Below are 115,343 nucleotides of genomic sequence, written 5' to 3'. Positions count from 1 at the left end.
TATTAACGTAATATTAAAGGTATAATTGCTAAAAACCGGGAAGTCAATAGTCAGAAGTCAAAAAAGCTGATAAGCTTTTAAGCTAATAAGCTAATAGGCTTAAGGATCCTTTAACCTCTAGCCTCCAAACTTCAGCCTCTCAACCATGCAGCCAATCAGCCTTTCAGTCTTCTTTTCCTCTTCTCCTCTTTTCCTCTTGTCCTCTTGTCCTCTTCGCCATTCCCCTACTCAATCCTGCAAAAATACCCGTTTTACACGGGTAGAAATGCCACATAAGATCTCATAGGGAATGGTATCGGAAATTCTCGCAAGCTCTTCAATGGGATTGGTTTTACCAAAAATTTCAATTTCCATCCCATCATAGGTCTGGTTTACAGCACTTAAATCAACCATACACATATCCATACAAACAACACCAATTAAAGGAACTGCAATCCTTCCACAGTAAAGTCGATAAGCCCGGCTCCCTGCAATTCTCGGCAAACCATCGGCATAACCAATGGAAAGGACCCCAATTTTACTGGGATTTATAATTTTCCCTGAGCGGTTGTAACTGACCGTTTCTCCCTGCGTGTACGATTTTATTTGGCTTACCCGGGTTTTGAGGGTATGAACCTTTTCAAGCTTTTTAGCCAATTCTGGATCATTATCGATTCCGTAAAGTCCAATACCCAATCGGACCATGTCAAATTGCAAATCGGGATGTCTTGCGATACCGCCACTGTTCAATAAATGCAACAAAGGTTTGTATCCAAGCGTATCAATTATACAATTTGCCATTTCTTGAAATAGGTGACTTTGTTCTCTTGTAAAATCATCAAAAGAAAACTGGTCGCTGGCTGACAAATGCGAAAAAATACTGACAACCTGAATTTGTTTATTTTGATTTATTATACTACACAAATCCTCTATATCCGGTTTTAAAAAACCTAAACGGTGCATTCCAGTATCAAGTTTGAGGTGAATTTTTATAGGGGTAGCTCTACCAACTTCCTGGATTAGTCTTTGCAATTGATTTATTGAAAAAATTTCCGGCTCCAATCTAAAATCAAATAAACTATTAAAATCACTGGTACCTGTATTCATTACCAAAATGGGTAATTGAATGCCTTTTTGGCGTAAAAGCATGCCTTCATCAGGATATGCAACAGCCAGGTAATCTATCTTTTTATGCTCCAATAAGCGTGCAATTTCATAATGACCGCTTCCGTATGCAGCAGCTTTTACAACGGCCATTATTTTTGTTTCCGGTTTAAGTTTAGATTTATATACATGCAAATTATGGGTTACTGATTTTAAATCAATTTCCAAAATGGTGTCATGTTTCGATAAACTGAGTTGTTGAAAAAATTCTTCTAATTTAAAAATTCGTGCTCCTTTTATTAAGATGAGTTCTTGGTGCAGTTTAAATAAATTTGAATTTTCTAACAGCGCTTCCGTTGTATTGACAAAATAGGATTTAATATCTTTAGAAAGGTATTTTTGAATACTTCGAATGGCATGACCTACTCCAATTAATTTTTGTATTTTGTATTTTTCTAAAAGGTAGGCAACAGAACTCCAAAGCTCCGCTGGATTTTTTTGCTCAGCAAAATCTGTAAGAACCAAGGTCCTGGCCAATTGTTGATTTTGTTGATCTACAAATTGCAATGCTAATTGAAGTGACTTTAAATCCAAACTGTAACTGTCATTTATTAATATGCATCCATTAATTCCTTCTTTTTGTTCCAATCGCATACTCAAATTATGCAAATGATCAAGTCCGGATTGAATTTCAATTTCAGTTAAACCTAAATCAATACACAGGATCAAAACATGCATGCTATTTTCAAGGGAGGCTTCATCTCTAAAGGCTAAAGAAAACGAATAGGTTTTTTGATTATACGATAAATCAATTTGAACTCCGGTATTTGTTTTTTTTATTCTTTGAATTTGAACCGTAGCCTGAAGCTTTTGAGACCAACATAAATTATTTAAATGGTTTTTACGATGATGGTCTATGCTTTCATAATCTTTGCAATAAATTAATTTTTGAACACCTTCAAATAGTTTTAATTTTTCTCTCGTTTTTTCATCGATCCCTGAAAATCCGGCTTGATGTGCATCACCAATATTGGTAAGTATGCCCAAAGTGGGTTGAATCATTTCACGCAAAGTATCCATTTCTCCAACAGTGGATATCCCAGCTTCAAAAATTGCTAATTCATGTTCTTCGTTTAATTCTAAAACAGATAATGCAACACCTAGTTGCGAATTATAAGACTTAGGATTTTTACAAATTTGAAATTTAGGTTGCAATAAACTGGCTAACCATTCTTTTACAATTGTTTTCCCATTGCTGCCAGTTACCCCAATGACGGGTATTAAAAATTTTGAACGGTGATAACTGGCAAGTTTTTGAAGCGCATGCAATACATTCGCTACTTTTAAAAAACAAAGTCTATCATCGAATACAGGATCATAATTACTTACAATAAATACCCGAATTCCTTTTTCAATACTTTCGTTTATAAATGCATGACCGTCTTTCTGAATTCCTTGCAGTGCAAAGAAAGCAGATGATTCAGGATGCATGATATAACGGCTATCTGTTTCAGCATGTAAAATTTTAACATCGGATAAAGCACGATTGTAATCTTTTACATTTAAAATTTCAGCAAGTTGACTGACCCGATAATTCATCAATTGAATTTAAGACAAAAAAGTTTCAAGATCTTTTCCGATGTCTCTTCTGTAATATTTGCCTTCAAATTGTATATGTTCAGCAATTTCATTGCATTTTTGAACTGCTTCTGTAATCGTTTTACCCAACGAACTAACAGCTAATACCCGACCGCCATCTGTTTTCAAGCTATAGTCTTGTTCTTTAGTTCCTGCATGAAAAATCATTTGGTCCGGGTCAGATAAAACAGGTAATTGAATTTCTTTACCTTTTATATACGTTCCAGGATACCCAGCACTAACTAACATAATGGTTGCCGCATAATCTGGAGTGGTTTCGACAGTGATTTCGTTTAAAGTATGTTCGTCCATAGCCTGGATCAGGTGGATTAAATCATTTTTTAGACGGGGCATAATAACTTCCGTTTCAGGATCACCCAACCGGCAATTGTATTCGATAACAAACGGATCGCCATTTACATTGATTAAACCAAAAAGATAAATCCTTTATATGGAATGGCTTCTTCCATGAGTCCATTTAAAGTGGGTTGAATAATTTGATCCCGAACTTTTGTCAACAAGGCATCATCCACAAAAGCTACTGGTGAAATGGCTCCCATCCCACCTGTATTTAAACCGGTATCAGCTTCTCCGATTCGTTTGTAGTCTTTGGCTTCCGGGAGTAATATATATTGACTTCCATTGGTGAGTATGAATACAGAAAATTCAATCCCTTTTAGAAATTCTTCAATTACCACAGTTTGGGATGCCTCTCCAAATCGACCTTTCAACAATTCAACCAATTCTTGTTCCGCAGTTATGTGATCATCGCAAATTACCACTCCTTTACCTGCTGCCAATCCGGATGCTTTCAAAACGATGGGGGGTGTTAATTCATGAATGTAGTCCAAAGCTGCATCCAGGTTTTCTAGCTCAAACGTTTTGTATGCAGCAGTTGGAATATGATGTCGTTTCATAAATTCTTTCGAAAACGCCTTACTGCTTTCAAGTTGTGCTCCGATTTTAGTGGGTCCTACTAAAATGGGTTTTACCTCCCAGTCAGTTTCTAAAATGACATCCATCAAGCCATTCGCTAATGGGACTTCAGGTCCACAAAGCACGATATCTATATTAAAATCAAGAATATGCTGCTTAATGAGATCAAAATCGGAGGCATTTCCCGGTAAATTCATTCCCAATGAGGCGGTTCCTGGGTTTCCAGGCAGGGTAAATAAATTTGCCAACAGCGGGCTTTGTTTGATTTTAGCTGCCAGGGCATGTTCTCTGCCACCGGAGCCTAATATCATTACGTTTTTTTTCATAATTTTGAACATGCGAAGGTAGGCAAATTAAAAGCCCAAATTCACGAAACGATGCATTCAAAAATCTTGAAAAAGATTAAAAACATGTCAAAAAACAGCCAATTAAAGCTAATTTTAACCAAACTGGGCAATACTTAAAATTCTGTAATACTTTAGACGTCTCAAACTTAATTTTAATTAATCCAGCTAACAAAAACTGATAACCATTAGGATAGCCAGGGTACTAGTTAATAAATCAATAAATATGTCTTTTAGATTTTGTAAATCCTTTTTTATAATCGCCATTCTTGGCTTATGTTTATTGAATTCAGTAAAATCCCAAGGGCAAAAGGCGACTAAAAAGGCATTGTTGATTGGAATCGGAAAATATCCGGAGCAAGGTGGATGGGCAACCATCAATTCATCAAATGATCTGGGTTTGTTGCGTGAATCGCTTCAGGCTCAAGGGTTTAATAAGGAAAACATCCTTGAATTGTCAGAAGATCAGGCGACCAAAGCCAATATTTTAAAAATGATTAAGGTCGATTTTACTGGTAAATTGTCTAAAGGGGATATCGCTTATTTTCACTTTTCAGGCCATGGACAACAAATGCAAGATAAAAATGGCGACGAAGTGGATGGTTTGGATGAATGCATTGTGCCTTTTGATTCACCGAAAAAATACGTTGAGGGTCAATACGAAGGAGAGCGATTAATATCTGACGACGAACTAAACGGTGCCTTGACGGATGTCCGTAAAAAATTAGGACCGAATGGTCATTTAATTGTGCTTCTGGATGCTTGTCATTCTGGAACCGGAACCCGTGGGTCGGCTTTAGCCAGAGGAACAACCGAAGTGATGGCTTCAAAAAACTATACAGAAAATTTAAACAAGAAAAGTCTAACTAAAGAATTTAAGCAAACGGAACAGGCGAGTACTACTGGCTTGGCTCCATTCGTTGCTTTTTTTGGTGCAGCACAAAACCAGCTTAACTACGAAATGACCGATGACAAAAAAGTGAGTTATGGCTCCTTGTCTTATGCCTTTTCAAAAAATCTGGTGCAAATCGGGCAGGAAACTTCTTATAGGGGTTTGTTTGATAAAATTAGAAATGAAATGGCAAGCATCGCTCCTTTGCAAAATCCACAAGCAGAAGGGGATTTGGACATGGAAGTATTAAACGGAAAAGCCTTAGCAAATGCAGAATATTATAAAGTCTTAAGTGTAATTGGACCAGATCAGGTTTTAATCAATGCAGGTCAATTGCATAATTTATTTGAAAATTCAAAAGTGGGATTTTATCCAATAGATACCCGCGATATTGAAAAAGCGCAGCCCTTAGTTACTGGAACAGTCATTTTAAGCAAAGCCGCCCAATCAAAAGTCAAATTAGATAGTAGTATAAATCCGGAAGTATTAAAAACTTCCTGGGTATTTGTTTTGGAAAAAAGTATGGGCGAAACCAAAATAAGTATGCGAATTTTAGTAAAAGACCCGACATTAAACAAATCTATTCAAGATAAATTGGGAGTTTTACCATTTATCGAGTTTAAACAAGAAGGTTCGGATTTAAGTATTGAACAAGATGAGTTGAATCCTAAAATTATCTACTTAAAAACATTTGACAATTATTATCTGGATACAACAGAAATTGGTTCTGCTGGAGAAATTAAATTCAAGAATTATATAAACACGATTAAGAGATATGTAAAGGGACGTTTTATTAGAAAACTTGAATTACAGGGACAGGATTTAAAATTGAGTTTTAAAATCATCCCAACAAAAACAAACAGGAATATTACAAATGTCGATGAATTAAAAGAATTGATGCCCGATTCATTTGGTGTAAAAAAATTAAAAGTGGGTGATTCCTTTCATATAATAGTTATTAACAACGGAATTAAGCCAGCGTATTTTACAATTTTTGACATTCAACCTGATAACATTTCTAAAATAATAGTGCCCAACGAATCTCAGACTCCCGAAGAATTTAGAATAACACCCGATCAGAAATTATTTATAAAAGAAACTTGGGAAATTGGACCACCATTAGGAAATGAAGTTTTCAAATTAATTGCATCTGACAAACCAATGGATTTGAGAGCCGTTTTTGGTACACGCGGAGGAATTGAACAAAGTCCATTTGAAAAATTATATAAAGAAACAATGTCTGATGAAGTCATCGGAACCAGAGGCAGTCGGGTCCTTAATCTCGGAAGTTCAGAAATTGATATTAACAAAGAAAGTTTTTTAATCTACGAATAAATCAAATTTATATGAAGTTCAATATACTTTTTATTTTAGTGATTTTTGTAAACCGGATGTATAGTCAGGATTTACACATCTATTATGATGTACATAAAGACAGCATCTGGTATATGAAAAATGGTAAAGGCATCGATGATCCTGTTGTAAAAAAAGGAAAACAAGTGTATTTCCATTTACAGGAATACAATAATTATATTTACAAAGCCAATTTTGAAGTAGCGCAATATAAAATTGAGAGCAGTGTTTTTGGCCAGGATTCTTCGAATTTTAAAAGTTTGTTACCTGGAATATTAGGCAATTTAATGCCGGGTGCAGGAGGTGGAGCCGGTCTTCCTTTTTTAACATTCCTGTATTTGGATCAGTATTGTCAAGTCTAACTGGTTTGCAAGGAACAACAGCCGCTCGTGGTGAATTGGAAGATCTTGAAAATTTTAAAAAGCAATTGGAATCGATGGAGCAGGAAAAAGCAGCAATCAATATGGCTATTCTTGAAATTAACAAGCGAAAAAAAGCTGCAGCCGTGCTTCAGACCAGTCCGGATTTTATTAATACACTTTGTAAATTAAATAGCCTGGCTCCAACAGAAATTAAGAAATTGGTACTGGCTTATTTTGATGAAATCTTTCTTCTTGATGGGAAGAACTCTTTTGGATTGACTGATATTCCTGCTTTAAATGAGAAATTATTGGAAATTCCGTTCCTACAAAAATCTTTACAAGGAAGCATTCAAGCTTATGAACAAAAATTCAAGCAACTAAATTCAATTTTAGTAAATTTAAAGAACACTGATCATGGAATTGATGAGTTGTATCCTTTGCTTAAAAAAGTGGAGTTGAGTCAATCGCAAAATGAAGGGGCTCTTAAAAATTTAAATCAACTCGTAGAAAATGCAGTTGGAGATACTATCAGCAAATTAGATTTTACTCCCAGTATTCAAAAATATTATTTAAAGTATATTGAAATAAATAATAATCATTTTGTTTTTACACATTATGAAACGGTTCGTGAACGCTATATTATCTATACGCTGCAATTGTATCAGTTGGTTTCTGATACAACAAGTGCTACAGGTTATTCAGAAGTTTTATATAAAACAAAAGAAGTGCGAATTAGAACTTATGGAAGTACAGCATTTACTTCAACCATGGGTTTAAGCGGCACCCGCTTTAACCAATTGCCAAAGCGATATTTTTTGAAAGGAGATAAATTGGCTGCCCAGGATGCAGATCCTTATTCATTGGTATTGTCGTCTTTATTTAATTTGAGCTTTGATTTTAATTGGAGTGTTTCTCCAGTACTTTCTTTAGGCATTGGAGTTCCTGTTACCAATAGCGAATATGTTGATAATATTACATTTTTAGTAGGCCCCGGTGTTTATGTTGGCCGTAGTCAGTCTATATTGCTTTCAGGTGGCATGATGTTTTCGAAAGTTCAACGATTGACAAACGGGCTTCAGGTAGGAGAATCCGTTGTCCTCGGTGATGGTGTAATTCCAACAGAAAAGAAATATGGTTTGGGATATTTTTTCGGAGTATCCTACAGAATAAGTGGTAAATAATTACAATATACATTTCGATTTATAAGAAACAATGAATCAGGTAGAAGAACATTATCAAGTATTTAAAGCGCAAGACTTAACCCAGGAATTGGATGAGCGCATAAAAAATTTATACAAACATTATTTTGATGATGTTAAAAATCATATTTTGAAAAACAGTGGGAGCTTGGAGGATGCCCGTGATTTGTTTCAGGAATTGGCATTGGTGTATTACAAACAACTTCAGAAACCCGATTTTAAAATTGAAACCAGTGAAAAAAACTATATATATGGTATTTGTAAAAATTTATGGTTAAAAAAATTGCGCGACCGGAAGCTAGTAAGCATGCCGGATGATAATTTTATTGACACCATTAAAGATGGTTCTCAACAAGAAATTCAGCAAAATGAAGAAAAGGACAGTTTGATTGATTTAATCTGTAAAACCATGGATCAAATTACCGAAGAATGCAGGCAGATTATTTATCTGGCATTCTATTTAAAAAAATCTGCCTTGGAAATAGCTGGCGCAACGGGTTATTCTGAGCAGTTTATTAAAGTTAAGAAGCACCGGTGCCTGCAAGGAATGCGAAAAATGATTGTTGATTCACCGGGCTATCGTATCATGAACCAATAAAATGGAAATGCAATGAATGAAGACCTAAAATATCAAGTTGAAATTATACGATACATCGATCAGGAGATGACTGCAGATGAACGAATTGCATTTGAATCCAGTTTAATAACCAATAAAGAATTGGCAAATGAACTCAAGGAATACCAAATGCTATTAGAGGGAATTGAAAGTTGGGGAGATCAATTAACAAAGAATAAAATAAAGTCGTATGATAAACAGCTCGAGCATGAAGGATATTTTAATAGAAGCCACGTAATTAAAAGTTTTATTGGAAATACGAATAATTTGAAATGGATTGGTTTGGCGGCTTCAATTGCGATTTTAGTAACAGCGTATATTTTTTTAAAGCCGGATGCCAAGTTAAATCCTGTTATAACATATGCTACGTATTATAAAGTGGATGAGAAATTACTATCTAAATTTCTAACTTTTTACCAACCTACCGGTTTGGTTAATTCAGATACCTTGCATAAAGACAGCCTTTATCTTGGATTGCAAGCTTTTCAACAAAAAAATTATGGTCAGACGATATCGTTTTTAAAGCCTTTACAATCTCAAGCTGTGCTTGCTGATCCTGGATCCTTTTATCTTGCATTGGCATTTATTCAGGTAAACGAAATCCCAAGTGCAATTGACCTGTTGATTCCACTGACAAATAGCAGGAGTTTTGAATTAAGAGAAGAGTCTAAATGGTATTTAGCATTGTCTAATATGCAATCGGGCGGTAATATTGAAGGCACGAAGGCTTTGTTGAGAGAATTGTCTCAGAGCTCGTATTCAGATATGGCTACTAAAGCAGGAAGTTTGTTGGCAGAGCTAAAATGATGTCCAAATACCCAGGATCGATTCACAAACTGAGTTCCATTTTTTATTTGGTTTTTATTTTCTGTTTTGGTGGGGCGGGTCAGCCTCAGACGTATAAGCAACAAGTTGCAAATAAAATTCTTGATAAACTTTATGAAGTTTCTGCATATCCTGAAATTCAGAAACCTAAATTAATAATTCTACCAAGTAAATCCTTGGCTGCACAATACGTTCCATCTTCAAATACCATATTTATTGAGGATGCTTTGTATTTAATTTGCCGTTCCTTTGGAAAGGATTCCTTAAATGCACTGGCATTTATTATTAGCCACGAACTAACACATGCAATTTATAAAGATTTAAATCTTGGATTGGTTCCCAGTAGTTATTTAAACTATGCGGGTTCATTTATTCCAAACGAACGGGAAGAGCAAGTTGCTGATTTACAAGGATCCTTTCTTGCAACCCTTTCAGGTTATCCAACGCAACAGGTTCTTTCTGGGTTAATTGAAAAAATTTACGACACCTATCATATTGAGGATAAGCCAATGGATGCTTATCCACCTAAATATAAACGGGTTGAATCTGCTCAAAAGGTATTGACCCAACTACAACATCTCTTAGTGGTATTTGAAAATGCAAATTGGCTGGTAGTAAAATCTGAATATGAATTGGCGCAAAGTCTTTACGATTATATTTTGCAATATTACCAGGGATTGGAAATTTATAACAACAAAGGGCTTGCATTGGCATTGCAAGCAATGCGCTATTACAATGAAGAAACAGATGCTTATGTACATCCTTTAGAACTGGATCAAAATTCCAGATTAAAAAAATTTAATAAGTCAAGGGGAGACCTGACTTCTGAAGATTTGCAAAAACGGATGCAATTGCTTAAACAAGCAAAGACCTGTTTTGAATCGGCACTTAGCCTAAACCAGGCATACCTTCCGGCTAAAATTCACATGATCAGCTGCTACAATTTGATGAATCAACCGGAGGAAGCCGTTCGATTTTATGAAACTGACAAGGTTTTTAATAAAAAAAGCACTAAAATAGCTTCAAATAATTTTCAAATTAATCAGGCGATTGGAATAAGTTATGCCTTGCTAAAGAATAAACGTGCCAGGCGATATTTTAATTCAAGTATTCCAAGGCAGCAGGTAGATTTAGCATCAAATGCAAATTATAATTTGGAATTATACAGAAACCATTTGAAAAAAGATAAAATCAAGCAACAGCTTTTACAACCATTCGCATGTATACCATCTGCTGAAGCAAACTTAAATAAGACGCAGTTATTTAATGAAAATTTTTCAGAAGCCAATTTGATTAATTTTAATTCAGGTCCAAATGTGCTCGAGCTAAAATATAAAATAGAAGCAGACAAACAAATTTATTTGTTTAAAAATAAAGAGGTGCCCTTGCTTTCAATCATAAGGAAAAAAGTAGATGCAAAAGGCATTCAAGATTTTCAAAAAATGCAAAGAGAACTGGATCCAGCCTGTCAATCACAACAAACGAGTTCTCTAGGCAGGTTTTATTCATTTGAGTCATTCAACATGGTGTTCCTGACAAATAATCAAGGGATGATTACAGAACAATTCCAGTTTATCTATAATTAGTTTATTTTTGGCCTTTTATTAGTTTTAGTTTGTATCTTCAAGGACTAAAAATCAACTCAGGCTGAATGGAAGACTTTTTTTCAGGGGGTAATATTAAACGATCTTGTCTATTTCATAAGGCATCCAGTTTTCATCGTCGCACGGTGTTGCTTTCACTATTGATTTTTTCAAGTCTTAGCATGTGGGCACAACCTCAAATTAAAGGAGTAAAACCTTTAGCAAATATTACAAAAAAAGATACAGGGACCTTTAGGGCAGTTATTGTGGGGATTTCAGATTATCAAAATTCTAAAATTCCGGATTTAAGTTTTGCTCATAAGGATGCTGAAGCGTTTTATAATTATTTATTGCACCGATCCGGTTTAAAAATAGATTCGGCAAATGTGGTATTGCTTTTAAATGAAAAAGCAACAGCCGGAAATGTTATTAGCAATTTGTTTTGGTTGATGGATGAAAGTAAAGAAGGAGATGTTGCCATCATTTATTTTTCCGGACACGGGGATGTTGAAACCACCACAATGAACCAGCCGGGTTTTTTACTTTGTTATGACGCTCCAGCAAGAGTGTATATGGCTGGAGGTACGTTTGCCTTACAAAATTTGCAGGATATCATTGCAACGCTTTCAACAACCAATAAAACTAAAGTGCTGGTAATTACGGATGCATGTCGTGCCGGTAAACTTGCAGGAAGTACAGAGGGCGGCCCTCGAGCTACCGCAGCCAATCTGGCAAAGCAGTATGCCAATGAAAATAAAATACTTTCATGTCAGGAAAATGAATTTTCATTGGAAGGAAAATCCTGGGGTGGAGGTCGAGGCGTTTTTTCATATTATTTCCTACACGGAATTGAAGGTTTAGCAGATCGCAATAAAGATGGATATGTCAGTGTGCAGGAAATTGAACGCTACCTGGATGACGAAGTACCTGCAGCCGTTGCCCCACACAGCCAATTTCCAATTACAGTTGGGAACAAAACCAACTTAATTGCCAAAGTGGATCCTAAAATTCTCGCAGAACTTAAATCTGAAATTCAAAAAAATGGATTGGAACAAAGCAGCGACAGAGGGATATTGGATTTTTTAGAATACAGTTCGGATACATTGATTCAACATTGGTATCAAGGTTTTAATATGGCATTAAGAGAGCATCGTTTATTGTATCCTGAAAACAACAGCGCCTGGTATTATTTCCTGCAATTGAAAGATAAACCTGAGATGATGGCATTTAAAGGTCTTATGCAGCGAAATCTTGCAGCGGCCCTTCAAGATGATGCCCAACAAGCAATTAATGATTATTTAAAGGCAGACCCGGTAGAACTTCGCAAGAGATGGTCTTACGATATACGTTATGAGCGCTATCCTGAATATTTAACAAAATCGGCTGAATTATTAGGGGAGAAACATTTTTATTTTACAACGATAAGCGCCAGACAACATTATTTTGAAGGGCTCAACTTGCGTTTGCAATCTGAACGTACAGGCAACAAGGCATTGATTCAGCAAGCCTTGTTGCAACAGGAAGCTTGCCTGACTCTGGAATCCAATGCTCCCTTTGCTTTCAATGAAATCGGAATTTTGTATCGCCGCTTATCAAAATACAAGGAAGCTGTCGAACAGTTTGAAAAAGTCGTTAAAATGACTCCAACCTGGCCGCTGCCTTGGGCTAATTTATGTGGAACCTATGTCGAATTGGATGAATTAGATAAAGCAGAAGCTTGTGGAATAAAAGCCATCCAATTAGACAGTGGATTCGCGTTATCCTATTATAATTTGGGCTATGTGTATCAGGTAAAAAAGGAAAATCAGAAAGCTAAATCTTTTTTTATTAATTGTTTGGAAGCAGATTCTGAATATAAAGATGCTTATTTCAAATTGGCTTTCATGTATGCAACCGAAGGAAATTATGCGGAGGCTGAAAAAATGGCTTTGCAATATCACAAAAGGGATTCTACTTATATTTATAATTTAATCAATTTAGGGGAAATTAAATTTAATCTTAAAAAAATTGAAGAAGCTGAACTGTTTTATAACAAAGCACTTGAGCACAACCCAAATTCTGAATTTGCACTTGAAGAACTTGCTAAGTTTTATTTGAGTATTCAATTATTTACTAAAGCGGATATGCATCTTTATAAACTCGATTCCCTCCAAAATAAAAATGCAAATACCTATTATTTGTTATCAAAATCAAAAGCCATGCAAAATAACAAGAAGGAATGCCTTCATTATTTAAACATGGCTTTAGAAAATGGGTACAAGGATCTGGATTCAATTCTTAACGACCAGGCCTTTACTAAAATTTCAAAAAAACGTTCCTTTAAGGAATTAATGAAACGTTTTTTTGAAATGAATTGAAATTAAAGGAGCTTTATTTTTTACCCATAACGGTCATTGCTTTAGCTTCATTTCCAACTCGAACAAGCAATGCAGATTTGTTTATTTGCAACATTTTATCTTTTGGATTTTCATCCAACAAGCGATTGTACGTGTTTTCAGCTTCGGTAAATAATTGAGCTTGTTCGAAGGCTGCTGCTTCCATCATGCCTTTAACAGATGGATTTCCGCTTGCATATACTTTCGAAGTTCTTACGCGTTTCAAAATGTTCATATAATCTTCATTTGCCAATACAATAAAATTTACGGATTGGGTCAATGCATTGTCTCCAGTGCCAAGTTTTTGCCTCCAGGCATAACGGAAATTTTTCTTTAATTTTAATTTTTTCAAGTCAACAGTACATTGACCGTTTTGGCAACACTCAGTAGTTTGCACAACTTGATCCCCATCTAAAATTTCAACCGTACAGGTTTTTCCTTCAGGAATAGCTGCACAAGCGCACGGAATGGTCGTTTCTCTAAGTTTACCAAATGGCAATGTGTTTTCTAATAGAGGTTTTTTATCTCCCCAACCATCTTTGCTGCGCAGTGGGTCCACAGCGAGCGTAAAGGGTCAACAGCCAACCAGCCATCTCCATTGATGGATTTACCCAATACCCAACCATCCGCTCCTTGTTTACTTGCAATTAAAGCAGCTGAAGATTGAATGTAATCTGCAAAGTCCGGATCAAAGCTTAAAGCACTTTCAGCTTTTGGTTTTTGAAAAGCGGTTGAAAGGGTTGTGGTACCTTCACTTTTTACAGTTTTAAAAATACCTTTTGACAATAACACCACATTAGATCCGTCTTTTACTTTTAAGCTGCCACTGGATTTTACAATGGTGCCAGCTTGCACTTTAATAGGTTTAGATCCATCGGAAGGAATGTATTTTACAGAACCTTCTGAAGCAACAACAATTACAGGGCTATCATCTTGTGCTGAAATGAAGCAATTAAGTGCAAACATTCCAAGAAAAATAAGAAGAATTTTTTTCATTTTGTAATGATTTAAAAGTATAATAATTTATTTTAGATACGTTGCGTAATTAATCCAGGATACTACATTTTGATCCCGGTCAGTAATAAATAAAATGGATGGATATATAAGTAGTAAACCAGAACTGGTTCCAATTTCATTCAAGGGCTTACCATATTTTAATAGTACATCCTCAATTTTACTTCCAATTTTAATTCCTAATCCACTGGATCCAGTATAAGATTCATTGCATTTGTTAAATAGTATGTACTGATAGGTACCATTAATATCTTTAGTACATTTATTAAAAAAGTAGTGAGAATGCATCGAAGAATCCGTTTCCGTAAATTGGTGACAATAGCGATTGCCTCCATCCAAATAAACCATAGATGATCGGTCAAATTCAAAATTTTCTGCAATAGCATCCAGACTCATTCCTTGAATTGTTTCGGGTATTTGACTTTCAATGGGTTTATTGATTGATTTAGCTTTGCCATTTTTTAGTAAAAATAAATTGTTAGTTGCACAAACACCCCCTAAAGCAATTGATTCATTCCAAAGAAGTTCGGCTTTAACAGGATCGCCTTCTTTCAATTTTAAAATTCCTAATAAATTTTTTAGGTCTCCAATGCTTTTAGCATCTCCTTTCTTAATTGCCAAAACCAGGGCTTCTTGTTCAGCATAAAATTTAGCCCGAACTGAATCCCCAAGAATCGCATAGACATTGGCTTTATTTAAATAGGCTGGAATATATTCCGGATCCATACTTATTGCAGCATCGAAATATTGAATTCCTTGCTTTAATAATTTTGTGCGAATGCTCAAAATATCATCATCTCCTCTTGAAGCTGTAGATTCCAAATCAAGTTGGAGTGCATATTGAAATACCAATTCTTCTTTTTTGAAATACGATAATGCTTCTAAAAAACAAGACATGCCGAGATTATTGTACAATTCACGACTTTGATACTGCATTAAAACGTATTTATAATATTCTCTTGATTCAGCATACATGCCGATCGCAGAAAGGTAATTGGCCATATCAAATAGTTCTACCAATTGTTTTAATTTCAGATTTGTTTTTTTACTGAGTTCCATCCGATCGTGTAAGGCTGGATATCCAGGTATTGGATCCTTTACTTGATAAGCTAAGTATAAGTTTTTGATTACTTCACCCCCTTTATTAAACAAACCAAAGCCTGCTGAATAAGCTAAAAATCCACCGAGGTAATCTGCTTCAGTTTCATAAGCGATTTGATCTTGCAATTTACTGAGGTCTTTGGCAATTTGTAAGTCGCTGAATTCAGATATAAAGCCCCTTCTCCAAGCATGTTTTTCATAGTAATGAGTAAGTTCATGCCCAAGTAAAAATGCGATAGCTGCATCTCCATAGGGTTCACAAGCTTGATATGCTTTTTCTTCAATAATAATTTCCAATCGATCGTAATCAATGCTTGCAACTTTACTTACTTCTCTGCGAAGCACTAGGCTGGGCACAGGAAACCTAAAATCCCCTCTTGCTGCAACCAGTTGATTGTATATTTTAAGACATCTGTCATAAGCGGGTGTATTATTTAAATTTTCGACCTGGCTGCTTGTAAAATTATCTGCTTGTAACAAAGGCATGGTTGATAAGCTCCTGTTTTGTGCATTACCAAATGGGAGCCCAACGACTACTAACAATCCAATTAGTATGGAAACGATCTGCAGTTTTAAATTGGAGATCATATAGTTTATATTAATTTGCTTGTTATTCATTGCTTGATTTGAGAGACATTTTAATTTACTTTCCAATATTATTTTTTAATTGGCTGTAATAAAACGCATCCGTCAATTGCTTTAATTGTTTATTATTTGGATTGTTTATTTGTTGGGCTTTTCCATATAATACAGCATAATTTACTAAATCCAGTTGCAGAAGCTCTTCTTGGATAAATAAAGTCTTCGGAACTAATTGTAAACTAAGTTGCTGTGATTTTAATTTATTGTCAATTGATTTTATTTGATTGTAATAGTCACTTTTATCGGAAATTTCAAAACGTTTGGCTTCATATTCTAAATTGGAGCCAGGTATTTCTACCTTCCAATAATATTTTTTACCGGGTTTAACATAATTTAAAAATTGCTGCACTTTAAATTGCTTTTTAAGAGTCAACATACTAAATACTTTCACCTTAGTATCAAATTCGTAAATAGTAAGATTATACCAACAGCTATCACAGGAATGACTCCATGAAAATTCCATTGAATTAAAATCAGACGGCAATTTCCCTGTCATTGGAAAATCTAAAACAGGTGCTGCCAATTCACCTCTGGAAATAGCATAAATTGAATTTTTATAACTTTCTTTGGATTCAGACGATTCATTCGATTCGAAAAAGGATATAAAGTAATTAGCCAACTGACCTAAAAATGAATTTTCAGAAGGTTTGCTAAATGTCAGACTGCTGATATAGTGCGTTCCCGGTGCTAATACTTCGCATACTTCACCTGAATTTTTTACCAGTTTAACGCGTGCATTTTTACCGGATATAATGATTTTTTGATCATCGTAAACCGGGCCATATTGGAGATTTTTAGCTTTATTGGATGGTTCTTTTGATTTGCAAATTTTGACCGACCCTTCTATTTGTATAGCAGCAATTCCTTGGCTAAAACCAATGGAAAGACTGATCAAACTAAAGCAAATTAGAACGAAATACTTGTTTATAGCCATATTCGGGGCAATTTAATCGTTTATTAGAGGTACGGCTTTTGAGGTTTAGGTTATCAGTTGCCGAAGATAAAAGTTTTCAAACGGTTTAAGCCTTTTTGGTAAAAGAATTTCGTTCGAACCAATCTCGGATGATTTGAAGATAGGCTTCCGGGTATTGTTTTAATTTGTGTTCATATAATTCATAAAGTTCATATGATATGATAATGGTGGTCGTTAAAAATATAAAACCAAGTTTAATGTTAGCAAACAAAAGTAAACTTAGACAAATCCCCAATAAGGTAAAAAATTCTATAATTTGAATAAACCGGATATAAGGAATGGATCGAAAATAATCTTTCGGCGACATCTTTTTGAATACGAAATAATTAATAAAAAAATTAAAACAGAGAGTATAAAAATAATACTCCCAGGAATATCCATGATAAAATCCTGATCAAGAATCATGGATATGATATTAGCATGGATCACAACGCCGTGCATATCAGGAAGAGATCGTCCGGTATATTGTTCGTTTAATGGAGTAAAATATCGGTCATTCATTGAAAGCGAATTATCATTCTCTCCACAAAAACCAATCAATACGATTTTGTCTTTAAAATAATTGTTATCAAATTGAGAGGTGTCTTCTAAGAAACGATCCATTTGATGCATTACATAATGCACCGCTTGTTTTGAATTAAAGGGAGCTCGCATGTTTTGAACTCCGGGCTGCAATCGTTTAAAATTAATCCATTCCTTTGTATGTGCTTTAAGGTGAGTTAGTTTGTTTATATCAGGATTGTACATCGAAGCAACCTGCATGGCAAATGACTTCGTTTCAATTCCATTTATTATATGATAGGGTTCAAAAGCTCTTACAGAATACCCATCGTTGGTTCCTAAATTTACATAAGCCTGGAGTTTGTCTTTTGAAAAGAAACTATCAGATTGAAACTCCGACACACTTTCAAAATGATTTTGGGTTTCAGAAAACGTATTCCCTAAAACCAACTTTTCGGCAGACGTCAATGCTTCTCGCAACAAGGTATCTTGTGCTGTGTGATAAACAGTATCAAAGAGAAGATCGACCCCAATGACTGCGACTTCATTTCTGTTTAAATAATCTATGGTGTTAGCAATTTGTTCCCGATTGGTAACTTTGGAATTAATGATTACAATCCGTGGATCAAATAAGGCAGGATCATTGTGGTTTCTGAATTTGGAAAACGCAATGTCCATAATATCATGATTCTTTATGGCCTCACTAAAAGGGTCAATAAAAATCTGATTTACAGGCAAATGATGGAGTAAAAACAAAAACAGGGAACCTCCAAAAGCGTATAGTAAGGCGTGTATAGAATGATCTTTCACCGGATTAAAGATAGAGACTCCAGTCTAATTCAAAAGGAAATTATAGGGGTTCTTAGAGGATTCCGCCAGAATGGAACGATTCGTTAAAGCTCGGAGCCGATTTCACCGCGGATAATCATGCGGAATCCATTTCCATGGATGTTCATGATTTCAATATTTTCATCTTTTGCCAGGTATTTTCTGAGTTTGGTTACAAATACATCCATACTCCGGGCTGTAAAATAATTATCCTCTCCCCAAATTTTACTGAGGGCCTCCGAACGGGGTAAAATTTGATTTCTGTACTGACAAAACATTTTTAACAAAAGGGCTTCTTTTGGAGAAAGCTTGATTTTTTCAGTAATTTCATTGTTCTCCTTTAAATAAAGGATTCGTAAGGGAAAATTAAAATAATAAATACCAATGGTGAATTCTTTAGCATCATCTTCAGGATCGGACTTTTTCATTGAGCGCTTGAGTATGGCTTGAACCCTATACAGCAACTCTTCAGAATTGAATGGTTTGGTTACATAATCATCTCCCCCTATCCGAAATCCTTCCAAAACATCTTCTTTTAAAGTCTTGGCAGTCAAAAAGATAATGGGTACTTCGGAACTTTTAGATCGAATGTCTTTGGCTAAAGAAAAACCATCCTTTCGGGGCATCATGACATCCAAAATACACAAATCATAATTTCCTCTTCGGTATTGCTCAAAGCCATCAATTCCATCAACAGCCAAATCCACATCGTACCCATGCATTTCAAGGTAAGATCGCAGCACGTCTCCAAAATTGCGATCGTCCTCGACAAGCAGGATTTTTGTAGACAAAGATGTATCTGTAGTTGCACCAACCATTTTAGACAATTTATATAATAACGATTAAATACGAAGAATGTCGTTGCAAATGTTAATATTTTTTAAGCCTTGATCGGAAAAATGAGCTTAAAGCTGCTTCCTTTGCCTGGTTCACTCTCCACTTCAACCCGTCCATTGTGCTCCAGCGTCATGGCTTTAACATAACTCAATCCTAATCCGAACCCTTTGACATTGTGTATGTTACCAGTTGGGACGCGGTAAAATTTTTCAAAAATCATCTTTTGAACATCCCGGCTCATGCCGATTCCTTTATCATTTATGAGGATTTCTATGGTACTGCCATTATTTCTGGTTTTAACCGAAATTTCAGGTTGGTCCGGTGAGTATTTATTGGCATTGTCCAGTAAATTATAAATTATATTGCTCATGTGGAGGGGATCCCCCAGAATGGTAGCGTTTAAAGCAGTCAGATCTTTGGTTATGATTCCATCCCGTTGCTGTACCTGAAGACTAATATTTGAAACGGCCTGGTCAATGATCTCGTGGAGATTTATTTCTTTAAGGTTAAGCCTGAAATCATGCTTGTCCAATAATGCCATCTGAAGCACCTTCTCCACCTGACTGAGCATTCGCTGATTTTCTTGCCGGATGATCCCGGCAAACCGGCGAATTTTATCCGGTGTATTGATTACCATTGGGCTGACAATCGAGTCAGATGCTAACGAGATCGTTGCTATGGGTGTTTTAAATTCATGGGTCATGTTATTGACAAAATCCGTCTTGATATCCGATAACTGTTTTTGACGGAAAACGATATAGATAACATATGAAAAACAAGCAAGTATGATTAAACTTAATAAAAGGCTTAAAACCAGTAAAGGCCACACAGAGCGCCAAAGCCAGCGGGTCTTGGTTGGAAAAATTACTTTTAATGTCCCTGGATTTCCAGTCATCCCTGGGAAAAGCCCAATTTCATATTCAGAATTTTGCAACAGGGATTCAAGTTTTAATCCCGGGCTGGATGCCATATTATTTGGACCTACGTCTGCCTGAAAATTCCCATTGAGAATAATCATTTTTTTGCGGACATTATCAATGACCCCAAATGAATAATCTAAATCCAGATTTAATTCCTGAAATTCCTGCATCAGGATTTTTTTAAGAAATATGGGATCAATCCGGCGTTCTAAAGGAAATTTTTGAATCCGCATTTCACGGTCTATTAATTCAATTTGCTTTTGTTTTTCATTCCACTGTTCAATAAACAAACTGGAGGACAAACTCATGCTTGGATCATGTTTTTCAAGTCGAACACCAATCCGGTGTAATGCACCAATAATCGATTCGTTAAATTGCTCTTCTTTAAGTCGTACGGACCAGTTTATCCAATACAACTGAACCAGAGTTGTTCCAACCAAGGCCAGCGACATAATGCCGATTACTATCCAAATTGCCCGCTTACTCATTGCTTTAAAACTCAAAAGTCATTAAAAAGATCGTATTCAGACTCCAAATTAACGGCAACTTAACCATTCGACTAGTTTGTCTGTAGGATAACTTTAGCAATAATGCCAATTAAAAGCTTGTAGAACAACCACTTAATAATTAAATATTTTTGTTATTTCAAATTGTTTAAAATTTTTTTAAAAAATATTTGGATTGAATGATATAAATGTACTTAATTTGCAATAGCTATTTGAGAAAGGACGCTAATTCAGCAGAAGTATATTGAAGTATTAGAGACCAAATAGCGTATTAATTTGAATTTTTAGGGTGTTCTCATAGTGTTATTTAAAGGATCGGCCCTCCCAGGGTCGATCTTTTTTTTTGTCCAAAATCCTAAGAATATAATAGCTTTTCTTTCGTTTAGTTGATACGAATCCATTTTCATTATGATGCGCTTTTTACTTATTTTATTACTACCCTGTATGATCTATTCTCAAGCTGATTTAGCATTGGGTGAGTGGGCAACGCATCTTCCATTCAATAGTGGAAATCATGTCACCAGCAGTGATCAATTTGTATATTTTACAACGGGATATGCCATTCTTAAAATAAATCGTTCGGACAATAGCATTGAACGGATTACGCGAACCGAAGGATTGAGTGATACAAGAATAAATACAATCTATTTTCATAAACCCAGCAATACCTTGTTGGTAGCATATGAAAATGGGATTTTGGATTTAATAAGCAGTTCGGGTGTGAAAGCAGTAGTAGACCTTTACAATTTTAATAACATCCCGATTGATAAATTTATAAATTCAATTTCATTTGCGGATGATTCCCATGTTTTTATTTCGGGTAATTATGGATTTTCTCAAATGGATGTCTATTCAGGTCGTTTTAATTTTACGCTCTTTACACCAAACCTGAAAGTATTTGATTGTACTCGAAATGGGTCAGACTATTTTATGGCAACCGAATCCGGCGTTTATTATTATCAGGATTCTGGAAATGGCATTATCCAGAATTTTAATGGTTGGAAAAAATTAGATGCAACTTTTGGATTGAATGATAAGCTTTCATACAGCTCCTTGGCTAATAGAAACGGCTTGGTGTTTGTTTGTAATAAAGAAGCAATTTATCAATGGAGCGGCAATCGGTTTAATTCAGTTTTTAGCAATCCAGATTATGAACCGCGTTATTTAAATGCAGGGCCTTATCATTTGCTGGCTGGACTTCATTGCAAAACCAATTGTGGGGACCTTGTTGCTTATTTTGATGACGCTTTAAATTACTCCACTTCAAATCCGGATTGCACCGAACTAAATTACCACGCAGAAGAATGCATCGATAGCAGTATTTGGTATGCAGATTTTCGCTGGAGTTTTCGCTTTTCAGAAAAACCGGGAACGGGTTGCCAAAGCATTTGGGTTAGTGGACCCATTTCAAATAATTGTTTTGAAATTGCAAGCCTGGACGATGGAATTTACGTTGCAGCAGGAGGAGTCGATGCAACATTTACACCAAGATATTTAGGAGATGGTATATTAAAATATTCAGATAAAACATGGACCGCAATAAATTCTTCGGCCACAAATGATTTGAAACCTTACAACATCAACGATGTAATCCGAATTGCAGAACATCCTGATAAAACAAAAATATATTTTGCAAGCAATGGCAAAGGACTGATCGAATATGACCGTTCAAAAGATGCATATAAAGTATTTAATAAAACAAATTCACCGCTTAAAGGTACCGTAGGAGATACCGGTAATATCAGACTATCCGGCCTGGCTTTTGATAAGGAAAATACCTTGTGGATAACAAATTATCTGTCTTCAGTAGGCCTCGTTTCATTAAATAATCAAGGCATTTGGAAAGAATATGTTTTTCCAAACAATCCAAATTTATTTTCAGAAATTAAAGTGGATTTAAATGGGTATAAATGGATCGTCAGTCGATTGAGTGGCGGTGTGATGGTTTTTGATGAAGGAGATCCTTCAATTACCTCAGATGATCGAAGCATCCAACTGAATCAATCCAACACGGAAATGACCAGCAACGATGTACGAACGGTCGAAGTAGATCTCGACGGCGATGTTTGGGTCGGTACAGCAGAAGGTCCCATCGTATTTGAATGTGGTTCTTCGATATTTGACGGGAGCTGTAAAGGCAGTCGCCGCAAAGTGGATCAGGATGGTATCATTTATTATTTACTTTCTTCAGAAGTCATAACAAGCATTGCCGTGGATGGTGCAAACCGAAAATGGTTTGGGACCAGTAATAATGGAATTTATGTTCAATCTCCAGGCGGTGAAACGCAGATTTATAATTTTAATACTGCGAACAGCCCGTTGATGGATAACAATATATTAGACATTACAGTAGATCCAAAATCAGGGGAAGCCTGGATCGCAACAGCACGCGGATTGCAGGTATTCCGTTCCGATGCTACGCGCGCAAAAGATTTTTTTACAGAAACTGCAACGGTATTTCCAAATCCGGTTGCACCTGATTACGAGGGTCCTATTGCAATCAAAGGTTTAGCCAGAGATGCCCGCGTAAAAATTACAGATCTAAGCGGTCGGCTGGTTTTTGAAACCTTTGCAAATGGCGGACAAGCCATCTGGGATGGAAAAGATTATCTGGGCAACAAAGCGGTTTCCGGTGTCTACCTGGTTTTTGCAAATGCTACGCAAGATTTTGAAACCACCGAAGCAGTTGTGAGTAAAATCGTGATCAGTAGATAGGGGAATTAATTACGAATTACGAATTACGGATTACGAGTTTTCGTAATTCGTAAAATCCTATAATTCGTAATTCGTAATTTGTAATTCGTAATTGACTTTATCTCGTTAAATACATATACCTTTTCGCATCAATTTCGCGGAAAAAAGGATCGTATAAATCTTTGATAAAATGAATTGCTTCTCCGGTGGATTTCATTTCTGGACCTAAGCTGATGTCGACACCTGGAAATTTATTAAATGAAAAAACAGGTACTTTGATAGCATAGCCTTCCAGTTTGTTGATCATTTTGAAATCTTTTAATTTCTTGGTTCCCAACATCACTTTCGTTGCAATATTCAGGTAAGGAACTTGATAGGCTTTTGCTATGAAAGGGGTTGTTCTGGATGCACGCGGATTGGCTTCAATCACAAATACATGATCATCTTTAATAGCAAATTGAATATTGATTAAGCCTTTTATTTCTAATTCCAATGCAATTCGTTTGGCATATTCAACCATGGTGTTTACAGCGGTTTCACTCAAACTGTATGGAGGCAATACGGCTGAACTATCCCCAGAGTGAATGCCTGCAGGTTCGATGTGTTCCATAATGCCCATAATATGCACATCTTCACCATCACAAATCGCATCAATTTCTGCTTCTTTTGCACGTTCTAAAAATTGATCGATGAGCACTTTATTATCCGGCATGTGTTTAAAAATATTTAATACATGGCGTTCCAGTTCCTCATCATTGATTACAATTCGCATGCGTTGGCCACCTAAAACATAGGATGGACGAACTAAAACCGGATAGCTAATTTTACGAGCAACTTCTAAAGCAGAATCTGCATCCGTTGCTACCCCATAGCGCGGATACGGAATGCCCATATCTTTAAGCATGTCTGAAAACCGTCCGCGGTCTTCAGCAATGTCCATGTTGTTATAATTTGTTCCAATGATCGGAATGCCTTTTTGATGAATTTTTTCTGCCAATTTTAAAGCCGTTTGACCTCCTAATTGGACAATAATTCCAACAGGTTTTTCATGATCAATAATTTCTTCGATATGTTCCCAATAAATTGGTTCGAAACACAATTTATCTGCGATATCAAACTCGGTCGAAACAGTTTCCGGATTGCAATTAACCATAATAGCTTCCAATCCTTCTTCTCGAATGGCTAATACACCATGTACACAACAATAATCAAATTCAATTCCTTGACCGATCCTGTTTGGACCTGAACCTAAAACAATTATTTTTTTGCGATCATCCGAAACGCTTTCGTTTTCAGTATCAAATGTTGAATAGTAGTATGGAGTTTTTGCTTCAAATTCTCCGGCACAAGTATCTACTAATTTATAAACCCGTTTGATGCCTAATTTTTTTCGCTGTTTATAAACATCTTTTTCATCAACACGCATTAACCAGGCAATTTGTGTATCACTATACCCATTCATCTTCAATTCCATAAATAAATCGTATGGGATGTCTTCTGGTAAATTGTATTTTATAAGTTGATCTTCTAGATTGACTAACTTTTTTATTTCTTTAATAAACCAACCATCAATGCCTGTTAATTTGTGTACCGTCTTTTCAGGAACACCTAATCGCAATGCATCTTTTAAGCGATAAATCCGATCGTCACTGACCACTTCCAGGCGTTCAAGGATGTCTTGTGTATTGATCCATTCTTTTTTATCGGCGCCCAAACCGTGACGGTCATTTTCTTGAGATTGACAGGCTTTTTGTAACGCTTCGGTAAAACTTCTACCAATTGCCATGACTTCACCAACTGATTTCATTTGCAATCCCAACCGAGGATCTGCTCCGTGAAATTTTTCAAAATTCCAACGAGGCATTTTTACAATGACATAATCTAAAGAAGGCTCAAATAATGCAGAAGTCGTTCCGGTTATTTGATTTTTCAATTCATCTAAATTATATCCTATGGCAAGCTTTGCTGCAATTTTTGCAATAGGGTATCCGGTTGCTTTGCTGGCTAATGCAGATGACCTGGAAACTCGTGGATTGATTTCAACAGCAATGATTTCTTCTGTGTCAGGATTCATTGCAAATTGAACATTACAGCCTCCGGCAAAATTCCCAAGAGAGCGCATCATCATGATGGCATGATCCCGCATTTTTTGAAATCCGGTATCCGATAAGGTCATCGCCGGAGCAACGGTAATGCTGTCGCCGGTATGAATTCCCATTGGATCCACATTTTCTACAGTACAAATAATGACCACATTGTCATTTTTATCGCGCAGCAATTCCAATTCAAATTCTTTCCAACCTAAGACCGCTTTTTCCACCAATACTTCATGAGTAGGAGAAGCATCTAAGCCTCTTCGAAGGGCTTCATCAAATTGATCGGGTTTCATCACAAAACTGCCCCCACTGCCACCCAATGTATAGGAAGGTCGAATTACCAGAGGATAACCAATATGTTGAGCAGCTTCTTTTCCTTCTAAAAACGAATTGGCAATTTGAGAAGGGGCCACCTCAACTCCAATTTCTATCATGTGTTTTCGGAACATTTCCCGGTTCTCCGTTAATTCAATTGCATCCACATCGACGCCGATCATTTTTACCCCAAATCGATTCCAAACATTTTGTTTCTCTGCTTCAATTGCAAGATTTAAAGCTGTTTGTCCTCCCATAGTAGGTAAAACGGCATCTATTTGACGTTCCTCAAGGATTTTAATAATGCTTTCAACCGTTAAGGGCATCAAATAAATATGATCTGCAGTAACGGGATCCGTCATAATGGTTGCCGGATTGGAATTGATTAAGCTGACTTCAATACCTTCTTCTCTAAGGGAACGGGAGGCCTGGGTTCCAGAATAATCAAATTCGCAGGCCTGGCCTATGATGATGGGTCCGCTTCCGATAATAAGCACGGAGCGAATCGATGCGTCTTTTGGCATTAAATGGATAATTTCGCGCAAAGATACAGGATGCTGCCTGTTTTTATGGGTCTATTGCAAAAAAGGAAAAGATATTCATCCGAATTGAAAATGACTTGCAATTCTCCATCCTAAAGCATTTGTTTTTCAGCAATTTCGGTAATTTGCATTTGATAATTTAAAAAATCCTAGTGACTCAATTAAAAATTCTAATCACGGATGATGTACATCCTTTATTGCTTGAAGGACTTGAGAGCCGAGGTTTTATCACAGATTACCACCCAGAAATCAGTTTGGAACAGACTCGAGAAATCATCGATTCCTATACCGGTTTGGTGATTAATAGTAAAATCAAAGTAGATAGCTCATTTTTCGACAAAGCCCTGAATTTGAGATGGATCGCACGATTGGGTTCTGGGATGGAAATTATTGATGCCAAAGCGGCTGAAATGCATGGAGTTCAGCTCATCAGTGCACCTGAAGGAAATTGCAATGCCGTTGCAGAACACGCACTGGGAGCGCTGCTGGCTTTATTCAGAAACCTGCTCCGTGCTGATCAGGAGGTTCGCAAAGGAATCTGGGATCGGGAAAAAAATCGGGGAGAAGAGCTTTCCGGAAAGACGGTTGGGGTGATTGGATTTGGACATACCGGCAGCCGGTTTGTAGAATTACTCCAGGGTTTAAATGTTAAAGTCCTGGTTTATGATAAATACAAGCAGCTTTCTTCAATAGCGACTCGTTATACAGTCGTTCAGGATGTAAGCGAAATTCAAGAATCGGCCGATGTGATTAGCTTGCATGTCCCCCTGACCGCTGAAACGAAGTATTTGCTTGATAAGGAGTTTATTGCGAAAGTCAAACATTCCTTTTATCTTATCAATACATCCAGAGGTCCGGTGGTGAACACAATGGATTTGCTAGCTGCTTTACATTCAGGAAAAATCCGGGGCGCGTGTTTGGATGTATTCGAAAATGAAAAGCCAGCAAGCTTTAATAAGGAAGAAAGCGCTTTTTACAATGATTTGTATCGACTGCCCCAGGTTTTGCTCAGTCCGCACATTGCGGGATGGACCTACCAGTCAAAACAAAAAATTGCCACCACAATCCTGGAAAAATTAGACCGGATTGCAAATGAAAAAATATTATAAACTACTGAAAACCAATTATTTAAATTTAAAATAAAATAAGTGATGCCAATTGGTATTTGAAATCCTTTTAGAAATTCTTAACATTGCAAAATTTTATTTCGACAGAAGCCACAAATTCACATTATGTCCAAACGATACTTACTACTCTTTAGCCTGTCTTTGTTTTGCCTGATTTCATTAAACAGTCAAACTTCCCTGACAGGAAAAGTTACTGACGAATCCAACGGAGAAGCCATAATTCAATGTGGTATTATCCTTTATAAAAACGGGATTCAGGTTACCACCATCGTCTCAGATTTTGACGGAAATTTCAGCGTACAGCTTGACCCGGGAAAATACGACGTGGAGGCCCGTTATGTGGGCTATAATGCCAAACGGGTTACCGGTATCAATGTACTTGCGGGAAAAGCAAATACATTAAATATTAAAATAAGTTCCGGAATCCAACTGGAAGCCGTTGAAGTTATTGAATACAAAGCGCCTTTAATTGAAAATGACAATACCACCCAAGGTGGAGTTGTTACAGCGGAAAAAATAAAAAATCTGCCTACCAAGAGTTTGACAGCAATCGCTGCGACTACAGCCGGACTTTCAAGTGTGGATGGAGGAGATATCTACATCCGGGGTGGACGATCCGATGCGACGGTTTTTTATCTTGATGGTTTACGGATAACAGGTCGACAAATACCGGTTACAGAATTGGAGCAAATTCAAGTAATCACTGGTGGTGTAGAAGCACAATACGGAGACTTAACAGGTGGAGCAATTTCTTCTACCAGTAAAGGTCCTTCTTCTAAGTTGTCTGGTGGTATAGAATATGAAACATCCCAAGGATTGGATGCATTTGGTTATAACTTATTAAACGTAAATGTATCAGGACCTATTTATAAAAAACGGTTGACAGATTCTACAAAAGGACGTACGATTTTGGGATATCGTTTATCAGGACAGTTTAACATATTAAAAGATGACGATCCACCTGCATATGGCATCTACAGAGCCAAAGAATCCACTCTAAATAGATTAAAATCTGACCCACTCCAATTAATTGGTGGAACCCCATCTGTTTCAGGTCAGTTTTTAGAAACAAATGAAGTGGAATACCTGGATTACAATCCAAATACTAAAAACAAGGCATTGGATCTAACAGGAAAATTGGATTTCAGACCAGTAGATAATATTGACTTATCCGTTTCAGGTAACTATTCACGCGTTGTGGATCGATTCAATCCGGGAGACGACAATACAACCGGACAAGGTTCCTGGACATTATTAAACTGGGACAACAATCCAATCACTCAGACTGATATTTTTAGAGTGAATGCACGCTTTCGTCATCGCTTGGGTAAACTGGCTGATTTAAACAGTCCACAAGATGCAGAAGCCACAGTTTCAAACATCCAGAACTTATATTATACTTTACAGGGTGGATTCCAAAATTCTAAAACGGAAACCCAGGATTGGAGGCATAAGGACCGGTTTTTTGATTATGGCTATTTAGGTAAATTTCACGGTCGATTTGACACAGTGTTTAATGATCAATTGCAACACACTGGATATAACTTCTTAGTTACTGGTTTTGAACAAGGAGGTTATAATTCAAATTTAAATGCATTTGATGTAAACAGTTCACCAAATCCTGCTTATGCAGCTTTAAACAAGATTCCAATCGATGAGCCACAAATCTTAGATGGCTACCGAGCCTTTAATGGTCTGGTGAGTTCTGCTTATGACAATTTATGGAGTAATCTTAACAATAACGTTGGAGGTGTTTACAATCGATACAACAAGTCGGATAATGATTTGGCAACCCTACAAGTAACCAGCGGTTTTGATTTCTTACCAGGGGGTTCTAAAAGTGGTCGTCACAACATCCAGTTTGGGATTACTTACGAGCAGCGAACCAATAGATCCTGGACCTTATTGCCTTTTAGTTTATGGAATTTGGCCAGACTTTATACCAACAATCACATCGTGGGGGTTGATACTTCAGGGTTTGAAGGTTTTATTATTGACCCATCAGGAGATACTATTAAAATTTATCCAACTTTAATTACGCCTTGATCTGATGCGCGTTTTTACAAAGAAGTCAGATATAAATTATTTCCTGGAATGGATATTGATTCAGCAGTCCACCGTTATGGAAACGTAAACGAATTAACCAATAATGATCTGGCATTAAATATGTTTTCACCTCGTGAGCTTACAGATCAAAATGTTATTGGATACAGTGGTTTTGATTATTTAGGAAATAAAGCCAAGAGCACCGTTAAGTTTGAAGACTTTTATAGAATCGTAGATCCAGTAACCGGACGCAAAGCATTTGAGGTAGCACCATTTACGCCTGTTTATGTTGGAGGATATATCCAGGACAAATTTACATTTAAGGATATCATTTTCCGATTAGGAGCTCGGGTAGACTTTTTTGACGCCAACACAAAAGTGTTGAAAGATCCATATTCATTATATGGTTTGTTAGGAGCTAAATCATTTCATGATATTAATGGTACGACAAAACCAGGGTCTATCGGAGATGATTACAAAGTATATGTAACCGGTGAGAAATCAACTGAAGTAAAAGCTTACCGAAATGGAGACCAATGGTATAATCGCGCAGGCACACCGGTCAACTCATCGGATCAATTATTTACCAGTAACCTGGTGTATCCTGCATATGTACAGCCGGTAGATAGTTTGAGATCTATTAAAGGAAGATATTTTAAAGTGGAAGAATCATTTGATGATTATAAATCACAAATTAACTGGATGCCTCGAATGGCATTTTCATTCCCGATTTCTGATAATTCCAATTTCTTTGCGCATTATGATATTTTGGTACAACGTCCAACATCAAATGCAAACGTTACCGCATTGGAATATTATTATTTTAATGACCAGGGAAGAACGCCTGCAAACAATGCCAATTTGAAACCCAGCCGAACAGTCGATTATGAAGTTGGATTCCAGCAAAAAATCAGCAATTCATCAGCTATTAAAATGTCGGCCTATTATAAAGAATTGCGCAACATGATCAATCGGATTACGTATAGCCGCGTTGCAACCATTGGAACGTACGACAGTTATGGAAATATTGATTTTGGAACGGTTAAAGGGTTTAACTTTACCTATGATTTAAGACGTACCAATAATTTTGAATTTACTGCAGCATATACCTTGCAGTTTGCAGATGGAACAGGTTCAGATCCTGAAACGCAAAGTGGCTTAACGCAAAAAGGAATTAACATCCGCAATATTTTCCCATTCAATTATGATGAAAGACATCGTTTTTCATTTACAGCGGATTACCGTTATGAATCCGGTAAACGTTACAACGGTCCAAGATTGTTTGGTAAAGACATTTTATCAAATACAGGGATCAATATGTTGGTAACTACTGCTTCTGGAAGACCTTATTCACCAGGTACACAAATTATTCGTTTTGATGGTTCCGGTTACCGTGGAGATATCAACGGTTCTCGTTTGCCTTGGAATTTTAATGTGGATATGCGTCTGGATAAGAACATTAGCATTGTACGTGGAAAGCATCCTTTAGATTTGAATATTTATTTAAGAGTTCAAAATTTATTTGATACTAAAAATATAATTGGAGTTTACAGAGGTTCTGGTGGTTCTAAAGATGATGGATATCTTAAATCTGATAAAGGAGCTGCAGAAATTTCAAATGTAACTGGAATTTATGGAGAAGATTATATTGATTATTTTGTAAACCAATATAATTACCGGGTCGTTAATCCGAACAATTTTACACAACCGAGAAGAATCTATTTAGGAGCCATTCTCGAATTTTAATTTAATCATTGAACAAGTTTTGCTTTATGAGATCAATAGTATTATTCTTAAGCATTTTATTCGTGAGTCAGACGGTTGGTTTTTCAAACCGACCAGAACATGTGGCTCCCAATCCCAAGACATCTAAAAACTTAAAACCTAGAGGGGGTGCCTGTGCTGCTGCTACCAAGCAAATAGACATGGACATCAACAACGTACGCGCACGTTTATTAAACGGCGGGGATGTATGGTGGGATTTAAGTAAAGGTTCTTACATCGTACCAAAAGTACCGGAAGGATCCAGTAAAAAACCAGTTTCTGCAATTTATGCCGGAGCAGTTTGGGTAGGAGGATACGATCCTTCCAGAAACTTGCATTTAATGGCGCAGGCATATCGTCGACCATCTATGAACGATTGTTGGCCTGGTCCATTAACTCCTAATACAGGTGAAACAACAGCAGAAGATTGTTTAAACTGGGACCAGTTTTTTGTAGTTCTTGGAAAGAGTATTCGCGATCAACAAAAAATTTATAAAGAGGTTAAAGATACTCGTGCTTTAACTCTTTCTGAAATTCCGGAAGACGTTTTATACTATCCGGCCAGAGGTAATAAATATTTTTCATCCAAATATGGATTTGAATTGCCCTTCCTTCCTCAAGGTTTAGGTTTATTTTATGAAGAACCAGGCTCTCCTTCTGATAATGGAATTTATGAACCAGAATTTGGAGATTTTCCAATCATCGATATCAGAGGATGTACTGAACCCGTTTATCCAGATCAAATGTATTTCTGGGTATATAATGACAACGGAGGGGGTGCCATTCACACCAATTCAAATGGCGAACCGATTCGTATGGAAGTGCAGGTCCAGGCATTTGCCTTTAATACCGGTGATGAAATCAATGACATGACCTTCCAGCGTTATAAGTTGATTAATCGTGCTCCACAAGAATTGGAAGACTGCTATTTTGCGATGTGGATTGATCCGGATTTAGGTTGTTATACAGACGATTATGTCGGTTGTAACAAAGAGCGCAGTTTGATGTATATCTATAACATAGATCCTTCAGATGGATCCAATGGTTGTAATTGTGATCAAGGTGTAAATACGTATTGTACAGAAATACCGCTTTTAGGAGTAGATTATTTCAGAGGTCCGCTAGATGAATTTGGAAAAGAACTTGGCATGTCATCCTTTATGTATTACAATAATGGATCGGTAGGCAACCATCCGGCAGCTACTACTGATCCAGGAACAGCCATCGAGTATTATCGATACCTAACCGGACATTGGAGAGATGGAACCCCATTGACTAAAGGGGGAAGTGGTTACAATCCGTCTTCTCAAGATACCACACGGTATGCAGTAAGTGATGATCCTAATAATCAAGCTGGTTGGAGTATGTGTACAGCTTCTTTAGGGGAAGGCGACCGCAGAACATTGCAAGCTACAGGTCCTATGAAATTATTGCCAGGAGCAATCAATGAATTAATTATCGGTGTACCTTTTGTTCCAGATCAAAATTATCCATGTCCAAATATGGATGAATTGTATGCTGCAGATAAATTATCTCAGGATCTATTTGACAACTGCTTTAAAATTAAAGACGGTCCGGATGCACCCGATGTAGATATTATCGAGTTGGATCAGGAATTAATATTGGTTCTTACTAATGACTTGAACTCAAATAATAAATTTGAATCGTATGCGGAAGCAGGCATTGGACTTCCTTTAGGTGTAGATAGTTTATACCGCTTTGAAGGATATCGCATCTTTCAAGTAGCCGATCCTTCTATTACCTTAAATGATGCAACCATTGCAGATCCAACTAAAGTACGTGAGATCTATACTGTTGATTTAAAAAATAATATTAAAAAAATATACAATTGGGTTGGTCAGAAAAATCCAAGTCCGGATCCTACAACACATCCGATCGTTTATTCTCCGGTAGAGAAAGTTGCAGGTCCAAACCTGGGCATCAGACATACATTTAAAGTTACTGAAGATCAATTTGCAAAAGGGGATCGCCGACTGATCAATCATAAAAAATATTACTTTACTGTAATTGCTTATGGTTATAATAATTACAAGGATTATAATTTGGTTGAAAATTTAGGTCAACGGATGACCTATTGTCCGGGACGTTTAAATATTGGTCCAAATGAAGATGGCAAGCCTTATACCGGTACCCCAAGACCACAGGTATATGAAAAACTCAATGCCAAATATGGTAGTAATTTTGAAATTACCCGTCACGATGGAATAGGCATGGGTGGCATTGATTTATTACTCAAGCCAGATATGTACGATAAAATGTTGGCACCGGGTTTTGATGGAAAAGTTACCTATCAACCCGGACGTGGTCCAATAGAAATTAAAGTCTATGATCCGCTTCGTGTAAAAGATGGCGATTATGAATTGAAATTTACGGACTCAAATCCTACCAATACTAAATTGGATGATCCCGTTAATTGGTTGTTGGTCAATAAAACTACGAATGATACAACACGTTCAGAATCGGATATCAGTCGCCTCAACGAACAAATTCTCAACAAGTTTGGAATTTCAGTTGTCATTGGTCAAACCATTGAAGCAGGGAGTGATTCTTTAAACACCTGTGGCGTTATCGGTGATGGACTTTATTATGATTACAAGGATCCAAACGGACAAAAATGGTTAACTGCGCAAGCAGATCACAATATTGGAGTATCTGATTTTATATTATCCAGTTTGGGTCAACCCTCTTATGCACTGGATCCAAAAGAGTGTTATTCAAACCTGGGATTGGGCGACATAAAAGGTACCTGGTATCCATATAAATTACCTTCTGATACCGTTTACTTAACACCAGTTTGGATTGATCCTTTATCTAAAGTTACCAGAGGGACCATTAAAATGTCTGATTTAAACAATGTAGATATCGTTTTTACTTCTGATAAATCTAAATGGAGCCGTTGTGTGGTTGTTGAAACTTGGAATCCAAATGTGGGCGGAAATTTAGTTTCTCCTGTAAGCGGATTGAAAAACTTTGCTTTAAAGAAAAAGCCTTCTGTCACGAAAGATGATTTAGACAATGACGGATTGCCAGATATTGACACCAACGAAGACAGTACTGGATTGGGTTGGTTTCCAGGTTATGCAGTTGATGTAGAATCAGGAAAGCGTTTGAATATTTTCTTTGGAGAAAATTCATTTTATTCTGCGGACAATACCCTTTTGGATGGATGCAATGCACGACCATTGACAGGAGATGATATGATGTATAATCCAACAGATGAATATCTCATTCAAAATCCACTGTGTCCATTATCGCAAACTTTATTTTCATTGCTTATCGGAGGTCATCATTATATCTATGTTACAAAAACGCCTTACGATTCTTGCAGAAGTTTCCGCTTGGGATTGAATTCAACTAAAATTGCTGATAAAAACAGATTGTTCCGTGATTTTACTTGGTGCAGTATGTCAGTAATTGCACCTGAAGCACAATTAAAATCTTATAAAGACGGAATCATCCCAAATGATGTGACTGTGCGATTGAGAGTACAAAATCCATATCAGTATGCATTGGGTACGAATGAAAACAAAGGACATAATTTTTATTCATTTTCAATTAAAGGTCACGAAGCACAATTAGTGACAAAGCAAAATGATTACAACAATGCCCTGGACAATGTGAATGTAGTTCCAAATCCGTATTATGGATTTTCAAGTTATGAAACGGGTCAATTCAGTAATGTTGTGAAGATTACCAATCTCCCTGCAAATTGTACGGTAACGATTTATTCAGTTGATGGTAAATTTATTAAACAATACAAACGGGACGAAGTACCTGTTAGAAGAACAGGTTCCAACCCAGGTGTTGTTGAAACACAAATTGCACCAGATCAGGAGTGGGATTTAACAAACTTCAAAGGAGTTCCTGTTTCCAGTGGAGCCTATATTATTCACATTAAAGAAAATTCAACCGGAGCAGAAAAAATTGTGAAGTGGTTTGGTGTAGCAAGAAAATTTGATCCATCCGGATTGTAAAAAAAAACTGATAAGTGATTCCGGTTGAATCCGGAATCACTTGTTTTAAAACCTGATTAATAGAAGACTTATGCGAAAAATAATTTTTACTCTTTTTGCACTTTCAATTTTAAATACCGGAGCTTTTTGCGGAAATCCGGATCGCCAGGGTGAAGCCGGCGCTTATGAATTATTAATGAATCCATGGGTTCGAAGCGGAGCGCTAAATAGTTTAAATGCGTCGTGTGTCCGTGGAGTTGAAGCCATGATGGTAAACGTAGCAGGTATTGCCAGGGTAAACCGAATGGAAATTGGCCTTGCCCAATCGAGATGGTTGGTACCAAGCGGCATTGGTTTAAATGCCGGAGGCTTTGTTACTAAAGTTGGGAAAAGTGGAACCTTGGGGATCTCTATAATGAGTGTTGACTTTGGAGACATCCGGGTTACTACAACCGCTGTACCGGAAGGAACGGGTGCGACCTATAGTCCAAAATTCAGTAACATTGGTGTTGGATATGCACACACGTTTGGAAACAAAATTACGGTTGGTGTATTGTTTCGTGGAATTTCTGAATCAATTCAGGATTTAAGTACGTTTGGATTTGCTATAGACGCAGGGATTCAATATGTATCTGGTTCCCAAGACAATTTTAAATTTGGTATTTCCTTGCGGAATGTTGGAGGCCCTATGGATTTTAGTGGAGATGGATTGTCAACACAATTGAAAAGTTCAGAAAATACCGATTTAACCTATAACATTCGACTCAATAAATTTGAATTGCCTTCTCAATTGCATATTGGGGTATCTTATGATTTTATTCCTTCAGACATGGTTACGATTACTCCCATTGTAAATTTCACTTCAAATTCTTTTGGAAGAGATGAAATTGGTGGAGGTGCAGAAATCAAATTAACAGAATACTTTGCTTTAAGAGCTTCTTATAAGTATGAATTTGACTCAGGAGGCGACGAAATAAATAAGACAGCCCATACCGGTTTAGCAGCAGGTGCCAGTATTTCAGTTCCATTAAAGAAAAAATCAGAAACCCGCCTGGGAATCGACTATGGATACAGGCATTCTGATCCATTCGAAGGAACTCATCAATTTGGAGTTCGTCTGGAATTTTAAATTGATTGAACTAATTTAGGCTCTCATGTTGTTATAATAGAATAATTATTGAATTTGAAGAACGTTTTCCGGTCTTTCCGGTAAACGTTCTTTTGCTTTTTAATCAAAAATATACAAACTATGAGCAATTTAAATTACATGACCCAGGAAGGTTATGATAAGCTCAAGCATGACTTAGAACAATTAAAAACGAACGGCAGACAAGAAGTTGCAAGAGCAATTGCTGAAGCTCGTGAAAAAGGAGATTTATCTGAAAATGCTGAATACCATGCAGCAAAAGATGCTCAAGGTATGCTTGAAATGAAAATCAATGATCTGGAGAAGAAATTAATGAATGTCCGAATCATTGATGAAAGTGATATTGATACATCCCATGTAGTCATGTTGGCCAATGTACGCATCCACAATCACAAGGTTAATAAAGAAATGACTTATAAAATTGTATCGGAAGCAGAAGCGGATATTAAAGTAAACCGGATCTCTGTTACATCTCCGATTGGCCAAGGATTGTTGGGAAAGAAAGTGGGAGACAAGGCTAAAATTCAAACGCCAGCCGGTGAAATGATTTTGGAAGTTTTGGAAATCACTGCATCCTAATGGCAAGTATTTTTACAAAAATTATTGGTGGAGAAATTCCCTGTTATTTTCTAGCTGAAAATGAGTATTGCTTTTCATTTTTAGATATTAAACCATTGGCTAAAGGACATGCTCTGGTCATTCCAAAAATGGAACTTGATTATTTTTTCGATTTACCGGATGACATTTTAAACCAGCTCATGCAGTTTTCAAAACAAATGGCCCATGCGATTAAGCAAACCGTGCCATGCACTAAAGTAGGGATGACCGTAATTGGTCTGGAAGTTCCACATGCACATATACATCTGGTTCCGTTGAATGCAATTAGTGAATTAAATTTTTCAAATCCACGCTTGCAATTTTCAGAGCTTGAGTATAAGAATTTGGCTAGTGAGATTCAAAAGAATTTTAATTCAGGCTCTAGTCTATAGTCTCTAGTCTCTAGTCTATAGCCTTTAGTCTATTAGCCTTATTACAGGATTGCAAAATTTTATCATTGCAGCATTTTTCCTCCTCTAGCCTCTAGCCTCTAGCCTTCAGCCTCTAGCCTTCAGCCTCTAGCCTTATTACAGAATTGCAAAATTTTAGCATTACAGCATTTTTCCTCCTCTAGCCTCTAGCCTCTAGCCTCTAGCCTCTAGCCTTCAGCCTCTAGCCTTCAGCCTATTAGCCTTATTACAGGATTGCAAAATTTTATCATTGCAGCATTTTTCCTCCTCTAGCCTCTAGCCTCTAGCCTTCAGCCTTCCTCCTCTAGCCTCTAGCCTCTAGCCTTCAGCCTTCCTCCTCTAGCCTTCCTCCTCTAGCCTTCCTCCTCTAGCCTTCAACCTCTAGCCTTCAGCCTCTAGCCTTCCACCCTACATTCATAATAGGTATCTTCATACATAGGTAATATTTGATGGATATCAAAATCTTTTGCCCGATTGAATGCAGCAAGTCGAAATGCTGCATGGCGATCTGGATCGGATAAAATGTAAATTGCTTTATCCGACATTTCAGCTACATCGGCTACCGGACAAGCATAGCCGGTTTTGCCTTGTAGAATCACTTCGGTTAAGCCACCAATGTTTGACGCAATAATGGGAACTTCACATGCCATTGCTTCCAAAGCTGCTAAACCGAAACTTTCGTGTTCAGATGGAAGTAAAAATAAATCGGAGATCGCTAACAGTTCTTCAACATTATCCTGCTTGCCTAAAAAACAAACTTCATGACTGATTCCCCACTCACGACTCAACATTTCCATTCGAGGTCGTTCCGGACCATCACCGATCAAAACCAGTTTGGAAGGAAGTTGTTGATTGACCATTTTAAAAACAGCAAGAACATCTTCAACGCGTTTCACTTTTCTAAAATTAGAAACGTGCATAAGAATTTTTTCATTTTCGAAAGCAAATTTCAATCGCAATTCTGGATTCGGTTTTTTAGTAAACCGATCAAAGTCAATAAAATTTGGGATAACGATGATATTTTTTTGAATATCAAAGGTATCGTGGGTTTGATTTTTTAAAGCTTGTGAAACTGCAGTAACTGCATTGGATTGATTAATGCTAAATTCAACTACAGGGAAAAAAGATCGGTCTGCGCCCACTAAAGTTATGTCCGTGCCATGTAAGGTCGTTACAAATGGAAGGGCTTTGTTTTTTGAACGAAGTATTTCGCGAGCCAGATATCCAATGGTTGCATGTGGGATGGCATAATGGACATGTAAGACATCCAGATTTTCATACAGAGCCACATCCACGATCTTGCTGGCCAAGGCAGTATCCATGGGTTTAAAATCGAATAATGGATATTCGAAAGGAGCTACTTCGTGATAAAATACATTCGGTAGAAAATGCCCCAATCTTGCAGGCCGCCGGTAACTGATAAAATGTACCTTATGACCTTTTCTGGCCAAGGCCATCCCCAATTCAGTAGCTACTACACCGCTTCCTCCATAGGTAGGGTAGCACACAATGCCTATATTCAATACGTCGCGCATAAGAATTATTAAACAATTTAATAAGGTAAATGTTAATTACACCTTACATGGTTTGATATTTTTAATGGCAATATACTCTATAGCGGATCTTGAAATGTTGACGGGAATCAAAGCCCATACGATCCGTATCTGGGAAAAGCGCTATGGAATTATCAACCCAAAAAGAACCCAGACCAATATCCGGTTTTATGATGATCAGGATCTTAAAAACCTGGCCAATATTGCTTTACTCAATCAAAAGGGATATAAAATTTCGCTTATATCTGAAATGCCTCCTCAGGAGATTGAATCCCTTGTTGCGAATATCAGCGATGTAGAGGTTTTTAATAAGGATTCATTGGATGCGTTGACATTATCTATCTTGCAACTCAACGAAAAAAAATTTACACACCTGTTAAACACTAACATTCACCAGATGGGATTTGAAATGACATTCAATCAAATCTTGATGCCGTTTCTGGATAAATTGAATACCATGTGGTTGAGTGGAAGTATAAAAAAAGTACATGAGGAATTTGTAAATCGGATTATAAAGAAAAAATTGGTTCATGAACTCTGTCATTTAGAAAATCAAGAACAGGATTACAATACCTGTTTTTTGATGTTTTTACCTCCGGATGAAAAACAGGAACTCAATCAGTATTTTGTAGAGTTGTTCATTCGAAGAAATCATTTTAGGGCAATTGATTTAGGATCAGATTTAAATCCAACTGATATTTTAGATGGGATTCAAATAATTAAGCCTCAATTTTTATTTACCATCATTCATGAGGAAAGTTCTATAAAATTTATTGAAGAATTAGTAGCTTGTTTAAATGAAATTCAAGACCCTCCAATATTATTATTAACAGGATATTTTTCTGAACATTTTTCAGATCAAACAAAATGTGTTCGGATCACAAGGGGATTTGAAGAATTGGAACAATTTATTAAAACCTTGAAAGAGATTAGTTGTATTTGTAAAAAATAAGGTATGTTTAGAATTCATGTTGTTTTTCAATTGACATGTATATTTTTTTTATTGAGTGCGTGTAAACAAAACACAAGTGTAACCAATCCGCAATCAAATGAGCAGGGCACTTTGCATACAAGTTCTGATTCATTTCAAATTGATACAGCTCAAAGTATTATTTACTGGATGGGTAAATCGCCTTCAGGCGCTCACAATGGGCGTTTAAATTTTAAGTCGGGCATATTATTTGGAGGCAATTTACAAATTCAATCAGCTGATTTGTTGATTGATATGAATACCATTCGCAATTTAGATATTGAAGATGCATCCGACCGAAATAAGTTGGATGAACATTTAAAAAATGAGGATTTTTTTAATGTGACTCAATTCCCGGATGCAAAATTGAAAGTTGATAAAATAAACGAAATCAAAGATTCTGTAAACAATGCGATGATTTCCGGTACCCTTACGATTAAAGGGGTAAGTAATCCAATTGTTGTAAACGGTAAAATCGATTATTCCAACGACGGTGTTTTAATTACAATCCCAGAGTTTTTAATTGACCGTACAAACTACAATATCATGTATAGTTCGAAAAAGATTTTAGCCACCTTAAAGGATGGATTTATTCATGATGAGATCGCTTTAAGTGTTAAGATAGTAGCGAAAAAAATTTAATATTTTCCAGGTTACCTTCCTAAATAAACCAAAAGAATAGATATATCAGCAGGTGAAACACCACTGATTCGACTGGCCTGACCGATGGATGAAGGTTTAATTCGTTTGAGTTTTGATTTAGCTTCATTGCTTAATGCAGGGATCGAATGATAATCAAATGTATCATTGAGTTTGACATTTTCAAGTCTTGACATCTTGTCAACCAATTCCTGTTCTTTTTTAATATACCCTTCGTATTTTAATTCAATTTCTGCACATTCTACCGTTTCTAAATCAAATTGATTTAATTCATCGAGAAAGGCTGGATTTAATTTTGACAAATCAGATAAATTTACATTTGGTCTGCTTAATAGTTGGGATAATTTAGATTTTATTTCAATGGGAGATGAACCAATGGATTCCAGATATGGATTTACTTCATCTGGATTTAAAGAAATTTTTTGCAATTGAGTTCTGATGAATTGAATTCCTTGTTCCTTTTGGTTTAACCGTTGGATGCGGGATTCTAAATTTTGCATTCCAATCTTTTGAGCAATGGGAGTAAGTCTTCTGTCTGCATTGTCTTGGCGTAATAAAATCCGGTATTCTGCGCGGGAAGTAAACATGCGATAGGGCTCTTCAGTCCCTTTATTAACCAGATCATCAATCAAAACACCGATATAGGCATCCGCCCTTGTGAGGATCAGGGCTTCCTGATCTTTGACGCGTAGTGCTGCATTGATTCCAGCCATAAAACCTTGACATGCGGCTTCTTCATATCCTGTTGTCCCATTAATTTGACCAGCGAAGTAAAGGTTTTTTAATAAATGGGTTTCAAGACTTAAAGAAAGTTGGGTAGGTGGAAAGTAATCGTATTCAATGGCATAACCTGGACGAAACATTTTCACGTTTTGCAATCCTGGAATTTTTTGTAGGGCTTTGAATTGCACTTCTTCTGGTAGCGAAGAGGAAAATCCGTTAATATAAATTTCATGCGTATCCCAGCCTTCAGGTTCAATAAACAGCTGGTGTCGGTCCCTATCTGAAAAGCGATCGATTTTATCTTCTATAGAAGGGCAATACCTCGGCCCCAATCCTTGAATTCTTCCTGTAAACATTGGGCTTTGAGCAAATCCTGTTCGTAAAATTTCATGGACTTCAGGGTTCGTATACGTAATATGGCAATTAAGTTGCTTTTCGGGTAGCTCAGTTTCCAGAAAAGAAAATCGGGAAGTCTTAACATCTCCTTCTTGAATCTCAGTTTGGCTGTAATCGATGGTTCGACCATCCAATCGTGGAGGTGTGCCGGTTTTCATTCGCCCACTTTCAAAACCCAGGCTTACCAATTGTTCAGTAATGCCTTTTGCAGCATTTTCACCAGCCCGTCCTCCTCCAAATTGTTTTTCCCCAATATGAATTAGACCATTCAAAAAGGTGCCATTGGTTAAAATCACGGTTTTGGCTTCAATGTGCTGACCTAAACCAGTTATAACGCCATGTACCCTATTTTCTTTGACTAGCAAGCCTTTAACCATGTCTTGCCAAAAATCGATGAGCGGATGGGCTTCCAAAAGAATTCTCCATTTTCTGGCAAATAAGTTCCGATCCGATTGTGCCCGGGGACTCCACATTGCAGGCCCTTTTGAGCGATTTAACATTCTAAACTGGACCCTGGTTTCATCTGTAACGATACCGGAATAGCCTCCCATTGCGTCTATTTCCCGCACAATTTGACCTTTCGCAACACCACCCATTGCAGGATTGCATGACATTTGAGCGATGGTTTGCATATTCATGGTAACTAAAAGTACCTGACAGCCCATATTGGCAGCTGCAGCTGCAGCCTCGCATCCAGCATGGCCGGCACCGACAACAATTACATCATAGGGTTTAAACATAAGGTTTGCAAAGGTATGGAATTGTAAATGGAAGAATCAGCTTCAACTTGAGTTATCCGATTCCTGGTGTAATTTAACTTGATTCAAAAGGACATTTTTAGCAAAAGCATGTTCAAAGATCTGCCTTGCTGATTGTATTAAGCCTTCATCCAATAAAATGTCTTAGATAAAAATTTTGATTCTATCGTTTTCTGGTATAAATTTGTATTCTATCCGACAGCACCTCGTCCAAATTTCGCTATTCGATTCGGTTACCTTTTTAAATTTACTATTATGAGAAACGTTTTTCTAAAGCGATTGCTGGTATTATTTATTGCAAACTGCAGTCTGTCTATTTTTACAAATTTACATTCACAAATTCAATGCATTGAGGTCGTCCCGTCAGTCTGTTTAAATGAATGTTATGCTGTGAATTATATTGGAACTGGAACATCCAATGCAAGTTATAGTTGGACAATCAGTTGCGGCACCATCACAAATCCAAATTTACAAAATCCACACATGGCCTGTTTTACTACAGCAGGTTTGTGTATGATTCAGGTGATCTGGCAAGAGCCTGGGATGGCTCCGGAAACCTGTAGTGTCAATGCGGAAGTTTTTCCTTTGCCTCAGGGTTTGTTAAGTCTAACAATGGATACGATTTGTGAAGGAGAATGCACCAATTTAAATGTAGTATTAAGCGGTACACCGCCATTTAGTTTTCAAATTCGTGAAAACAATCAAATTACAAGTCATAATTCCAGTTCAACCAATTACAGTTACCGGGTTTGTCCCACTGTTAAAACAACGTACAATCTGGTAAACATTACCGATCAAAATTGTTCCAATACCTCGCAACCAGCACCGGTACATTTGGCTGTTTTACCAGCTTTAACCGGGGTGGTAAACCAAACAAACAATGCACTGTGTGCAAGTCCGGATAATTTAATGTACGCATGGTATGCATGTAATTCTCCCTTGGTATTATCAACTCAACAATGCTTTTATCCACCTCAGGATGGGTGTTATTGTGTCATTCTAAATAATGGTCAATGCAAGGATACCATTTGTGTAAATTTTAAATGTGATTTAACTTGTTCGTTTGATTTTCCTGATACCATTTGCGTTGGAGATACTGCTTTGATTTATTATACCGGAAATGGTGGACCCAATACGATTTTTAACTGGGTTTTAAACATTGACAATTTAATTGGTCAACGGTTTTTTGGTGTGGACAGTTTGTGGATAAAATACAGCAAACCCGGATGCTATCCAATTAATCTAACGGTTATAGAAGGATCTTGTATCAGCACCTGCAGTGATACCATTTGTGTAATTAATAAACCCTGTGCCTGTGATTCGTTTGTTAAAAATGAAATCAGACCGATAACCTCTGCTTCACCAATCGGTTGTTGCTATGAGGTACGTGGGGACATTGCATCTTTGGATTGTTTTAATAGCATGCAAATCAGTTTGAGTGCAGGAACATTTTACAATGTACAAGCAAATACCAATCAGGGTTGGATCGTTAATCAAAATAATTTTAAATACATAACATTTACGCATACAGGTGGCTTTATTCCTCCGGGAAATTTTAATGCAGGTTCGTTTTGTGTTAGTGGGGCTTCAAGTTATACAGTTTCTGTATTTTATTTTTATACACGAAATGGATTTCAGGATACCTGTGAGTTTCATTATGTATTCGATTGTCAGCTACCCCCTTTCATAAAAAAATGTGATTCAAGTTTTCAAACCTATCTTGAAAAGCAGCATACCTTGCCGGAATTTTGTTGTTATACGATTCACACAGATAACCCAGTTCCTAATTGTTTTACAAAGATTCAGGTGAAACTCAATTCAGGAATGTTTACAAATGTGCAGGCCAATAATTTACAAGGCTTTATTTTGGGTTCCGGAGGAGCACAAGATTTTACGGTAACGCACATTTCAGGATTTATTCCAATTGGTAAAATAGTGCCCGCATGGTTTTGTGTTGAAGGTGCATTTAATCCAATAACCGTTACGGTTTTATATTTTTATACGAGCCCTAAAGGCACCGATACCTGTAGTTATCATTTTACATTTGATTGTCCCGGACAAAATCCACCGCCTGATTGTTGCGATTCAACCACAGCGCAATTGCTTACACTAGGATCACAGGTGGATTGTTGTTTTGATTTACATGCTAACAGTAAATTAAATAAGTGTTTTTCTAAAATTTGCGTTTCTGTTTCCTCTGGGCAACTGACCAATATTGCCCCTAGTCCAGGATGGATAGCCAGCTCAAGCCCGCAGGGAATTTGTTTTTTACCACAGGGAAGTTTTGTTCCGAGTGGACCCATTAATCCGGGATCATTTTGTGTAAGCGGAGCCGTAAATCCATTTACAGTAAAAGTAGAATTTTATGATAATACGGGTATAGTATTACCTCGGTGTTCAAAACAATTTGTAAGAGATTGTCCGCCACCCCCACCAGCATGCAATTGTGATTCGTTAAAGAATTTTGTAGTACCCGTTAGCACGGTTCCTGGAAAATGTTGTTATAAAATTCAGGCGAATGTTGCTCCTGGAAATTGTTTTTCTAAAATCCTAATAACAGTTGATGCGGGTACATTTAGCAATGTGCAAGCGAATGCCGGATGGAATTTCTTTACGAATACGAATCAGAGTTTTAGTTTAATTCCAAATTCCGGATTTATTCCAGCTGGATTTATAACACCAGGTTCATTTTGTGTAAATGGTGCAAGCAATTATACAGTAACAGTACATTATTTATATACTAATAGTGGAATTTCAGATACCTGTAGTTATAATTATATTTTAGATTGCCCTAAATTACCTTCACTTTGTAATTGCGATTCACTTCAAACCAATATCCAACAAAACAGTGTTAATCCGGGGATATGCTGTTATGGCTTGACAGCTAAAATTCCAACTTCAAATTGTTTTACAAAGATTGAATTGAATTTGAGTTCGGGAAGTTTTACAAATATTCAAGCCAATACAGGCTACACTGCAAATTCCAATAGTGCTCAAAAAATTACGATTCTATCAAACAGTGGATTTTTACCTCCAGGGACTATACACCCAGTGGATTTTTGCGTAACCGGATCCAGTCTGTATTCCATTCAATTGGTTTATTATTATAATAATAATGGAGCATTGGATACATGCAGCAGGGTTTTTATGTTTGATTGTCCAAAAGTACCAGACCCATGTAAATGTGATTCTTTAACTAATTTTGTAAACCAAAGTTCAGTTCTTCCTGGTTTATGTTGTTATGATATTGAAGGACACGTTCCTTATGCTGCTTGTTTTACACAGATGCAAGTGCAGTTAAGTTCAGGAACATTTGCAAATGTTCAATCGGGAAATGGATGGTCCATTTCAAATTCGACGAATACAAGTTTTTTAATAAATCCTACTGGTGGATTTATTCCTTCGGGCACGATTTATCCAGCAACATTTTGTGTTAGTGGAGCAAGTGTGTATACTGTTAAGGTGAAGTACTATTTTACTAATAACGGGAAAAGAGATAGCTGTGTATTTAATTATAATTTTGATTGTCCGACAGTTTTGGATAGTTTTTGTGATCAGTCCGTTTGCGCATCTGGTACTAGAAATTGGCAGAATATTGCCAGTGGTGTCAGTTTCGTATATGATATGGTGGTATATCAATGTAAGTTGATTGTAGCAGGGCAATTTGCGCAAGTTGGAAATGTAGCAGCAAATAATATAGCTGCATGGGATGGATCGAATTGGATTCCACTTTCTCAAGGACTCAATGGCGAAGTGCGCGCATTGGCAGTTCATAACGGATTGCTTTACGTTGGGGGAAAATTTTCAACAGCAGGATCGGTAAGTAATGTAAATAATATTGCCAGTTGGAATGGTAGCAATTGGGCATCTTTAGACAATGGACTCACAGGTTCCGGTTTAGCATTTGTGGCAGCACTGGAAAGTACCCCAGCCGGTTTAGTTGTTGGTGGCCAATTTCAGAATGCAGGCCAAACATCTGCCTTGGCAACAAATAATATTGCACAATGGAATGGTATTAGTTGGAATAATAATTTTAATTCAATCAATCAATTGTTTAATGGTCCCATTTATACATTAAGACAATACAATAATCAATTGTATGCTGCCGGAACTTTTAATTCACCCGGATTAAATTCAACCAGGTGGAATGGCTCTAATTGGATAACCAATGCTGGAGGCATCAATTTATTTAATAACCTTCCTTACAATGGTGTGGCTGCACAGTATGAATACAATGGAAATTTGATAGTAGGTGGACATTACCGCAATGCAGCGAATCTTCCGTTGACTCAAAGCATTTCAAAATGGAATGGGACCAATTGGTCGTCCATGGCAGGAGGAGATGTTCCTGATACCCTTGAAGCTGTTAGAGATTTTATTCGGTATAATAATAAATTGTATGCTGCCGGGGAATTTAGTAAAATTGGAAGTACTCTTGCAACTGGGGTAGCTGAATGGGATGGGCAGAATTGGTTTTCTACAAATCATTTCAATAAAGTTGCCTGGGCATTAGCAACTTATGATTCTTGCGGTGCCTTAACTTGTGATTTATATTCTGCAGGTGAAGGATTTGTAAATCGATGGAAGTGCATTACATCAGATGATCAATTTTCGAAGGAACATTTATTTAGAATTGTTCCAAATCCTGCATCCAATTATATTCGAATTTATTTGACGGACTTGAATATAAATGAAACTCAATTTAGTATTCAGGATATGATGGGACAAACTATTTACAAAGTTGAAACGATGTTGATAGATGGATTCATGGATATAGACTTAGATATTTTAGGAGTTTCTTCTGGTATGTATTTTATTGAGGCAAGACGAAACAATCAACGAGATGTACAACGTTTAATTATAGTTAAGTAAATTAGTTTTATTTACAAGGATTCAAATACTTAAACGCAGAGGAAATTAACTCTGTATTTCTTCGTGTGTATTTTCTTTGTGGACTTTGCGTTAAAGAAATTTCACGCAGAGACGCTAAGAAATGCATGTGCTCTTTCTATCAACTATCAACCAACAACTATCAACCAAGATATTTCACGACAAGATCACTGAGTAGGAACACGGTTCAAGAATTGATCTTTTGGTGGAGAATGAAATAATAATTGAAATTAAAAGCATTGAACAATTAGCTCTTATTCATTTTTTACATTTATGACCTATTTAAAATTAGGTCAATTTAAATTGGGTTTACTTATTAATTTCAATGAAGTCCTATTAAAAACAGGACTGCGGAGAATTATAAATGGCTATTAGTCTATTCTGGCTCAAAGCCCAGAATCAGACTAAATTTTGCATAATCCTTTAAGGATGTAGATTTTGGATCCAACCAGGGTTTGTCAAAACCAATTCCGTAATCAAATCCCAACAATCCGAACATAGGAAGGAATACACGCACGCCAAATCCTATTGATCGTTTTAATGAGAGCGGATTGTATTCTTTAAACGAATTCCAGGAATTGCCACCTTGTGCCCAAATAGAACCAAAAATTGTGGCACTTGGATTCAGGGACAAAGGATACCTTAACTCCATTGTAAATTTATTAAAGATGGTAGCATCTTCAGCATCGGTACGAATGGTTCTGCGTTCATCGACTGTTTTTGCTTTGACATCTTCAACTTCGTAGCCTCTTAATGAAAAGATATCTCTTCCGGTTACTGTAAAAGATTGATTGTTAAGTCCATCGCCACCCAGTACAAATCGTTCGAATGGAGGTGCTTTAAGTTTTTTATCATAGTATCCTAGGATACCGATTTTTGCATTAAAAGCCAGGACTAATTTATTTGCCAAATTGACATACCATTCTCCATCCATACGCCATTTATGATATTCTACCCACTGATATCTTTTATTGACACTGATGCTATCTGGATTCCAGTTGGATCGGAATAGAGAATAAGGAGGTGTTAATTGTAAAGAAACTGAAATACGAGAACCAGATCTTGGAAAGAGGGGTTCAGAAACTGTGGAGCGAACCAAAGTTTGTTTAAATGAAATATTATAAAAATCCCCATTATCAACTGCAATTGCGGGTGTTCCAACATTAAATCCTACGTATTGATTTAATCTGATACGTTCTAAGTTAATGGCACCGGAAGTACCAAAGTTATCATCAGGCCATTTTAATTGAGTTCCTAATGCACCTGACAAACGCGCAATGCTTAAGCTTCCCGGTGTACTCCCATAAGCTGAATTATCAATTAAGCTGTAGATACCTCCAATCGTTAATGAGGTAGGTCTTTTTCCACCCAGCCAGGGTTCAGTAAATGAAAAATTATAAGACTGATAATACCGACCATTAGTTTGAGCACGCAAAGATAATTTTTGTCCATCTCCTTGGGGAAGTGGACTCCAACTTGATTTTTTGAAAAAGTTTCTTGTAGAAAAATTATTAAAAACAACCCCAAGCGTTCCAATTAATCCATAGGCGCTATAGCCAGCAGATAATTCTAATTGATCCGAAGGTCTCTCTTCAACAGTATATTCAATATCGACGGTGCCACGTTTAGGATTTACAGGGGTATTTATTCCCAATGCTTCCGGATTAAAGAAACCCAAAGCAAGAATCGCTCGTTGTGAACGAATGATATCGGATCGACTGAATTTTTGTCCGGGCCGTGTTCTAATTTCACGACGGATCACTTGCTCGTGCGTACGTTCATTGCCTCGAACCACTACTTTATCTATCGTTGCAGGCGGACCTTCTGTAATGCGAATTTCAAGGTCTACAGAATCATTTTCAACAGCAACTTCAACAGGTTCTGCTCTGAAAAACAAATACCCTTCATCCATATATAAACTGCTTACGTCCCGGCCATCCTGTGCAAAACTGAGTCGCTTTTGTAATAACTCCTGATCATAGACATCTCCTTTCTGAATCCCTAAAACATTTTTTATGTGACTTTCAGGATATAAAGAATTCCCTTTGATACTGATCGTTCTAAAATAAAATCGATTGCCTTCATTAAGATTTATATGAATGCGTAATTTACCATTTGACTGGCGCCAGATTGAATCACCAATAATATCTGCATTCCGAAACCCTTGTCCGTTATAATATGTAATTAGGTGTTCCTTATCTGTTTGATATTTATCTTCCTGAAATTTTGATTTACTGAATATATGCCAGAAACTTCTGGTCTCTTTCATTTGTTTACGCAGTTTACGGGATTTCACCAATTTATTTCCTGAAAAACTAATCTTAGCAATTTTTACTCGCTTATTTTTATGAAAATCAAAAAGCAATTTAATTGTATTTGGTTTCTTCTCATCGGGTAATTGATGTATTACTACTTTAGCATCCAGATATCCTTTTTCAATATAAAAAGCCTGCAAACTAGTTACCAGGGCTTCGTTAATTTCATTGGTATAAACTGAATTCTTTGGAAGATGATTTGAAATGATCACATTTAAATCTTCATGGGCAGATTTTTTAACTCCTTTGAATGAATGTGTAGAATACCGAGGTTTTTCTTCAACAATTATCTGAAGGCTCACTACATTTTGAACTTGAGTAGCAATTTGAATATTGACTTGAGTAAACAGTCGTTGTTTGTAAATTGCTTTAATTGCATTTGGAATATCTGCGCCCGGGATATTAATTTTTTGCCCGATGCGCAATCCTGAAATTCCAATAATGGCATTTGCATCACTAAATTGGTTTCCGCTGACCGTGATAGCTGAAATTTCATAAATCTTATTGTCGTAAGGAATAAATTCTTCGACTTGAGCAGAAACCTGGAAGCTACACCATATGAAAAGTAAGGTTGGAGCTATAATATGTAATAAAAACCTTGGAAACATAGAGACTTATTAACGTTGGCAACCCTTTCCGGATTGTGGGCCCAAAGGTAATTAAATAAGCCTTAGTTAGCCCTCACAAACCAATGCAAGGATTTGCATTTAAAGACTGATTTTCTTAAAAAGGTTGCATATTAAACCAAAATTTGGTCTAAATTTTAAGTTGTTCTTCTGTTTTGCCAAAACGTCTTTGTCTTCCCTGATAATCCTGAATAGCCTGAAAAAGATGCTGTTTTGTGAAATCTGGCCAAAAAACAGGGGTAAAATGCAATTCGGTGTAGGCTGCTTGCCAAAGCAAGAAATTTGAAATCCGATATTCTCCACTGGTACGGATCATTAATTCCGGATCTGGGATTCCATGGGTACTTAAATACTGGTTAAAACCAGCTTCGCCTATAGGAAGGTCCAAAATACCCGATGCAGCATCCCGAGCAATTTGATTGATTGCATGGAGAATTTCCCATCTGGAGCTATAATTTAAGGCTAAAATGAGGTCCATCCGGTTGTTATCGTTGGTTTCATCCATGCCCATCATCAAAGCTTGTTGGGTTTTTTCAGGGAGTTGACTCAGGTCCCCGATTGCACGAAGTCGGATTTTATTCTTTTTTAGAGCATTTAATTCAATTTTCAAGGTTTCCACCAATAGACTCATCAGTCCTTTGACTTCTAATTCAGGTCGGTTCCAGTTTTCAGTGGAAAATGCATAAAGTGTTAGAAATTTAATACCCAATTCAGCAGATGCTTCTGCAATTTCACGTACGGTCTTGACTCCATGGCGATGCCCAAAAAGCCTTGGCATCCCTCGTTGCTTAGCCCATCGACCATTCCCATCCATTATAATGGCAATGTGTTGGGGAAGATTGTCCTTATTTAAGTGTGGTAAAATGGTCTCTTCCATGCGAAACGTAAAGTTATGTAAAGGAATCTTTTATTTTATATATTAAAATTTTTCAAAATTTGTTTATTTTGCTGTTTCTAAAGGGCTCCTTGAAAGATGTTTTACAGATTAGTACTCAGTTTCTTAACGGCATTTATTTTTACCTATTTGATTATTCCTTCCATAATCAATATTGCGAAGTTTAAAATGCTCACGGAAGAGCCTAGTGAACGAAAAGTCCATAAACGCAGCATTCCCACTTTAGGTGGAATTGGAATTTTTGCCGGAGTTTTATTTTCTATTGTTTTGTGGACTCCCTTTAATGTTTTTGGCGATTTGCAATACATTCTCTGTGCGTTTATTATTATTTTCTTAATGGGTGCTAAAGATGATATCATTCCACTTACTCCTTATAAAAAAATGTTGGGTTTAGTTTTTGCTTCGTGTATCTTAATCTTTAAAGCGAATATACGAATAACCAGTTTTTACGGAATATTTTATGTGGATGAATTGCCTTATATAATTAGTGTTTTGATTTCATTATTTACCATTTTAGTAATCGTAAATGCATTCAACCTGATTGATGGGATCAATGCCTTAAGCGGAAGTCTTGGTATTTTGATTGCCACAGCATACGGTTCTTGGTTTTATATGGCGGATCAGGTTGTATTAAGTATTATTTCCTTTGCATTAGTTGGATCACTGATTGCGTTTTTAAAATTTAATCTCACACCGGCAAAAATTTTCATGGGAGATACCGGATCTTTATTAATAGGATTGATTTGTGCGATTCTCACGATAAGTTTTATTGAATTAGCATATCGTTCCCCCAACCCATTGTATCAAATCATTGCAGCTCCGGCTGTTGCTATTGGTATTTTATTTTTACCATTGTTTGACATGCTTCGGGTTTTTTTTGTTCGTTTATTTTCCGGAAGATCTCCATTTCATCCTGACAGGCAGCATATACATCATTTAATGGTGGATGCCGGCCTGAATCATTTACAAGCAACCTGCGTATTAATTGGATTGAACGCAGTGGTTATGTTAATTGTAGTGAAAGCTCAGGCAATTGGGAATTTATTGTTATTGGTATTTATTGTTTCGTTTGGCCTTGTATTAACCGCTGTATTGCTTTATATGAAAAAATCCAAATCGCAACTTACCAATGACACTCTCTAATTTGTTATTAATATTCTTTGGAGGAGGAGCGGGTAGTTTACTGCGATTTTGGATTTCAACAATTAGTTATTTTCAATATTCTAAGTTTCCTGTTTCCACATTTTTATCTAATGTAATTGCTTCAATTATACTTGGATTTTCGTTCAAATATTTTCAGGCAAACGACTCCCAGCATTGGGTTCGATATTTAATTATGATTGGTTTTTGCGGTGGGTTTAGTACTTTTTCAACATTCACTGCTGAAAATTTTCAGTTAATTCAACAATCTGAATTCTACACGTGTGCGTTGTATAGTGTCGCCAGTTTATTTGCATGTTTGCTTGGATTTGGATTGGCATGGAAATTTTGAAATTCTAATTTAACTTCTTGTCAAGATCACTTTATCCGGTAAGAATCAGGTTTAACTTTGATTGTACATCTTTTTTACGAAAGGGGTCCCTGGTAATTGTATTATTTTTCTTTGGAAACCTTCTGCTCTTCTCACAATATTCATCTTTGCGATGTAAGCTGGTTCAATCTTCAGGTCAAATCGTCTTAATTGATAGTTTTCTGATTGCTCCTTCCACAATCCAAATTCAAACAGTTGGTGTCTTAGAAGAACAAATTAGTTTCAGTTTTCAAAGTGACAGCAATTTAATACTGATTTCAAACCCGGATACCACAAAAACAATTCAAATTTGTTACCGGGTATTTCCAATCATACCAAAAAAACTGTTTTTTTTATTTGATACAGCGATCCGGCAAAATCCGCTCCGTCCTGATTACGCAAATCCGGAATATGTTGTTAAATCAAATTCTGATTGGTGGTCCAGTCCAGGGATAGATTATTCTGGAAATTTTACCAGAGGAATCAGTAGTGGCAACAATCAATCATTGGTGTTAAATTCTAGTTTGAACTTACAAATGAGTGGAGACCTTGGAGATGGATTTTCAATATTAGGAGCTATTTCTGATAATCAAATTCCCATTCAGCCTGAAGGAAATACCAGGCAAATTCAGGAATTTGATAAATTGTTTATCCGTTTATCAAAAAACATGCAACATCTAACTGCTGGGGATTTTGAAGTAAATCGACCTGCAGGTTATTTTATGAATTATTACAAAAAAATAGGGGGGTGTATTAGAAACAAAACACCAATTAAAATCCTGGGAATTACAGACTAAATCTGCATTTGCTATTTCCAAAGGGAAATCGAACAGGCTTAGCCTTAAATCACAAAATGGAAATCAAGGTCCGTATCGTTTGTATGGAATTAATAATGAGCAATTTATTATCATGCTGGCATCCAGTGAAAAAGTATGGTTGGATGGTGAACTATTGGTGCGAGGAGAAGATGCAGATTATACAGTAGATTATAATTTAGCTGAGATACGATTTTCAACGCGTCGAATCATTTCTGAAAACAGCCGCGTAATAATTGAATTTGAATATCTTGACCAAAATTATACCAGAAGTCTTGAAGTAATACAAACGCAGATTCAAAATAAAAAATTCAAATCGTATTTTAACGTTTTCAATGAACAAGATAGTAAACAACCTGCAATTGATTCTGACCTGGATTCATTAGATCGGGTTGCGCTCAATGCAAGTGGAGATAATGTCAAATTAGCAGTTCGTTCCGGAATTCGCAAAGCAGGATCGGGTTTTAATCTGAATCGAATTTATTATCGCGAACGGGATACGATTATTACTATTCAAGGATCTCCAACAGCTTTTAAATACTTACTGTATGATCCAAATGCAGACAGCAGTGCCTTGCAAGTTGGTTTTTCAGAAGTGTTAAATGGACAAGGACATTATATCTTAAAACTAAGTACAGCAAATGGACGCGTGTATGAATGGCGTGCACCGGATCCTCTTACTGGAAAGTTGAATGGGAATTATGAACCGGTTATACCCTTAATTGCCCCCAAGAGACAATTTATGGTAAATGCTGGCTTAGAATGGCAAAGAAAACCCAATCAAAGCAGTGGAATCGAAATTGCCTTATCTGATCTTGATAAAAATAGAGTTTCAAGTTTACAGGATAATGACAATACAGGCTTTGCCTTAAAAATGTATTCCGGTTTGCCAATGTTGAGTTTGCGTGATTCAAGCATCCAATTTAAAAGTTTTATTAGTTATGAGTTTAATCATAAATACTTTAATCCAATCAATTCATACCGGACAGTTGAGTTTGAAAGAGATTGGAATATTGGATCGCAACTAGGAACTACAGATCATTTGCCCAAGCTAAAAGTTACAGCAAACATTGGGACGCATTTAGAATTGAATTTAGAACAGCAACGATTGATTCGTTCAAATTTATTTAAAGCCACTAAAAATGAGATTTCCGGTATTTGGCAAGATAGTACTTATATGATTCGATTGAATTATAATTATTTAGTGAGTGAAGATTTAATTGAAAAAAGTAACTTTCAGAGACCCTCAATAGTGATTCAACGTAAATTTCTAAAGAATTGGAGATTAGCTGCACAGGCAATCCGGGATAAAAATGAGCGAATTTATTTGCGGAATGATTCTTTGTCTTCAAGCAGTTTCTTTTTTGATTCTTATGAAGCGTTGATAGAAAATACGATTTCTACTAATTATAAAGTAAGTCTTTCTGCAAAACATCGTTTGGATTATGTGGTTGATACCAATCAATTTTCTAAACTAAGTCGTGCAACAGAAGCCCTTTTAGAAAGCCAATGGGAACTAAAAAGATTGGGTCGTTTAAATTTAAAATTGAGTGGACGAGACTTAAATTATTTTAACAAATCCTTGGATGATTCTTTAGGAAAATTATATTTCCTTGGTAATGTGGATCATCAAATTCAATTTTTAAAAAAGGCAATTAGTTTAAAAAATTATTATGAATTGCAAAGTGGAGTCGAGCCAAGGCAGGAATATGTTTTTGAAGAAAAACGGCCTGGTGAAGGTAATTTCATCTATATGGATTTTAACAAAGATGGAATCCGACAGATTTATGAATATGTGTATGCACCTGAAATTGATACCGCCCGATTTGTACGATTCCAACTCTACAATTCGGAGTATATACAGATTTATCAAGCTTCCTGGAATAACTTTTTTACCATGGATGCAAGAAATTTATTTAGTAAACCAACAGGTTTCTTAAAATTAATTGCAGGTATTTCATTTGAATCAGGAATTCGGTTTAGTTCCAAAGTTAATACAGATTCAAAAATTCAAAATCGACTTGACCCAATTTATTTTATTAAAAAGCGTCCAGACCTGGTTGCATATTCTGCATCCATTCAACAGAACCTTTATTATAATAGGGCGCATCCGATTTATGAATTGCAGGCTGGTTATTTGTATAATGGACAACGGATTTTATTAACATCAGGAATGGATGAAAAAAAATTATACAATCCCTATTTTAAAAGCCGATGGAGTCTTTTTGGACTGATGGATTTAAAGTTGGAGTATTTTTTTAAATCTGATGAAAGAGTAACCCAGTTTTATGTGGATCAAAATTACAAGATCGTCGCAAATAGTATCTTGCCAGAGCTATCGTTTCGATTTAGAAAGGATATTCGATTTAATTTTGGTGCAACATTTAAACGAACCGTTGAGCAAATTCATCGGCTGGAAAAAGCTTCAATATTTGAAGCTAAAAATGGCTTTGCGATGTTTATTAATAATAAATTGACGGTACGGTCTGAATTAAAATATATTTCAATTCAATTTGAAGGAACAAAAGGTGGATTGGTGGAGTTTAATATGTTGGATAGTTATAAGGATGGTAATAATTTTAATTGGGAGATCGGATTTGATTATAAGATCAGTTCCTTATTGCAATTGCAATTAAACTATAATGGAAGGAAAGCAGCTGAAAATGAAGCTTTACATACAGGAAGGGTCCAGTTAAGAGCCAATTTTTAATTAAATCGAATGGGCTTGTCTCGTTTAAAATATATAAAGGATCTCTAAAAAGTCCTTAAACAAGGCTTGCAATTTTCTGGAAATCCTGGTTTACTGCTGTAAATGAGCTGTTTAAGCCAAATTGTAATAAGAAGCGGTAGCAATTTTTTGAGATTACCTTAAGATTTTGCTAAGACTTTTGTAGTTCTGAATGTTTAAATTTGCGATTCTTTAAAATATAACATGATGTATAGTTCGGATGTAGAAGGAATGAATGCCCTGGCACAAGCCTATAAAGATTTAAAATTAGAGATCGGAAAAGTAATTGTTGGGCAAGATGAAGTGGTTCAGGCTAGCTTAATTTCTTTGTTTAGCAATGGCCATAGTTTATTGGTTGGGGTTCCGGGATTGGCGAAAACTTTATTGATTAACACAATTTCAGAAGTTTTAGACTTAAGCTTTAAAAGAGTTCAATTTACGCCGGATTTAATGCCCTCGGATATTACCGGTTCGGAAATACTGGATGAAGAGCGAAAATTTAAGTTTAATAAAGGTCCCATATTTGCAAATATTGTATTGGCTGATGAAATCAACCGGACACCACCTAAAACGCAATCAGCCCTTTTAGAGGCTATGCAAGAGCGAAATATTACGGTCAGTGGTGTAAAGCACAGTCTCCCAAATCCGTTTTTTGTTTTAGCAACTCAGAACCCAATTGAACAGGAAGGGACCTATCCTTTACCTGAGGCACAACTGGACCGATTTATGTTCAATATCTTATTGGATTATCCTTCATACGAGGAGGAAGTACAAGTTGTAAAACAAACAACTTCAGATCAAGCGGTTCAATTAAAAAGCATCATTACATCAAACCAAATATTAGAATTCCAAAGATTAATTAAAAAAATCCCGATAGCGGACAATGTTCTAGAATATGCTGTATCCTTGGTTTCACGAACTCGCCCTTCAAGTTCGAATACAATAAAAGAAGTAAACCAATACGTAAGTTGGGGAGCTGGTCCGCGCGCTTCTCAATATTTAGTCCTTGGAGCCAAATGTCATGCTGCATTAAAAGGTAAATTTTCGCCGGACATCGAAGATGTTAAAGCAATTTCTGCCTTGGTATTACGCCATCGGATTGTACTAAATTATAAAGCAGAAGCAGATGGTCTTAAAATAGATCAGTTTATTCAAACCCTGTTATAGGGTTGATTAATGTAATGTACGGATTTTCATGGTGACATTTTGTGACGGTCTGTCGCCGCGTTCTGTTTTAACAGAAGCAATTTTATCAATGACATCGAGCCCTTCAACAATTTCTCCAAAAACGGTATATTCCATATCTAGAAAAGGGGTACCACCCAAAGTTTTATAAGCATTCCGTTGTTCTTCAGAATATTTAATTCCTTTACGATCTTCCATTTGATTTAAGGCTTGATCAGTTTGGATACTTCCCTGAACAATGTAAAATTGTGAACCTGAAGATTCTTTTTTAGGATTAACCTGATCCCCAGTTCTAGCAGCAGCGATGGCTCCTTTTTTATGGATACAGGCTCTATTAAATTCAGCTGGAATCGTAAAACCTGGTCCACCACTTCCAAGCATGGTTCCAGATTCCGAATTTCGGGATTGTGGATCTCCTCCTTGAATCATAAAGCCATTAATGACCCTATGAAAAAGCAAATCATTGTAATAACCCTGTTCGGCGTGCTTATTAAAATTATCCCGGTGCAAAGGCGTTTGATCATACAATTTGGCAATCATGGAGCCCATGGATGTTTCGATTAATACATAACAACCATCGGGTGGTAACACTTCAATTTTTTGTTGCATTTGATTCACTTTTTTACCATTATATGATTTAAGAACAACCTGGTAAATTCCAGATTTTGAGTATAAATGTTTTGGATTTTTTTCTGTAGAACGAGTGCCATCTCCAAAATCCCATTCCCAACGGTCTGATTCACCTGAACTATTAATAAATAAGGCCTTAGCAGGTAACTTCACCTGATTTCCTTCTAAAGAAAATCGAGTATTTGAATTAGAACAGGAATTGCAATATACTGCAATTGAAATAAGCATTAAAAATCGGTTCATAGGGGTCAATTTGGGAATATTACTGAATGCTGATTTTCATCGGAATGTCAGCCATAGGGCGATTGGCGGCATTGCATTCAACGGCTGTAATTTTATCAATTACTTCAAGACCTTCAAATACTTCTCCAAATACCGTATAGCCACCATCCAAAAAGGGTGTGCCACCAATTTTTGCATATTTTTCCATATCCGCCTGACTGTATAAAATATTTTTACCCGCTGTCATAATCGATATATTATTTGCATCTGCTGGTTGGCCTTGTACTATGTAAAATTGAGAACCTGAAGATTCTTTTTCGGGTTGACTGCATCTCCTAAACGAGCGGCTGCCAAAGCTCCTTTAAAATGAAATTTTCCAATTTCAGCGGGTATCGTATATCCAGGACCGCCGTTTCCAAGTATCATACCAGCTGCCGCTTTTTTAGATTCCGGATCACCTCCCTGTATCATAAAATTAGGAATGACACGATGAAAAAGTGTTCCATCGTAAAAACCTTCTTTAACCAATTTAATCATATTGGCTTTATGTTTTGGCGTACTGTCATACAAGCGCGCTTTCATTTTTCCCATCGGAGTTTCAATTATTAAAATCGTTTCCTGAGAACGACTGCATGCACTTAAACTAAAAATTGCAAGCAAGAAAAATAACATTCTATAATTCATATTCTTAATGGTTAAAATCATTTGGAAATTCTGTTTTAAAATAATTGATTACTTTTTCTTTTAAATAATTTTCTTGTTCGGTTGCTCCCTTTAAAGTAAATGGTTTAAGCATCTGATAATGCGGCCAACCATCCTGATCCGTTCCTTTAAATTCATAAAAGCCATCAATACTTAACAGGCGGCATGACGCAATATGCATCAAATCTGTTTTCTCTTCTTTGGTAAAACGTCCTTGTTTGACAAGTCCTAATTCCTGAATGCCAATTAACAACAAAACTATATTTAAATCCGGCAAAGCAGATTTTTCAAATTTGTCTTTAACAAAATGACGAATACGCAACCACTCAAATTCAAGTTCCCATACTTCCATGGACCGCAAAATTAATAATATCTAAGCGTGTCATATATATAAATAAACTATAATATGAAAAATAAATAGCTATTTCGTTGATAATCAATAAAATAAATTGTTTTTTAGACACAATTAATCATCAACTAGCCTCCTATTGAACGTAATCCCAGCTTTTTAAATATATTTTTTACAGAACTTAATTGCTTAAACCAGCTGGTTTATTCTTCTCTGAAAATGGGTAGAATTTCATAGACTTTCTTAGTTGGGAGCAAGGAGGCCAGTAATCCGATACCAAAAACAGTAAAACTGACCAAAATAAAATCAATTAGGCGAAGTTGAATTGGATAGCTATCTATAATAAATTCATCCGGAACACCGATTAATCCATAATTTTTTTGAAGCCAATAAAATATAAGTGCAAACGTAAACCCTAGCACTAAGCCAATGCCACAAATAAGAATTCCTAAATTTAAAAAGACTTGTCTTAGCGATTTATTTGACATTCCCATTGATTTTAAAATAGAAATATCAATTCGTTTTTCCAGAACGATCATCCAAAGCGTTCCAACAATTGTAAAGGAGACTAATAAAAGAGTCAGACAAAATAAAGAATAAAATAGCCATTTTTCAAGACGCATAATTTTAAGAAAAGCCTCATCTTGTTTATAGCGATCTTTAATTATAAAGTCAGATCCGAAAATCGTTTCAACTTGATGAATGAGAAACCCAGGCTCAAATGCTGGATTTAATTTAAGTTCAATAGAACTCAACTGGTCTGATTTACCGGTAATTTGTCGAACCCCTTGAATGCTTGTGATTATAGTAGAATAATCGCTTTCCTGGATAAAAGAATAAACGGACTGAGCTTGAAGTGGAAAACGTTTTAATGCATTGTTCAGATCAGAAGTCTCCTTATTATCTGGAATAAAAACTCTGATAAATTCTTGAAAATTGTCAAGATCCACACCGAGTTTATTCCGAATGCCTAAACCCAAATTTGCTAATGGGCGGTGGTCGTTTTCGATTTTAAAACTACCTTCCAGAATTGCATCATGAACTGAACAAACTGTTACATAGTTGGAATCTACTCCTTTTAATACTCCGAATTCCTGAGCTTCTGCATATTGAAACATCGCGATTTCTTCCAGCGTTGTGCTATATCTTAAGATTCCAGGGATTTGAGTCAGTTGAAATAATTTTGCACTGTCTTCTTTAAATGTTTTGCCTTGTTTTATTTCAATTTTAACATCTGGATTGTATTTACTAAACATGCCAGATAAGAGCTCTTCAAATCCATTAAAAACGGATAAAACCAAAATCAGTGCAGCAGTACCAACGGCAATTCCAATTATTGAAATGCCGGTAATCCAGTGAATTGCCTGAGAGGATTTTCTGGAAAACAAATAGCGATTTGCAATTTTTAAACTAAGCATCCTGCTTTATTTCAGCGTTTGAGTTTCTCGCGTGGTAAGCGCTTTATAAATTTGGTCCTGTATTTTAGTGCGGTATCTGTTTTTGTGTAAAAGATTTTGTTTGGAATCAGGATAGGTCCGATTTGATAAAAACACATAGACTATATTATTTACCGGATCAGCCCAAGCGCAGGTTCCAGTAAATCCCTGATGTCCAAATGTTTTTTTTGAAGCCAGGTTTGATACATAGGCAATGGTGCTATCCCGTAAATCCGGCATATCAAAAACAAGGGCTCGTTTGCCAAGTTCTTTATCCCGTTTGATAAATTTAGTTACTGTTGAACTGCTAAAAAATTCCTGATCAGCGTAAGTTCCCAGATTTAGAAACAGTTGCATTAAAATTGCAACTTCACCTGCATTCGAAAACAATCCAGCATGTCCGCTAATGCCGCCCATCATGGCAGCTCCCATATCGTGTACATATCCTTGTATTTTTTGATGTCGAAAGTATGTATCAATTTCTGTAGGCGCTATTTGGCTTTCTGAGAAATAATGATTTAATGGATTAAAGCAAGTATATCTTAAATTCAATGGGTTAGAAATTGTTTTTTCGAAATAATTTTCGAACTGTAAACCTGTTGTAGCATGAACCAAGTTAGGCAGAAAATAAAATCCAATGTCAGAATACCAGTATTTTTTTTCTGGAATGCTTTTGGATTGAATGATTTGCATTAACGTGCTATCCCGGTAATCTGATTTTAAATAAAGTTTTTTACAAATTGGAATATTAAATTGAATGGATGCGGCCGTATCATAGTATGTTGGATTTAAAATATTTAATGAATCCGGATATTTCAAGGTGTTTTTATAAAATGGTATCCAGGATACAAATTTTGCCTGGTGTAACAAAACATCCTTTATACTAATATTCTGTTTCTCCCCATTTCTAAATTCCAAAATGTATTTACTAATTTTTGAGGAAGTTTCAATTTTATTTTGATCAACTAAGCTCATTAAGACGGGCGCACTGCCTATTATTTTTGTTAAGGAGGCGAGATCATATAAGGTTTTATTGTCGACCCATTCGGTGGAATCGTAATCTAAATATCCAAAGGATTTTCGATATACAATTTTTTCATCTTTTGCTATAACAATTTGGCAGCCTGGCGCAGCATGATTTTGAATTAAGTCACCCGCAATGGAGTCAATTTTATTTAATACAAAACTTGAAAGACCCATAGATTCTGGAATTGCGAAACCCATTCGATGTAAGGCAGGGCGTTGTATTCCAAATCCTTCTTTTAAATAGGAATTCATATTTACAGGTGAAACTCCGCAAATTGGATCAGTTCCAAATACCATTTGAGCTGAGATATCCTGTGTTCGTTCATTGTCTTCATATGCCAAAACGATACTGGCAGATGCCGGAAGAAACATACTAACATACGGGCATCCAAACAATACAACGATACATTTTTTATTTGCAATTATTTTATTTAATTGTTGAAGCAATTCAATATTAACACCGTAATTTTTATTGGACTGGTAATTCAGTTTATGTATAGAGACTATAATTAGTTCTGAATTTTCAATAGCCTGAAGGCATTCAGGCTTGCAATCTGCAACAGAATTCATCGAATAAGTATTTATAGATGAATAATCCTGTAATCGGCTTTGAAACACATTATTCAAGTCATCATTGATGCTTACGCAACTGATGTTAAATGGTATTTTTCTTATGGGCACTAATTTATTACTGTCTCTGGCAAGCGTGAGTGTTTTTCTATATATATTATCTTTGAGGACCATGGATCGCTCAACAGATTTATTATAAGAAATAGTATCAAACACTTCTGGAATCCATGCATTTAGTCCCAACTTATATTTAACAATCAGAATGCGTTTTACTTTCTGATCAATTTCTTTCAAGTTCAGAATGTTGGAGTCAATTCCCATTTTTATTGCTTGAAAAGCTGCGGGTATGTTTTCACTTAACAACAACAGATCATTTCCTGCATTAAGGGCTTTTACAGCGATCTCACCGGCATTAAAATTTTTTGTGACGCCTTTCATTTCTAAAGCATCTGTAATGAGTAGACCCTTATACTGAAAACGTTTCTGGAGTATCCCATTTAAAATTTCTTTTGATAAACTGGCGGGGATGTTTTCAGAACTATCTATAACTGGCACTTTTAAATGGGCTATCATCATTGCAGCGGGCCTTGCATTTAGAATTCCTTCAAATGGATAAAGTTCTAAACTATCCAGTCTTTTTGTACTGAAATTTAAAACAGGTAAATCTTTATGTGAATCCAAATCAGTATCTCCATGGCCAGGAAAATGTTTTACACATGCCAGCACACCATGATCCTGCAAACCTTGCATAAACGCAAATGATTTTAAGAGAACCCGCTGCCTGTTTGAACCAAAGGAACGCTCATTGATTACCGGATTGTTTAAATTATTATTTATATCAAGGACCGGTGCATAATTCATATGGATTCCGAAAAGTTTCATTTGAATGGCCATTTCTTTTCCAAGATCATAAATCAGGCGATTTTCTTTTAATGCGCCCAAGCTCATTTGTTTTGGAAAAGAAAAAGCATCTGTGATACGCATGCCAAGTCCCCATTCAGCATCCATGCTCACCATGACAGGAATTTTGAAAGGGTCTGATACTTTTGAATTAATTCGTATAGACTTCCTGAGGTTCCTCTAAAAAAACAAATACCGCCAATATGATAATCCTGTATCAATGTACTTACATCTTGTATTTGTTGTTCGTTTTGAGTGGAAAATGACCGAATTACAAAAAGTTGACCTAATTTTTCATCTAAACTCATAGTAGCCAATACACTATCCGCCCATCTCGATGCTGAATAATTTTGCGAATGGCTTGCAGTGCAAAAACTAAGAATGCAAATTAGAGTATGCTGCCAACTCATTTTTTGAATTGGCCATTTTTAATGTAAATGCTGGAATCCAATTGTATCGCTTTATTAAACATGGAATCAGATTTTATTAGTTGATCCACATTCCGATAAGCTATACCTAAGTTAAAATAAGCCTGTGCATTTTTTGGGTCTTTCTTTAGTACCTGGTTAAAGTAATACAAAGCATTTTCTGTATTGCCTTCTGAGCCTTCAGCAATGCCCATTAACATCAATGCTTCTAAATCATCCGGATTCATTCCCAGTGATTTTTTTATTAGATCTTTTGCTTTCTTTACATCACCCGTTTGCATTCCAATCTGACGTCCCCGTTCGCGAAGGGAATATTGTAGATTTTTAAATGCATCTTCATCTTCTGGTGTATGTTGTAAGATGAAATTATATTCCTCTATGGCCTTTTCAAAATTTTTACTGTAGTAATAACTATTGCCCAATTGAAGATGGGCCTCCATATAGAGTGGATTAATTTCGATTGCTCGTTCAGCTTCTTTTTTAGCTTCAATTAAGGCGGTTTTTACTTCTAGTGAATCTTTAGAATCACGCACCCGCTCCAGATAAACTCCTGCGAGCCCATTGTGAAGTTTGGCACTTTGGGTTGAAATTTTGATGTCACTTTTAAATAAAGTGGCATTGTCGTGCCAAACCGGATTGCGTATGATGGTTTTAATGGAATATAATATGAGTAAGGGCGCTAAAATGAAGAATGCATTAGACAGTTTTTTCTTAAAAAAATAAATCATTAGATATGAAACATACATGCAAAATCCCAAAGAGGACATAAAAATAAAACGCTCTCCTAAATTGGTTCCTATAGGAAAAAAGATATTGCTGACTAAAATGAGTGGGATTATGTAACTGACAATCGTAAAACTTGTAATCGGCGACTTGCGAAATTTTAATAAAGCTAAAATTATTAAACCACCGTATATTAGATATGCTAAAATAGATTGAATTGAATAAGGTCCAAGCACCGGAATTTGTTTTGGATAATAGTCGTGGGTCAAAGGATGCGGGAATATCAATAATCTGATATATTCAAATAAACTGTAACTTATCAATCCAATTTTATCTGCTAAGAGCATAGGCACGTTTTCGCCATTTTTATAGCTTAGATATGGATTGTTCATTAACTCTTTCGAGACACTTCCAAATGGATTGAATCCCAGGATGCTGCCCCTAATAAATAAAAAAACTAAAGTCACACTGAATAGACATAGGAAAACCGCAAACAAACTTTTCCAGGTTTTCGAATACAGTAGATAACATGCAATCGGAATTATTGCCAAATAAGCAATGGCATTTTCTTTTGAAAGCAATGCAGTAAAAAAAGCGAGACCAGACAGTCCTAAAAATATATATTTTTTTCGATCAATAAATTCGAGCGCAGCCCATAATCCAAGCAATGAAAACAATAAACTGGCTGATTCATCCATGCCTTTAATATTTGCAATGCATTCAGTGTGTACCGGATGTGCAATAAAAAGGGCTGCTGAAAAGAATGCAAATGGTGTTGATACGTCAGGAAGTATTTTTTGAAATAGTTTTTTTAAAACCTGATAAATTACGATACCCAATAAGGCATAAACAAGAATAGAAAAAAAATGAAAAATTGCAGGATCTTCACCAAAGATTTCATAAATGCATGCAAAAAAAACAAGCGTCATAGGCCTGTACCGGCCGCCTGCAACCACTTTTTCTTTGCCACTTTTTTTAAAAAAACCATGAAACGAATGTTTTGAAAACAAATCAGGGATTCCTGAAATTCCCTGTTTTACATGTTTGTTTTCTTTGATTACAATGCCATCATCCAAAGCAAATTCATGGCCGAGTGTATTGGCATACAATACGAAAGTTAAAATAAATAATGCGATCAAATGCCATTTTCCCTCATATAAAATACGATCTAGAATTGATGGATTTGCATTAGACATAAATAGAACTATTTATTCTACTGTACTGTAAACATTCTGAACATCTTCATCTTCTTCTATTTTATCCAACAACTTATTTAAATCCTCTTCCTGTTCAGGAGAAAGTTTTTTTGTAGCTGTTGGAATTCGGTCAAAACCAGAAGCAATTATTTCAATATTATGAGTTTCAAAATAATTTTGAAGGCTGCCAAAACTGTCGAATGGTCCATAAATTATAATTTCATCTCCATCAACAGACAATTCTTCACATCCCGCATCAATTAATTCGAGTTCCAATTCTTCAGGTTCGATGCCTTCGGCTTTTTTTATTCTAAAATTACACTTGTGCTCAAATAAATAATCAACCGAGCCCATAGTTCCTAGGCTTCCACCGTATTTATTGAAATAGGAGCGGATATTTGCAACGGTACGGGTTGGATTGTCTGTAGCGGTTTCAACCAAGACCGCAATGCCATAAGGACCATATCCTTCATATGTCAACAGTTCCAGGTCCTTTTCATCTTTTGAAGTGGCTTTTTTAATTGCAGCCTCAACCCGATCTTTAGGCATATTAAAGGAACGGGCATTTTGCAAAGCAGCCCGTAATCTGGAGTTATTATCTGGATTAGGCCCATTTGCTTTTACCGCCATAAATACTTCTTTGCTGACTCTGGCAAATTGTTTACTCATTTTAGCATAGCGAGCAAACATCTTATGTTTTCGAACTTCAAAAATACGACCCATACCTATTTAAATTAATTTGCAAAGATAGGCTTCGAACTTCAATTTAATAGTCATTAGCAGACTAATTTGTTATTAATTAAGGGAGTTCGCTAATTCTAATGAGGAACTATAAACAAATAGATAAATGAAATTATCAGCATCTTATCAATTGGTAAAACATCGGGCAATGGGGTATATTTTAAAATTTGGCTCACTGAAAGCTGATTTACTGTACAAATAGGAAAGCATGGTTCCTGCGTTTTTTGCAAACTCCGGATCAGTTGCTTTCTTTCTTTCAAATTCCATTTTAAGCACAGGATCTGCTGTCAATAAGTGATGAGCTGTATCTTCAAATAAATAGTCTGAAAAATATTCCTTTCGTTGTAAGATGCCATCAAAAAAATTCCATGCAAAAAAAGAATCTGGTGCTTCAGGTTCAAGGGTTTCTACTAAATATCGAACTGCTATCTGATCCGTTGGAATGATATAATCTCCTTTGTAATAGATTTTTTTCAAATGAAGGGTATCCAACTGGATACTACTGTGTAAAAAATGATTTTCATAAGGAACTCCAGGTGATTTAAAATCTGTAATTCGATAATAAACACCCGTTATCAGGGTATCTTTTGTCAAACGCCGCATTTTTACTCCATTCCATTTTAAACGGTCTAAAACTAAATCGTAGGAAGCAGGTATTACGTAAAAGTCAGGTTTTTGAACCTCACGGGTCACCCTGCAATAATTGTAATAGGGAATTTTTTTTATATAGGGTTTTTCTTTGTTGTATATGATTCGATTCAATCCCGTTACCTGACTTATTATTTTTTCTTGAGTATATCCTTTGAAGAGCAAACTATCAAAACGATCGGTTTGGATTTCCCAATCAATTGGAAGCGTTTTCATTTTTTTAAAACGAGCATTTGCTAAAGCACGTGTTTGATGAAGTTCATTTTTTAATGACCCTGCAATGCATGCCAAACTCTGCATTAGGATTAGGTGTGATTTAACCCGTACTGCGTGTGACTTTAACATATGTGATTCGCTTACAAATGAAAGTGTATTAAATAAATTTACATATCCACTTGAAAACCGAGGGCTATCTAAAAAGTCATAGATTCCATCTGCCGGATCATCATCAGCAAGTACGTACGGGGATGTTTCTAAGCCATTTTCCAACATTTGTTGGACAAATGCTGGCAAAAATTTCTCATGCATAAACTTACCCAGATCTGTCTGCATCTTTTGTCTTTGACTGCTTATTAAAGTCATTGCATAAGGATAGTCAGCTCCATCGGTTGTGTGGCTATCTAAAAAAATATCGGGTTGCCAATAGTGAAATATTTTTGTAAAAGTCTCCGCATTTTTTGAATCACATTTTATAAAATCACGATTCAAATCCAGATTTTGTCTGTTACCTCTAAATCCATAGGTTTCCGGTCCATTTTGATTGGCACGGGTTGTACTGTTTCGCAAAAGACTGCCCCCAACATTATAAATTGGAATGATTACAAGTACAATTTTTTTGAGGAGTTCAGTATAACGAATATCTGTTATTAGTTCTCTGGCAAAAAGCATGGCCGCATCAATGCCATCAGGCTCTCCCGGGTGAATGCCGTTGTTAAATAGCAAGATGACTTTTCCTGATTTTCGGACACGATTTGGGGTAAAATCTTTATTTCCGCTTATAAGAATCGTGTGAATTGGAAAAGATACATCTGATGAACCTGATTCTACTACTTTTATTAAACTGCTGGACTTTGCAAGTTGTTTATAAAACGCAATGCATTCTGAATATGTACAAGTTTGTTGATTGTTTTTTTCAAAAGGAGTAAGAAATGATTGTCCTAAAAGCGCATGCTCATTTAATTGAAAAATGAATAGTAACACAATGAAGCGAGCGAATGTAATAGTCAAAGTATTCAATTTATTAAATAAGAAAAAATGCGTGCGATTGAATCTAGTAAATAGATAAGTGGTTTATTTATAAGTTAACCACCCTACAAAGGTATTTATTATTAAAACCATTTCATAGCAAGGCTCCATAAACTAGAAATCAATCCGGTTTGAGAATTCCACCAAATTAAAAATCCTGCTTGTAAGGCAAATATGAATGTACTACCTTTAGCAAAAATTTGAATATGGCGGTACGCAAGCCTTTTAATATACAAAAATGGGTTGAAGAACATCGGTCGGAGTTGAAACCGCCTGTAGGAAACCGAAATTTATATCAGGATGCTGAGGATTTTATTGTAATGGTCGTCGCAGGTCCTAACGCACGTAAAGATTATCATTTCAATGAAACTGAAGAATGGTATTTTCAGCTGGAAGGGGATATCAATGTCAGGATCCAAGAAGACGGGAAAGCGGTTGACATACCCATTAAGGAAGGAGAAATCTTTTTGTTACCAGCTAAAACACCGCATTCGCCGATGCGACCTGCAGGCACGATCGGATTGGTGATTGAGGCCAAACGCAAACAAGGAGAGCAAGACGGGCTCATGTGGTTTTGTGAAAATTGCAATACAAAATTACACGATACCTATTTCCCTTTAACCAATATTGAAAAAGACTTTATACCAAGGTTTAAAGACTATTATAATTCTGAAAAAATGAGAACATGTCCTAATTGTGGGCAAATCATGGAAGCAGATCCACGTTTTGTTGATCCATCATAATCTAATTTTTGAGCGCTGTTTATTTTGCTTCTGATTTTCATTTGGGAACTCCGGCCAAACTGGATTCTGTAAGTCGTGAAAAACTTTTAGTGAACTGGTTGGATTCCTGTAAATCAGATATGACGGCTTTGTATCTGGTTGGGGATGTATTTGATTTTTGGTTTGATTATAAAAAAGTGATTCCCCGTGGGTTTATTAGAATTTTAGGTAAGTTGGCAGCGTTGAGAGATAGCGGAATTCCAATTTTTTATTTTACTGGAAATCATGATTTGTGGATGTTTGATTATTTACAGAAGGAATTAGATATTCCAATCTATCATGAACCCATTGAAACTGTGATTCAAGGTAAAAAATTGTTGATTGGTCATGGAGATGGATTGGGACCAGGGGATCATGGTTACAAAATGATAAAAAAAGTCTTTTCTAACAAAGCAGCCCAATATTTATTCCGATGGATTCATCCAGATGTTGGAATTGCAATGGCCAATTTTTTTAGTTCGAAAAGTCGCGAGTCTCAAGATGCCATTCAGGAATTTTTAGGTCCCGATAAGGAGTGGTTGATTCAGTATGCTGAAACCCAATTGCTTACCAAGGATTATGATTATTTAATATTTGGTCATCGGCATTTACCGATTGATTATAAATTAAAAAATGGTAAAAGCCATTATATAAATTTGGGTGACTGGCTCACTTTTCAATCCTTTGCAGTTATGAAGGAGGGTGAATTAACATTACAATTTTATAAGAATCCGAATGCTTCGATTTCAACTTATTAATTTACTTGTTTTTCTGATTCAAATTCTAGGAGTGGGTCAGAAACTCGTCATGGAGCAAAAAGTCGAAGCAAATACAGTGTACCTGGATCATTTAAATCAAATCTATTTGTTGAATAAAACGGAGCATTCAATTTCTAAATATGATATCTCATTGAACTTAGTAAGCAAGACCAGCTTTAAGCAGGGTTGGGATCAGGCTCATTTAGATGTGTCGGACCCTTTTAAAATTCTCATGTTTTATCCGGGAGATTATAAAATCCGAATGTTGGATGCTCAGTTGAATGAAATTGGTTCATATGAAGAACCAGATCTCAATGAGCAAGCTGCTGTATGTTATTATTCAACAGATCAAATTGCAATTTATTCAAATAAAATTCTGAAACTTAAAAACTACCTGGATGGGACAGAAGTTCAATCTGCACTTATAATACAAACAGTAAGCAATGACCATACCGGACTTCCAAAATTAATCCAGAGTAATGGGTTTATCTATTTATTTCAACCCGGCATTGGAGTTACCCGATTCACTCAACAATTATTTGAAGACAAATCCTGGAAATATAACGCGATGGGTTCGGTATCTGTAGTTGGAAATTACCTCTATGGTATCGAAGGCACTAAACTACTTCAAATAGAAACTGTAAGTTTGAAAGAAAACTTGATTTATTCCTTTACAGAACCTGCAATTTCCTTTGCTGTTAATTCCAAATATGCAGTGATTTTAGATGGAATTAATTTAAGAGTTTTCGAGTTGTAATTATTTATTCAGATTTAAATAAATTCAAGATTTTCTTAATGAATGCTAAGGTAGCATCGAATCTGCCTTTATAAACTTGGCTTTGAAGGAATGTTTGATCAGATTGATTCATTAAATCAAAGCTTAATTAATCGATTAATAGGCATATTTCACAAATAAAAGCACGAATTCCATACTACACGGCTAGTGTATCTAGGATTTTGGGATATTTTAAAGCCCTTAAACGGTCAACATTTCCATCCTGCTAACGTTCTATATGTATATTTAAACCTAAATTCGATTCTATGCAGCGTATTTTACTCATTTTATTCACATTCATGTTGTTTTTTGGAGGCGCTCAGGCACAGGCCAAACGCTATATTTTTCTTGAGCATTTTACCAATTCACGCTGTGGGGTATGTGCCAGTCAGAATCCTGGTTTTTTCAGTCGCTTACAGGCCTATAAGAATGAATACCATCATATGACCGTGCATCCTCCAATACCGTATTCTCAATGTTTACTTTACCAGGCGAATACAGCAGATAATTCAGCCAGAAGTAATTTTTATGGAATTCAAGGGACCCCTACAGTCGTTATTCATGGACTAAGTTCAAAGTCTGCCAACGGCGTTACGAATTCTGTATTAGATGCAGAACTCAACAAGACCTCCCCATTGGAAATAAAGGTTGTAGAAACCGGGACTCAAAATAGATCTGTTAGTGTCGAAGTTAAAACCATTGGAACTCGTCCTGCCGGAACCTATAAGTTGGTTGTCGTAGCACTTGAAAAAGAATTGAATTATGCTTCACCAAATGGAGAAAAAATTCATTACAATGTATTTCGGGATTTTGTAAGTTCTGTAAATGGTGACGATATTAATCTGGCAGCAACGGGCTCTTCGGTGACTAAAAATTTCACAATTTCAATTCAACCATCCTGGGTTGAAAATCAGATCTATATGTTGGCCTGGATACAGGATGTCAGCAGTAAAGAGGTTTTAAATAGCGGGACTAAATTTGATGGCCTCACAGCAACCCATGAAATTACAGTAGATCAATTCAGTATTTATCCCAATCCGGTTAAAGAACAACTGAATATTCAATTTAAGCAATCTTTAAGTACAGATAGCAAACTGATTATCAGCAATCTTTTTGGGAAAGAAATATATGCTTCTCAATTAAAGAATGGACAAAATCAAGTGCATCTTTCTGTAAGTGACTGGAATCGTGGAATTTACTTTGTTAAAATCCAAACCGGAAAAAAACTGGTTACTAAAAAATGGCTTAAGGATTAAAATGCAAGATTAATTTTTCACAGTTTATTTTTTATTTATTCCCATCCAATCGAATAAAGTTCGCAGCCATCTGGCTTTATTTTTTGTAGCCCTGATCTATGGTGCTAATTTCAGCATTGCCAAATTTTTGATGGATCCGGGCCTTGTTGGTCCAAATGCTTTTATTTTATTTAGGGTGATCAGTGCTTTTGTTTTATTTTGGATTTTCACCCCTCCATCTAAGAAAATTGAGAAAAGCGATTTAAAACTTTTGATCATTTGCTCCATTTGTGGAGTTGCAGGAAATCAGCTCTTATTCTTTAATGGCTTGCACTTAAGTTCACCACTTAATGCAGCATTGATTATGGTCTGCACACCTATTTTAGTTTTGTTGATTAAAATGCTTAGTGGTTCTGTTTTGACTACATTGCAATGGATTGGTTGCTTGCTTGGATTTACGGGTGCTAGTTATCTGATTCTGCATCAATTGGGTTCGTCTAAAAATATTTCAAGTGGATTGGGCGATATTATGGTCTTATTAAATGCCAGTTTATATGCATATTATTTAATCAGAGTGCCGGAACTGATTTCAAAATACGGTGCATTTCAAACCATGCGATGGACCTTTGGTTTGGCATTTATACCGGTATTTATTTTTGGAATTGGTGAATCAATGGAAGTATCCTTTTATAGTTTTAGCGTATATCATTGGCTGGCATTTGCTTTTGTATTAATTGCCACCAGCTTTATTGCATATGCATTAAATTCATATGCACTGCAACACAGCGAAGCGGAGTTGGTAAGCAATTATATTTATTTACAACCTCTTTTAGCAAGTATCATTGCGATTTTATTAAAAAAGGATGTACTCGAGTGGCAGCATTTTCTATCCGGATCCCTCATTTTTACGGGCTTGTACCTCAGTTCCAGAAAAAAAATTAGCTAAATGTTGAAAAAAATCTACCTGCGTGCTATGCAATGAAAATTAGGCAGTTACGAAATGGTATAAATCACATTTATAAAGTGTGCTAAGTGTAATGAGTTGTAAATCTTATTTTTATTAAGATGTAAAGAAATGCTAATACGTTCGTGGTAATTTAAAAAAGCAGCGTCATCAGCAGCATTTCTGGATATTTGTTTTACTTTTACCACGCATTTAATAATCCCCTGAGGAAGGTATGCCGAAAAGAACGAAGCCGGATCATATTCTCTCAAAACTTATCACAGAATTTGAAGAACAAGGCCAAATCCTGCACAAGGATCACTGGGAGGAAAAATCGTATATTAGATTGATCCAACATTATGAAAAACAATGCCAGCTCGATAAAGCGCTGGAAGTCACTGGTCTCGCCCTGAGACTCTATCAATACAAGCCAGATTTCTTCTTGATAAAAGCTAAATTATTGCTTTCGTTGCAAAAACCACAAGCAGCAATTTCGGTATTAGATCAGGCCTATGCATTCTCTCCTTTTGACCATGAAATTTCATTGTTGAAAGCAAAAGCATTTGCACTATCCCAACAGTTTGATGAAAGCATCAAAATTATTTACGATTTGAAATGCACATTCTCAAAATCCGATTTGACTGAATTATTATTAGTGGAAGCCTTTATCTACGAAACAATGAAAGACTTTAATAAAATGTTCGACACGCTCAAGGAAGCATTAACCTTGAATCCTAACAATCACGAAGCCCTTGAACAAATATGGGTCAGTGTTGAGTTTTCTAAAAAATATGATGAAAGTGTAAAACTGCATCAGGAGATCATTGATAAAAATCCATATTCTTATTTGGCCTGGTATAATTTAGGTCATGCCTATTCTTGTTTGGGCGAATACGAAAAAGCAGTTGAAGCACTGGAATATTCATTTCTGATCAACAGCCATTTCGAACAGGGCTACCTGGATTGTGCAGAATTGTGTCTGCAAGTCAATATGTACGAAAAAGCGTTGCGATGCTATCAGGAAGCCAATGAAATGTTTGGACCTGATGCCGAGCTCATCGTTTATATCGCTGAATGCCTGATTAAATTGAATCGCCACAAGGAAGCAAAATTAAAATTACAAAAAGCGATCTATCACGATCCATATAATGAAGAAATTTTCTACTATTTGGGAGAATGCTATATGGCTGAGGAAAGCTGGAAAAAGGCAATAAAAACTTATTTGGAAGCTATAGACCTGGATGATCAACGGGAAGAATTCCATGCCGGGATCGCTTTGGCTTACGAGAAAATCGGCAATCTCCGCAAATCAGAAACCCATTATAGAAAATCAGCTAATTGTGGCCTCGAACAAAGTCGTTATTGGTGTTTGTTTATTAGCTTTTTATTGAAAAATAAATTATTTGAAAAGGCTGAAAAAACATTATTGCGGGCTGATAAATATAGTTTTGGTGCTGATTTATTGTATTGCCGGACTGCCTTCTATTTATTGACCGATTCCAGAGAAAATGGTTTAGCAACTCTTGAAGAAGCATTGTTGGAAAACTCCAGCGAACATACCTTGTTGTTTAATCTGATTCCTGAATTAAAAGAGGATCGTGAGGTCATCAGCATGATTCGATATTTTTCATTGGAGGAAAACAAGAACTAAATTTTCATTATTCTAACAGTAGGCCAAATTCTTAAAGGAATTTGGTTCAAAGAATTTAAGTTTATAAACAGTACAGTTTATTTTTGTAATTTAAATTCCAGTACAGCCTGATTATATTTAATCTAAATTCCTGAAAAGAAGCTGGACCAAACAAATTTAGTTCTCTCACCCTTATGGCAAGTACATTTTTAACAGATCTCAATGATGTCCAGCGGGATGCGGTGACCATTACCGATGGTCCTGTGATGGTTATAGCTGGACCAGGATCCGGCAAAACAAGGGTGCTGACTTTTCGTCTCGCCTATTTAATAGAAAGTGGGATCAAGCCTTACCAAATATTATCCTTGACGTTTACCAATAAAGCCGCCCGTGAAATGACAGAGCGAATCAGTCAATTGGTAGGCCCTGAAGTCCGTAAAGTTTGGAGTGGAACGTTTCACAGTATTTTCGCCAGAATCCTTCGGGTAGAAGCAACTAAAATCGGATATCCACCTTCTTTCTCTATTTATGATACCGAAGACAGCAAAAGTCTTTTAAATGAAATCATTAAAGAATTAAATCTTAATACAAAATCTTATAATGTAAATTCTGTTCGATCCAGAATATCTTCAGCAAAATCAAATCTCATTACTCCGATAATGTATGAGAAGGATTCTATCTTACTTGAGCAAGATTCGGAAAATGGAATGCCTGAAACATACAAGATCTATAGAAAATATACCCAAAATTGTATCAAAGCAGGTGCAATGGATTTTGATGATTTACTCTTGCAATTGTTTCGATTGTTTCAAGAAAATCCAGATCAGGTCCTTGAAAAATACAGGAAACAATTTCGGTATGTTTTAGTCGATGAGTTTCAGGATACAAATTACCTGCAATATGCTATTATAAAGAAATTGGTCTTGTATCCTGGGAGCCCTCGAAATATTTGTATTGTCGGAGATGATGCACAAAGTATTTATGCATTTCGAGGGGCAACCATTAAAAATATTCTGGATTTTGAACAAGATTTTCCGGATGCCAAAATGTTTAAACTCGAACAAAATTACAGAAGTACACCCCATATTGTAAAAGCAGCAAATGATGTAATTAATTATAACGTCCGTCAAATAAAGAAGGAAATCTGGACCGAAAAAGATACAGGTCACAAGATAAAATTATTGAAATGTGCTACAGATGTAGAAGAAGGACGAAAAGTAGCAGATTATATCGTTGAATTAAAAAATCGATACCATTTAAAGAATCGGGAGATAGCCATATTGTATAGAACCAATGCACAATCCAGAATATTTGAAGAGCAATTGCGTAGACTTAACATTCCCTATAAAGTTTTTGGAGGGATGTCCTTTTATCAGCGAAAAGAAATTAAAGATTTTCTGGCCTACCTTCGATTGATTATTAATTTAAAAGACAATGAAGCATTTAAACGTATAATAAATTATCCCAAGCGGGGAATTGGAGATTCTACAGTTGATAAATTTATTGCCTTCGCTGCAGCCAATGACTGCTCATTATGGGAGGCAACCAATCATTTTGATTTAAGTCCACGAACATCTCAGAGCATCAAGCAGTTTAAATTGCAGATAGAAGAAGTGAGACAATTTGCTGCAAAATCAGATGCATACAATACAGCAAATTATGCTTTTAAGCTTTCGGGATTATCTACAGAATTAAAACAAGATATGACCAATGAAGGCATTCAGCGTTTGGAAAACGTCATGTCATTATTAGATGGTATTAAATCATTTACCGAACAAGATGAGTTTGATGAAAATGAATCATCAGACCGCTCATTAGCTGCTTATTTACATTCTATATCTTTAATTACCGAATTGGATGAAGCGGATCCCGAGTCCGATTATGTGCATTTAATGTCGGTGCATTCTGCGAAAGGCCTTGAATTTAATGCAGTAATCGTAGCGGGTCTGGAGGAAAATTTATTTCCAAGTTACATGGTTCAAAAAGACCCCGATCAGTTGGATGAAGAACGTAGATTGTTTTATGTAGCAATTACTCGGGCTAAACAACATCTTGCATTGTCCTATGCAAATACGCGTTATGTTTTTGGAAATCTAAGAATGTGTGAAGCCAGTCGGTTTGTTGAAGAAATTGATCCAGAACGAATGGAAATGGATAAATCCATACGCAATGCTGTTTTTGATTTGACAGATGATGCAAAAGCAACAAAACAAAAGTGGTCTTTGTCCAAACCAAAATTTACACAAGAACAGATTCAAAATTTTAGTCCAAGTGCATCCGACTTAATTCAAACTGGGATGATGGTAATTCATCAAAAATTTGGAAGAGGTAAAGTAATTGCCATTGAAGGGAATAAAGATAATAAAGTTGCAACCATTCTGTTTTCAGAAATTGACAATCCGCAACGAAAAATCATACTGAAATTTGCCAAATTGCAAATTATAAAATAAATCCCAAGCCATTGGAAATTTATACAATGATTTGTCTTCCTTTAAAAATAAGTAAAATAAAAGAATTGGAAGGCAAAGATTAAAAAACCTGTATCTTTAAATTTCATGCAACAAGCAATTATTTTAAGGTTTATTCGTTTAATCGCTTCATGAATCTGTACGCAAATACCAGCAGGTGGAAAATCATTCTTTTCGGTTTGGGATTGGTTTTTATGATCCTGCCACTTTTCTATTCTAATTATCTGGCTAAAAAACTATCAGCACTTGAACTCAGTAAAGTAAAATTATTTGAAACCACTTTGGTTGAAATCACCAATACCAGCAATTTAAATGAGGATATGAGTTATGAGTTGGATATCCTTACTAAAAGCATTATGGATCTTCAGGTTGTTTCAATAAACAGAAACAATGAAATTGAGTTTTATAATTTTCCAGCAAATACCGATACCCTTTCCTTATTAAATGAGTTGAAATCCAAAGGTCCTCCACCAGTAATAAGCGATGATTATACGATCTATTACAGGTACCCTAAAATTCTAACCTGGCTGAGTTATTTTCCATTGGTACAGTTATTCCTTTTATTATTATATGCCGGTATCGGTTATGCTGTATTTAATGCTTCACGAAAAGAAGAGCAGAATAGAATTTGGGTAGGAATGGCAAAAGAAACGGCGCATCAATTGGGAACACCAATATCAGGAATGATGGGATGGATTGAACATTTACGAACCAATAATTTAAGTTCTATAGAACAAGAGCAGGTCATTAATGAAATGGAATACGATATTCAAAAACTTCAACAAGTTGCTGACCGATTTTCTAAAATTGGATCGAAGCCTGAATTGATATTAACGAATCTGTTTCCTGTTTTGGAATCTTGCAAAAACTATATAGCAGCCAGGGCTTCTAAAAGTATTCATTTTGAAATTTTGAACCAGGATCGTTCGAGTTTATCAGCATCTATTAATGTCAATTTATTTTCATGGGTTATTGAAAATTTGTTACGGAATTCATTGGATGCAATGGACCATAAAGGACTCATACAGTTTGAATTAATGGAGGATTCTCATTGGATTTATCTTAATATTAAAGATTCAGGCAAAGGGATTCCAAATTCACAGTGGAAAACGATTTTCAAACCTGGATTTACCACTAAAACCCGTGGATGGGGACTTGGACTTTCATTAGCCCGGCGAATTATTGAGAATTATCATCAGGGAAAGATTTATGTCAAAAACTCTGAGATCGGTAAAGGAACCACAATTTCTATTCAATTGCCCCGAACGACTTAATTTTTGAATGCCAATATTCTAGATTTTCAAGACTTTTTGACAAACTTAATTTGGGAACGTATAGCTTATATTACAATATGTCATTGTATCTCAGTTAGTTAAATCAAACCATGGCTTCTTTGTAGGGTAAATCAAACCTGGTGTAATTTTTAGATTTTCATGTAAGAAATTATTTTAAAATTCCCGATTAATGAATCGTTAATTGCTACCAGCTTCTATGCATTTTGATACTACCTTTGCAGGCATTAATCAAGCGGTATAAAATTCGGATGTATGGGTTTTTATGGGAGAATTTCACCACGATCTACAATTGAAAGCTTTGGAATAAAAAACACAACCAATCAATATTGTAATTTATCAGCAGAAGAACTTGTCGCTGAGTCTTTAAAACGTCAACAGGGAACTCTTAGTAATTCAGGTGCACTTTGCATTCGTACCGGAGAATTTACTGGCCGAAGCCCGGAAGATAAATTTACTGTTGACAATGAGCTGACCCACGATGCAGTTGATTGGAATAAATTTAATAAATCTTTTTCACAGGAAAAATTTGATGCACTTTTAAAAAAGGTTGCAGCCTATTTTGAAGGCAAAGATGTATTTGTCCAGGATGCATTTGCATGTGCCGATACACGATATCGAATCAGCGTACGGGTATTTGCTGAGTATCCCTGGAGCGCCCAATTTGCCGGGAATATGTTTATTCGTTTAAAAGAAAACGAGCAGGACGAATTCTTGCCAGATTGGTGTATTTATTGCGCTCCTGGATTTTATGCAGATCCTGCAGTTGATGGTACTCGTCAACATAATTTTTCTATCATAGACTTTAAATCAAAACGGATTTTAATTGGGGGATCTGCTTATACCGGTGAAATTAAAAAATCGATATTTACCATTCTCAATTTTATTTTACCGTATCAGCAAGAAGTACTTTCGATGCACTGTTCTGCAAATATTGGTAAAAATGGAGATACTGCCATTTTCTTTGGATTATCAGGTACTGGGAAAACGACCTTATCCGCTGATCCCAACCGCGCTTTGATTGGAGATGATGAACACGGTTGGTCTGATGAAGGTATTTTTAATTTTGAAGGAGGTTGTTATGCAAAGTGCATCGATTTAACTGAAGAAAAAGAGCCAGATATCTTTCGAGCCATTAAACCGGGTGCAATTCTGGAAAATATTGAGTTTTATCCTGGAGGAAATGTCCCGGATTTTTCGAATTCTACGATCACTGAAAATACCCGCGTATCCTATCCGATCCATCATATACGTAATGCCAAATTGCCATCCAAAGGAGGCCATCCCAACAATATCTTTTTTCTTACCTGTGATGCATACGGAATTTTACCACCCATTAGCAAGCTGACAACAGGTCAGGCAATGTATCATTTTATATCCGGTTATACCGCTAAAGTTGCTGGTACAGAAGCTGGTATTACAGAGCCAAAAGCGACATTTTCCAATTGCTTTGGCGCCCCGTTTCTGCCATTGCACCCAACATTTTATGCTGCAATGCTTGGAAAACGAATTGACAAATATCAACCTAAGATCTGGTTGGTAAATACCGGCTGGACAGGTGGACCTTATGGAACGGGAAGCCGCATTAAATTAGCTTATACCCGTGCATTGATTACAGCAGTGATGAATGGAAGTCTTAATCAAGCTGGCTATGAGAAACACGAACTTTTTGGCTTAGAATATCCAACTTCTTGTGAAGGAGTCCCAGCGGAAATCCTAAATCCAAAAAACACCTGGGCAGATAAAAATGCCTATGATCAGAAAGCGAATCAACTGGCAGAATTGTTTATCAATAATTTTGAAAAGTATAAAGCAAAAGCCAGCGCAGAAATGCTTGAAGCGGCACCAAGATTATTGTCTGATGTTAAGCATTAGACCTGCCTCAATTTTATACTACGTGTGACCAATTTGCGTTGTAGTAAATTTAAGGCGCTGTTGATTGATGCAAATTTCACTTCCAAAGTTTCGGACCCTTTGTTTTTTAGGATTGACTTCATTGACAATTCAGGCCTGTTATAATTGTACTCAAGCCAACACGAACCTTAACCCTGAAGCCAAATCCTGGACTGAGCTCAGCCAGTTAGGTCTGCTCCAATTTAAAAATGCACAACAGGAATTGGATACAATCGAAATGAAAAAATTACATGATTCTTTTCATTGTGCCGGTGAAGAATGCACAGGCGAATGTGAATATTATCAGATTGATTTTATAAATAGAGATCAGCACAGATTCTTTTCAATCCGCTCCTTTAGTAATTATGTCCAATTTTATGTTTACAGTGATCAGAACAATACCAGCAATCGATTTGATGAAGAATATACCGGTTATTTAGATGTGAATCGAGATACAGTCTTTTCATGGAAATATTCAAAAGTAGCCTTGCTTGATTCGGCAAATAATAAAATGGTATTGATTGAAGTTGAAAATCCAAAACTCAATCAAATTAATATCAGTAAACTTTACTTTCAGAAACATTTGGGTTTGATTGCATACCAAAATTTGAACAATGAGCTTTGGTATTTGCAATAGGAATTAAAAATGGTGCAATTCATGGGTTTGTTTAAAAATTAGCTTCGCTTTTAATATGAAAAAAAAATTACTCGCAATAGGATCGTTATTTTATCTGTTTATTTTTTCCTTAACAGCACAGACAACCCTTCATATTAATGGGATGGTGACGGATTCTTCCGGTGAAGCACTTAGCCATGCAAGTATTTTAATTTTGGATGCTCAGGATAGCACCTACATCGGTTTTACCCAATCAGACAATTCAGGTAATTTTAATATTAAAGAAAAAACAGACAAGCCAATTATACTTAAAATAAGTTATCTCGGTTATTTTTCATTTGAGAAACGCATAGATCCGTTGCAGACAACTAAATTGGAATTGGGTGCAATTCGCTTAACACCCATTAATAAAGTCTTATTTGAAGTCGTAATTAAAGAAGCCAAAGCTCCTTTAAAAATGCGTGGAGATACGATTGAATACGATGCCAGCACATTTAAAGTTCCTATTGGTTCTACCGTAGAAGATTTATTGAGAAAATTGCCAGGTATCGAAGTTGCAAACGATGGCTCAATTACCAGCCAAGGTCAATCGGTAAATAAATTGACAGTAGATGGGAAGCGTTTCTTTGGGGAAGACCCAAGCATGGCTACTAAAAATTTACCTGCAGAAAGTGTTTCAAAAGTTCAGGTTTTTAATGAAAAATCTGAGCAAGAGAAATTGACCGGATTGTCAATTGATAAAGACCAAAAGACCATGAATCTTGAATTAAAAGATGAGTTTAAGAAAGGTGGTTTTGGAAAAATTCTGGCTGGACTTGGTATTGAACAGCGGGAAGATTTTCAAACGGGGACCAGTCAAACGGAAGCAAAATGGGAGATGAAGGGTAATTACAATAAGTTTAATAAAAAGGAACAATTCAGTTTAATTGGAGTGCAAAATAATACCGGCAGAAATGGGATGAATTGGAATGACTACCAGGATTTTAGAGGTCAACAAAGTTGGGAATGGAATTTTGCTGAGGAGCTCTTTAGTTTTTCGCAGTCATTTAGATTTTATGCTGGTGGTACAGATGAAAGTTCTGATGAATTTGGAGGCTCAGAGGGTTATTTTGGAGATGATGCAGCCGGTATTCCAAAAAATTCTCAAGCTGGATTTAATTACAACTACGATTTCAACAAAACAAAAATATCAGGAAGTTATACTTATAAACAGAATAATTTGTTTGCAAAAGCAATACGGAAACGGCAATTTTTTCTACCGGATCAAAATTATACAACGGATGATCAAAGTGATCTGGAACGAAAAAACGGATCCCATAGGGCAGAAATGATTTTTGAAAAGGAGCTGGATTCCTTACACACCATTTTGTTTAAATTGCGCGGAAATGGAATATTTACAAATCAAATCAGCCAGGGTAAATTCTTAAATTTATCTGAAGAAGGCAGTTTAACCAGTTCACTAAATCTGGATCGAAACGCAGATCGTAAAAATCTGGGCTGGCAGGGAGTTGCTTATTTTAAAAAGAAGTTTGTAAACAAGCGCCGGAATTTAGGTGTCAATTTTATATACAGCGAAAATGATCGTGAAACAGACGAAGATCTGTACTCCAATAATAATTATTATGGATCCGGAGGCATGGATTCAATTGTGAATCTTGATCAGTTTATTGATTTTAATACAAACATACGTTCTATAAAATCAAGTGCCCTGTATGTAGAACCTTTGGGTAAAAATTTCGCACTGCAATTTTTAGGAAATTTCATTCAACGGAATGATCAATTGGTACGAGATGTATTTGATAAGGTGTCTGATACCCTGGTAGCCAATCAAGACTATACCTATGATAATGATCATTTGTTTCGCATGGGTAGAGTGGGTACCTCTCTTCAATTTGGAAAAGCTGGTTTCAATGTATCGGGAGGATTGGCAGTTCAATCTATATATTTGAATGGCCAATTTCGGCAGGGCATCCAAAATTTTTCAAAAATTAATAAGGATTACCTGGATGTGTTGCAAACCGTTTCATTAAACTATCAACTTGCTACCAACAAACGAATGAGTCTGAATTATGCTAAAAATGTTCAAGAACCAAGTTTTAAAAATTTATCTCCTATCATTGATAATACCAATCCATTTTTTATTCGAATAGGCAATTCAGAATTGGATCCGGAAGTCTTGCACCAAATTTCTGGAAATTACAATGCGAATAATCAGCTAAATTTTACAAATTATAATATAAACCTGAATTATACGTATTACGAAAATCAGCATATAAATGAACAATCCATAGATAGTTTTTTAGTAAGCACTTCTCGGGCTGTAAATTTCAAAGGCGGTCAACGCATGGGAAGCTACCTATCCTATAGTTTTCCAATTATAAAGAATCGTTTGACTGTTCGGACTAATTTAAATTACAGTTTCAATCTTTCAAAAAGCATCATCAATAGCGTTTTAAATAATTCCAAAGGAAATTATACTGGATTTGGGGTAAATTTATCCTGGACCCCTAATGAAATTTATTCTATTTACTCAGAAAACCGGTGGAATTATTCCAATACATCTTACTCAATTCAATCTGATCAAAATTATACCATCTTTAGCCAGACCTATAATTTACAAGGCAATGCGCGTTTATTGTGGGGTGTATTTTGTAATGCGTCGCTTGATTACAGATTGTACAACAATGATCAATTTAATGTAGCTTATAACATTCCCATTCTGAATGCGTCTGTGTATAAATTATTTTTGAAAAACAAGGGACTTGAACTCCGGTTATCGGCTTATGACTTGTTGAATAAGAATGTTTCAATTCAACAACAGGCAAGTGGAACGCAGATATCAGATACACGGACCTATTCACTGGCCCGTTATTTTATGTTGAGCCTGAGTTATAATATGAAGGGAATTAAAGCAAGCGTCAAACGATCCAATGAATGGATGTATTAAAATGAAATATAAATCAGCATGTATAGAGACATAAAGATTAAAACGCTGGTCCTGTGTTTGTGTAGCTTTTATTTACACACAACAGAGCATTTAATGGCACAGCTTGTTTTTGGGGAAGTTCAATATTCACAAACAAATGATTGGACAAAAATTGCAACCGCCTTGCCTTATTTAAGTCAAGAGGAAAAAGACCAGATTCAGTACAGTTGGGGAAAGGGCCGGGCCTATTCTGAAAAAATGAGATTGATATTTAATGATTCGGCATCGTTTTATTCATATATCCAGGATGATAAAAGCGAGGAATCGATCTGGAGTTATAAGAAAAACACCTTTGAAATTAACCGCAATTTTCGTTCGAATAAAATGCAGGATCGAATCGGATTGCTTGGTAAAAATTACATTGTTAAAGATGAAATTCCTAAGCGAAGATGGAAAATTCACAATGAAATTAAAGAAGTTAGTGGCTATGTTTGTATGAAAGCAGAAACCTACGATTCAATCAAGTCCCAACGAATCATTGCCTGGTTTACAGATAAAATATTAGTGCCCGCTGGACCGGCTGAATTTGGTGGATTGCCAGGACTTATACTTGAAATAGATATTAATGATCAATCCAGTTTAATAGTGGCAGAGGAAGTTAAACTCAACAAGAAGACTCAATGGCCTACGATTAATTCAAAAGGAAAGTCGATTGATTATAAAAAGTATCAAAGCATCGTTAAAACATATATTTCTGACTGTATTGAAAGGCGTAGAAATCCATATTGGGATTTGAGGTATTGAAAAAATTTTGATAATTTAAATCTTTCGAAAAATTGATTGAAAACTTCAAGTGTTTTTAGTTTTATGTTTAATTTACAAATAAGTATATATTTATTTAAGTAATAATATTCAGGGTAAACCCTTAGTTCAATCAGGGTAAACCCTGATTTTTAAAATTCAGGGTTTACCCTGATGTGAAAGACAAATAGATGTCTCATCTTTGTATCCAACACGCAAATTAATTTTTTTATTAAAATTGATCAACCCTAAATATTTGCGTATGGTAACAACAACAATTTAAGCCCATCTGATCCTTTAATTTCTAGCTGAATTTGGGAGTTCAAGAATAAGCCTTACTTATTTTTATTAGGAATTTACAAATGTAATTTCTATGAACATGCTTAGTAAAGCAATGTAAGGACTGTCTCATTCCTATTCAAAATGCAAGCGAGCTTAAAACCTTAGGAGAAAAATTTGATCCGAACACTCCTTAACAAGGTAGGACATCATTTTTAATTTAAAAACAATGAAAAATTTACTGTTTTTACTGACATTTCTATTGTTCTGTGCGTTTACCAATAAGACGATTGGACAGATTTATGAAATCCCTGACATTTTATATTCTCAAATTAGTATTGATAATGAAACACCTTTGTCGGGATGCAGCGAAATCTCGGTATGTGTTGGAGCTCATAACTTTACTGAAAACCCGTATTATACGCTTACCAACACTAAAATACAAATGGTAGTGAATGAAGCTGAATTTGAAGTTGTAGACCTGGGTGTTTTTGATTATGTAGGTCAGGATCCGAATTCAGGATATTCGATCTACGAAGCTGAACATGATTTGTTGTCTATCTATGATCCAAATTGGATAGAAACACCGGATGGCTTTGAATATTTTTGTTTAAAATTAGTCAAATTAAATACTGCTAATTTTAAAGGCGGAGTACATATTCGAATTATAATTTTTCCAGGTACCCAAGATGAACAAAAATTGGAGTATGATTCTCCTTGGATCATTAGTACCTTAATGAACCAAATCGGGACTAATGCTTCATCAGTTACTTATCTATCAACCATTGCAACACATGATGATCCGGCACAACCTTTACTCGGACGATTGTTGCTTACATCGCTTGCATGTAATACAGTCAGCGGACCAAGCTCAGAATATAATGAGCAAAATTTTATTTTGCATGGTAAATTGATAATTGATAAAAACTATTGTTTTTATGGTAAAATATATATGGATGATGGAGCTACAATTCAAGTTAATCCAGGATACACTTGTAATATTGGATGGTACGATCAAAATTTAGGAAGTTTGTTGCGTACCACTATAGATGCATGTGGAAAAATGTGGAAAATGATTGATGTTGAGCAATTTGGTATTCTTAATATTACGAATACAGATATCAATGATGCCCTTTATGGAACCTACCTTAAAAACAGAGCAACAGTAAATACTAATCATTCTGTCGTTTACAATAATAATTACATTGGTATTTACAATGATTTAGAAGATAGTAAATCGATTGCAAATTTAAATTCAACTTATTTCAATTATACCTCGCCATTTAAAGAAAACTGCAGCAATTGCTTAGGTTTAAGACTTTTTGATAGGACTTTAGCAGGGGTTTATTTAGGAAAATCTCAGATAAGTGGAAATAGTATTTATGCAGAAAATTTACTTAACGGAATCATTACATACAATTCAACCCTAAAACTAAATGATGGTCACTTTAATGGTATTCGTGATTATGGTACACCCGATAACGGTAACCCGAATGGAAAAGCAATTAATACTATAGGGTATGCAAATACTAGCCTTGTAGAAAATTCCCAATTTGATAATTGCAATTGGGCAATCTACTCAAAAGGTGTAAATTGTGAAGTCAATTACAGCAACATGTATAATGTTTTGACCGGAATTCAGTTTGATTACAGCCCGGGTAGGTCCTTTAAGGTTTTCCACAATGATATTGAAGCAGAAAATATAGGCATCAATTTTTGTTGGACCGGCGAGGTTAATACTGTAAGTGTAACTGAAAATGATATTAGTTTATTAGGTTCAAATGCTATTGGCATAGAAATAAACCATACAAATGGTACCAGTTTAAAGATAATAACAGATAATGACATCTACCTGGGTCCGGGAAAGATTGGAATCGAACATTTAGCCAGTAAAGGAACTACGATTGCATACAATACGGTGTTTTCAAATAGTACCAATGCCATTGAGAATGTTGGGATTGGGATTTTTGGAGGATCGGATGCCTATGCTTTATGTAATTATTTGTCATCCTCTATTGTTTGCGCCAATAAGGGACTGTTGGTTTCGCAATCTGCAAACAATTTATGTTTGGGCAATGCAGCAGATGATTGGTATTATGATTACCAATACATAGGCACAAATAGTGGAACACTCTTTGGGAGCAATGTTATGGACAATGCAAACCATGGTTTGTGTTTAGGAATACCCAATATAGGACCATTGGGAGGTGCATTAATCGGAGTTCAGGAACATACAGGCAATAAATGGACCGGAAGTTTCGCCGGAAAAGCTGCAAAACATTATGGAAATTCTCAAGATAGAGATAAGTCCAGATTTATAATTAATGCGTTAGATCAACAGCATCCTGAATATAAGCCTATAAATTTTTTAGAGCTGGCAAATGACGGTTGGTTTACAAATGACAACCAAAATGCTTCATTATTATCTTGCCCAAACGGTGTTGGTTCTTCGGATCATCCGCGAATATTCCCAAGATCTGAAGATTATCTTATTGCTAGCAATGGGTTTGACTATGGCAATGATGCCGGTTCAAGAATCTGGACTTCGCAAAGACAATTATATCGGGAAATTGCCAAACAAGATGAATTTTCAAATTTACCGATGGTTTATCAAAATTTTTACAATAGCCAAACTGAAACAAGTGTTGGCCAATTTGAAAATGTGGAACTCCTAATTGATTCAGCAAGTTTAATAACAATCAGTTTACAACAAGCCCTTGATTCCATCAATGCAGTATCTGACAGTTTTTCGGTTGAAATATTCGAATTATTGGATAGCCTGTTAATCCAAACAGATTCTTTGGTTAAATTGCAGTTGCAAGCAGAGATATTCGAAATTCAATCTGAATTTGATACATTAGAAATTTCTAAAAATTATCTCAAGTTGCAATTACAAAATGCTATTTATACCATTTTAATCCAGGCTCTTCAATTGAATGCCGAGATTACAATTGATACAATTTACGAACAAAATCAACAATTGGTTAATGAAACTTATCTAAACATGTTGCTAGATGATGATTGGGAAATTGATTCATTAGACCAACAAATTGTAAATGATATTGCATCGCAATGTGCTTTATTAGGTGGAGATGCGGTTTACAGAGCAAGAGCAATATTAAAACTGTTTAATCAATCTGGATTTAACGATGATAGTATTTGTAGTCAAGCAATGCAACAATATGGTTCAAAAAAAATTCAGGAGATGGATGAAATTGAAGTTTTTGTACAACCGAATCCAAGTTCAAAAAGTGTTAATGTCCAATTAGATAAAGCTGAAGCTGTTATTGAAAAAATTATACTTAAAGATGGAACAGGGAAAATCTTACAGAGAATTCAAAATGAGTTGAGAAGTAATTATTTGGAAATATCTATTTTAGATTTGAATCCTGGTATTTATTTTTTGGAATTTAAATTTAATAACGGCAAAATATTAAACAAAAAAATTGTGAAGATCTAATTTTAACAAGAGGTGGTTTAAAAACCACCTCATTTTTTATTATGAAAATTATACTAATTATTATTCTTTCAGTTACATGCTTAAAAGCACAAGGAAAAAGAGATTATATTTGGATGTTAGGAGGCTCAAATTCTAGTGTAATTGATACAAATTTTTACAGATTCAAAATTGATTTTACAAACAACAAAAGGACTATTAAAATAACAAATAAAGATTTTAGAATTCACCAAAACAACGCAAGCATTTGTGATGAAAATGGTAAATTTTTAATGTATACCAGCGGATGTTGGATTTCAGATCGTTTATATCGACCCATGCCAAATGGAATTATCAATGAAGGCCCAGGACATGATTTTGATTGTAAGTTTGGAGACTATACTGTTGACAATGGAACTCTTATATTACCATTTCCAAACAAAGAACAGCTTTATTTAATTTTACATAAATATTGGGATTTTGTACAAGATTCATTATCAATTACCGCTGTAACAAAGTTGTTATACTCAATTGGAGATGTGAATTTAAACAATGGGTATGGTGATCTAAGTATTAAAAACCAAATTCTCATTGACCAATACCAATCTTCTTCAGATCTCACTGCAACTAGACACAGTAATAATTTAGACTGGTGGATAATTAGTCCTGGTAGAGCCAACAATAAGTATTTTATAGTTCAGATGACAGCACTGGGTCCTTTGCCGTATAAAGAACAAAGCATTGGCCTCGATTTTTATTATTTGGATGATGGAGGTTCACAATCTTGCTTTTCGCCTGATGGAAAACAATATTCCCGAATGACTCCCAGCAATGGTTTGTTTTTAATGGATTTTGATAGAAGTTCTGGTACGCTAAGTAATTTTAGAAATATTATTACGGGAAGCGAAACCAATGACCATACCGTTGGAGTTGCATTTTCTCCCGATTCCCGTTTTGTGTATTTGAGTTATCGTTGGGATATCTATCAATACGATACCCAAGATCCAGATCCTCAGTCAGCTTTGGTCCATTTAGATACCTGGGATGGATATGTAGAAGATGGTATTTGGGCAGCAGGTTTTGATGCAGCCATGTTGGGGCCAGATTGTAAAATTTACATCCGCACTGGTACCAGTAATAAAGTTATGCATGTGATCCATGATCCCAATCAAAAAGGACTGGATTGTCATTTTCAGCAACATGGGATCCAACTGCCTGCCTGGAATCATGCCAGTATTCCCAATTTTGTCAATTATCGCTTGGGTTATGAACCGGTTTGTGATAGCAATCTGGTTATGAGTTTTATTGGAGATCCAAAGGAGTTTATTTATGATGCGTTGGTCTATCCCAATCCTATAAAAAAAGAACTTCATATTGACTATCATGAACCAAATAATTCAACAAAATCTATAAGCATCTTAAATTCAACCGGACAGCTAATTAAAATAAACACATTTATACAAACCAGTCAACAACAAACCATCCAGCTGGATGATTTACAATCTGGTATTTATTTTGTAAAAATTATTTTAGAAGACAAAAGAATTATATTGAAACGAATTGTAAAGTAAACCTAAACCATTTTTCAATGCAAATGAATATTATTGCGTGTAAGTGGTGTCTTTAAGCAATTGAAGGCGCCACTTTTGTTTTTAAAAAGAGATTGAACTGCTATTAATATCCAAGATATATTTGGATTTATATCAATTTACAATATTTAAAAGTAAATATTAGTAAATCAAATTATTTAGTGTATCAACGTATCCTCCCCAGGCTTTTCTGGTTTTCTATATTTCGGAAATGTGATTTCAGGTTGATCCGGTCGGATGGAATCATACGGAATTGTCAAACTATCGTATTTAATGCGTTTTGCCAATACAATTAAAATCGAATCTGATTCCAATTCTATTTTACGCATTAACTCTTCGATGCATTTTGTTTTTCGATCTTCAATAAATTTTTTACGCAATTCTGTAAATCGAGTTTGAACCAGATCCTGTGTTTGTTCTTGTTTTGATTTGCAAGAGCCTAACCCTACAATGATACCAATGGCTGCAAGTTGAATTAATTTCATAATCCTTGTTGTAGTTGCAGAATTTCTTTTTTACGGAGAGCTACAATGGAATCTAAAAAGATAGGATGATTCAATTGATGAAAAATCCGGCAGAAGGAATCTGCTTCCCGGCTTAAATTATTGATTTCTAATTGCAGCAAACTGTCTGCTTTAAATTCAATGATGCGATTTAGTTTTGGAGATTCATCAATGCAAGAACTAAACAGAAACAACATACTAAAACACCTAAAGATTCCATTGATATTAAAATTGCTTTGCACTTGTTTCATTGGATTGATTTAAAAGATCTCAGCTCATTTTAGAACGAAGTATAAAATTCTGACCCAAATAAACCCTTCTAACGGTTTCATTGGCTGCTAATTCTTCAGCGGTGCCGGACATTAGAATTTTACCATCTACTATCAAATAGGCCCGATCTGTAATGGATAAGGTTTCTTGAACATTGTGATCCGTAATCAGAATTCCGATGTTTTTCGCTTTTAATTTTTGTACGATCAATTGAATGTCTTCAACAGCAATGGGGTCAATACCAGCAAAAGGTTCGTCCAATAAAATAAAGTGTGGATCGGATGCCAAAGAACGTGCAATTTCTGTTCGCCTGCGTTCGCCGCCACTTAAAGAATCTCCTGGATTTTTACGTACCCGGTTTAAATTAAATTCGGCCAACAAGGTTTCCAGTTTGTCTCGTTGCGCTTCCTTTGTTAATGCAGTCATTTCTAAAATGGCACGGATATTATCCTCTACACTCAGTTTGCGAAAAACGGAAGGTTCTTGGGGTAAATAACCCAATCCTTTGCGAGCCCTTAAATACATGGGATCCCGCGTGATTTCATCTTCGTCCAGGTGGACCGATCCCTGATTGGGTGTTATAAATCCAACAATCATATAAAAGGTAGTTGTTTTTCCGGCCCCATTCGGGCCCAGTAATCCAACAATTTCACCTTCCTGAACTTCTACCGATACCCCATTGACAACGGTTCGTGCACCAAATGATTTAACCAGGTCTTTTGTGAATAATTTCATGTTAGGGTTTTATAGTCACAGCAATGTCCCAATCCGCTCGTAATTCCGGTAAACTAAAATTCCACACCGTCTCAGCCTGATTTTTTAGTTCATAATTGGCAGCATCCCATCGTTGGTTTTGATTTTTATCTTCAATTAATCGAAGTTTATAATTTCCAGGTAGCAAGTTAGGGAATAATAATTCCTTTGTCTGATCAAATTTAGATAAGATTCTCGTTGTACGAACTTGCTCTCCTTCAACAAGTTCAAGGATGTAGGCTGCATTCGTATTTAATGAATCTAATTTTAAAGTCAATTGACTTAATGCAGATTTTTCAAGATATCGAATTGTAAAAGTATCTGTTTTATTTTCTAAATCCGGCCACAGGACAACAGATGCTTTTTCAAAAATGAGTTTAAACTCCGATTTATTTTTAAAATTTCCCAGTATGCTAAAAGATCTTGGATCCAGACGATCCATTTGTACACTTAAATTGGTAATACTGGAATCTGTAGTGGAAATTTTTGAATTATAAACATTTAATACAGGATCCTTAAAACTAAATATTGGAAATTCACCGGGCTTTAAAATGCGTTCTTTCAAATTCAGTGAAACGGGATCCGGAGCATTGGATTTGTTGCGAGCTGAAATTATAAAACTATCGAGGTGACCGGGATACTTAATGCGCAAACTATCAGGATCTGATTTTAAATTCCATATAAGCAAACTATCAGCCGTTTGTAACCATTGAAAATTTGTTTCATTATTGAATGTGATTTTTAAAGAGTCCGGCATCTCATTAAATTGCAATTTTAATTTCCCGTTACCAGAAACTTTGTCTTTAATAAATAATGGTGGTTTGGATTCTGAAAGGTATAGGTTAAACTGTTTTTGCAAGCTGTCATTGATTTGGATGCTTTGATCAAGAAAAGCAATCGATTCACCAAATTGATCAAAGTAATAATTTTGATTTTTATCTAATAAAGCATAAAGTTTATACGTACCCGGACTCAGGTTTTCCAATTTAAATCGTCCAGCGGTATCCGTAAAGCTAAAGTAAAAGGGTTTTAATTTTTGAAAAGCACTGTCATGTAAGTTATTGTACAATCCTACCAGAATTTTTTCTTTTACCTGATTAGAATATGCATCTTTTACCTGGCCTACAATTTTTAAGGAATCAATAAAATTGCCAGTAGAAAAAATGTACCTCAAATCCCTTTGTACATTTCCAACGGTAATGTCTTTGATTGATTCTCCAAATTGAATGGAGTAGGTTGTATTTTCTTTTAATTGTTCGCGTTCATCAAATTCAATAATTAATTCCTTTCCTTTTAAAATGTATTTAGGTTGATATTGCAAACTGGGTGATATAGTAATATTTGACTGGGGACTTTCCAATCGGATCCATTCATCAAAATAAAAATACAGGCTGTGTTCTTTAAAATTTTTTTGTTGGGCTGGGCTGGATTTAGCACTCAGTATACCGGGAGCTTTTTTATCTTCAGGTCCTCCACTAATACCTTTTATATTGGCACAGGAATTTAAAAGGAAAGCAATTAGTATTAATAGGGAGCTCCTTAGATTCATAATGCAAAAGTACACAGGATTAGGGATTGCTCCGGCCTTTCCATTCGATGCTTACCGGCAACCAGGATGCGATTCCCAGTAAAATGAAATAAATTGTATGCAATGGCTCTAATACGATAAACCAAATTTGCCATTTTGAAATTTTATAGAAGCGGCAAGCATCGTATTGTAATAAGAAATCCAGCAATAATTGGAGCATAATAGCCGTAATACTTGCTAGAATGTAATTAACGGAACCTAAGGAAATGGCGACAACCAGAAAACTAAGCAACAAGATTCGTTGAATCCAGATCAATGCAGGAATCCATTTTAAATTCCAATCAGTTATATGGCGCATTTTTCCTGCCCAACGCAGTCTTTGTTTGATTAAATCTGTCCAATTTGAAACAGCCTGTGTTTCAACAATGCTGTTGGCTAACTTGGAAAAAACGATTCCATCAGGATAAACGGATTTTATTTTTTCTAATAAGAAGATATCATCTCCGGAAGCTATATGATAATTGTCTTCATAAACATTGTGTTCTAAAAAAACCTGTTTCCGGTAAGCCAAATTTGCACCACTGCACAGATAGTGTAATCCGGATTTAATACCAGCCGCATTGACCAATCCATTTGCTGAAAAATCCAGCGCTTGAAACCGGGCAATTAAAGAAGAGCGGTTTGTAATTTTTACAGGACCAGAGACTAATTTAACTTTCGGATCATTAAAGAAAGGGATCATAGATTGAATCCAATCAGGGGCTACCAAGCAATCCGCATCCGTGGTAAAAATGAGTTCACCTTTAGCATGATTGACTCCATACGCGATTGCTTTTTTCTTGGATCCTTTGATGGTGGTTCTTTTATAAACACCCAGCCGCATGTGCACAAAGCGAGGGTCTTCAATGGATTCCAATAAATCATAGGTATCATCTTCAGATTGATCATCAACGACGATCACCTCTAATTTATTTGGAGGATAATTTTGGTTTAGGCACGATTGAATGCAGGCTAAAATTGAATCTTCTTCATTGCGTGCGGCGATGAGGATTGTCACCATGGGTAATTCGGCAGATGTCGGTATCAATGGCGGGTTGATCCGATTCCAATAATAAATGTAGTAAGCAATAAGACAGAGATAAATAAACGTACTGATGACTGTAGCTAAGCAGAATATGAACACCTTATTTTTTTATTCAAACAAATCGTCATACCTGCTATCTGCAAGTTGCACTTTTTTAGAATTTTGAGGAGCTTGTTGAGTTGTTTCAACATCTTCGTAGCTGGTAAATTTATCATCAAATTCCTCTTGATGAACCTGTTGGTTGATTTGACCAAATTTGCGATAAATCCAGGCTTTAAATATTAAACCAATGCTGACAAAGGGCAATCCAACCAGATTAATGAGCGCCTGAATCAAACCAGAAACTGGTGAAACAACGATTTGTTTCCATATCGCTGTAATATAAGACCAAACCAGTTTGGGTTCTAAAATGAAGGCTATTAAAAGCAATACCGGACAGGCATACCACATCAATTTGTAAACCTGAAAAAACAAGTAAAAAAAGCCTGCGATAAAAAGCAGGAATATGAGGCTTCCAAAGAATTTTTCAGCAAATCCTTTTCCGGAAGAATAATTATATGTCCTTAATATGGCCATCCCGTGCAAAGATAATAAAATGTATTAAAAAAATAACTAATATGTAAAACTAATTGATTGTAAATTTCTCAATCGTTGACGGATGCCGTTACTGTTTGAAAGTAAGTCTCGTAGAGCTTCTTATATAAACCATTTTCCCGGGCAAGAAGTTCCGCAGGAGGGCCAAATTCTTTAATTTCTCCATGTTCTAAGGCCATCACATAATCAGCATGTTGAATGGTTGACAATCGATGGGCAATCACAATCGAACTCCTCTTTGCAATTAGTTTTTCGATGGCATGTTGCAATATGGATTCGGTTTCTGTGTCGAGGGAGGAAGTTGCTTCATCCAAAATCAAAATATCCGGATCGACCAACAGCGCCCTTACAAAGGAAATTAACTGCCTTTGGCCTACCGATAAGTTGACACCTCGCTCGGCCAGTTGGTAGTTGTAATTGCCAGGAAGGTTCATAATGTATTCGTGGGCTCCAATTATTTTTGAGGCTGCAATTACTTGTTCGAGGTCAATTTCCGGATTTTTAAGACTCATGTTTTCATAGATGCTGCCTTGAAATAAAAACACGTCCTGTAAAACAACCGCAATCCGTTTGCGTAAAAAATCAATTTTATAATCTGAAATGGAATGATTTCCAATCTGAATACTGCCTTGATTGATTTCATACAAACGATTGATCAGGCTAATTAAGCTGGACTTACCGGATCCTGTGCTCCCCACAAGGGCCAGTGTTTTTCCGGGTTCTAATCGGAAAGAAATATTCTTTAAAATATATTCATCAGGGCGGTATCCAAAATAAACCTGTTTAAATTCAAGGGAAGCTTTGAGATCTCCCTGATCAATCGTGCCTTGATCCTGTGTTTGTTCTTTGGTATCCAGAGTTTCAAACACCCTTCCACCCGCTACCAGCCCCATTTGTAAGGTATTGAATTTATCAGCCAGGGTACGGACCGGTTGAAACAAACGCGACAAATACATAGGGAATGCAACCAGTTGTCCGATGGTTACAACGCCTTCCAACACACCCTGAGCACCCCACCAAACCATAAATCCAAGGGAAGCTGCAGAAATGATTTCAACAACTGGAAAAAATACAGCATAATAAAAGATTCCATCGAGATTGGCTTGTGTGTATTCGCGGTTTATTTCCTTAAATTTTTTGGCAACCCGTTTTTCTGCGGCAAAAATTTGAACCGTTTTGATTCCTGAAATGTGTTCTTGTAAAAAGGCATTCATACGAGCCACTTGAGCCCGAACCCGCTGAAAAGAATGTTTGACTTTTTCTTTAAATATATAACTGGCCACCAATAATAAAGGAAAGGTCACCAGGCAAATCAAAGTCAGTTTTACACTGGTCCAAAACATCAGTGCCAGTACAGTAATCAAGGATAGTATATCTGCAATGATTGTAATGAGTCCTTCTGAAAATACAGAATTGACGGTTTCCAAATCATTGATTACACGAGTTGTATTGGTGCCAATCGGGGTTTTATCAAAATAAGACAAACGAAGCGATAAAATATGATCGTACATCTTATTGCGTAAATCATAGATGATATTTTGGCCCATGGTATTGGTCAAAATGGTAAAGCTGTACCGTAAAAACGTCAGACTGGCCAGCGCTCCCAAATACCACAGGGAAATACGTTTTAATCCTTCCAGATCACGCACCATGATGTGATCATCTACCATCACATTGGCCAAATAGGGCAAATAGGCATTCAGAGGAGCCATGATGATTGCAATAAGTGCAGAAACCCAGAACAGCAGCCTGTAGGGCTTTACAAAAACAAGCAATCTTTTAAGCGTATTGAAACCGGTCATGTCATTGAATCCTATATTAATGCGAATTGGAAGAAATGGTTTAAATATATGATTTGTTGAAAGGTAAAATATAAAATAATTCTAAGTGATCCTTTATAAACCATAAAATTAAAAGAAATGGGATGCTTTTTAATTCAATAAACAATTTATGGTTTTTGAAAAAGTAAATTTAAAAAGCTGACTTGGATGTGATTTTAATTCATACTATGTGAATCAAATTTCATTTTTGTAAAAAAGAGTTTGGGTAATAAATTTATTGGAAATGTTAGCTTGCGTGGGATTTAGAAATTCACTTCAATTTATTACAACATTCCTTCATCTGCAAAACTATAATACGTATCTTCTGTAACGATTAAATGATCCATAACCTGGATGTCGAGCAATTGTCCGGCAGATTTTAATTTTTTAGTCAGTTCGAGATCCTGATTGCTGGGTCGTGTGGAACCGGAAGGATGATTGTGTACTAAGATCACTCCGCAAGCTTTAATGTCAAGAGCCCTGCTAAAAATAAGTCGTGGATCTGCTACAGTGCCGGTAATCCCTCCTTTTGAAATATTTTCAACGGACATAATTTTATTGGCACGATTGAGGTAAAGGATCCAAAATTCTTCATGACCCAGATCCTGCATTTTTAAACGAATGACATCATAGGCTTGACGACTTGCTACAATGACTTGTTTATCCTGAAACAAACTTTCCTGTCTTCTTCTTCCCAACTCCAGGGCTGCTTCTATAACCAATGCTTTTACTTTTCCAATGCCTTTGTATTTGCACAATCGATCAACGCCCAGTTTACTTAATTCCGTTAAGTCTTGTTTACAGGAATCCATGATATTTCGAGCTAAATCCAATGCATTTTCACCACCACTTCCCGAACCAATTAGAATGGCAAGCAATTCCGAATGGCTTAATGCCAATTTGCCTTTATCCAACAATTTTTCTCGTGGTCGGTCATCTGTTGCCCAATGTTTAATTGAATTTGTTGAGTCTGTTTTAGGTCTACTTCTCATGTAAAAACTGTAAAGTTATTTTTATTAAATTATTAAATCATTACACTTTATTAAATCAACTTGATTATTTATTTTACGTGGTAGGATATTTATTTAATAAGTTGATAGATGATAGTTGATAGATAATAGTTGTTTGTTAGATAGATGATCGTTGTTAGCATGTCATCAATAAGCAATAGCTGTTCAATTAAACATTCCTCTGTCCTCTAGCCTCTAGCCTTTAGCCTCTAGCCTTTAGCCTCTAGCCTTTAGCCTCTAGCCTTTAGCCTCTAGCCTCTAGCCTTTAGCCTCTAGCCTTTAGCCTCTAGCCTTTAGCCTCTAGCCTTTAGCCTCTAGCCTTTAGCCTCTAGTCTCTGGGCCCCATTTTAGAATTCCAGCATTTCAAAATTGCAGCATTCTTCAACCTTCTTCTTATCTTTGCAATTAAATGAGTCAGTCGATTTCCCCATTTGCAGATTTGTTGAGTTACTTTCCAAAAGCTGAGTTGCCACTTACGATTCAATATTCAGATCATCATCAGTTTAGTAAAGCCAACGACGATTTGCCGGATCCTTTGCTTCAACAATTTATTTTCCCAAATCTGGATTTTGAAGTGGATGAGTTTTCTGAATTCCTGCCCTGTCTGCAATTTGAATCCGTAAAAGGCATTCATACCTTGGTTTTGTGGGCAGCCCGATTGATGCGGTATTCGTTTTATCTTATAAATTTTGACGAACAAGGAAGGTTTTTACATTTACAAGAAATTGCAGGTTTTTATTCGGAAGACGAACAACTAATTAACAAAATGGCCCATATTGATGTTACTGGTCATATATACATCCTGGAAGGAACGCTCGATGATTCACATCTTGAAGTTAATCCGGTTCATACAAAAAAATGGATGCTCGAATTTTTACCCGATGGGAATCTTCGAAAATCTGAAGTCAATTTAGAATTATAAATAACCCATGAAAAAAAAATCAGGGAAACCCTTAAAATCAAAAAAAGCAGCGAAAACTCCTCAAAATCAATTACGCGAACGCATTTTAATTTTCTTCCAGCTTAATAGCACTAAAAAATTTACGGCTTTTCAAATTGCTAAAAAACTTAAAGTTAAAGACATTCGTTTTTTATTAGAGCAACTGGATACGCTGGTTGAGAAAAAACAAATTAAACACAGCGCCAATCAGAAATATGCTGCCTTGAGTTCGACTGCATCAAAAGGCGACTCCAAATCTACCTCTAAAGTATTTTCAGGATATGTGGACATGGCACGTGCCGGATTTGCTTATATCATTTGTCAGGATGAAGTGCACGATGTTTATGTGAATCAAAAACATTTAAACGGAGCTGAAGACGGAGATCTGGTTAAAGTAGAATTGCTTCCGGGTCGTCGGGTCAAACCAGATGGTAAAATCATTGAAATCATCACCCGTTCACGGACGCAGTTGATTGGTGTGGTGCGTTTTTACAATCATCGCGCCATTGCTTTTGCACAAGCGGGTAAAAAACTGATTGAGGTCCTGGTCCATATCCCCCGTAACATTCCTGTAGAGGAATTTGATCGGGTAGTGATTGCAATTACCAAATACAAAGAGAAGTCACGGGATTTATTGGAGGGGAATGTTATCCGAAATCTGGGTAAAGAAACTTCCAATGATATTGAGATGCAAAGCATTTTGGTAGACAAAGGATTTCCACTGGATTGGTCAGAAGCTTTACTAACGGCTGCTGATAAAATTTCACCAGAAATTAGCTTGCACAGTTATCGCAAAGATTTTCGTTCGGTGACCACATTCACCATCGATCCATTTGACGCAAAAGATTTTGACGACGCATTGTCTGTACAAAAAAATAAAGAGGGACACTGGGAAATTGGAGTGCACATTGCCGATGTCAGTCATTATGTTGAAGAACATTCTGCACTCGACAAGGAAGCGTTGCGCAGAGGAAATTCAGTTTACCTGGTAGATCGAGTTTTGCCAATGTTGCCCGAAAAATTATCTAATAATTTATGTTCGCTGCGACCGAAGGAAGATAAATATACGTTTTCGGTTGTATTTACATTGGATGATAAATTTAATATCATAGGTCAATGGATAGGGAAAACCTTGATCCATTCAAACCATCGTTTTACGTATGAAGAAGTACAGGAAATTTTAGATGGAAAACAAGGTCCCTATCAAAAAGAATTGCAGTTACTGAATACGCTGGCAACGCATATTCGCAAAGAGCGTATGGCACATGGGTCGATCGACTTTGATTCCGTAGAAGTAAAATTTAAATTGGATGCTCATGGAAATCCATTAGAGTTATTAATCAAAGAGCGCAAGCCGGCACATATGTTGATCGAAGAATTTATGTTGCTTGCCAATAAATACGTTGCTTTATTTATTGCCCAAAAAAACAAGGAAAAACCCATTCCATTTGTATATCGGATTCATGATAAACCGGATCCTGGAAAATTAGAAGAACTCGGTCATTTTGCACTTGAAATGGGATTGAAACTTGACTTTAGCAGTCCTAAAAAAATTTCACAGTCTATCAATAAAATTTCAGAAGCAGCTCAAAAGAATGAAGTATTTAAAATTCTGCAACCGCTTGCAATCCGCTCGATGGCCAAAGCAGAATACAGTCCGCACAATATTGGGCACTATGGACTCGCATTTCCATTCTACAGTCATTTTACCTCACCCATTCGCCGGTATGCTGATTTGTTGGTGCACCGCTTGTTATATGCGAATTTGGAAACGAGTTACAGGGCAGAACCCGATCTATTGCATCGCCAATGTTTGCATATTTCCAATCAAGAACGAAAGGCTATGGAAGCTGAACGCGCATCAACCCGATACTTTCAGGTGGTGTTTTTAAAAGATCGCGTTGGCGAGTTGTTTGATGGTAGAATTATTGGGATGAATGAACGAGGATTTTACATTGAATTGGAAGGCAGTCACTGCGAAGGTTTTTTGCCAATTAACCAGTTAGATAACGATATAGAAATTCATAAAAGCAGATTTAAAGCATCCTCTTCTTTTATAACCAAGGCTTGGAAAATTGGCGATAAGTTAAAAGTCAAATTGGTTGCTGCAGACCTGGATCAGAAAGAGCTCTTGTTGTCAATTATTTAAAATTTAAATAGTTAATAGGTGTTAGTTGATAGGTGTTAGTAGGAGCGATGAATAGTCTTCTGCGTCTCTGCGTCTCTGCGTGAATTTTTTTTTAAATTAGATTGAAAAAATAAGAAGAAAAGAAGCGAATTAGTCTATAGAGAACAGGGTGTTTATAAAATGCAATAAATTTTACAAGTTTTCGAAGGCGTCCCGGTTGATCATTTCAATAAGTAGTTTCCGAAGGCGTCCCCGCCGAGGATTTGCGAAGTAATAAGTTGATAGTAGTAGAAATGTCATTTTCAATTTAGTAAGCAAGTCCATGCTTTGAAATTTTAATCCCGTATGAGCAATAAATAGTTGATAGGTGATAGTTGATAGGTGATAGTTGATGGGTGCTAGTAGTATCCATACCTAAAAAATGCACGTTCCGTCCTGAAGATTCAAAGATCGCCATTAGCCTCCTTCCCTAACAGTCTAACAGCCCTCCAGCCCTCTTCCCTTCGCCTATTTTCCTTTTTTTATTCCGTTTATTTGTCATAAAAAATTGAAATTCAATAACTTAATTAATCGAATGGAGTATATTAAGCATTATTCTGCTAAAAATTTAGTACCTTTGCACTCCTTTTGAAGAATTAAGCTTATCGTATGAGTAAAAACAGGATTCTCTTTATTACCCAGGAAATGGAGCCTTATCTGGATCTTTCAGGCATTGGCTCTTTGATCCAGAAATTGCCGGCCTATGCGCAAGACAGTGGGATGGAGATCCGGATTTTAATGCCGCGTTTTGGCACCATCAACGAGCGAAGACATCGATTGCATGAAGTGGTGCGACTTTCAGGAATGAATATTATCATAAATGATGATGATTTTGCCTTGATTATCAAAGTGGCTTCTTTACCTGGTTCCAGGATTCAGGTTTACTTTTTGGACAATGACGAGTTTTTCAAACGCAAAACCGTTTTTGAAGATGAAGAAGGAAAATTATATGACGACAATCAGGATCGGATGATTTTCTTTTGTAAGGGTGCCTTGGAGACTGTAAAAAAGTTTGGCTGGCCACCGGATGTGGTTCATTGCCATGGTTGGATGACCAGTTTGATCCCGTTTTACCTTAAGACAAGTTACAAGAACGACCCTGTTTTTAAACATTCAAAAGTCGTATTGTCAGTTTACGATCAAATTATTGAAAAAAGCTTTACAGAAGACTTTTTAACCAAAGCAGCCATTAATAATTTAAAACCCGAACAATTGTTGGCATTTAAAAATGGCACTGGCATTACACTCGATAAAGGGGCCATTCAATATGCAGACGGCATCATTCAGGGAAGCCAATCTATCAGTGATGCCCTTAGTACGTCCATTCAAAGTACTGAAAAACCTTTTATTAAAACAACGGAAGAAGAATTTTTGCCTTCTTACATCGATTTTTACAAGAATCTGATTCATTAAACCGTTAATTCAGAATAGCTTTTAATAATGACCGGTAAATTATCTCGAGGATTCATGCTTTTATCCGGAGTATGGATTCTATTAACGTCTTGCAATGAAATCGATCCTTTTGGTTCAGATCTTCTCAATTCAGCATGGATTGATGCAAAAGGCATTGATACATTTCATATACAAGCAGGACCTGCAGATCCGGATTCTATTATCAGTTATCGTGTGATGACCACCCTGGGTTTATCAGGATTTCAAGACATTTCATTTCCTTTGGGCGTAATGAATGATCCTTTGTTTGGCAAAGTAGAGGCTGGATTTGGAAGTCAATTGCGCATCATTGCCAGTAAGAACCTGGATTTTTTAACCAGTACGGTGGATTCGGTGGTGATTTCACTCCGTTACGATACCAGTACATTTTATGGTTATAATACAACTCCGGCTACCGTTAGGGTGTATCCATTAAGCCAGCCGTATTCAACTTCATCAACCTATTACAGCAATTACCTTCCGGGTTATGACAAATCAAATGTGTTGGGGGAACTAAAAGACTTCATTCCCAATAAAAAGGATAGCCTCATGATTTTGGAAGATACTTTCAAACTCCAATTGTATCCGCAACTCCGATTTCGGATGGACACTGGAGCGTTCATGAAAATATTGAGGTCCTATGCCGATACCATTTATTTTACTACGGACAGCTTCAGCAAATCGTTTAATGGAATCGCAGTGGTTTGTGAATCGGGAGATGGTATCATGTCTGTATTGCCACAGCACGCTGATAGTAAAATAACGGTGTATTACCATTATTCAACTGATACGGTACAATCAAAGCGTGAATTTTACATGAGCAGCTTTGCTGCAAAAACGCCATTTTATAAAATTGATAATCAGGCAACCGTTGCTGCCAATTGTTTGAACGGAAGCATTCTGGGAGACAGTCTCTTGTGTATGCAAGGATTTACAGGAAGGGATATCCGTTTGAAAATTCCGTATGACAGTGCTTGGAAAGGAAAATTTATCAATTACGCTGTTTTGCATTTGACCGTTGACGATCAACCAGGAGATGACCGAACCAACTTTCCGCTTCCAAAATTGTTAGAAATCTTTGATATCAGCAGTGGAACGAAGGTAGCCATTGATGATGTGGCACTGGGATTAACAACCAGTACAAGCTATATTCGTATTTTTGGAGGAAATCCGGTCGCTTCAGTTCAAGATGGAAAAACGGTTTATAGTTATAAAATGAACATTACCAGACATTTTCAAAAATCTTTAAAGGCTAAAAAAGATCTGGATTTGGTAATTAGCCCATTGTTTAAACTGGAGTCAGCAGGACGCCTCTTTTTTAAAGGCCCCGGAGCGACCCAAAATCCGGCAAAATTGATATTAACCTATTCTGAATAAGATTAAAACACATTATATTTACATGTAATATGTGTGGAATTATTGCATATCTTGGAGATAAGAATTCCTATCCAATACTTTTGGAAGGGCTGCGCCGTCTTGAATACAGGGGCTATGACTCTGCAGGCATCGCGCTATTAGATGGCGAATTGTCCGTTTATAAGAAAAAGGGGAAGGTTCAGGAATTGGCCGATCTCACAGAAAACAAAGGCCTCTACGCAACCATCGGAATGGGTCATACCCGTTGGGCTACTCACGGCAAACCGGATGATATCAATGCGCATCCGCATTTTTCAGGTAACAATCGCCTGGCCATCATCCACAATGGCATTATTGAAAATTATGCCACACTTAAAGAGGCACTTACTCGATTAGGTCATCGCTTTGAAAGTGAAACCGACACCGAAGTACTCATCCATTTAATAGAAGAATTTCAAAATCGCGACAGTTTGCCGTTGGAAGAAGCTGTTCGCAAAGCACTCAATAAAGTGGTGGGCGCATATGCCATTGTGGTCATTGATAAAAATGATCCCAATAAATTGGTAGGTGCCCGAAAATCTAGTCCGTTGGTAATTGGTTTGGGTGATAAGGATTTATTTATAGCATCGGACGCAACACCGATCATTCAATATACCAACAAAGTCGTCTATCTCAATGATGAGGAAATTGCGGTTTTGACTCGTGACAAAGGATTGGAAATTTCAACCCTGAGCAATGATGAATTGCAGGAACCTGTAATTCATGAGTGGGACATGAGCATGGATCAATTGGAGAAAGGTGGGTACGAACATTTTATGTTGAAAGAAATCTACCAACAATCTCAAACCATTTCTGATTGCATGCGGGGCCGATTGAATGCAATTGAAGGTTGGGTGCGCCTTGGAGGACTTGAAGAACACATCAATCGGATCAATAAAGCCAATCGCATCATCATTGCAGCCTGTGGTACGTCCTGGCATAGTGCATTAATTGGAGAATATTTAATTGAAGACCTCGCACGAATTCCGGTTGAAGTTGAATATGCTTCAGAGTTTCGATATAGAAATCCAATCCTAACCGACAAAGATGTGGTCCTAGTAATTTCACAGTCCGGTGAAACTGCAGACACACTGGCTGCAGCTGAATTGGCCAAAGAGAAAGGAGCCCTTGTTTATGGTATTGTCAATGTGGTTGGGTCGTCCATTGCGCGCATGACGCATGCAGGTTCCTACATACACTGTGGTCCAGAGATTGGAGTGGCTTCTACAAAAGCTTTTACAGGTCAGGTTACTTTATTGACTTTAATGTCTCTGGTTTTAGGACAGCGCAATGGCAGTTTATCCAATTCGTATTATCACCAGTTGATTGCAGAGTTGGCTAGCATTCCGGATAAAGTAGAAAAAGTACTTGCATCCAATGAAAAAATAAAATACCTGGCGGGGGAAATTAAAAATACAAACAACACCCTGTACCTTGGAAGAGGATATAATTTTCCAGTTGCATTGGAAGGTGCTTTGAAATTGAAGGAAATTTCTTACATCCATGCAGAAGGGTATCCGGCAGCAGAAATGAAGCATGGACCCATTGCCCTGATCGATGAAAACATGCCAGTGATTGTGATCGCAACCAATGTCAGTGCTTATGAAAAAATTGTTTCCAATATCATGGAAGTCAAAGCACGTAAAGGCATTGTCATTGCCATTGTTACTGAAGGCGATGTAGAAATTAAACGGATTGCAGATCACTTTATAGAAATTCCAAGCACCATTGATCCATTGACACCCTTGCTGTCAGTGATCCCACTCCAATTATTATCCTATCATGTGGCGGTTATGCGTCAATGTGATGTAGATCAACCAAGAAACTTAGCAAAATCCGTTACTGTCGAATAAAATTTTATGACGAATCCTAATATTCAGTTTGCATACAATACTTCTCAAACCGAACTCATTATGCCTGAGTACGGTCGGAATGTGCAAGATCTTATTGTGCATTGTAAAAAAATAGAAGATCCAGTTTATCGCCAATCGTTTGCAGAAGAAATTATCAATCTGATGCAAATCATGACTCCGTACAATCGGAATTTTGATGAACACCGCCGCAAATTGTGGCATCATTTTTTTAGAATTGCCAGTTATGAAATTGATGTTACAACGCCCTATGGGGATAAACCCAGTGCGGATCTTGATAAGTTGAGACCTGAAAAAGTACCGTATCCAATTCCTGCAGACCGCTACAGACATTATGGCAATTATGTAAACATGCTGATTAAAAAAGCCATGCAGATGGAAGCCGGTCCGAAACGCGATGAGTTTTCACAAATCATCGGTTCGTATATGAAAATGGCATTTAAAAATTGGAACCGCGAACATTATGTGAGCGACGAATTAATAAAAAGTGATTTATTAAACATGTCGAATGGTCAGTTGACCATTGATGAGAGTGTTCAATTTAATACCCTGGCAAATACAGCGATAAAAAGCCAGCGCAGGGTTTACAAAGGAATGAATAAGCAGAATTACCGGAATAAGAAAAACAATAATTATCGCGGCAAATCCAACAATAACAGCAACAACAAGCGCAGGCCTTGATTCTAAATCATGTTGAATCCTTCCCAACACGATATCGTTCTGCAAGCAGCCCGCAATTGCATTGAGATAGAAGCACAAGTTGTAGCAGATTTAAAAAATCAAATTCAAGAATCATTTGTACAGTGTGTCCAGCTTATTTACGAATGCAAGGGACGCCTGGTGGTAACGGGCATTGGTAAATCTGCCATCGTTGGACAAAAGATGGTGGCCACCTTTAATTCAACCGGAACCCCATCTTTGTTTATGCATGCTGCTGATGCCATTCACGGTGATTTGGGAATGATTCGTCCGGAAGATATTGTATTGTGTATTTCGAAAAGTGGCGAAACGCCAGAGATTAAAGTTTTGTTGCCCTTGGTCAAACATTTAGGATCTCAATTAATTGCAATGGTTTCAAATTCCAATTCGAGTTTAGCCCAACAAGCCAATCAAGTGATTTGGATTCCGGTTGACAAAGAAGCAGAGCCCAATAACCTGGCACCAACGGCCAGCACAACGGCTCAAATGGTTATGGGCGATGCGCTTGCAGTTTCATTGCTTGCCTTGAGAGGATTTACACCCATGGATTTTGCACAATTTCATCCCGGCGGTTCTTTGGGAAAGCAATTGTACTTAAAAGTTAAAGATATCTATCCTTCCCATGAAAAACCAGCAGTGTTTGAACAAGCCGGATTGAACGAAGTGATTTTGGAAATGACCTCCAAACGTTTGGGCATGACGGCTGTGATAAATCAAGAAAATAAATTATCCGGCATCATTACGGATGGAGATTTAAGACGCATGTTGCAAAAAACAAGTTCGATGGATTCTTTACAAGCAAAAGATATTATGTCTTTAAATCCAATCCGCATAGCACCGGATGCATTGGCTGTAGAAGCATTTCGAGTATTGAAAGATAGAAACATCACCCAGGTTATTGTAGCAGCCGGCGATCAATATTTAGGAGTGATCCACATTCATGATTTAATAAAAGAAGGCATCATCTAATGTTCTTTCCAATTGGTGACGACAATGTACAAGGAGGTTACAAGCCTTTGTTTTCCTATACCTTGATTTTGGTCAATGTATTGGTATTTTTATTTGAGTTTAGTTTGCAACAAGATGCAGCAGAAGCAATGGTTGTTGAGTTTGGTTCGATACCGGTAGAAATTAGTTCGGGACAGGATTTATATACGTTACTGACTTCCATGTTTATGCATGGAGGTTGGATGCACCTGATTGGTAACATGTTGTTCTTATGGGTTTTTGCAGATAACATAGAAGCCGTAGTTGGTACGTTCAATTTTATTTTATTTTACATGCTTGGAGGCATCGCCGCAGCGCTCATACATGTCTTGACCAATCCCTACAGTGAATTGCCCATGATCGGGGCCAGCGGCGCCATCTCTGCAGTAATGGGAGCCTATCTGGTCATGTTTCCGGCGTCTCGCATCCGGGTATGGATTTTATTTTTATTTACTTCTGCATATGTGCCGGCCTTATTTTTTCTTGGCATATGGATAGCACAACAAATGGTTGCAGGATTTGGCTCATTGGGACTTAACACCGAAGAAGGTGGTACTGCCTGGTTTGCACACATCGGAGGATTTGGATTTGGATTGGTGGTAGGATTTTTCGCACGTCGGAATTATAGGAATCGGTATAAATATCAGGAAGAAAATTGAAGTTTTTAGTAAATATTTTTTTTGATTGCGATTGTTTATTATTAATCAAATATCTAGCGCATAGGATATGAGCTGTAGTAAGTTATATTAATAATCAAAAAGAGTTAAAGCCTATTAATATTCTTTGTTAAAATAACTCGTCCATTTTCCAGTATCGAAATAAAATAAATTCCTTGAATTAAATCATCCATTTCCACTGTATTGACCCCTTGAAATAAACGGACTGACTTTACATTTTTACCAATTTGGTTATAGAAATGTGCTGTCATATTTTGAGGATGGTAATTGCTGATATTTATTTGTAAGAATTCTTTGCAAGGATTGGGAGCTAATAAGAAATTTGATTTAATATCTATTTGTATTGGTGAGTCATCAAGACCTACCGTACCAATTTGAATGTCTTTGCACAAGGTATCCGAACCGTGTTTGTTTTTTGCAATCAGACAGACCGGGTAAATACCATTTTTTGAAAAATTATGTTCTGGATTTTTTAATGTGCTGGTATTGTTGCCGCTGGCAGGATCTCCAAAGTCCCATTGCCATTCTAAAATATCTGTATAACTGAGATTGGTAAAATCAAATCTCAAATAATTGAGGCTATCCTGAGCATACCTCCAACGGGCCACTGCTGATTTATTGATACCCAGGGTATCGCAAGGGCTGTCATCCCAATCAAAGATTCTAAAATGAGGAAAATTGGGCATGGATTGAAAATAAGTGGATGGCAGTAAAATATCATGTTGCTTTAAATTGCAAGCTTTACCGGGTAAATCCGGATTGTGTATAACATGAAGGAAATTGGTTTCACTGTTGGTAATGCCATAAATTTTGTGATCTGGACCTAGCATCAATTGATAGAAGGTGGAAAAAAAAGTATAGGGTAGTTTATAATGATCGGTAGTATCAATTAAAGTATAGGAGTTTGAAATATCAGGGGCATCCAGATTGTATTGATACAAGGAAAAATCTGCGGAAACATAAAGCAATTTACTATTTGGAGAAAAACAAACACCCCGTGGATAGTATCGATTGTCATCAGCAGGTTTATTTAAAGAAATGTAATCAGACAATAGACCAGTACATCGATCAAATCGAAATAAATTGGCTCCATTGTACTCAGAAACCAATGCATACCAATTGCCATCTGGAGAAAATGCTGCTTGAGCAATCCAGTATTGATGAGTCCATATATTGCCTATGGCTTGTTTATAAGGTCCTAATATTCCAGCTGGGGTGAAAAGGTATTTAATAAAATTATTATTAAAGGATTCGTGCATTACAATCCACCAATCACGACCATTTCCATGTCTGATTGCTTGAATACCTTCAGTAGTTTCTAAAGAATCTATTAAAATGCTTTTATCAGTTATTTTGAAGTTTGAGTTAGTATCTCTTAAAATCTTGGTCCTAAATAATAATCCAGGATTAGTATTTTCCAATTGCCCAAAATGAAACAGACTATAAAAATATTTATTATAATCGTATAATAAAATCGTAGAACTCCTTGATGGGTATGCTCCTAAAGTTCCATGACAATATTGATTTGTTACAGATCCAGGATTTAAACTATCACTAGTTGGGACTAATTTATGATATTTATCAAAAATAGCGCAGTTATTTGTATATATAGCCAAAGCTCCTTCATTAGTACATATTGAACTACAATCAAATAGCCTCGTATTTATATTAAAATATTGAACTTTTGGGAATTCTGCATAAAAATCAATCATACTTCCTCCAAAATAATCGACAGGTCTATTTGGTTCATGGCCAAACAACCAAATATTATCTTGTTTATCTTGTGCAATTAAATCATAACAAAACATAAATAATGAAAAAATTGTAAAATATTTCATAAATTAAATTTGAAAAAAAATACCATGCATTTAAATTTAATAAATGCATGGTATTTTTTAATAATAAAATTATTGTTTCATAATTTTCTTAACACTTTTTATCCCATCCCAAAATTTTAATTCTATTAAATAAACGCCTGCTTGCAATGCAGCTAAATTTAATGTATGGTATTGCGATTCACTTAGCTCTTGCGAAATCCAAATACGACCTTGAGCATCCATAAAATTTATAGATTTTAGCTTATTCTCAGAACGTATGGTAACTGTATTTGTGACACTCGGTACTGGGTAAATTTCAACAGCATTCTTTATAACCAATTCTGAGACTAGGATTTCACCTGCAGGCAATTGATCCTTAATCTTTGTTAAACTGCTTTCATCGCTGTATTGAGGAAACCAAACCCGTGCATGCAATACTGCGATCCCTCCTATATCAAAATTTTGATCTGCGATCGCTTCTACCTGATCAAAATCTGTGGTTTCAGCTTGTCCAGTAAGCAATAGAATATTAAATTCATTCATGAATTTTAAATTATCCTCCCAGATTGAATCGGTACTAATGGCTGCATTTTTAGGCAATGAGGTTTCAATAGCATCAATTTGATATTCCATTACTACTGTATTTAAGCTGTCTATCTAAATAGCAATGGAATTTGCATTTAATTATCAGAATAAAAAAGTAATTTGGCTTAGAATCGATTACTAATAACAATTTCGGGCTCCTGAATTTATTACAATCTATTAATAGTTTTAGTCAATTTCAACTGCCAATTCTTAGGGATAGAAATAAAATAGATATAGTTAAAAAATGGGGCTAAGACAACAGCATCTATCATCAAGATTAAATTCAAATAATCAGAAATCATTAAATAATTGTATGCGCTTAGTTGTAATAGTTAAATTGAAATTTACCTTAAAAATATCAATTTTAGTGCATTAGTAATTCAAATTACGCTATTAAAATTAAAGTTACTAGGATATTTCAAACTAATCTTTTAGATACCTTTCCAAATCCAATATAACTTCTTGGCTCGGACGTTTTGCTATATTATCTAATATTTTCCCATCCGCTCCTATAATAAAATATCTTGGAAATGATTTTACATTATATAATTTTTCTATATTTATTGAATAATCATGACTAGAAAGCAAATGTGTACCTTGCAATAGTTCTTTATTTACAAAGGTTTTCCATTTATTAGGATCCCTATCGACTGAAATAAAAAGAAATTCGATATTTCTATTTTTAAGTTTCTCCTGTAGTTTTTTTGTATATGGTATTTCTTTAATACATGGACCACACCAACTAGCCCATATATCAAGATAAATTAATTTTCCTTTAAAGTCAGAAAGTGAAGTTAATTTACCATTAATATCGTAATATGTAAAATTTGGAGCAATTTCACCAATAGCCATTCTGCTAGTATTAATAAAAGTCATCGTCAGTAATTCTATGAGTGACTTGTTTTTAGAACTATTTTTAAATTTACTAAATACAATACTAGCATTTTGTAGATCATTTTTACGAGTAAGTAAGTTATATATCCATTTTGAATATAGATAGTCTTTTATACATCCAGAAAAATTATTTTCTAAAAATCGTTCTTGAAGCTCAACAATATTTTGAGTTGAATCTAATAAAAACATCTTTTGTACCTCTGTCTTAAAATAATTTTCAATGAATTCTAAATACGAATAAGCGTTGAATGCTTTTATATTTTGAACTAATATATGATTTAGAAAGTTGTAATAGTTGGAACTTAGTAATACTGGACTTTTAAGTCCATTCATATAACTATATAAGCTTGGATAAGTATATTTTGCATTAACTGTGCTATAAATTATTTCGGCTTCTTCATATTTTAAAAATTTAACTAATTTTTTATTTTTCTTTAATTTTGAAAAAAAATTGTTTAGATGTATTAATTTTTCATTTTCGGTAGAATCGATAAATTGAATAAAATCTTTTTCATTCAATTTGTAAATGGAAGTTGGATAATTTTTGTTAAATATTAATAATTTTTGTACTAAATAATTATTTACAGCTCCTCCTATTCCATAACACTTAATTGATTTATTGAAATTGTCAGCATCAAATTCTAATTCAATATTGTCTTTTGGGTTTATATATAAATTTACATTTATACTCTCATGGATAAAAACCATATGATTGTAATTAGGCCATACAAAAGTCATAGAAAATTTACCATTGATATCTAATTGAGCTGAATCAACAATTATTTGATCAAATGTAATTATGTTATAATAACAAATATATACTTTGCTATTGATAGGATTGGATATAATACCAGATATTTTTGTTAAGTTATTGGCATTTACGATTTGAATCAATACTAGTTGGATTAATAAAATATTTAAAAATCCAGTAGTATTTCCTTTATATTTGTTTAAATTAAGGGTATTATAGAAATACTTTACTAATTTATTTACAAGGTATATATATATACTTAGCATAAATGAAAAATTCAGCTTTTATGATTTAAAGATATTTGATAAAAATGGTGATTAAAAGTGTATTTGCTTTTAACATACATACTTAAAATCACCATAATTAATTAAAAAAAATGTGAGTATTTAAAAGGGCTGAATACATTCAGACCATCCTTCTCCACAATCATCTTCCAATTTTTCCTGATAATATCCAGGTAATGCATCAGCATTTCCATAGCCAGTAATATTGGAATATTGCTGTTCATTTGGGACGTTAGCCAAAAAGCCAAAATTTTCAATCGTTGTAATATTAGCATGACACAGTATTTGATACCATATCTTGAATTGATTCTTAGTCAAGGAAGGACCAATCCATGAACCTGCGCATGCTAGTATACCTTCATCAAAAATAAGGTTGCTTTTATAGTTATTAAATAAATTTGATGATACTTCACAGAAAGGATAGACCGAATTTGATCTTAATACGTCTAAATCATCAGCGGAAGTTATTCCATTTGATAGAATAGCTTCGAGGCTTTGACTTCTTGTTTTAAGAGAATAACTCTTCTTAAATGGAATTGAATCATTATTTTCATTTTTTGAACATGAATTTAAAGCTAAACAACAAATCAATATTGTTATATTAAAGTTATTTAAATATTTCATTAGGAAGTGATTTTTAAAATTAAAAAATAATATACTGAAAATTTCGATTTAGGGAATTTCTGATTCTCTCCAACTCATTTCTTTAATATAGTTAGGAGTAAAATAACTTTTTATACATTGGCTGATTAAGGTTTATTGGCTTAATACAGCCATAAAAAGTCAGGTGGAGTAAACTCAACTTTATTCATATGAAATTATTTTAAGAATATTTAAAGTCTTAACTTAAATATGATTGTTTTACAAAAATATAACACACAACTGATAAACTCCAAATATTTTGTGTTAAAATTTTCAATTCAGATGAAAAATCAGGGTAAACCCTGATAGCAAACTAAGGGTTTACCCTGATTATATAAAAAATTGTAATATGAAATAATTAAACTATTTTCAATTATATCGGTTCAACACAAAATAATTTCAAAAATTCAAAAGCGTATTTTGCAATTTTCCATTAATGGAATCTTTCTATCTTTGAAACCCAATTCAAACTATGCATTATACAGCAGAAGAAACTAAAAAATTAGTTCAGCGGACTAAAGAATTCTTAAGCACAAACACCGTTTCAGATTTTACTGAATTGGAAACCCTTCGTGCAGTCATCCGTTTTCATGAATGGCAGTATTATGTACAAGACAATCCGTTGATATCTGATTATGAATACGATCTGCTTTATAAACTATTGGAATATGCAGAAACGCAACATCCGGATTGGCAAACTTCGGATTCACCGACTCAAAGAGTATCCAGTGATTTGGTAGATCAGTTTCAATCGGTAGAACATCTAAATCCAATGTTGTCATTGGAAAATTCTTACAATGCAGAAGATCTTCAGGATTTTGATACGCGTGTTCGCAAATTGTGTGGACTGGATTCAGAAACCTCTCTGGACTATTTTGCAGAACCCAAATTTGATGGTGGTAGCATTGCCGTAATTTATGAAAATGATTATTTGATCAGGGCCGCAACCCGGGGCGATGGCAGTAAAGGAGAAGAAATCACAAACAATGCAAGAACCATCCGTTCGCTTCCTTTAAAAGCCGCATTTTCAAAGTATGGAATTTATAAAGCAGAATTGCGCGGGGAAGCAGTCATCAGTAAATCAAAATTTGAGAAAATAAATGCAGCGCGAGAAACGGAAGGACTTGCCTTGTTGGCAAATCCACGCAATGCCGCTACAGGCGTGTTACGAGTTAAAGACGCATCTGAAACGGCCAATCGTGGTTTGGATGTATTTATTTTTCAAATGGCATATGCTGTAGATGCAAACAATGAAAATGTCTTGTTTAATCAAAAGCAACATTCTGATTGGATGCAAATTTTGGATACCCTTGGTTTTAAAGTTTCCTTGCATGAACGTAAAGTGTGTAATCAGATTTCGGATGTGATAACTTATATCAATCAATGGACTGAAAAACGGGATCAATATGCCTATGATATTGACGGGATCGTGGTAAAAGTAAATGATCTTCGATTGCAAGACCAATGTGGCGCTACTTCGCATCATCCCCGATGGGCTGTAGCACATAAATTTCAAGCTAAACAGGCAACATCCCGTTTGCTTACCATAGAATTTCAGGTTGGAAAAATTGGCAGCATCACTCCCGTTGCAAAAATCGAACCTGTTCAATTAGCTGGAGTGACCGTTTCTTCTGTTTCGCTACACAATGAAGATTTTATTACTGCACGGGATATCCGCTATGGAGATCAGGTACTTGTTGAACGAGCGGGTGATGTCATACCGTATATTGTCAAAGCATTTCCTGAATTGCGCAACGGAACAGAAAAAGTCATAGAATTTCCAAAAGAATGTCCTTCGTGTAAAACAACTTTAATCAGGGAAGAAGAGGAAGCCGCCTGGCGTTATCCTAATTTTTTCTGTGAGGCTCAAATCGTTCAGCGATTAATTCATCATGTTTCTAAAGATGCAATGGACATTGACGGATTGGGAAAGTCCCTCATCGAACGATTTTTTGATTTGAAATGGATCAGTCAGATGGATGATATTTATAAATTGGATTACAAAGCAATTGCACAATTGGAAGGGATGGGTGAAAAGTCTGCAGAAAAATTGCGGATTTCTATTGAAAAGGCGAAACACAATCCCATTCATCGCTTATTACACAGTTTGTGTATCCATCATTTAGGAAAAAAAGTTAGCAAATTGATTGCGGAACATCTACCCAATGTGCTGGACCTGGAACATTGGCCTTTGGAAAAATACATGGCCATTAAAGATGTTGGTCCGGTAGTTGGTCAAAACATCATTCGCTTTTTTGAAAATCCGAAAAATGTGACCATGCTCCGGGAAATGGAATCTTTGGGGGTAAACATGGTTCAAACAGACGAAGATAGACCCAGACAGTTTTCATCGGATTCGCCTTTTGCAGGTAAGACCATCTTATTTACGGGCACCTTGAGCCAAATGGATCGCAAGGAAGCCCAGGATTTGGCTGAAAAAGCTGGAGCCAAGACCTTGTCGGCCGTAAGTTCAAACCTCAATATCCTGGTGGTTGGTGAGAATGCTGGTTCAAAGTTGACAAAAGCCAGGGCATTGGGCACTGTAGAAATACTAACGGAAGCAGAATTTTTAGAAAAAATCCGTACAAACTAGGCGGTATTTTGGGATAAAATTGAAAATCAGCGCCAACGTTTCCCTAATTTGTGCGTTATATAATACCATACAGTAGGTAATCCTTCAACAATGAAAACAAGATTTTTACTCCTTACCATCTTATTAAGCTTGGCTAGCTTTATTCAGGCTCAAAATGCATTTTGGAATCATTCCAATACCAAACCAGCTCTTAAGAGTGGCAGTGATTGGAATAAATTGGAACGGGTTCAGTTTTTTGAACTAAACCACGAAGCGTTTCGGCAATTTCTAATTCAGCAGGTTCCTCTGGAATCAGGTTCTTCTCATGCTGTGCCTATTCAATTGCCTTTTCCGGATGGCAGCCTGCATACCTTTTACATTCAGGAATCTCCTGTTATGGAGCAGGGTCTTGCTGATAAATATCCAGAAATAAAAACCTATAAAGGAAGTGATGGCAGCCATTACATGCGGATGTCCATTTCTCCTTACAGTTTTCAGGCGTATATCCTCACAGAGCAAGGCGATGTAGTTATCGAAGCTTACGACCGGAGTAATTTAAATGGGTATGGGGTATTTTATTCCAATGA

80 protein-coding genes and 3 pseudogenes (1 of these 83 only partly in view) are annotated in these 115,343 nt (G+C 36.0%); 48 read left to right on the top strand and 35 right to left on the bottom strand.

Annotated elements, in window-relative coordinates:
* Positions 1-228 precede the first annotated feature (228 nt).
* Together IPK91_09305 and purD are read right to left on the bottom strand one after the other, a co-directional pair.
* Positions 229-2,682, bottom strand: a complete 2,454-nt coding sequence (locus tag IPK91_09305; GenBank protein MBK8297454.1) for a bifunctional UDP-N-acetylmuramoyl-tripeptide:D-alanyl-D-alanine ligase/alanine racemase — start codon at positions 2,680-2,682, stop codon at positions 229-231.
* Positions 2,683-2,691: 9 nt separating this feature from the next.
* Positions 2,692-3,983: pseudogene (gene purD, locus IPK91_09300) on the bottom strand (phosphoribosylamine--glycine ligase).
* 244 nt (positions 3,984-4,227) lie between these two features.
* On the opposite strand from purD, the gene IPK91_09295 reads away from it, so the two are divergent.
* The 7 genes from IPK91_09295 to IPK91_09265 all read left to right on the top strand — a co-directional run bounded on the left by IPK91_09295 (position 4,228) and on the right by IPK91_09265 (position 13,188).
* Entirely contained in the window at positions 4,228-6,228 is a 2,001-nt protein-coding gene (locus tag IPK91_09295; protein ID MBK8297453.1) for a caspase family protein, read from the top strand.
* Positions 6,229-6,239: 11 nt separating this feature from the next.
* A complete protein-coding gene (locus IPK91_09290; GenBank protein MBK8297452.1) occupies positions 6,240-6,608 on the top strand; it encodes a hypothetical protein in 369 nt (122 codons plus the stop codon).
* Positions 6,596-7,789 (top strand): hypothetical protein, encoded by a 1,194-nt coding sequence (locus tag IPK91_09285; protein ID MBK8297451.1) that lies wholly within the window; start codon positions 6,596-6,598, stop codon positions 7,787-7,789. Before IPK91_09290 ends, IPK91_09285 begins: the two co-directional genes overlap by 13 nt.
* Positions 7,790-7,820: 31 nt before the next feature.
* Positions 7,821-8,405 carry a sigma-70 family RNA polymerase sigma factor gene (locus tag IPK91_09280; GenBank protein MBK8297450.1) on the top strand — a complete coding sequence of 195 codons (585 nt, stop codon included), beginning with the start codon at positions 7,821-7,823 and terminating at the stop codon, positions 8,403-8,405.
* 12 nt (positions 8,406-8,417) lie between these two features.
* Complete coding sequence (locus tag IPK91_09275) at positions 8,418-9,230, top strand: hypothetical protein (GenBank protein ID MBK8297449.1); 813 nt, start codon at positions 8,418-8,420, stop codon at positions 9,228-9,230.
* Positions 9,227-10,834 carry a hypothetical protein gene (locus IPK91_09270; GenBank protein ID MBK8297448.1) on the top strand — a complete coding sequence of 536 codons (1,608 nt, stop codon included), beginning with the start codon at positions 9,227-9,229 and terminating at the stop codon, positions 10,832-10,834. Before IPK91_09275 ends, IPK91_09270 begins: the two co-directional genes overlap by 4 nt.
* A gap of 65 nt (positions 10,835-10,899) precedes the next feature.
* Entirely contained in the window at positions 10,900-13,188 is a 2,289-nt protein-coding gene (locus tag IPK91_09265; GenBank protein MBK8297447.1) for a caspase family protein, read from the top strand.
* 13 nt (positions 13,189-13,201) lie between these two features.
* On the opposite strand, the gene IPK91_09260 is transcribed toward IPK91_09265, so the two are convergent.
* The 7 genes from IPK91_09260 to IPK91_09230 all read right to left on the bottom strand — a co-directional run bounded on the left by IPK91_09260 (position 13,202) and on the right by IPK91_09230 (position 20,510).
* The gene (locus IPK91_09260; protein ID MBK8297446.1) at positions 13,202-13,765 is read right to left on the bottom strand and encodes a hypothetical protein; all 564 of its coding nucleotides are present in this window, start codon (positions 13,763-13,765) and stop codon (positions 13,202-13,204) included.
* Positions 13,714-14,202, bottom strand: a complete 489-nt coding sequence (locus IPK91_09255) for a hypothetical protein (protein MBK8297445.1) — start codon at positions 14,200-14,202, stop codon at positions 13,714-13,716. The genes IPK91_09260 and IPK91_09255 overlap by 52 nt, the downstream gene beginning before the upstream one ends.
* Positions 14,203-14,229: 27 nt before the next feature.
* On the bottom strand, positions 14,230-15,939 hold the full coding sequence (locus tag IPK91_09250; GenBank protein MBK8297444.1) for a hypothetical protein: 1,710 nt from the start codon (positions 15,937-15,939) through the stop codon (positions 14,230-14,232).
* Between the two features lie 25 nt (positions 15,940-15,964).
* Complete coding sequence (locus tag IPK91_09245) at positions 15,965-16,897, bottom strand: hypothetical protein (protein ID MBK8297443.1); 933 nt, start codon at positions 16,895-16,897, stop codon at positions 15,965-15,967.
* Positions 16,898-17,185: 288 nt separating this feature from the next.
* Positions 17,186-18,247, bottom strand: a complete 1,062-nt coding sequence (locus tag IPK91_09240; protein MBK8297442.1) for a CHASE2 domain-containing protein — start codon at positions 18,245-18,247, stop codon at positions 17,186-17,188.
* Positions 18,248-18,330: 83 nt separating this feature from the next.
* Entirely contained in the window at positions 18,331-19,083 is a 753-nt protein-coding gene (locus tag IPK91_09235) for a response regulator transcription factor (GenBank protein ID MBK8297441.1), read from the bottom strand.
* Between the two features lie 62 nt (positions 19,084-19,145).
* Complete coding sequence (locus IPK91_09230; GenBank protein MBK8297440.1) at positions 19,146-20,510, bottom strand: HAMP domain-containing histidine kinase; 1,365 nt, start codon at positions 20,508-20,510, stop codon at positions 19,146-19,148.
* 462 nt (positions 20,511-20,972) lie between these two features.
* Here IPK91_09230 and IPK91_09225 point away from each other — a divergent pair, with 462 nt between their 5' ends.
* Positions 20,973-23,243, top strand: a complete 2,271-nt coding sequence (locus tag IPK91_09225) for a hypothetical protein (GenBank protein ID MBK8297439.1) — start codon at positions 20,973-20,975, stop codon at positions 23,241-23,243.
* Between the two features lie 97 nt (positions 23,244-23,340).
* On the opposite strand, the gene carB is transcribed toward IPK91_09225, so the two are convergent.
* Positions 23,341-26,157, bottom strand: a complete 2,817-nt coding sequence (gene carB, locus IPK91_09220; GenBank protein MBK8297438.1) for a carbamoyl-phosphate synthase large subunit — start codon at positions 26,155-26,157, stop codon at positions 23,341-23,343.
* 170 nt (positions 26,158-26,327) lie between these two features.
* Here carB and IPK91_09215 point away from each other — a divergent pair, with 170 nt between their 5' ends.
* From IPK91_09215 to IPK91_09185, 7 genes are all read left to right on the top strand, one after another.
* Entirely contained in the window at positions 26,328-27,284 is a 957-nt protein-coding gene (locus IPK91_09215; GenBank protein MBK8297437.1) for a hypothetical protein, read from the top strand.
* A 123-nt stretch (positions 27,285-27,407) separates the two neighbouring features.
* Positions 27,408-29,348: a TonB-dependent receptor gene (locus tag IPK91_09210; GenBank protein ID MBK8297436.1), complete on the top strand. Its 1,941-nt coding sequence runs from the start codon at positions 27,408-27,410 to the stop codon at positions 29,346-29,348.
* 48 nt (positions 29,349-29,396) lie between these two features.
* Positions 29,397-31,094, top strand: coding sequence for a TonB-dependent receptor (locus IPK91_09205; protein ID MBK8297435.1), 1,698 nt, complete (start codon positions 29,397-29,399; stop codon positions 31,092-31,094).
* Positions 31,095-31,120: 26 nt separating this feature from the next.
* Positions 31,121-35,107, top strand: coding sequence for a hypothetical protein (locus tag IPK91_09200; GenBank protein MBK8297434.1), 3,987 nt, complete (start codon positions 31,121-31,123; stop codon positions 35,105-35,107).
* A gap of 70 nt (positions 35,108-35,177) precedes the next feature.
* A complete protein-coding gene (locus IPK91_09195) occupies positions 35,178-36,215 on the top strand; it encodes a PorV/PorQ family protein (protein ID MBK8297433.1) in 1,038 nt (345 codons plus the stop codon).
* Positions 36,216-36,335: 120 nt separating this feature from the next.
* Positions 36,336-36,812, top strand: a complete 477-nt coding sequence (greA, locus tag IPK91_09190; GenBank protein MBK8297432.1) for a transcription elongation factor GreA — start codon at positions 36,336-36,338, stop codon at positions 36,810-36,812.
* Complete coding sequence (locus IPK91_09185; protein MBK8297431.1) at positions 36,812-37,222, top strand: HIT family protein; 411 nt, start codon at positions 36,812-36,814, stop codon at positions 37,220-37,222. Before greA ends, IPK91_09185 begins: the two co-directional genes overlap by 1 nt.
* Before the next feature lie 413 nt (positions 37,223-37,635).
* On the opposite strand, the gene bshA is transcribed toward IPK91_09185, so the two are convergent.
* Positions 37,636-38,763, bottom strand: coding sequence for an N-acetyl-alpha-D-glucosaminyl L-malate synthase BshA (gene bshA, locus IPK91_09180; protein ID MBK8297430.1), 1,128 nt, complete (start codon positions 38,761-38,763; stop codon positions 37,636-37,638).
* A 76-nt stretch (positions 38,764-38,839) separates the two neighbouring features.
* Between bshA and IPK91_09175 the strand changes: the two genes are divergently transcribed.
* Positions 38,840-39,745, top strand: coding sequence for a MerR family transcriptional regulator (locus IPK91_09175; GenBank protein MBK8297429.1), 906 nt, complete (start codon positions 38,840-38,842; stop codon positions 39,743-39,745).
* Positions 39,746-39,748: 3 nt separating this feature from the next.
* Positions 39,749-40,405 (top strand): YceI family protein, encoded by a 657-nt coding sequence (locus tag IPK91_09170; GenBank protein MBK8297428.1) that lies wholly within the window; start codon positions 39,749-39,751, stop codon positions 40,403-40,405.
* Between the two features lie 11 nt (positions 40,406-40,416).
* Here IPK91_09170 and mnmG read toward each other — a convergent pair whose 3' ends face one another.
* Positions 40,417-42,282, bottom strand: coding sequence for a tRNA uridine-5-carboxymethylaminomethyl(34) synthesis enzyme MnmG (mnmG, locus tag IPK91_09165; GenBank protein ID MBK8297427.1), 1,866 nt, complete (start codon positions 42,280-42,282; stop codon positions 40,417-40,419).
* Positions 42,283-42,555: 273 nt separating this feature from the next.
* Between mnmG and IPK91_09160 the strand changes: the two genes are divergently transcribed.
* Both IPK91_09160 and IPK91_09155 read left to right on the top strand, forming a co-directional pair.
* A complete protein-coding gene (locus tag IPK91_09160) occupies positions 42,556-47,172 on the top strand; it encodes a T9SS type A sorting domain-containing protein (protein ID MBK8297426.1) in 4,617 nt (1,538 codons plus the stop codon).
* A 211-nt stretch (positions 47,173-47,383) separates the two neighbouring features.
* Positions 47,384-47,565, top strand: a pseudogene (locus IPK91_09155) (GxxExxY protein).
* Between the two features lies 1 nt (position 47,566).
* Here the strand turns inward: IPK91_09155 and bamA are convergent.
* Together bamA and IPK91_09145 are read right to left on the bottom strand one after the other, a co-directional pair.
* Positions 47,567-50,113, bottom strand: a complete 2,547-nt coding sequence (gene bamA / locus IPK91_09150; GenBank protein ID MBK8297425.1) for an outer membrane protein assembly factor BamA — start codon at positions 50,111-50,113, stop codon at positions 47,567-47,569.
* Positions 50,114-50,261: 148 nt separating this feature from the next.
* Positions 50,262-51,008, bottom strand: a complete 747-nt coding sequence (locus IPK91_09145) for an isoprenyl transferase (protein MBK8297424.1) — start codon at positions 51,006-51,008, stop codon at positions 50,262-50,264.
* Positions 51,009-51,104: 96 nt separating this feature from the next.
* Between IPK91_09145 and IPK91_09140 the strand changes: the two genes are divergently transcribed.
* The 5 genes from IPK91_09140 to IPK91_09120 all read left to right on the top strand — a co-directional run bounded on the left by IPK91_09140 (position 51,105) and on the right by IPK91_09120 (position 57,246).
* Positions 51,105-52,169, top strand: a complete 1,065-nt coding sequence (locus IPK91_09140; protein ID MBK8297423.1) for an undecaprenyl/decaprenyl-phosphate alpha-N-acetylglucosaminyl 1-phosphate transferase — start codon at positions 51,105-51,107, stop codon at positions 52,167-52,169.
* Positions 52,156-52,518 carry a fluoride efflux transporter CrcB gene (gene crcB, locus IPK91_09135; protein MBK8297422.1) on the top strand — a complete coding sequence of 121 codons (363 nt, stop codon included), beginning with the start codon at positions 52,156-52,158 and terminating at the stop codon, positions 52,516-52,518. Before IPK91_09140 ends, crcB begins: the two co-directional genes overlap by 14 nt.
* Before the next feature lie 17 nt (positions 52,519-52,535).
* A complete protein-coding gene (locus IPK91_09130) occupies positions 52,536-53,333 on the top strand; it encodes a hypothetical protein (protein ID MBK8297421.1) in 798 nt (265 codons plus the stop codon).
* Between the two features lie 79 nt (positions 53,334-53,412).
* Entirely contained in the window at positions 53,413-56,061 is a 2,649-nt protein-coding gene (locus IPK91_09125) for a hypothetical protein (protein MBK8297420.1), read from the top strand.
* Positions 56,062-56,283: 222 nt separating this feature from the next.
* Positions 56,284-57,246, top strand: coding sequence for a MoxR family ATPase (locus tag IPK91_09120; protein MBK8297419.1), 963 nt, complete (start codon positions 56,284-56,286; stop codon positions 57,244-57,246).
* A 6-nt stretch (positions 57,247-57,252) separates the two neighbouring features.
* Here the strand turns inward: IPK91_09120 and IPK91_09115 are convergent, their stop codons facing one another.
* The 9 genes and pseudogenes from IPK91_09115 to IPK91_09075 form a co-directional block, all read right to left on the bottom strand.
* Entirely contained in the window at positions 57,253-58,137 is an 885-nt protein-coding gene (locus IPK91_09115) for a peptidylprolyl isomerase (GenBank protein ID MBK8297418.1), read from the bottom strand.
* Between the two features lie 19 nt (positions 58,138-58,156).
* Positions 58,157-58,800 (bottom strand): annotated as a pseudogene (locus tag IPK91_09110) (peptidylprolyl isomerase).
* 4 nt (positions 58,801-58,804) lie between these two features.
* The gene (locus IPK91_09105; GenBank protein MBK8297417.1) at positions 58,805-59,170 is read right to left on the bottom strand and encodes a hypothetical protein; all 366 of its coding nucleotides are present in this window, start codon (positions 59,168-59,170) and stop codon (positions 58,805-58,807) included.
* A gap of 200 nt (positions 59,171-59,370) precedes the next feature.
* Entirely contained in the window at positions 59,371-60,585 is a 1,215-nt protein-coding gene (locus tag IPK91_09100) for an ABC transporter permease (protein MBK8297416.1), read from the bottom strand.
* Between the two features lie 6 nt (positions 60,586-60,591).
* Positions 60,592-63,216 carry a serine hydrolase gene (locus IPK91_09095; protein ID MBK8297415.1) on the bottom strand — a complete coding sequence of 875 codons (2,625 nt, stop codon included), beginning with the start codon at positions 63,214-63,216 and terminating at the stop codon, positions 60,592-60,594.
* Positions 63,210-63,509, bottom strand: coding sequence for a hypothetical protein (locus IPK91_09090; protein MBK8297414.1), 300 nt, complete (start codon positions 63,507-63,509; stop codon positions 63,210-63,212). The genes IPK91_09095 and IPK91_09090 overlap by 7 nt, the downstream gene beginning before the upstream one ends.
* A complete protein-coding gene (locus tag IPK91_09085; protein ID MBK8297413.1) occupies positions 63,506-65,446 on the bottom strand; it encodes a tetratricopeptide repeat protein in 1,941 nt (646 codons plus the stop codon). Before IPK91_09085 ends, IPK91_09090 begins: the two co-directional genes overlap by 4 nt.
* A 12-nt stretch (positions 65,447-65,458) precedes the next feature.
* The gene (locus tag IPK91_09080) at positions 65,459-66,169 is read right to left on the bottom strand and encodes a YebC/PmpR family DNA-binding transcriptional regulator (GenBank protein MBK8297412.1); all 711 of its coding nucleotides are present in this window, start codon (positions 66,167-66,169) and stop codon (positions 65,459-65,461) included.
* A 144-nt stretch (positions 66,170-66,313) separates the two neighbouring features.
* On the bottom strand, positions 66,314-68,062 hold the full coding sequence (locus IPK91_09075) for a hypothetical protein (protein ID MBK8297411.1): 1,749 nt from the start codon (positions 68,060-68,062) through the stop codon (positions 66,314-66,316).
* A gap of 224 nt (positions 68,063-68,286) precedes the next feature.
* Here IPK91_09075 and IPK91_09070 point away from each other — a divergent pair, with 224 nt between their 5' ends.
* From IPK91_09070 to IPK91_09005, 14 genes are all read left to right on the top strand, one after another.
* Entirely contained in the window at positions 68,287-68,823 is a 537-nt protein-coding gene (locus tag IPK91_09070; GenBank protein ID MBK8297410.1) for a 3-hydroxyanthranilate 3,4-dioxygenase, read from the top strand.
* Positions 68,824-68,831: 8 nt separating this feature from the next.
* Positions 68,832-69,599: a UDP-2,3-diacylglucosamine diphosphatase gene (locus IPK91_09065; protein MBK8297409.1), complete on the top strand. Its 768-nt coding sequence runs from the start codon at positions 68,832-68,834 to the stop codon at positions 69,597-69,599.
* A gap of 31 nt (positions 69,600-69,630) precedes the next feature.
* Positions 69,631-70,356, top strand: a complete 726-nt coding sequence (locus tag IPK91_09060) for a hypothetical protein (protein ID MBK8297408.1) — start codon at positions 69,631-69,633, stop codon at positions 70,354-70,356.
* A 284-nt stretch (positions 70,357-70,640) separates the two neighbouring features.
* Positions 70,641-71,630 (top strand): Omp28-related outer membrane protein, encoded by a 990-nt coding sequence (locus tag IPK91_09055; GenBank protein MBK8297407.1) that lies wholly within the window; start codon positions 70,641-70,643, stop codon positions 71,628-71,630.
* A gap of 130 nt (positions 71,631-71,760) precedes the next feature.
* Positions 71,761-72,555: a DMT family transporter gene (locus tag IPK91_09050; protein ID MBK8297406.1), complete on the top strand. Its 795-nt coding sequence runs from the start codon at positions 71,761-71,763 to the stop codon at positions 72,553-72,555.
* A gap of 232 nt (positions 72,556-72,787) precedes the next feature.
* Positions 72,788-74,203: a tetratricopeptide repeat protein gene (locus IPK91_09045; protein MBK8297405.1), complete on the top strand. Its 1,416-nt coding sequence runs from the start codon at positions 72,788-72,790 to the stop codon at positions 74,201-74,203.
* Positions 74,204-74,376: 173 nt separating this feature from the next.
* Positions 74,377-76,632, top strand: a complete 2,256-nt coding sequence (locus IPK91_09040) for a UvrD-helicase domain-containing protein (GenBank protein MBK8297404.1) — start codon at positions 74,377-74,379, stop codon at positions 76,630-76,632.
* A gap of 149 nt (positions 76,633-76,781) precedes the next feature.
* Positions 76,782-77,924 carry a HAMP domain-containing histidine kinase gene (locus tag IPK91_09035; protein MBK8297403.1) on the top strand — a complete coding sequence of 381 codons (1,143 nt, stop codon included), beginning with the start codon at positions 76,782-76,784 and terminating at the stop codon, positions 77,922-77,924.
* 273 nt (positions 77,925-78,197) lie between these two features.
* Complete coding sequence (gene pckA, locus IPK91_09030) at positions 78,198-79,817, top strand: phosphoenolpyruvate carboxykinase (ATP) (protein MBK8297402.1); 1,620 nt, start codon at positions 78,198-78,200, stop codon at positions 79,815-79,817.
* A gap of 67 nt (positions 79,818-79,884) precedes the next feature.
* A complete protein-coding gene (locus IPK91_09025) occupies positions 79,885-80,472 on the top strand; it encodes a hypothetical protein (GenBank protein ID MBK8297401.1) in 588 nt (195 codons plus the stop codon).
* Between the two features lie 55 nt (positions 80,473-80,527).
* Positions 80,528-83,398, top strand: a complete 2,871-nt coding sequence (locus tag IPK91_09020) for an outer membrane beta-barrel protein (GenBank protein ID MBK8297400.1) — start codon at positions 80,528-80,530, stop codon at positions 83,396-83,398.
* Positions 83,399-83,416: 18 nt separating this feature from the next.
* Positions 83,417-84,181, top strand: coding sequence for a GLPGLI family protein (locus tag IPK91_09015; GenBank protein MBK8297399.1), 765 nt, complete (start codon positions 83,417-83,419; stop codon positions 84,179-84,181).
* Between the two features lie 505 nt (positions 84,182-84,686).
* On the top strand, positions 84,687-87,917 hold the full coding sequence (locus tag IPK91_09010; protein MBK8297398.1) for a T9SS type A sorting domain-containing protein: 3,231 nt from the start codon (positions 84,687-84,689) through the stop codon (positions 87,915-87,917).
* Positions 87,918-87,958: 41 nt separating this feature from the next.
* A complete protein-coding gene (locus IPK91_09005; GenBank protein MBK8297397.1) occupies positions 87,959-89,464 on the top strand; it encodes a T9SS type A sorting domain-containing protein in 1,506 nt (501 codons plus the stop codon).
* A 176-nt stretch (positions 89,465-89,640) separates the two neighbouring features.
* Here the strand turns inward: IPK91_09005 and IPK91_09000 are convergent, their stop codons facing one another.
* The 8 genes from IPK91_09000 to radC form a co-directional block, all read right to left on the bottom strand.
* Complete coding sequence (locus IPK91_09000; protein MBK8297396.1) at positions 89,641-89,967, bottom strand: hypothetical protein; 327 nt, start codon at positions 89,965-89,967, stop codon at positions 89,641-89,643.
* Positions 89,964-90,236: a hypothetical protein gene (locus IPK91_08995; GenBank protein MBK8297395.1), complete on the bottom strand. Its 273-nt coding sequence runs from the start codon at positions 90,234-90,236 to the stop codon at positions 89,964-89,966. Before IPK91_08995 ends, IPK91_09000 begins: the two co-directional genes overlap by 4 nt.
* Positions 90,237-90,255: 19 nt before the next feature.
* Positions 90,256-90,990 (bottom strand): LPS export ABC transporter ATP-binding protein, encoded by a 735-nt coding sequence (gene lptB / locus IPK91_08990; GenBank protein ID MBK8297394.1) that lies wholly within the window; start codon positions 90,988-90,990, stop codon positions 90,256-90,258.
* Between the two features lies 1 nt (position 90,991).
* Positions 90,992-92,557, bottom strand: coding sequence for an Ig-like domain-containing protein (locus IPK91_08985; protein MBK8297393.1), 1,566 nt, complete (start codon positions 92,555-92,557; stop codon positions 90,992-90,994).
* A 19-nt stretch (positions 92,558-92,576) separates the two neighbouring features.
* Positions 92,577-93,719, bottom strand: a complete 1,143-nt coding sequence (locus IPK91_08980) for a glycosyltransferase (GenBank protein ID MBK8297392.1) — start codon at positions 93,717-93,719, stop codon at positions 92,577-92,579.
* Between the two features lie 9 nt (positions 93,720-93,728).
* Positions 93,729-94,196, bottom strand: coding sequence for a hypothetical protein (locus IPK91_08975; GenBank protein MBK8297391.1), 468 nt, complete (start codon positions 94,194-94,196; stop codon positions 93,729-93,731).
* Positions 94,197-94,264: 68 nt separating this feature from the next.
* Entirely contained in the window at positions 94,265-96,016 is a 1,752-nt protein-coding gene (locus IPK91_08970) for an ABC transporter ATP-binding protein (GenBank protein MBK8297390.1), read from the bottom strand.
* A 302-nt stretch (positions 96,017-96,318) separates the two neighbouring features.
* Positions 96,319-97,026: a DNA repair protein RadC gene (gene radC / locus IPK91_08965; GenBank protein ID MBK8297389.1), complete on the bottom strand. Its 708-nt coding sequence runs from the start codon at positions 97,024-97,026 to the stop codon at positions 96,319-96,321.
* A gap of 427 nt (positions 97,027-97,453) precedes the next feature.
* On the opposite strand from radC, the gene IPK91_08960 reads away from it, so the two are divergent.
* The 8 genes from IPK91_08960 to IPK91_08925 all read left to right on the top strand — a co-directional run bounded on the left by IPK91_08960 (position 97,454) and on the right by IPK91_08925 (position 107,193).
* On the top strand, positions 97,454-97,966 hold the full coding sequence (locus IPK91_08960) for a hypothetical protein (protein MBK8297388.1): 513 nt from the start codon (positions 97,454-97,456) through the stop codon (positions 97,964-97,966).
* 7 nt (positions 97,967-97,973) lie between these two features.
* Positions 97,974-100,133 (top strand): ribonuclease R, encoded by a 2,160-nt coding sequence (rnr, locus tag IPK91_08955; GenBank protein ID MBK8297387.1) that lies wholly within the window; start codon positions 97,974-97,976, stop codon positions 100,131-100,133.
* Between the two features lie 627 nt (positions 100,134-100,760).
* A complete protein-coding gene (locus IPK91_08950) occupies positions 100,761-101,564 on the top strand; it encodes a glycogen/starch synthase (protein MBK8297386.1) in 804 nt (267 codons plus the stop codon).
* Between the two features lie 54 nt (positions 101,565-101,618).
* Positions 101,619-102,959 (top strand): DUF4270 family protein, encoded by a 1,341-nt coding sequence (locus tag IPK91_08945; protein ID MBK8297385.1) that lies wholly within the window; start codon positions 101,619-101,621, stop codon positions 102,957-102,959.
* Positions 102,960-102,988: 29 nt separating this feature from the next.
* The gene (gene glmS, locus IPK91_08940) at positions 102,989-104,830 is read left to right on the top strand and encodes a glutamine--fructose-6-phosphate transaminase (isomerizing) (GenBank protein ID MBK8297384.1); all 1,842 of its coding nucleotides are present in this window, start codon (positions 102,989-102,991) and stop codon (positions 104,828-104,830) included.
* Between the two features lie 6 nt (positions 104,831-104,836).
* Entirely contained in the window at positions 104,837-105,529 is a 693-nt protein-coding gene (locus IPK91_08935; protein MBK8297383.1) for a DUF4290 domain-containing protein, read from the top strand.
* A gap of 9 nt (positions 105,530-105,538) precedes the next feature.
* Positions 105,539-106,516 (top strand): KpsF/GutQ family sugar-phosphate isomerase, encoded by a 978-nt coding sequence (locus IPK91_08930; GenBank protein MBK8297382.1) that lies wholly within the window; start codon positions 105,539-105,541, stop codon positions 106,514-106,516.
* Positions 106,516-107,193 (top strand): rhomboid family intramembrane serine protease, encoded by a 678-nt coding sequence (locus IPK91_08925; GenBank protein ID MBK8297381.1) that lies wholly within the window; start codon positions 106,516-106,518, stop codon positions 107,191-107,193. The genes IPK91_08930 and IPK91_08925 overlap by 1 nt, the downstream gene beginning before the upstream one ends.
* 104 nt (positions 107,194-107,297) lie before the next feature.
* Here the strand turns inward: IPK91_08925 and IPK91_08920 are convergent, their stop codons facing one another.
* The 4 genes from IPK91_08920 to IPK91_08905 all read right to left on the bottom strand — a co-directional run bounded on the left by IPK91_08920 (position 107,298) and on the right by IPK91_08905 (position 112,166).
* Positions 107,298-109,049: a PKD domain-containing protein gene (locus IPK91_08920; GenBank protein MBK8297380.1), complete on the bottom strand. Its 1,752-nt coding sequence runs from the start codon at positions 109,047-109,049 to the stop codon at positions 107,298-107,300.
* 69 nt (positions 109,050-109,118) lie between these two features.
* The gene (locus tag IPK91_08915) at positions 109,119-109,661 is read right to left on the bottom strand and encodes a T9SS type A sorting domain-containing protein (GenBank protein MBK8297379.1); all 543 of its coding nucleotides are present in this window, start codon (positions 109,659-109,661) and stop codon (positions 109,119-109,121) included.
* A 375-nt stretch (positions 109,662-110,036) separates the two neighbouring features.
* Positions 110,037-111,401: a TlpA family protein disulfide reductase gene (locus IPK91_08910; protein MBK8297378.1), complete on the bottom strand. Its 1,365-nt coding sequence runs from the start codon at positions 111,399-111,401 to the stop codon at positions 110,037-110,039.
* A gap of 243 nt (positions 111,402-111,644) precedes the next feature.
* On the bottom strand, positions 111,645-112,166 hold the full coding sequence (locus IPK91_08905) for a hypothetical protein (protein MBK8297377.1): 522 nt from the start codon (positions 112,164-112,166) through the stop codon (positions 111,645-111,647).
* Between the two features lie 490 nt (positions 112,167-112,656).
* Between IPK91_08905 and ligA the strand changes: the two genes are divergently transcribed.
* Both ligA and IPK91_08895 read left to right on the top strand, forming a co-directional pair.
* Complete coding sequence (gene ligA, locus IPK91_08900) at positions 112,657-114,777, top strand: NAD-dependent DNA ligase LigA (GenBank protein MBK8297376.1); 2,121 nt, start codon at positions 112,657-112,659, stop codon at positions 114,775-114,777.
* Positions 114,778-114,867: 90 nt separating this feature from the next.
* On the top strand, positions 114,868-115,343 hold the 5' end (the start) of the coding sequence (locus tag IPK91_08895; GenBank protein ID MBK8297375.1) for a T9SS type A sorting domain-containing protein. It continues 3,175 nt past the right edge of the window; the window shows 476 of its 3,651 coding nt (coding positions 1-476); the start codon lies at positions 114,868-114,870; its stop codon lies off the right edge, out of view.

The organism is Saprospiraceae bacterium, from assembly GCA_016712145.1.
Taxonomy (GTDB): Bacteria; Bacteroidota; Bacteroidia; order Chitinophagales; family Saprospiraceae; genus Vicinibacter.
Note: the sequence above shows the minus strand (reverse complement) of the source record. Positions and strands in the feature narration are given on the sequence as shown.

Excerpts from the sequence above, each read along its gene's own strand:
- IPK91_08930 (MBK8297382.1), top strand. The coding sequence starts at position 105,539 with ATGTTGAATCCTTCCCAACACGATATCGTTCTGCAAGCAGCCCGCAAT.
- IPK91_09295 (MBK8297453.1), top strand. The coding sequence starts at position 4,228 with ATGTCTTTTAGATTTTGTAAATCCTTTTTTATAATCGCCATTCTTGGC.
- IPK91_09255 (MBK8297445.1), bottom strand. The coding sequence starts at position 14,202 with ATGAAAAAAATTCTTCTTATTTTTCTTGGAATGTTTGCACTTAATTGC.
- IPK91_09000 (MBK8297396.1), bottom strand. The coding sequence starts at position 89,967 with ATGAAATTAATTCAACTTGCAGCCATTGGTATCATTGTAGGGTTAGGC.
- carB (MBK8297438.1), bottom strand. The coding sequence starts at position 26,157 with ATGCCAAAAGACGCATCGATTCGCTCCGTGCTTATTATCGGAAGCGGA.
- IPK91_09100 (MBK8297416.1), bottom strand. The coding sequence starts at position 60,585 with ATGCTTAGTTTAAAAATTGCAAATCGCTATTTGTTTTCCAGAAAATCC.
- ligA (MBK8297376.1), top strand. The coding sequence starts at position 112,657 with ATGCATTATACAGCAGAAGAAACTAAAAAATTAGTTCAGCGGACTAAA.
- IPK91_09170 (MBK8297428.1), top strand. The coding sequence starts at position 39,749 with ATGTTTAGAATTCATGTTGTTTTTCAATTGACATGTATATTTTTTTTA.
- radC (MBK8297389.1), bottom strand. The coding sequence starts at position 97,026 with ATGAGAAGTAGACCTAAAACAGACTCAACAAATTCAATTAAACATTGG.
- IPK91_09275 (MBK8297449.1), top strand. The coding sequence starts at position 8,418 with ATGAATGAAGACCTAAAATATCAAGTTGAAATTATACGATACATCGAT.
- IPK91_09160 (MBK8297426.1), top strand. The coding sequence starts at position 42,556 with ATGAGAAACGTTTTTCTAAAGCGATTGCTGGTATTATTTATTGCAAAC.
- IPK91_08960 (MBK8297388.1), top strand. The coding sequence starts at position 97,454 with ATGAGTCAGTCGATTTCCCCATTTGCAGATTTGTTGAGTTACTTTCCA.
- IPK91_09195 (MBK8297433.1), top strand. The coding sequence starts at position 35,178 with ATGCGAAAAATAATTTTTACTCTTTTTGCACTTTCAATTTTAAATACC.
- IPK91_09185 (MBK8297431.1), top strand. The coding sequence starts at position 36,812 with ATGGCAAGTATTTTTACAAAAATTATTGGTGGAGAAATTCCCTGTTAT.
- IPK91_08950 (MBK8297386.1), top strand. The coding sequence starts at position 100,761 with ATGAGTAAAAACAGGATTCTCTTTATTACCCAGGAAATGGAGCCTTAT.
- IPK91_08970 (MBK8297390.1), bottom strand. The coding sequence starts at position 96,016 with ATGACCGGTTTCAATACGCTTAAAAGATTGCTTGTTTTTGTAAAGCCC.
- IPK91_09090 (MBK8297414.1), bottom strand. The coding sequence starts at position 63,509 with ATGAGTTGGCAGCATACTCTAATTTGCATTCTTAGTTTTTGCACTGCA.
- IPK91_08925 (MBK8297381.1), top strand. The coding sequence starts at position 106,516 with ATGTTCTTTCCAATTGGTGACGACAATGTACAAGGAGGTTACAAGCCT.
- IPK91_09035 (MBK8297403.1), top strand. The coding sequence starts at position 76,782 with ATGAATCTGTACGCAAATACCAGCAGGTGGAAAATCATTCTTTTCGGT.
- IPK91_09070 (MBK8297410.1), top strand. The coding sequence starts at position 68,287 with ATGGCGGTACGCAAGCCTTTTAATATACAAAAATGGGTTGAAGAACAT.
- IPK91_09050 (MBK8297406.1), top strand. The coding sequence starts at position 71,761 with ATGGATCCGGGCCTTGTTGGTCCAAATGCTTTTATTTTATTTAGGGTG.
- IPK91_09085 (MBK8297413.1), bottom strand. The coding sequence starts at position 65,446 with ATGTCTAATGCAAATCCATCAATTCTAGATCGTATTTTATATGAGGGA.
- IPK91_09230 (MBK8297440.1), bottom strand. The coding sequence starts at position 20,510 with ATGAGTAAGCGGGCAATTTGGATAGTAATCGGCATTATGTCGCTGGCC.
- IPK91_09105 (MBK8297417.1), bottom strand. The coding sequence starts at position 59,170 with ATGGAAGTATGGGAACTTGAATTTGAGTGGTTGCGTATTCGTCATTTT.
- IPK91_09250 (MBK8297444.1), bottom strand. The coding sequence starts at position 15,939 with ATGAATAACAAGCAAATTAATATAAACTATATGATCTCCAATTTAAAA.
- IPK91_09095 (MBK8297415.1), bottom strand. The coding sequence starts at position 63,216 with ATGGTGAGCATGGATGCTGAATGGGGACTTGGCATGCGTATCACAGAT.
- IPK91_09235 (MBK8297441.1), bottom strand. The coding sequence starts at position 19,083 with ATGGTTGGTGCAACTACAGATACATCTTTGTCTACAAAAATCCTGCTT.
- IPK91_08915 (MBK8297379.1), bottom strand. The coding sequence starts at position 109,661 with ATGGAATATCAAATTGATGCTATTGAAACCTCATTGCCTAAAAATGCA.
- IPK91_09015 (MBK8297399.1), top strand. The coding sequence starts at position 83,417 with ATGTATAGAGACATAAAGATTAAAACGCTGGTCCTGTGTTTGTGTAGC.
- IPK91_09115 (MBK8297418.1), bottom strand. The coding sequence starts at position 58,137 with ATGAACCGATTTTTAATGCTTATTTCAATTGCAGTATATTGCAATTCC.
- IPK91_08905 (MBK8297377.1), bottom strand. The coding sequence starts at position 112,166 with ATGAAATATTTAAATAACTTTAATATAACAATATTGATTTGTTGTTTA.
- IPK91_08935 (MBK8297383.1), top strand. The coding sequence starts at position 104,837 with ATGACGAATCCTAATATTCAGTTTGCATACAATACTTCTCAAACCGAA.
- IPK91_09025 (MBK8297401.1), top strand. The coding sequence starts at position 79,885 with ATGCAAATTTCACTTCCAAAGTTTCGGACCCTTTGTTTTTTAGGATTG.
- IPK91_09265 (MBK8297447.1), top strand. The coding sequence starts at position 10,900 with ATGGAAGACTTTTTTTCAGGGGGTAATATTAAACGATCTTGTCTATTT.
- IPK91_09205 (MBK8297435.1), top strand. The coding sequence starts at position 29,397 with ATGGATATTGATTCAGCAGTCCACCGTTATGGAAACGTAAACGAATTA.
- IPK91_09040 (MBK8297404.1), top strand. The coding sequence starts at position 74,377 with ATGGCAAGTACATTTTTAACAGATCTCAATGATGTCCAGCGGGATGCG.
- IPK91_09045 (MBK8297405.1), top strand. The coding sequence starts at position 72,788 with ATGCCGAAAAGAACGAAGCCGGATCATATTCTCTCAAAACTTATCACA.
- IPK91_09055 (MBK8297407.1), top strand. The coding sequence starts at position 70,641 with ATGCAGCGTATTTTACTCATTTTATTCACATTCATGTTGTTTTTTGGA.
- pckA (MBK8297402.1), top strand. The coding sequence starts at position 78,198 with ATGGGTTTTTATGGGAGAATTTCACCACGATCTACAATTGAAAGCTTT.
- IPK91_09020 (MBK8297400.1), top strand. The coding sequence starts at position 80,528 with ATGAAAAAAAAATTACTCGCAATAGGATCGTTATTTTATCTGTTTATT.
- glmS (MBK8297384.1), top strand. The coding sequence starts at position 102,989 with ATGTGTGGAATTATTGCATATCTTGGAGATAAGAATTCCTATCCAATA.
- IPK91_09175 (MBK8297429.1), top strand. The coding sequence starts at position 38,840 with ATGGCAATATACTCTATAGCGGATCTTGAAATGTTGACGGGAATCAAA.
- IPK91_09305 (MBK8297454.1), bottom strand. The coding sequence starts at position 2,682 with ATGAATTATCGGGTCAGTCAACTTGCTGAAATTTTAAATGTAAAAGAT.
- IPK91_09005 (MBK8297397.1), top strand. The coding sequence starts at position 87,959 with ATGAAAATTATACTAATTATTATTCTTTCAGTTACATGCTTAAAAGCA.
- IPK91_09080 (MBK8297412.1), bottom strand. The coding sequence starts at position 66,169 with ATGGGTCGTATTTTTGAAGTTCGAAAACATAAGATGTTTGCTCGCTAT.
- lptB (MBK8297394.1), bottom strand. The coding sequence starts at position 90,990 with ATGAAATTATTCACAAAAGACCTGGTTAAATCATTTGGTGCACGAACC.
- IPK91_08945 (MBK8297385.1), top strand. The coding sequence starts at position 101,619 with ATGCTTTTATCCGGAGTATGGATTCTATTAACGTCTTGCAATGAAATC.
- mnmG (MBK8297427.1), bottom strand. The coding sequence starts at position 42,282 with ATGTTTAAACCCTATGATGTAATTGTTGTCGGTGCCGGCCATGCTGGA.
- crcB (MBK8297422.1), top strand. The coding sequence starts at position 52,156 with ATGACACTCTCTAATTTGTTATTAATATTCTTTGGAGGAGGAGCGGGT.
- IPK91_09225 (MBK8297439.1), top strand. The coding sequence starts at position 20,973 with ATGATCTATTCTCAAGCTGATTTAGCATTGGGTGAGTGGGCAACGCAT.
- IPK91_09210 (MBK8297436.1), top strand. The coding sequence starts at position 27,408 with ATGTCCAAACGATACTTACTACTCTTTAGCCTGTCTTTGTTTTGCCTG.
- IPK91_09200 (MBK8297434.1), top strand. The coding sequence starts at position 31,121 with ATGAGATCAATAGTATTATTCTTAAGCATTTTATTCGTGAGTCAGACG.
- rnr (MBK8297387.1), top strand. The coding sequence starts at position 97,974 with ATGAAAAAAAAATCAGGGAAACCCTTAAAATCAAAAAAAGCAGCGAAA.
- IPK91_08975 (MBK8297391.1), bottom strand. The coding sequence starts at position 94,196 with ATGGCCATATTAAGGACATATAATTATTCTTCCGGAAAAGGATTTGCT.
- IPK91_08995 (MBK8297395.1), bottom strand. The coding sequence starts at position 90,236 with ATGAAACAAGTGCAAAGCAATTTTAATATCAATGGAATCTTTAGGTGT.
- bamA (MBK8297425.1), bottom strand. The coding sequence starts at position 50,113 with ATGTTTCCAAGGTTTTTATTACATATTATAGCTCCAACCTTACTTTTC.
- IPK91_09280 (MBK8297450.1), top strand. The coding sequence starts at position 7,821 with ATGAATCAGGTAGAAGAACATTATCAAGTATTTAAAGCGCAAGACTTA.
- IPK91_09010 (MBK8297398.1), top strand. The coding sequence starts at position 84,687 with ATGAAAAATTTACTGTTTTTACTGACATTTCTATTGTTCTGTGCGTTT.
- IPK91_09270 (MBK8297448.1), top strand. The coding sequence starts at position 9,227 with ATGATGTCCAAATACCCAGGATCGATTCACAAACTGAGTTCCATTTTT.
- IPK91_08985 (MBK8297393.1), bottom strand. The coding sequence starts at position 92,557 with ATGAATCTAAGGAGCTCCCTATTAATACTAATTGCTTTCCTTTTAAAT.
- IPK91_09120 (MBK8297419.1), top strand. The coding sequence starts at position 56,284 with ATGATGTATAGTTCGGATGTAGAAGGAATGAATGCCCTGGCACAAGCC.
- IPK91_09145 (MBK8297424.1), bottom strand. The coding sequence starts at position 51,008 with ATGGAAGAGACCATTTTACCACACTTAAATAAGGACAATCTTCCCCAA.
- greA (MBK8297432.1), top strand. The coding sequence starts at position 36,336 with ATGAGCAATTTAAATTACATGACCCAGGAAGGTTATGATAAGCTCAAG.
- IPK91_09290 (MBK8297452.1), top strand. The coding sequence starts at position 6,240 with ATGAAGTTCAATATACTTTTTATTTTAGTGATTTTTGTAAACCGGATG.
- IPK91_09140 (MBK8297423.1), top strand. The coding sequence starts at position 51,105 with ATGTTTTACAGATTAGTACTCAGTTTCTTAACGGCATTTATTTTTACC.
- IPK91_09245 (MBK8297443.1), bottom strand. The coding sequence starts at position 16,897 with ATGGCTATAAACAAGTATTTCGTTCTAATTTGCTTTAGTTTGATCAGT.
- IPK91_08920 (MBK8297380.1), bottom strand. The coding sequence starts at position 109,049 with ATGAAATATTTTACAATTTTTTCATTATTTATGTTTTGTTATGATTTA.